Annotated in this window: 104 protein-coding genes and 4 pseudogenes (1 of these 108 running past the window's edge); 56 read left to right on the top strand and 52 right to left on the bottom strand. The window is 53.7% G+C overall.

What is annotated here, in order from left to right; translation table 11 throughout:
* The 4 genes in view from AC007G_RS19330 to AC007G_RS19315 are tightly spaced (at most 28 nt apart) and all read left to right on the top strand, a layout consistent with a single transcriptional unit that may run on beyond the window.
* Positions 1–342 carry the final stretch of an ABC transporter ATP-binding protein gene (locus AC007G_RS19330; protein ID WP_032695237.1) on the top strand. The gene continues 513 nt to the left of window position 1, outside the view, so 342 of the gene's 855 nt are visible here — the last part of the coding sequence; its start codon lies beyond the left edge, outside the window; its stop codon occupies positions 340–342.
* Entirely contained in the window at positions 314–1,180 is an 867-nt protein-coding gene (locus AC007G_RS19325) for an ABC transporter permease (RefSeq protein ID WP_032687059.1), read from the top strand. Before AC007G_RS19330 ends, AC007G_RS19325 begins: the two co-directional genes overlap by 29 nt.
* Positions 1,181–1,208: 28 nt before the next feature.
* Positions 1,209–1,643 (top strand): iron-containing alcohol dehydrogenase, encoded by a 435-nt coding sequence (locus AC007G_RS19320; RefSeq protein ID WP_260612547.1) that lies wholly within the window; start codon positions 1,209–1,211, stop codon positions 1,641–1,643.
* Complete coding sequence (locus AC007G_RS19315; RefSeq protein ID WP_260612546.1) at positions 1,601–2,224, top strand: dehydroquinate synthase/iron-containing alcohol dehydrogenase family protein; 624 nt, start codon at positions 1,601–1,603, stop codon at positions 2,222–2,224. Before AC007G_RS19320 ends, AC007G_RS19315 begins: the two co-directional genes overlap by 43 nt.
* A 43-nt stretch (positions 2,225–2,267) precedes the next feature.
* Here the strand turns inward: AC007G_RS19315 and gap are convergent, their stop codons facing one another.
* The 11 genes from gap to AC007G_RS19260 form a co-directional block, all read right to left on the bottom strand.
* Entirely contained in the window at positions 2,268–3,278 is a 1,011-nt protein-coding gene (gene gap, locus AC007G_RS19310; protein ID WP_032695236.1) for a type I glyceraldehyde-3-phosphate dehydrogenase, read from the bottom strand.
* Between the two features lie 77 nt (positions 3,279–3,355).
* Positions 3,356–4,336 (bottom strand): GlxA family transcriptional regulator, encoded by a 981-nt coding sequence (locus AC007G_RS19305; RefSeq protein ID WP_032695235.1) that lies wholly within the window; start codon positions 4,334–4,336, stop codon positions 3,356–3,358.
* 178 nt (positions 4,337–4,514) lie between these two features.
* Positions 4,515–5,792: an OprD family porin gene (locus tag AC007G_RS19300; RefSeq protein WP_032695582.1), complete on the bottom strand. Its 1,278-nt coding sequence runs from the start codon at positions 5,790–5,792 to the stop codon at positions 4,515–4,517.
* Positions 5,793–5,906: 114 nt separating this feature from the next.
* Positions 5,907–7,313, bottom strand: coding sequence for an FAD-binding oxidoreductase (locus AC007G_RS19295; protein WP_163920588.1), 1,407 nt, complete (start codon positions 7,311–7,313; stop codon positions 5,907–5,909).
* 26 nt (positions 7,314–7,339) lie between these two features.
* Positions 7,340–8,155: an ABC transporter permease gene (locus tag AC007G_RS19290; RefSeq protein WP_032687063.1), complete on the bottom strand. Its 816-nt coding sequence runs from the start codon at positions 8,153–8,155 to the stop codon at positions 7,340–7,342.
* A gap of 1 nt (position 8,156) precedes the next feature.
* Positions 8,157–8,987: an ABC transporter ATP-binding protein gene (locus AC007G_RS19285; protein WP_032687064.1), complete on the bottom strand. Its 831-nt coding sequence runs from the start codon at positions 8,985–8,987 to the stop codon at positions 8,157–8,159.
* Positions 8,984–9,967: an ABC transporter substrate-binding protein gene (locus AC007G_RS19280; RefSeq protein ID WP_032699425.1), complete on the bottom strand. Its 984-nt coding sequence runs from the start codon at positions 9,965–9,967 to the stop codon at positions 8,984–8,986. The genes AC007G_RS19285 and AC007G_RS19280 overlap by 4 nt, the downstream gene beginning before the upstream one ends.
* Positions 9,968–9,978: 11 nt before the next feature.
* Entirely contained in the window at positions 9,979–10,848 is an 870-nt protein-coding gene (locus tag AC007G_RS19275) for a creatininase family protein (RefSeq protein WP_032695233.1), read from the bottom strand.
* A 22-nt stretch (positions 10,849–10,870) separates the two neighbouring features.
* A complete protein-coding gene (locus AC007G_RS19270) occupies positions 10,871–11,326 on the bottom strand; it encodes a RidA family protein (protein WP_032687067.1) in 456 nt (151 codons plus the stop codon).
* Positions 11,316–12,599 (bottom strand): amidohydrolase family protein, encoded by a 1,284-nt coding sequence (locus tag AC007G_RS19265; RefSeq protein WP_142630691.1) that lies wholly within the window; start codon positions 12,597–12,599, stop codon positions 11,316–11,318. Before AC007G_RS19265 ends, AC007G_RS19270 begins: the two co-directional genes overlap by 11 nt.
* An 11-nt stretch (positions 12,600–12,610) precedes the next feature.
* Positions 12,611–13,579: a PDR/VanB family oxidoreductase gene (locus AC007G_RS19260; protein WP_047665167.1), complete on the bottom strand. Its 969-nt coding sequence runs from the start codon at positions 13,577–13,579 to the stop codon at positions 12,611–12,613.
* 208 nt (positions 13,580–13,787) lie between these two features.
* Between AC007G_RS19260 and AC007G_RS19255 the strand changes: the two genes are divergently transcribed.
* The 8 genes and pseudogenes from AC007G_RS19255 to AC007G_RS19220 form a co-directional block, all read left to right on the top strand.
* Positions 13,788–14,687, top strand: a complete 900-nt coding sequence (locus AC007G_RS19255) for a LysR family transcriptional regulator (RefSeq protein ID WP_032695229.1) — start codon at positions 13,788–13,790, stop codon at positions 14,685–14,687.
* 302 nt (positions 14,688–14,989) lie between these two features.
* The gene (locus tag AC007G_RS19250; protein WP_032687071.1) at positions 14,990–15,979 is read left to right on the top strand and encodes an ABC transporter substrate-binding protein; all 990 of its coding nucleotides are present in this window, start codon (positions 14,990–14,992) and stop codon (positions 15,977–15,979) included.
* Positions 15,980–15,990: 11 nt separating this feature from the next.
* The gene (locus AC007G_RS19245) at positions 15,991–17,409 is read left to right on the top strand and encodes an amidohydrolase family protein (RefSeq protein ID WP_142630690.1); all 1,419 of its coding nucleotides are present in this window, start codon (positions 15,991–15,993) and stop codon (positions 17,407–17,409) included.
* Positions 17,410–17,430: 21 nt separating this feature from the next.
* The gene (locus AC007G_RS19240) at positions 17,431–18,420 is read left to right on the top strand and encodes an isopenicillin N synthase family dioxygenase (RefSeq protein WP_046852236.1); all 990 of its coding nucleotides are present in this window, start codon (positions 17,431–17,433) and stop codon (positions 18,418–18,420) included.
* A gap of 355 nt (positions 18,421–18,775) precedes the next feature.
* Positions 18,776–20,017: a sensor histidine kinase gene (locus AC007G_RS19235; protein WP_179275581.1), complete on the top strand. Its 1,242-nt coding sequence runs from the start codon at positions 18,776–18,778 to the stop codon at positions 20,015–20,017.
* Between the two features lie 2 nt (positions 20,018–20,019).
* Positions 20,020–21,072, top strand: a complete 1,053-nt coding sequence (locus AC007G_RS19230; protein ID WP_032687074.1) for a helix-turn-helix domain-containing protein — start codon at positions 20,020–20,022, stop codon at positions 21,070–21,072.
* A 100-nt stretch (positions 21,073–21,172) separates the two neighbouring features.
* Complete coding sequence (metK, locus tag AC007G_RS19225) at positions 21,173–22,396, top strand: methionine adenosyltransferase (RefSeq protein ID WP_142630689.1); 1,224 nt, start codon at positions 21,173–21,175, stop codon at positions 22,394–22,396.
* 12 nt (positions 22,397–22,408) lie between these two features.
* Positions 22,409–22,675, top strand: a pseudogene (locus AC007G_RS19220) (BMC domain-containing protein); the annotation flags it as partial.
* 539 nt (positions 22,676–23,214) lie between these two features.
* Here the strand turns inward: AC007G_RS19220 and AC007G_RS19215 are convergent.
* The 15 genes from AC007G_RS19215 to AC007G_RS19145 all read right to left on the bottom strand — a co-directional run bounded on the left by AC007G_RS19215 (position 23,215) and on the right by AC007G_RS19145 (position 37,055).
* Entirely contained in the window at positions 23,215–24,042 is an 828-nt protein-coding gene (locus AC007G_RS19215) for an MIP/aquaporin family protein (RefSeq protein WP_032687076.1), read from the bottom strand.
* A 95-nt stretch (positions 24,043–24,137) separates the two neighbouring features.
* Positions 24,138–25,055, bottom strand: coding sequence for a glycyl-radical enzyme activating protein (locus AC007G_RS19210; protein WP_032687077.1), 918 nt, complete (start codon positions 25,053–25,055; stop codon positions 24,138–24,140).
* Between the two features lie 109 nt (positions 25,056–25,164).
* Positions 25,165–27,708 carry a glycyl radical diol dehydratase GrpM gene (gene grpM / locus AC007G_RS19205; protein WP_142630688.1) on the bottom strand — a complete coding sequence of 848 codons (2,544 nt, stop codon included), beginning with the start codon at positions 27,706–27,708 and terminating at the stop codon, positions 25,165–25,167.
* A 78-nt stretch (positions 27,709–27,786) separates the two neighbouring features.
* Positions 27,787–28,362: a DJ-1/PfpI family protein gene (locus AC007G_RS19200; protein WP_032687079.1), complete on the bottom strand. Its 576-nt coding sequence runs from the start codon at positions 28,360–28,362 to the stop codon at positions 27,787–27,789.
* A 10-nt stretch (positions 28,363–28,372) separates the two neighbouring features.
* The gene (locus AC007G_RS19195; protein WP_032687080.1) at positions 28,373–28,672 is read right to left on the bottom strand and encodes a hypothetical protein; all 300 of its coding nucleotides are present in this window, start codon (positions 28,670–28,672) and stop codon (positions 28,373–28,375) included.
* A gap of 25 nt (positions 28,673–28,697) precedes the next feature.
* Complete coding sequence (locus AC007G_RS19190) at positions 28,698–30,212, bottom strand: aldehyde dehydrogenase family protein (protein ID WP_142630687.1); 1,515 nt, start codon at positions 30,210–30,212, stop codon at positions 28,698–28,700.
* A 41-nt stretch (positions 30,213–30,253) separates the two neighbouring features.
* Entirely contained in the window at positions 30,254–31,039 is a 786-nt protein-coding gene (pduB, locus tag AC007G_RS19185) for a propanediol utilization microcompartment protein PduB (protein WP_032687082.1), read from the bottom strand.
* Between the two features lie 21 nt (positions 31,040–31,060).
* Positions 31,061–31,342 carry a propanediol utilization system shell hexameric protein GrpH gene (gene grpH, locus AC007G_RS19180; RefSeq protein ID WP_004863596.1) on the bottom strand — a complete coding sequence of 94 codons (282 nt, stop codon included), beginning with the start codon at positions 31,340–31,342 and terminating at the stop codon, positions 31,061–31,063.
* Between the two features lie 203 nt (positions 31,343–31,545).
* Complete coding sequence (gene tdcD / locus AC007G_RS19175; RefSeq protein ID WP_032687083.1) at positions 31,546–32,757, bottom strand: propionate kinase; 1,212 nt, start codon at positions 32,755–32,757, stop codon at positions 31,546–31,548.
* 26 nt (positions 32,758–32,783) lie between these two features.
* On the bottom strand, positions 32,784–33,293 hold the full coding sequence (locus AC007G_RS19170) for a GlcG/HbpS family heme-binding protein (protein ID WP_032699435.1): 510 nt from the start codon (positions 33,291–33,293) through the stop codon (positions 32,784–32,786).
* Between the two features lie 18 nt (positions 33,294–33,311).
* Positions 33,312–33,584, bottom strand: a complete 273-nt coding sequence (locus tag AC007G_RS19165; protein WP_032695221.1) for a EutN/CcmL family microcompartment protein — start codon at positions 33,582–33,584, stop codon at positions 33,312–33,314.
* Positions 33,566–34,321, bottom strand: coding sequence for a hypothetical protein (locus tag AC007G_RS19160; protein ID WP_046852242.1), 756 nt, complete (start codon positions 34,319–34,321; stop codon positions 33,566–33,568). The genes AC007G_RS19165 and AC007G_RS19160 overlap by 19 nt, the downstream gene beginning before the upstream one ends.
* Before the next feature lie 11 nt (positions 34,322–34,332).
* Complete coding sequence (gene eutJ, locus AC007G_RS19155; RefSeq protein ID WP_032687087.1) at positions 34,333–35,151, bottom strand: ethanolamine utilization protein EutJ; 819 nt, start codon at positions 35,149–35,151, stop codon at positions 34,333–34,335.
* Positions 35,144–35,815, bottom strand: a complete 672-nt coding sequence (gene pduL, locus AC007G_RS19150; RefSeq protein ID WP_142630686.1) for a phosphate propanoyltransferase — start codon at positions 35,813–35,815, stop codon at positions 35,144–35,146. The genes eutJ and pduL overlap by 8 nt, the downstream gene beginning before the upstream one ends.
* A gap of 124 nt (positions 35,816–35,939) precedes the next feature.
* A complete protein-coding gene (locus tag AC007G_RS19145; protein WP_142630685.1) occupies positions 35,940–37,055 on the bottom strand; it encodes a 1-propanol dehydrogenase PduQ in 1,116 nt (371 codons plus the stop codon).
* Between the two features lie 499 nt (positions 37,056–37,554).
* On the opposite strand from AC007G_RS19145, the gene AC007G_RS19140 reads away from it, so the two are divergent.
* Positions 37,555–37,956 (top strand): RidA family protein, encoded by a 402-nt coding sequence (locus tag AC007G_RS19140; RefSeq protein WP_032687090.1) that lies wholly within the window; start codon positions 37,555–37,557, stop codon positions 37,954–37,956.
* Here AC007G_RS19140 and AC007G_RS19135 read toward each other — a convergent pair.
* Positions 37,900–38,862: a LysR family transcriptional regulator gene (locus AC007G_RS19135; RefSeq protein WP_064384282.1), complete on the bottom strand. Its 963-nt coding sequence runs from the start codon at positions 38,860–38,862 to the stop codon at positions 37,900–37,902. The genes AC007G_RS19140 and AC007G_RS19135 overlap by 57 nt on opposite strands.
* 93 nt (positions 38,863–38,955) lie before the next feature.
* Between AC007G_RS19135 and AC007G_RS19130 the strand changes: the two genes are divergently transcribed.
* The 6 genes from AC007G_RS19130 to AC007G_RS19105 all read left to right on the top strand — a co-directional run bounded on the left by AC007G_RS19130 (position 38,956) and on the right by AC007G_RS19105 (position 49,032).
* On the top strand, positions 38,956–39,789 hold the full coding sequence (locus tag AC007G_RS19130; protein WP_142630684.1) for an SDR family oxidoreductase: 834 nt from the start codon (positions 38,956–38,958) through the stop codon (positions 39,787–39,789).
* A 364-nt stretch (positions 39,790–40,153) separates the two neighbouring features.
* Positions 40,154–41,197, top strand: coding sequence for a fructose-asparagine asparaginase (fraE, locus tag AC007G_RS19125; protein WP_032687093.1), 1,044 nt, complete (start codon positions 40,154–40,156; stop codon positions 41,195–41,197).
* A 781-nt stretch (positions 41,198–41,978) separates the two neighbouring features.
* Positions 41,979–44,384 carry an ABC-three component system protein gene (locus tag AC007G_RS19120; RefSeq protein WP_180888996.1) on the top strand — a complete coding sequence of 802 codons (2,406 nt, stop codon included), beginning with the start codon at positions 41,979–41,981 and terminating at the stop codon, positions 44,382–44,384.
* Positions 44,377–44,976, top strand: a complete 600-nt coding sequence (locus AC007G_RS19115; RefSeq protein ID WP_180888997.1) for a hypothetical protein — start codon at positions 44,377–44,379, stop codon at positions 44,974–44,976. The genes AC007G_RS19120 and AC007G_RS19115 overlap by 8 nt, the downstream gene beginning before the upstream one ends.
* Complete coding sequence (locus tag AC007G_RS19110) at positions 44,969–47,758, top strand: AAA family ATPase (protein WP_180888998.1); 2,790 nt, start codon at positions 44,969–44,971, stop codon at positions 47,756–47,758. Before AC007G_RS19115 ends, AC007G_RS19110 begins: the two co-directional genes overlap by 8 nt.
* 362 nt (positions 47,759–48,120) lie before the next feature.
* The gene (locus AC007G_RS19105; protein ID WP_180888999.1) at positions 48,121–49,032 is read left to right on the top strand and encodes a hypothetical protein; all 912 of its coding nucleotides are present in this window, start codon (positions 48,121–48,123) and stop codon (positions 49,030–49,032) included.
* Positions 49,033–49,671: 639 nt separating this feature from the next.
* On the opposite strand, the gene AC007G_RS19100 is transcribed toward AC007G_RS19105, so the two are convergent.
* From AC007G_RS19100 to AC007G_RS19085, 4 genes are read right to left on the bottom strand one after another with little or no spacing between them, the layout of a single operon-like run.
* Positions 49,672–50,007 (bottom strand): hypothetical protein, encoded by a 336-nt coding sequence (locus AC007G_RS19100; protein ID WP_180889000.1) that lies wholly within the window; start codon positions 50,005–50,007, stop codon positions 49,672–49,674.
* Between the two features lie 30 nt (positions 50,008–50,037).
* Entirely contained in the window at positions 50,038–50,397 is a 360-nt protein-coding gene (locus AC007G_RS19095) for an acyl-CoA dehydrogenase (RefSeq protein ID WP_180889001.1), read from the bottom strand.
* A gap of 14 nt (positions 50,398–50,411) precedes the next feature.
* Complete coding sequence (locus AC007G_RS19090) at positions 50,412–50,939, bottom strand: hypothetical protein (protein WP_475697964.1); 528 nt, start codon at positions 50,937–50,939, stop codon at positions 50,412–50,414.
* 11 nt (positions 50,940–50,950) lie between these two features.
* Entirely contained in the window at positions 50,951–51,220 is a 270-nt protein-coding gene (locus tag AC007G_RS19085) for a helix-turn-helix domain-containing protein (RefSeq protein WP_001669504.1), read from the bottom strand.
* A 121-nt stretch (positions 51,221–51,341) separates the two neighbouring features.
* Here AC007G_RS19085 and AC007G_RS19080 point away from each other — a divergent pair, with 121 nt between their 5' ends.
* The 6 genes from AC007G_RS19080 (at position 51,342) to AC007G_RS19055 (ending at position 54,841) form a co-directional block, all read left to right on the top strand.
* Positions 51,342–51,830: a hypothetical protein gene (locus AC007G_RS19080; protein ID WP_000095786.1), complete on the top strand. Its 489-nt coding sequence runs from the start codon at positions 51,342–51,344 to the stop codon at positions 51,828–51,830.
* 332 nt (positions 51,831–52,162) lie between these two features.
* Positions 52,163–52,411, top strand: a complete 249-nt coding sequence (locus AC007G_RS19075; RefSeq protein WP_180889003.1) for a TA system toxin CbtA family protein — start codon at positions 52,163–52,165, stop codon at positions 52,409–52,411.
* A gap of 26 nt (positions 52,412–52,437) precedes the next feature.
* Positions 52,438–52,830 (top strand): DUF2787 family protein, encoded by a 393-nt coding sequence (locus AC007G_RS19070; RefSeq protein ID WP_180889112.1) that lies wholly within the window; start codon positions 52,438–52,440, stop codon positions 52,828–52,830.
* 119 nt (positions 52,831–52,949) lie between these two features.
* Positions 52,950–53,411, top strand: coding sequence for a hypothetical protein (locus tag AC007G_RS19065; protein ID WP_180889113.1), 462 nt, complete (start codon positions 52,950–52,952; stop codon positions 53,409–53,411).
* Position 53,412: 1 nt separating this feature from the next.
* Positions 53,413–53,865, top strand: coding sequence for a RadC family protein (radC, locus tag AC007G_RS19060; RefSeq protein WP_016248784.1), 453 nt, complete (start codon positions 53,413–53,415; stop codon positions 53,863–53,865).
* A 46-nt stretch (positions 53,866–53,911) separates the two neighbouring features.
* The gene (locus AC007G_RS19055; RefSeq protein ID WP_180889004.1) at positions 53,912–54,841 is read left to right on the top strand and encodes a tyrosine-type recombinase/integrase; all 930 of its coding nucleotides are present in this window, start codon (positions 53,912–53,914) and stop codon (positions 54,839–54,841) included.
* 3 nt (positions 54,842–54,844) lie between these two features.
* Here AC007G_RS19055 and AC007G_RS19050 read toward each other — a convergent pair whose 3' ends face one another.
* Both AC007G_RS19050 and AC007G_RS19045 read right to left on the bottom strand, forming a co-directional pair.
* Positions 54,845–55,153 carry a hypothetical protein gene (locus AC007G_RS19050; protein WP_131341050.1) on the bottom strand — a complete coding sequence of 103 codons (309 nt, stop codon included), beginning with the start codon at positions 55,151–55,153 and terminating at the stop codon, positions 54,845–54,847.
* A 176-nt stretch (positions 55,154–55,329) separates the two neighbouring features.
* Positions 55,330–55,908 carry a hypothetical protein gene (locus AC007G_RS19045; protein WP_131341047.1) on the bottom strand — a complete coding sequence of 193 codons (579 nt, stop codon included), beginning with the start codon at positions 55,906–55,908 and terminating at the stop codon, positions 55,330–55,332.
* Positions 55,909–56,131: 223 nt separating this feature from the next.
* Between AC007G_RS19045 and AC007G_RS19040 the strand changes: the two genes are divergently transcribed.
* The 3 genes from AC007G_RS19040 (at position 56,132) to AC007G_RS19030 (ending at position 59,012) form a co-directional block, all read left to right on the top strand.
* The gene (locus AC007G_RS19040; protein WP_075204837.1) at positions 56,132–56,323 is read left to right on the top strand and encodes a helix-turn-helix transcriptional regulator; all 192 of its coding nucleotides are present in this window, start codon (positions 56,132–56,134) and stop codon (positions 56,321–56,323) included.
* An 8-nt stretch (positions 56,324–56,331) separates the two neighbouring features.
* Entirely contained in the window at positions 56,332–57,159 is an 828-nt protein-coding gene (locus AC007G_RS19035) for a hypothetical protein (protein WP_131341044.1), read from the top strand.
* A 164-nt stretch (positions 57,160–57,323) separates the two neighbouring features.
* Entirely contained in the window at positions 57,324–59,012 is a 1,689-nt protein-coding gene (locus AC007G_RS19030) for a DUF927 domain-containing protein (protein WP_335290063.1), read from the top strand.
* 55 nt (positions 59,013–59,067) lie between these two features.
* Here the strand turns inward: AC007G_RS19030 and AC007G_RS19025 are convergent, their stop codons facing one another.
* Together AC007G_RS19025 and AC007G_RS19020 are read right to left on the bottom strand one after the other, a co-directional pair.
* Positions 59,068–60,210, bottom strand: a complete 1,143-nt coding sequence (locus tag AC007G_RS19025; RefSeq protein WP_407300394.1) for a restriction endonuclease — start codon at positions 60,208–60,210, stop codon at positions 59,068–59,070.
* Between the two features lie 70 nt (positions 60,211–60,280).
* Positions 60,281–60,733 carry a hypothetical protein gene (locus tag AC007G_RS19020; protein ID WP_335290288.1) on the bottom strand — a complete coding sequence of 151 codons (453 nt, stop codon included), beginning with the start codon at positions 60,731–60,733 and terminating at the stop codon, positions 60,281–60,283.
* Between the two features lie 1,044 nt (positions 60,734–61,777).
* Between AC007G_RS19020 and AC007G_RS19015 the strand changes: the two genes are divergently transcribed.
* From AC007G_RS19015 to AC007G_RS19005, 3 genes are all read left to right on the top strand, one after another.
* Entirely contained in the window at positions 61,778–63,250 is a 1,473-nt protein-coding gene (locus tag AC007G_RS19015; RefSeq protein ID WP_335290287.1) for a hypothetical protein, read from the top strand.
* A 417-nt stretch (positions 63,251–63,667) separates the two neighbouring features.
* On the top strand, positions 63,668–64,375 hold the full coding sequence (locus AC007G_RS19010) for a hypothetical protein (RefSeq protein WP_335290285.1): 708 nt from the start codon (positions 63,668–63,670) through the stop codon (positions 64,373–64,375).
* Between the two features lie 246 nt (positions 64,376–64,621).
* On the top strand, positions 64,622–66,601 hold the full coding sequence (locus AC007G_RS19005; RefSeq protein ID WP_407300214.1) for an ATP-binding protein: 1,980 nt from the start codon (positions 64,622–64,624) through the stop codon (positions 66,599–66,601).
* 335 nt (positions 66,602–66,936) lie between these two features.
* On the opposite strand, the gene AC007G_RS19000 is transcribed toward AC007G_RS19005, so the two are convergent.
* Entirely contained in the window at positions 66,937–68,481 is a 1,545-nt protein-coding gene (locus tag AC007G_RS19000; RefSeq protein WP_335290247.1) for a competence protein CoiA family protein, read from the bottom strand.
* A 143-nt stretch (positions 68,482–68,624) separates the two neighbouring features.
* Between AC007G_RS19000 and AC007G_RS18995 the strand changes: the two are divergent.
* Positions 68,625–68,738 (top strand): annotated as a pseudogene (locus AC007G_RS18995) (integrase); the annotation flags it as partial.
* Between the two features lie 16 nt (positions 68,739–68,754).
* On the opposite strand, the pseudogene AC007G_RS18990 reads toward AC007G_RS18995, so the two are convergent.
* From AC007G_RS18990 to pth, 6 genes and pseudogenes are all read right to left on the bottom strand, one after another.
* Positions 68,755–68,949, bottom strand: a pseudogene (locus AC007G_RS18990) (IS3 family transposase); the annotation flags it as partial.
* 54 nt (positions 68,950–69,003) lie between these two features.
* The gene (locus tag AC007G_RS18985) at positions 69,004–69,885 is read right to left on the bottom strand and encodes an HNH endonuclease family protein (protein WP_407300215.1); all 882 of its coding nucleotides are present in this window, start codon (positions 69,883–69,885) and stop codon (positions 69,004–69,006) included.
* Entirely contained in the window at positions 69,872–72,064 is a 2,193-nt protein-coding gene (locus AC007G_RS18980) for an AAA family ATPase (protein ID WP_335290249.1), read from the bottom strand. Before AC007G_RS18980 ends, AC007G_RS18985 begins: the two co-directional genes overlap by 14 nt.
* Positions 72,065–72,272: 208 nt before the next feature.
* Entirely contained in the window at positions 72,273–73,448 is a 1,176-nt protein-coding gene (locus tag AC007G_RS18975) for a tyrosine-type recombinase/integrase (RefSeq protein ID WP_180889006.1), read from the bottom strand.
* A 214-nt stretch (positions 73,449–73,662) separates the two neighbouring features.
* Complete coding sequence (gene ychF / locus AC007G_RS18970) at positions 73,663–74,757, bottom strand: redox-regulated ATPase YchF (RefSeq protein WP_004863554.1); 1,095 nt, start codon at positions 74,755–74,757, stop codon at positions 73,663–73,665.
* 117 nt (positions 74,758–74,874) lie between these two features.
* Complete coding sequence (gene pth, locus AC007G_RS18965; protein WP_032687094.1) at positions 74,875–75,459, bottom strand: aminoacyl-tRNA hydrolase; 585 nt, start codon at positions 75,457–75,459, stop codon at positions 74,875–74,877.
* Between the two features lie 272 nt (positions 75,460–75,731).
* On the opposite strand from pth, the gene ychH reads away from it, so the two are divergent.
* From ychH to AC007G_RS18950, 3 genes and pseudogenes are all read left to right on the top strand, one after another.
* The gene (gene ychH, locus AC007G_RS18960) at positions 75,732–76,007 is read left to right on the top strand and encodes a stress-induced protein YchH (RefSeq protein WP_032687095.1); all 276 of its coding nucleotides are present in this window, start codon (positions 75,732–75,734) and stop codon (positions 76,005–76,007) included.
* Positions 76,008–76,196: 189 nt separating this feature from the next.
* Positions 76,197–76,410: pseudogene (locus tag AC007G_RS18955) on the top strand (MerR family transcriptional regulator); the annotation flags it as partial.
* Entirely contained in the window at positions 76,390–76,587 is a 198-nt protein-coding gene (locus AC007G_RS18950) for a hypothetical protein (RefSeq protein ID WP_376768090.1), read from the top strand. The pseudogene AC007G_RS18955 and the gene AC007G_RS18950, both read left to right, overlap by 21 nt.
* On the opposite strand, the gene dauA is transcribed toward AC007G_RS18950, so the two are convergent.
* The 4 genes from dauA to lolB all read right to left on the bottom strand — a co-directional run bounded on the left by dauA (position 76,588) and on the right by lolB (position 80,980).
* The gene (dauA, locus tag AC007G_RS18945) at positions 76,588–78,267 is read right to left on the bottom strand and encodes a C4-dicarboxylic acid transporter DauA (protein ID WP_071999974.1); all 1,680 of its coding nucleotides are present in this window, start codon (positions 78,265–78,267) and stop codon (positions 76,588–76,590) included.
* A 124-nt stretch (positions 78,268–78,391) separates the two neighbouring features.
* Complete coding sequence (gene prs / locus AC007G_RS18940; RefSeq protein ID WP_004863536.1) at positions 78,392–79,339, bottom strand: ribose-phosphate diphosphokinase; 948 nt, start codon at positions 79,337–79,339, stop codon at positions 78,392–78,394.
* 178 nt (positions 79,340–79,517) lie between these two features.
* A complete protein-coding gene (ispE, locus tag AC007G_RS18935; RefSeq protein WP_162180087.1) occupies positions 79,518–80,369 on the bottom strand; it encodes a 4-(cytidine 5'-diphospho)-2-C-methyl-D-erythritol kinase in 852 nt (283 codons plus the stop codon).
* Positions 80,369–80,980, bottom strand: coding sequence for a lipoprotein insertase outer membrane protein LolB (lolB, locus tag AC007G_RS18930; RefSeq protein ID WP_032687099.1), 612 nt, complete (start codon positions 80,978–80,980; stop codon positions 80,369–80,371). Before lolB ends, ispE begins: the two co-directional genes overlap by 1 nt.
* Before the next feature lie 273 nt (positions 80,981–81,253).
* Here lolB and hemA point away from each other — a divergent pair, with 273 nt between their 5' ends.
* The 6 genes from hemA to kdsA are packed head-to-tail and all read left to right on the top strand — an operon-like array spanning position 81,254 to position 86,584.
* Positions 81,254–82,510 carry a glutamyl-tRNA reductase gene (gene hemA / locus AC007G_RS18925; RefSeq protein ID WP_032699456.1) on the top strand — a complete coding sequence of 419 codons (1,257 nt, stop codon included), beginning with the start codon at positions 81,254–81,256 and terminating at the stop codon, positions 82,508–82,510.
* 41 nt (positions 82,511–82,551) lie between these two features.
* Positions 82,552–83,634, top strand: coding sequence for a peptide chain release factor 1 (gene prfA, locus AC007G_RS18920; protein WP_004863527.1), 1,083 nt, complete (start codon positions 82,552–82,554; stop codon positions 83,632–83,634).
* Entirely contained in the window at positions 83,634–84,485 is an 852-nt protein-coding gene (prmC, locus tag AC007G_RS18915; RefSeq protein ID WP_046852282.1) for a peptide chain release factor N(5)-glutamine methyltransferase, read from the top strand. Before prfA ends, prmC begins: the two co-directional genes overlap by 1 nt.
* Complete coding sequence (gene sirB2, locus AC007G_RS18910) at positions 84,482–84,874, top strand: invasion regulator SirB2 (RefSeq protein WP_004863518.1); 393 nt, start codon at positions 84,482–84,484, stop codon at positions 84,872–84,874. Before prmC ends, sirB2 begins: the two co-directional genes overlap by 4 nt.
* Before the next feature lie 3 nt (positions 84,875–84,877).
* Complete coding sequence (gene sirB1 / locus AC007G_RS18905) at positions 84,878–85,690, top strand: invasion regulator SirB1 (protein WP_032687101.1); 813 nt, start codon at positions 84,878–84,880, stop codon at positions 85,688–85,690.
* A gap of 39 nt (positions 85,691–85,729) precedes the next feature.
* On the top strand, positions 85,730–86,584 hold the full coding sequence (gene kdsA / locus AC007G_RS18900) for a 3-deoxy-8-phosphooctulonate synthase (protein ID WP_004863512.1): 855 nt from the start codon (positions 85,730–85,732) through the stop codon (positions 86,582–86,584).
* A 117-nt stretch (positions 86,585–86,701) separates the two neighbouring features.
* Here kdsA and chaA read toward each other — a convergent pair whose 3' ends face one another.
* Entirely contained in the window at positions 86,702–87,802 is a 1,101-nt protein-coding gene (gene chaA, locus AC007G_RS18895; protein WP_064793260.1) for a sodium-potassium/proton antiporter ChaA, read from the bottom strand.
* A 264-nt stretch (positions 87,803–88,066) separates the two neighbouring features.
* Between chaA and chaB the strand changes: the two genes are divergently transcribed.
* Positions 88,067–88,297, top strand: coding sequence for a putative cation transport regulator ChaB (gene chaB / locus AC007G_RS18890; protein ID WP_032697401.1), 231 nt, complete (start codon positions 88,067–88,069; stop codon positions 88,295–88,297).
* Positions 88,298–88,447: 150 nt separating this feature from the next.
* A complete protein-coding gene (locus AC007G_RS18885; RefSeq protein ID WP_032697400.1) occupies positions 88,448–89,128 on the top strand; it encodes a gamma-glutamylcyclotransferase in 681 nt (226 codons plus the stop codon).
* A 31-nt stretch (positions 89,129–89,159) separates the two neighbouring features.
* Here the strand turns inward: AC007G_RS18885 and AC007G_RS18880 are convergent, their stop codons facing one another.
* Together AC007G_RS18880 and AC007G_RS18875 are read right to left on the bottom strand one after the other, a co-directional pair.
* Positions 89,160–89,402, bottom strand: a complete 243-nt coding sequence (locus tag AC007G_RS18880; RefSeq protein WP_004863495.1) for a DUF1883 domain-containing protein — start codon at positions 89,400–89,402, stop codon at positions 89,160–89,162.
* A 240-nt stretch (positions 89,403–89,642) separates the two neighbouring features.
* Positions 89,643–89,996, bottom strand: coding sequence for a DsrE/DsrF/TusD sulfur relay family protein (locus tag AC007G_RS18875; RefSeq protein WP_032687103.1), 354 nt, complete (start codon positions 89,994–89,996; stop codon positions 89,643–89,645).
* A 70-nt stretch (positions 89,997–90,066) separates the two neighbouring features.
* On the opposite strand from AC007G_RS18875, the gene nasR reads away from it, so the two are divergent.
* The 7 genes from nasR (at position 90,067) to AC007G_RS18840 (ending at position 102,617) form a co-directional block, all read left to right on the top strand.
* Positions 90,067–91,254 carry a nitrate regulatory protein NasR gene (gene nasR / locus AC007G_RS18870; protein WP_046852283.1) on the top strand — a complete coding sequence of 396 codons (1,188 nt, stop codon included), beginning with the start codon at positions 90,067–90,069 and terminating at the stop codon, positions 91,252–91,254.
* Between the two features lie 269 nt (positions 91,255–91,523).
* Positions 91,524–92,780: an ABC transporter substrate-binding protein gene (locus tag AC007G_RS18865; RefSeq protein WP_142630656.1), complete on the top strand. Its 1,257-nt coding sequence runs from the start codon at positions 91,524–91,526 to the stop codon at positions 92,778–92,780.
* 1 nt (position 92,781) lies between these two features.
* Positions 92,782–93,666, top strand: coding sequence for a nitrate ABC transporter permease (ntrB, locus tag AC007G_RS18860; protein WP_094898101.1), 885 nt, complete (start codon positions 92,782–92,784; stop codon positions 93,664–93,666).
* Between the two features lie 10 nt (positions 93,667–93,676).
* Positions 93,677–94,465 carry an ABC transporter ATP-binding protein gene (locus AC007G_RS18855; RefSeq protein WP_032687107.1) on the top strand — a complete coding sequence of 263 codons (789 nt, stop codon included), beginning with the start codon at positions 93,677–93,679 and terminating at the stop codon, positions 94,463–94,465.
* Between the two features lie 9 nt (positions 94,466–94,474).
* Positions 94,475–98,536, top strand: a complete 4,062-nt coding sequence (gene nirB, locus AC007G_RS18850; protein WP_142630657.1) for a nitrite reductase large subunit NirB — start codon at positions 94,475–94,477, stop codon at positions 98,534–98,536.
* On the top strand, positions 98,536–101,136 hold the full coding sequence (locus AC007G_RS18845; protein WP_032687108.1) for a nitrate reductase: 2,601 nt from the start codon (positions 98,536–98,538) through the stop codon (positions 101,134–101,136). Before nirB ends, AC007G_RS18845 begins: the two co-directional genes overlap by 1 nt.
* 104 nt (positions 101,137–101,240) lie before the next feature.
* Positions 101,241–102,617 (top strand): YchO/YchP family invasin, encoded by a 1,377-nt coding sequence (locus AC007G_RS18840; RefSeq protein WP_085397053.1) that lies wholly within the window; start codon positions 101,241–101,243, stop codon positions 102,615–102,617.
* On the opposite strand, the gene narL is transcribed toward AC007G_RS18840, so the two are convergent.
* Together narL and narX are read right to left on the bottom strand one after the other, a co-directional pair.
* Complete coding sequence (gene narL / locus AC007G_RS18835; RefSeq protein ID WP_142630658.1) at positions 102,614–103,264, bottom strand: two-component system response regulator NarL; 651 nt, start codon at positions 103,262–103,264, stop codon at positions 102,614–102,616. The genes AC007G_RS18840 and narL overlap by 4 nt on opposite strands.
* Before the next feature lie 10 nt (positions 103,265–103,274).
* Positions 103,275–105,053, bottom strand: a complete 1,779-nt coding sequence (gene narX / locus AC007G_RS18830; protein ID WP_046852285.1) for a nitrate/nitrite two-component system sensor histidine kinase NarX — start codon at positions 105,051–105,053, stop codon at positions 103,275–103,277.
* A gap of 311 nt (positions 105,054–105,364) precedes the next feature.
* On the opposite strand from narX, the gene AC007G_RS18825 reads away from it, so the two are divergent.
* From AC007G_RS18825 to narI, 5 genes are all read left to right on the top strand, one after another.
* Positions 105,365–106,756, top strand: coding sequence for a NarK family nitrate/nitrite MFS transporter (locus tag AC007G_RS18825; RefSeq protein WP_032687111.1), 1,392 nt, complete (start codon positions 105,365–105,367; stop codon positions 106,754–106,756).
* 343 nt (positions 106,757–107,099) lie between these two features.
* Positions 107,100–110,843, top strand: a complete 3,744-nt coding sequence (locus AC007G_RS18820; RefSeq protein WP_142630660.1) for a nitrate reductase subunit alpha — start codon at positions 107,100–107,102, stop codon at positions 110,841–110,843.
* Complete coding sequence (gene narH, locus AC007G_RS18815; protein WP_032687113.1) at positions 110,840–112,378, top strand: nitrate reductase subunit beta; 1,539 nt, start codon at positions 110,840–110,842, stop codon at positions 112,376–112,378. Before AC007G_RS18820 ends, narH begins: the two co-directional genes overlap by 4 nt.
* Positions 112,375–113,085: a nitrate reductase molybdenum cofactor assembly chaperone gene (gene narJ / locus AC007G_RS18810; protein ID WP_032697392.1), complete on the top strand. Its 711-nt coding sequence runs from the start codon at positions 112,375–112,377 to the stop codon at positions 113,083–113,085. Before narH ends, narJ begins: the two co-directional genes overlap by 4 nt.
* A complete protein-coding gene (narI, locus tag AC007G_RS18805; protein WP_004863445.1) occupies positions 113,085–113,762 on the top strand; it encodes a respiratory nitrate reductase subunit gamma in 678 nt (225 codons plus the stop codon). The genes narJ and narI overlap by 1 nt, the downstream gene beginning before the upstream one ends.
* A 17-nt stretch (positions 113,763–113,779) precedes the next feature.
* Here the strand turns inward: narI and AC007G_RS18800 are convergent, their stop codons facing one another.
* A complete protein-coding gene (locus AC007G_RS18800; RefSeq protein WP_032687116.1) occupies positions 113,780–114,676 on the bottom strand; it encodes a DMT family transporter in 897 nt (298 codons plus the stop codon).
* 108 nt (positions 114,677–114,784) lie between these two features.
* Between AC007G_RS18800 and AC007G_RS18795 the strand changes: the two genes are divergently transcribed.
* Positions 114,785–115,228, top strand: coding sequence for an Lrp/AsnC family transcriptional regulator (locus AC007G_RS18795; protein WP_004863438.1), 444 nt, complete (start codon positions 114,785–114,787; stop codon positions 115,226–115,228).
* Positions 115,229–115,343 lie beyond the last annotated feature (115 nt).

Genomic DNA, 115,343 nt, shown 5'->3' with positions numbered 1-115,343 from the left:
CCCTTTGCCGCCCTCGATGCGCTGACCCGGCGCAAAATGCAGGAGGAGCTGCTTAGCCTGTGGGAAGAGGTGCGGTTTACGCTGCTGTTTGTCACCCATTCCATCGAAGAGGCGCTGATCGTCGGCAGCCGGGTGCTGCTGCTGTCGCCGCATCCCGGGCGGGTGAAGGCCGAGCTGAACTGTCATCAGTACACGCTGGCGGATGCCGGTGGGGAAGGGTTCCAGGCCGATGTCGCGCGGATCCACGACCTGTTATTTCCGCCGGCGGCATTACCCGAGGGCGGCGTAAAGGATAATCACTCAGGGAGTCCATATGAGCAACCTACCTCCTGTCCGGCCTGAATACCAGCGCGAGCTGCCGCCGCTGGAGAATTTCACGCTAGCCGAACCGCTGCCGCTGCTCGTGCGGCTGGGAAATCAGGCATGGCTGCGTAAATCCCTGCTGCTGCTGGTGCTGATCGCCGTATGGGAAGGGGCGGCGCGCTGGCAAAATAATGACCTGATGTTTCCCGGTTTCTGGCAAACCTTTACCGCTCTGCAGGAGGATATCGCGAGCGGCGAGCTGCCCCGCCGGGCGTGGCTATCGATCGGTTTGCTGCTGAAAGGCTATTTGTTGGGCACGTTTCTGGCGCTGCTCATCAGCGCGCTGGCTATCTCGACGCGCATTGGCCGGGATTTACTGAGCACCCTGACAGCGATGTTTAACCCGCTTCCCGCCATCGCGCTGCTGCCGCTGTCGCTGCTGTGGTTCGGCCTCGGCAACGCGAGCCTGGTGTTTGTTATCGTCCATTCGGTGGTCTGGCCCATGGCGCTGAATACCTGGTCCGGCTTTATGAGCGTGCCGGAGACGCTGAAAATGACCGGGCGTAACTATGGATTAAGCGGATGGCGATACGTGCTGTGGATCCTGATCCCCGCCGCGCTGCCGGCGCTGCTCTCGGGGCTGAAAATCGGCTGGGCCTTTGCCTGGCGGACGCTGATTGCGGCGGAGCTAGTGTTTGGCGCATCGAGCGGCAGCGGCGGGCTCGGGTGGTACATTTTCCAGAACCGCAATGAGATGTACACCGACCGGGTATTTGCCGGTCTGGTGATGGTCACCGCTATTGGCCTGTTGGTTGAGGGGCTGGTATTTGCGACCCTGGAAAGGCTGACGGTGAAACGCTGGGGTATGCAGAACTAGCGCCGGAACAAGAGGGAGAAGAATGCGCATGATAGCGATGAAAGTGCCGGAAAATTATTTGCAGCAGGCGGGGGTGCTCAACAAGGTGGGGGAATACGTTGCGCCGCTTGCCCGCCGGGTCTTGATTGTCGCCGGCGGCCATGCCCTTGGCGTGGCCGGAGACGCGCTAGGCCACAGCCTTCAGCGTGAAGGTATCGCTTTTGACGTCGCCCGTTTAACCGGGAAATGTACCCTCGAGACCGTGCAAAATCTGGCGCGCCAGGCGCAGGAGAGCGGGGCGCAGGGCGTGGTTGGCCTTGGCGGCGGTGCCGTGATGGATACGGCAAAAGGGGTGGGAGAGCTGGCCGGGCAACTGCCGGTGATTCAGGTGCCCACGGTGGCGGCAGCCTGCCGCTGCGGCGGTTTCCCGCCTGGATCCTCGTGGATAGTGAGGTCATCGCCGCCGCGCCGGTGCGTTTTTTAAAAGCCGGGATCGTTGATGCGCTGGCGAAATGGTTTGAATTCAGTCCCTATCAGTCGCCAGACGGTGACGCGCCCGGGCTGACGCTGCAGCTCAAGTTTTCAGCGATGGCGCTGGAGGTTTTTGAGTCGTCTGCCATGCAGGCGCTGGAGGATAATCGCCGTCAGCGGGTGACCCGGGCGTTAGTGCAGACCATCGATGCGGTGATTGCCTTCGCCGGGCTGGCCAACAGCGTCCGCGATGAGAGCCAGCGGATTGGCGTGGCCCACGCGATTCACAACAGCATGACCCATCAACAGGCGTTTCATCACTGGCTGCATGGCGAAAAGGTGGGCTATGGGCTGGCCGTACAGGCGATACTGCAACACCGTGACCCGGTCGACCGCGAGCCGCTGCTGGGCTGGCTGCGGCGGATGGAGGTGCCGCTGACGCCTGCCGAATGGGGAAGCGGCGATCCGCGCCCCCTGCTGGCAGGCATTGCGGCAGGGGTGAAGATTAAACCGGAGGCGCGTGAACATCTGCCCTTCCCGGTAGATAGTGCCAGCCTGCAGCAGGCGCTGCTGGCGACCCTCAACCGGCAGTAGACGGTGAACGCCCGCGCTCGTCGGGCGTTCATCCCCGGCAGGGTTAGCGCTCGCGCCGGGCCATAAACTGCGCCAAATCGACCAGACGGTTGGAGAAGCCCCACTCGTTGTCATACCACGCGAGGATCTTGACCATATTCCCGCCAATCACCAGCGTCGACAGGCCATCGATAATGGAAGAACGCGGGTCGCCCTGATAGTCGCTGGAGACCAGCGGCTCGTCGCTGTAGCCGAGAATGCCCTGCAGCGGGCCGGAAGCGGCGGCCTGGCGGAATGCCTCATTCACCTGTTCTGCCGTCACCTCGCGCTCCAGCGTGACGGTAAGGTCGACAATCGACACCACCGGCACCGGCACGCGCAGCGAGTAGCCGGTCAGGCGGCCATCCAGTTCAGGGATCACTTTGCCCAGCGCTTTGGCGGCGCCGCTGGAGTAGGGGACGATGGATAACGCTGCCGCGCGGGCGCCACGGAGATCTTTTTCCGGCTGGTCATGTAGCGCCTGGCTGTTGGTGTAGGCGTGGGTGGTATTCATCAGGCCATGCTTGATCCCGAAATGCTGATGCAGAACCTGAGCTGCCGGGGCAAGGCCGTTGGTGGTGCAGCTGCCGTTGCTGACGACCGAATGCTGCTGCGGATCGTACAGCTCGTGGTTAACCCCCATCACAATGGTTAAATCGTCATTCTTGCCGGGCGCCGAGATGATCACCCGCTTCGCGCCGCCGCTGTGAATGTGGACCGCCGCTTTTTCACGTTCGGTAAAGAACCCGGTGGCTTCGATGACGATGTCTACCCCCGCATCTCGCCACGGAATACGCGCCGGGTCGCGTTCGCTGTAGACGATGACGGGTTGACCATCGACGCTAAGCGCTCCATCGGCTGCCTCCACGGCTACCGGCAGGGTGCCCAGCAGCGAGTCATATTTCAACAGGTGGGCCAGCGTTTTGCTGTCCGTCAGATCGTTGATTGCCACAATCTGAATATCCGGATTGCCCAGCGCCGCGCGCAACACGTTACGCCCGATTCTGCCGAAACCATTAATACCGACCTTAACCATGATCCACTCCTTATTTGTTGTCTCTGGTTTACTGTAGGTTGTCGGCATTTCGGCGTAAATGACGAATAACGATCACTTTACGCCATTTTTCGGCAGTGAAAACGCTGCCGGTATTCTCCCGGCGTCAGGTGCAGCTGTTTTTCAAAGATGCGGCGCAGGTTAATGGCGCTGCCAAGACCGGATTGTTCGGCGACTCTTTCCAGCGTGTCGCTCGTTTGCTCCAGCAGCTGTCTGGCGGCGGCCAGGCGCGCTTCGGCAACGTAGCGCGCCGGAGAGACTCCGGTTTCACGGGTAAACACGCGGGTAAAATTGCGCGGACTCATCGCGACCTTTTCCGCCAGCGCTTCGACACAGAGATCGGCGGTGATATTGGCGAGGATCCACTTCAGCAGCTCGCTTATCGGGCCTGAACTGTTGATTTGGTCGAGGTTGTAGCGGCTAAACTGCAGCTGACCGCCGGGGCGACGGAGGTACATCACCATATCCTGGGCGATATCGCGGGCGAGAGTGAAGCCGTAATCGTCTTCCACCAGCGCCAGCGTCAGGTCGAAACCGGAGCTGACGCCGCCGGAGGTCCAGATCGGACCGTCCTGAATATACAGCGGCCCGCCTTCTACCCGTACCTCCGGGAAAGCCGACTGCAGGGTGTCCAGCAGCTTCCAGTGGGTGGTGGCCCGCCGGCCGTTCAGCAGCCCGCTTTGCGCCAGCAGCATCGCGCCGCCGCATACGGAGGCGATGCGTCGGGCGTGGGGCGCGGCGAGGCGCAGCCAGTCGACCACGGCGATGCCTTCCTGCTCGTTTTGCCCTCTGCCGGTGATGATGATGGTATCGAGCGGCTCGCGCGGATCCACTTCGTGAAGACGATGGTCGGCAAGCAGGTTCAGCCCGGACTGACCGTGGATCACCTGGTGGGGCTGGGTGGTGGCGAGGGCAACGCGGTAGCGCGGGCGCTCAGCCCCCTCCGCGTGCAGTCTGTTGGCCTGCATCAGAATGTCGGCAATACCGGCGGATTCAAAGAGCATGCCGCCATCGGGGACGATAATCAGTATTTTCTTCATGTCCTGAAAAGTAAACCTTTGACAAAATAAGTCAACAGGGAAGGTGGTGGTGGTTTGCGGGAGGACGATGGCAGGCTGCGGCTCTGGAGGTGGGACAGGGCATCAATGCTACCATCGCGCATTGATGCCCGGGCGCTAAGCCCGCAGGCGCGCGGGGCGGGCGTCGGCCGTGAGGCAGTTAAAAGTCATACTGTAGGGCCAGACGGTTTTGCCAGAAATTTTTATCCGAGGTGGAGTTGGTCTGTACGCCGGCAAAGTCCGTCAGGCTCAGCCCGTTCAGCACTCCCCCGAAACGGTAGGTGCCGTAGATCAGGTATTCAGACTGGTGGCTGCTGGAGGCGCCCGCCGCGGGGGTTAAATCCATAAACGAGTAGCGGCTGCCGAGGGAAACCTGCTCCGTGGCGGCCCAGTTCAGGTCGGTGGAGTAGGCGTTGCCGCTGCCGAGGTCCTGGGTACTGGTAAAGAAGGGCTGCGCGAAGTAGGGGCCGGAAGAGGTATTGTGCGCGTACGGCGTCACCAGGGCGCCGTTGCCGTAAGCGTTACCGTTGGCGGCGATGTGGTTATAATTCAGCGTCCACGCCAGAGACGGGGCCAGCTTCATGCTGAACTGCGCGCCATAGCTGGTGCTGTTCACCTCGCCGGCCAGCGCTTTGCCTTCGCTCAGGCCGCGAATGAACTGGAGGCCGATTTTGGGCGCAGCGGCATATTCGTTCCACGAGAGGAAGCTGTCGGCGTAGACAATCCGCGTATAGTCGTCATAGTTTTCGTACCACATCTGGGCGTTAACTTTGCGATCGCCGAACGATATGGATCGTCCGCCGCCGACGCCCCACATCCCGTTGGTGCTCTGCTCGATGTCGGTATACGCGGTGGTATCCAGAAACCGATCGTCGCCCCAGGGTTTATAGCGGGTGATTTTCGTGGCGTGCAGGAAATTGTCGCTATCGCCATAGCTGGCATCAATCGCCCGGAAAAGTATTGGCGTAATGCGCCAGTCATAGTCGCCGATAAAAGGAATATTAATCCGCTGGTCGCCGGCGGTGATGCGGAACTGGTCATAATGCCAGCTGAGCCAGGCTTCGCCGACGCCGGTTTGATTGGGGCCAAGTTCGTTAACCAGATGGTCATCGTTATGGGAAATTCCGCGCTGCAGAATGCCGCTGACGCCGAGGCTGACGCCATAATATTCCGCCGTAGCATATTTGACGCTGCCGCCGTAGCTGACCGTATCCTGCGACAGGCCCGAAACAAAATAGGCATTATGGGTTGAATAATATAATGTGCGCAGGCTGCCGCTGACGCTCCCGCAGGTAAAGAATTCGCTGAGTGAACCGGCGATGCCGGATTCACAGTCGTGGGTTAATGGAATCGCGGCGTGGCTGGCATCGATAAATATCCCCTGGGAAATGAGCAAGGCGCCCAGCGTCGCTCCGCGATATATGTTTTTGCGTTTCATTGACATCACCCTGTTAAATATCACTGCAATTTCGGAAAGAAAAATACCGGCCATGAATATGGCGGATGATCACCTTGTGCTTTTATTCTGTAGGGTTGGTAAATGGTCTGGATTTTATTTATCGGTTAACAACAACGGGTTGTTGTCTAAAACTAACTGGTCGCGCAGCGCCCAGCCGCGCAGTTTGCCTGGATTAAGTAAACCATCCGGGTCGATATATTTTTTAACGGCCACGACATCCGGGCGAATAATTCCCTGCTTGCCGTCTTCAACCTGCAAAACATGCGGATTATTAATCTTGATGTCGTTATCGCGGAATATCTGCATAATTTCATTGAGTCGCTCTTCTGTCGAATAGCGCACCAGCTGCAGGCCGCTGGCGGTAATATTGCCATCATTATCGCGGAGAAATTCAATATGCGACATGACCTCCCCGGCGAACCGCTGCTCCATCTGCAAAATTTGCTCCGCGAAGCGCTGATAATTAAACGCGGTTTGTAAATAGGTCAGCGTATTGTCGATTTTCAGCGCATGCAGCGTGGTGTGGTTCCAGCAATATTCCATTAATGAGGTATGGCTCTCCCGGGCCTCATCGCCGCTCTGGCGGATGGCATTTTCTCCCTGATGCTTCAGCACCAGACCGTGACAGAGACCTTCGCTCTCCTCGGCGATAACGCTGATGACCGCGTGCTGCCCGGCCCGATAGTGGCCGTTAAGGTGGCTAAAATAGTCGGGGATCGGCGCGGCAAGCAGTGCCAGCTGGCGTTTGACGAAGCCGGGCGAGCGGAGGCACTCGTTGGCGTAATTCAGGGCGTCGGCGAAGTCGTCAAACACATCCAGGCGTTCAATCCAGCGGTGCACGGGAGCCAGCGCCAGTTCGACTTCAAGGATGATGCCGTTGCTGCCGTAGGCGTGATGCAGCAGCAGCGCCTGCGGTGCCGGAATGGTCAACACGCGGGGCGAGGCCTCCACGGTCATCACTTTGACGCTGAGCACATTGCCGGGCGCCGCCAGGGGACCATAGTTAATGGAACCGATGCCGCCAAAACCGCCGCAGTAGAGGCCGCCTAAGCTGGCCAGACGGAAGGTCGACGGCATGCAACGCAGCTCCCATCCCGTCGGACGGGTGGCGTCTTCAATCTCCGCCAGGCGAATGCCGGCCTGGGCGCGCACCGTGCCGTTTTTGAGTTCGCAGATCCGCTTCAGGGCGGTCATATCGACCAGCACTCCGCCCTCGAGGGGCACCAGCTGGCCATAATTGCCGGTGGCGCTGCCGCGCAGGGTAAGCGGCAGCTGCTGCTGCACGCAGGCGGCAACCAGCTGCCGTAGCTCTTCTTCGTCCCGCGGACGGACCACCGCGTCCGCCTGTTTTCCCTCCAGCTGCTGGTTGAGCACCGGGCTGAACCAGTGAAAATCGCGGGAAAGACGTTTGATCTTCGCCGGCTGTAAGGTCCACTCCAGCTCCGGCAATGCCTGCTGGATCAGCGCGACCGCCTGTTGACGTTGCTCACGAGTCATCATTTTTCTACCTGTTAATCATCAATACGTTAGTGAGATTGCACCGCTTCGCTTTCATGCCATGCGCTGAGCGCCCGCTGCGACACCCAGGACATCACCCCAAACAGCGCGATACCGGCGAGGGAAATTAACAGCAGAGCGGCAAACATCAGCGGGATGTCCAGCTGGTAACCCGCCTGCAGGATCTGATAGGCGAGGCCGGTATTGGTGCCGCCGGTACCGGCGACAAACTCCGCCACCACGGCGCCGATCAGCGACAGACCGCTGGAAATACGCAGGGCGCCGAAGAAATAGGGCAGCGCGGAGGGAATGCGCAGTCGTACCAGGGTTTGCAAACGGCTGGCGTGGTTGAGCCTGAAATAGCTCAGCAGGCCGGGCGATACGCTACGCAATCCCTGGGTGGTATTAGAGATAATCGGGAAGACCGCCATCAGGGTTGAGCACACCACCAGTGAGAGGGTGGCGTCTTTTACCCAGATAATGATCAGCGGCGCGATGGCGACAATTGGCGTCACCTGCAGGAAGACGATGTAGGGAAACAGCGCGGTTTCCACAAAACGGTTCTGCACCAGGATAAACGCAATGGCGGTGCCGATGACGATCGACAGGAGAAATGAGATCAGGGTGATCTTCAGCGTGAACAGCAATGACAGCAGCAGCGGCGTCAGATGCGTCCACAGGCTTTCCACCATCACGAGGGGGGAAGGCACCAGAAATTGCGGGATGCGGAAATAGCTGACCGCCCCCTGCCACAGCAAAATCACCAGCACCGCGACGAGGGTTGGATAGAGAATTTTGAGAAAACGGGGATGATTAATCCACGGTGTCGATTTAGCGGTTTTCATATTAGGACTCCATACCGGATTGGCTTGCCTGTAAGAGACTGTCCTGCAGCTGCCGGGCATAGTGGGAAAATGCCGGGCTGACGCGGAACTCTTCACTGCGTGGGAACGGCTCTCTGATGGCGATATCTTCGACCACCCGGCCCGGGCGGGCCGCCATCATAATCACCCGCTGAGAGAGGAACACCGCTTCATGGATCGAATGGGTGACGAACACCACCGTCAGGTTCTGCTCCTGCCAGAGACGCAGGAGATCGCTATCGAGCTTATTACGCGTAATTTCATCCAACGCGCCGAAGGGCTCATCCATCAGCAGCAGTTTGGGCCGCGTCACCAGGCCACGGGCGATGGAGACGCGCATCTGCATGCCGCCGGATAGCTCGCGCGGCAGGACGTTGGCGAACTTGCCCAGCCCCACCAGTTCCAGGGCTTCGCTCACCCGGGTGTTGGCTTCCGCCCGCGGAACGCCGGCCAGATCCAGAGGCAGCCGGACGTTGCTGTGGACGCTGCTCCAGGGCATCAACGTAGCTTCCTGGAAAACGAAAGAGAGGGGGACCTGGGCTTTTTCCCGGCTATCGCGACGCCACAGCATCAGCTTGCCGTCGCTGGGCTCCACCAGGCCGGCGACCATTTTCAACAGGGTGCTCTTACCGCAGCCGGAGGGGCCGAGCAGAGTAACAAACTCCCCCTGATTGATGGTCAGATTGACGGGCAGCAGCGCCCGGGTGCCGTTGCTGTAAATCTTCTCTGCCGAGAGCACTTCGATGGCCGGCGTCGCGGGCGCCTGAGCGAAGCGGCTGTCGCTCATGACGGTAAGTTTAGGAGCGGTATTCATGGCATGACTCCGGCATCTTTGACCATATCCAGGGTATAGGTCTGCTCAAAAGGCACTTTGCTGGCATCGATCAGCTTGTTTTTCACCAGCATGTCCCAGGTTTTCTTCAGCCGCGGCCGGGTGATGATACCGATGCCGTCGGTGATGGCGTCGCCGCCGGTGACCAGCTGATATTTCTTCATCTGGGCAATACCGAAGGCGATCTGCTCGGCCCCCATTTGCGGATTCGCTTTGCTAATCAGCGCATTCCCGGCGCCGGGATCCTGAAGATAGCTTTTCCAGCCCTCCATCGAGGCTTTGACGAACGCCGCCACGGCCGCCGGACGTTTCTTGATGGTGTCGGTCATACAGATAATCGAGTTGCCGTAGGGAGGGTAGCCCCAGTCGCTGAGCGGATAGACGTAGAACGGCTGCCCCCCTTTGGCGACGGAGAACGGCTCGGAGGTCACGTAGCCCTGCTGTACCAGATTTTTGTCCGCCAGGAACGGCTGGACGTTGAAGGTATAGGGGCGCACTTTGGTGCTGCCCAGCCCCAGCTCGCTCTTCGCCCACGGCCAGAAAGAGGTATAGGCTTCGGTGGCGAGCAGGAAGGTTTTATCTTTTAATTGTGCCGGGTTATCGACCTTATCATGGGTGATAAATACCGTTGGCGAGTGCTGAAAAACGGTGGCGACGGTGACGGCGTGCACGCCCGCCTGCCAGGTTTCCAGCGCCTGGCCGTTGTCGCCGAGGGTACAATCCGCTTGACCCGCCGCCATCAGCTGCATGACGTTGATCTGCGGGCCGCCCATTTTAATGTCGACGTCGAGGCCGGCGTTTTTATACAGCCCTTTGGCCTGGGCCTGATAGAAGCCGCCGTGTTCCGCCTGGGCATACCAGTTGGTGAGGAAGGTAAATTTTTCCGCCGCGAGGCAGGATGCGGAGGTGGCGATGGTCGCAAGGGTCAGCATCGTGTAAGCCGGAGTACGCATATTTTTCATCAGAGTTCCTTTTACTCAGCAACGGAAGAGGAAGGGGTGGACTGCACAAAGCCGTTCCAGTGGTGTTTTCCCCAGCTTGGTTCGTGACGGACGACCCACTCCATGCGGTGGATTTCGCTAATCGCCTGCGCCCAGCTGACGGCCAGGGATTCGAGCAGCCCCTGGCCCTGCTCCAGAGTGGCGGGGGTCGGGTCGCCGATAACGCCGCTGGGGCCAAAGTCGTAAGAGGCCCAGGCCGCCGCGGGACGGCCTTTCGACAGGGTCGGGCAGGGGAACGGCGGCGGAAAGTTGGCGACGGCGCGCGCCATATGAACGCACTCCGGCGCAAGGGCCAGCATCAACGCCGTTTCGCTATGGCCCGCGTGCATCGCCATTTTCTGTTCCTGAGGGCTGAGAAACTGTTTTTCGCTGTTGGGGACGTTGAACACGTCGTGCGGGATGAGGATCATATCGCCGTGACGCAGGCGCATTTCCCGGGAGGCCATCTGCAGGACCTGCGGCTGTCCGCCGTGACCGTTGATCATCAGCAGCTTGCGAAAGCCGGCCCGATACAGGGATTCGGCTATCTCGAGGAGAGTGTGCAGCAGCGTGTCGCCGCTCAGGGTCAGGGTGCCGGGAAAATGCAGATGCTCGTCGGACTTACCGTAGGTGATCGGCGGGATGGCGTAGGCCGGGATATCCGCCGGCAGCCGGGCGAGGGCATGGCCCGCGACGCCGGAAGAGATCACGCTGTCCACGGAACAGGGCAGATGCGGACCGTGTTGCTCAATCGCGCCGGTGGGGAGCACGATAACCGTATTGCTTTTGTCCGGCAGGTCGGCAATCGCCGTCCAGCTCAGAAAAGGGAGAAAGCGCTCTGCAGGAATATAACCGTTGATCATCGCTGTGCCTCTGGGTCGAGAATTATTGGGGTAACCAGACCGTTGCTTCAACTTCAATAAGCACCGTGGCGTCGGGCAGCATTTCGCTGACCTGCACCACGGTCGAAACCGGCGGTTGGCCGGGGTAAAACAGCTTCCTTACCCGGCTGTAATAGGGAAAATGGTCAAGATTGCGAAAGTACTGCACCAGTTTGATGACGTCGCTCATCTGCCCACCCGCGGATTCCACGGTCCGGCGGATGCTTTCCAGCACGTACCAGCTCTGGGCCAGGATCGGCCCCTGTTTCGCATCCGTCGAAAACTCGCCCGTTTCCCCCAGCAGCTCCCGCACCTCCTCCGGCACATCCTGAAAGCCGTTGACGATGGTGCCGTTCAGCGGGTTGACCGGGATAATGCCGGAAAGAAAAATAAAATCGCCGGCTCTGCGCCAGGCGGCATACCGCGCCAGCGGAGCGCCCGCGCCTGCTTCAAGACTCATACGTCATCTCCTGTTGCCACACCCGCTGGTGGGTTAACCGGCCGCGGTTAACCACCAGACGAGCTGCGCTGTTTAAAGGCCAGGTAAACCTGTCGCTACCCGGGAAAATCACCAGCGTGGCCGCGTTGCCGACGGCGAAAGGCGTAGCCTCCTCCGGCGCAGCGGTTAACGCCGCCCGGTCGCAAATCAGCCGCGACTGCCGGTCGAAAACGTCGCTGAGCTGGGCGCTGAACAGGCCGCAGGCCAGGGTATCCAGCGGGTCATAGCTCCCCGCCGGGCAGAAAGCGTCCTGCACATTGTCGCAGCCGAGTAGGGTGGCAACGCCGGCAGAGCGGGCCTCCTGAAGCAGCGTGATCCCCCGCTGGCGCGGCGTGCGGCCAGTCACCGCATCCTGTAGCAGCAGGTTGGTCATCGGCAGGGCGATAAGGGTGACGGAGTGCGCCGCCAGCTGGCGCAGGATCTTCTCCGCCTGCTCCTCGCTGCCGCTGGCGAGGGCGCAGCCGTGGCTGCAGCAAATGTGTCCAGGAAAAGCATGGCGGGAGAGGGACTCCGCCAGCCAGGCCAGCCCCCGGGGATGGTCGTTGAGCTCCTCATCGATATGCAGATCCAGATCCAGCCGCCAGCGGGCCGCGCTGCGCAGCAGGTTTTCCATGGCCGCGGGATCCCAGTTGGAGGAGTGGACAAACCCGCCGAGTAAACAGCCCTCGCCGCTGTCGGCTACCGCCTGCGCAATGGCCTCCGCGGCGGCCGGGTCGGCAAACAGTCCCAGCGGCACCAGCGCCACCCGTTCCAGGCTGACGCCGGGATGCGCCAGGCGGGCGATCTCCCGCCAGGCGTCAGGCGCGTCGGCGGTGAACCAGTCAATATGGGTGCGCAAATGCGTGACGCCATTGGCCGCCGCCCGCGCCAGCGCGGCGGACGCGCGGCGCTGGAGATCCTGCGCGGTCCAGTGCCGGCGATCCTCGTGCATGGCGCGAATGGCGGCCAGCAGACCGGGTTCCGACGGACGGCAGCGTTCAAGGGTATAGGTCTTATCCAGATGGGCGTGGGGTTCGACAAGGCCGGGCAGCGCCAGCGCTCCGCCGAGATCCCATAAGCCGTGATTCGGTTGGCCGGAGGGCGCTATCGTCGCGATTCGCCCGTCGGCAAAGGTCAGGTCCGCGCTCAGCGGCGTACCGTTATGTTGCGTCGGCCAATCCGCAGGCAGCGCCCATGCCGGAAGGCGGGCGTTGCTGACGCCAGCAAGCGGCATGTGGGGGGAGGGAATGTGCATCGTCGCTCTCCTCACAGGTCGAGAACCAGAACCGGCGTTTTCGCCCGCGAACAGCACAGGGTAATCTGACTATTGCTGGCTTTTTCTTCCGCCGTCAGGACGCAATCCCGGTGTTCAGGAATGCCGTCGATAACGTCGGTAATGCAGGAGCCGCAGATCCCCTGTTCGCAGGAGAGCATAACCTCGACTCTGGCGTGCAATAATACCTCGGCGATGGTTTGTTCCGGCGCAACCTGCAGGCGCTGGCCGCTTGATGCCAGTTCAATATAAAAACTGTTATTCTCCGCTTCATTATTCCGCTCGACCGGAGTAAAGCGCTCAAAAAAGAATTGCGCGGCCTGCCAGCCATATATTGGCATCGTATCCTGTAGCCGCTGAATAAAGCCGTCCGGGCCGCAGGCAATCACCGCAGTATCGATTTCCGCCGCGGTTAAACAGGCGGGGATCTCCCGGCGCAAAGAGTCGCCCTCGTCGCTGCAATGGATAACGACATTTCCCGCCGCAGAGAGCTGCTCCAGCCGCGCGGCAAAGGCCACGTGCCGCGCGGTGGCGACATAATAATGAATTTCAAAATCAAGCTCTTGCCGTGCTATCTCTTCCGCCATTGCCAGCAGCGGGGTCATGCCGATACCGCCGGCCAGCAGCAGGTAGCGCCTGGCCGCCGGCAGCGGAAAATGGTTGCGCGGGCGGGAGATGGAGAGTCGGTCGCCGGGTTTAAGCTCATGGTGCAGATAGCGGGAGCCGCCGGAGGAAACCGCGCCCAGCTTGACGCAAATTTCATAACTTTGCCGCTGGTCAGGCATCCCGCAGAGGGAATACTGCCGTGGGCCGATGCCGGGAATCATAATATCGATATGGGCACCCGCAGAATAGCCGGGGAATATTTTTCCGTCTTCGGGAATGAATTTTAATGACAGATTACCCAGCCCGTTTGGGCTTATTTCCTTGACCGATACAGGAATCAGATCGCCGTCTTTCATTAACCTTTGCCCTCCCATATTAAGCTGTCAGCAGGGCGGCCTGAGTCAGCGAAGGGAGAAAACGCCCTGCGCCGTAGGCTGTCCGGTATGCGAGTTAATTGGTGAAACGATTGTTTCTCCGCTATGAATGCTACGGTATTGTGATAAAACTGTTGCGTCCAGAGCTTTGATTCGCACAACCCGTTGCAAAAAAGAGAGCACCCAGACCATGTTTGCATTCTCCCGTTTTCTGCTGTATTTCACCGAAGTGGCCCGCCAGGGGTCGTTTCGTAAAGCGTCAGAGGCGCTGCACGTCTCGGCGTCTTCCATCGATCGTCAGATTTTGCGCGTCGAAAATGAGCTGGCGATGCCGCTATTCGAGCGCCATCCGACGGGGCTGCGCCTGACGGCCGCCGGGGAGCTGCTGCTGCATGCGGCAAATAACTGGAAAAAGGACTTTACCCGGGTGTGCGAGCAGCTGGATGACCTGCGCGGGCTGCGGCGCGGGCATGTGCGCATCGCCACTATCGATGCCATTAACCGGCATTTCTTTTCGGCGATGCTGAAGGAGGTGCATAACCATTATCCCAACATTTCTTTTACATTAACCACCATGAACAATATCAACATCCAGCAGGCGCTGATCTCGGGCGAGGCGGATTTTGGTATCATGCTCAACCCCCAAAGTTCCCGTGAACTGCAGGTCCGGGCCTTTGCCGAAATGAATCTCGGGATCGTGGTGCCTAAGGGCCACCCGCTGGAAAGCCGTAGCGCCGTGCGGTTTAATCAGTGCATCGAGTACCCGTTTATCATTCCTTCCGCGCCGCTGATGATCGGCGAGCCGGTGGAGGCGCTGGTGAATATCAGCGGCAATGAGGTTAGGGAAGTGGCTGTTTCTAATAACATTCACATGATAAGAACCCTGATCAAAGAGCAGATGGGCATCGGTATTTTGTGTCGCCTGGATATTCTGGATGAGATTCAGTCCGGTCAGCTGGCGTTTATTCCGTTGACCGATCCGCAGCTTAAACCCTTCACCCTGGCGCTGTGCGTCTCCCCCGCCCGGCAGCTGTCGCTTGCCGCCTCCATGATGCTCAAGCAGCTGGAAATCCTCTTTAGCCAGATTTGACCCGCAGGCACTAAAACATTCCACGAGCGCACCATTATGGTGCGTTTTGTGTATTGGTGAATCAAAGGTTGCATGAGGGGGCGTCGCCGACGACGCGCGATTCTGGCGGGGCGCCGGGGATGAGGTATGCCGATCGCCCCTGGCACAGTTTTTGTATAACTGAACATGAGTATAAGCGGTCAGTGCGGTTTATCCGTACGGGACATTGCTCAGTAACCATTTCGCGGTTCAATGTTGACCGGGGTGGGAGGCTGAGCCGTTGTCCGCTCGTCCTCTTTCCCGGCGTTATGAGGAGAGGGGCAATGAAAATACGTTCACGCATTCCCTGGGGCTACCGTGTGCTGGGCCTGGTTGCCCTGAGCGGTCTGTCTCTGGCCGTTCAGGCCGAGGATAAAATTGTTCTGCTGACCTCCTGGTACGCCCAGGCGGAGCAGGGCGGCTATTATCAGGCGCAGGCAACGGGGATCTACAAAAAATATGGTCTGGACGTCGACATTCGCTCCGGCGGCCCCCAGGTTAACGGCATGCAGCTGCTGCTATCAAAACGGGCTGACGTCATTATCGGCTACGATCTGCAGCTGCTGGAAGGCATTCAGCGGGGATTCCAGGCCAAAGCCATTGCCGCCCCCTTTCAGTATGATCCCCAGGGGCTGCTGACCCACGCCGATGTTAGCTCGCTGGAGGGGCTGAAAGGGAAAACCATTCTGGTCTCCAGCTCCGGCCAGGCGACGTGGTGGCCGTGGCTGAAGGGGCACTATCAACTGAATGATGCCCAGGCCCGACCCTACACCTTCAATATTCAACCCTTTGTCGCGGATAACAACGTCGCCCAGCAGGCCTACGTCAGCTCCGAGGTTTTCCAGGTGCAAAAGGCGGGGGTGAAAGCGAACTTCTTCCTGTTTTCCGAACACGGCTATCCCCCCTATGGCGGCATCATGATTGCCCGCCCGGAAACCATCGCCGATCGCAAAGCGGCGATGGCGAAGTTTGTCCGCGCGTCGATGGAAGGCTGGGTGAGCTACCTGAACAATCCGGCCCCGGGAAATGCGTTGATTAAACAAGATAACCCCAAAATGACCGACGATCTGCTGGCCTGGGCCGTCACGCAAATCCGCCAGCATCACCTGATTGATGGCGGCGACGCCGCTACCGAGGGCTGGGGAACGATGACGGAAACGCGCTGGCGGAAGACCCGTGATTTTATGGTTAGCGCCAACCTGCTGGATGCCGCGACCGACTGGAAGCAGGCCTATACCACTGAGTTTGTGCAGGCTATGCAGGTTAAACCCTGAGGAGCGACGCCATGTCATTATTGATTAAAAACGCGCATGCCATCCTCAGCGGTCTCCCGGGGGACGCTGCGCGGCTGGTCGGGCCGGATATCCGTATCCGCGATGGCGTTATCGCCGCCATTGGTTCGTTGGCGGCGTTGCCGGAGGAGCGGCAGATCGATGCCCGGGACTGCGTGGTCTATCCGGCATGGGTGAATACGCATCACCATCTTTTTCAGTCGCTGTTAAAGGGGGAACCTCAGGGGCTGAATCAGAGCCTGACGGCATGGCTGAGCGCCACGCCATACCGTTTTCGCGCCGCGTTCGATGAGCACACTTTTCGTCTGGCGGTGCGCATCGGGCTGGTGGAGCTGCTGCGATCGGGCTGCGCCACCGTCGCGGATCACAACTATTTATACTGGCCCGATATGCCCTTCGATACCTCGGAGATTGTGTTTAGCGAGGGCGAGGCGCTGGGCATGCGCATTGTTCTGTGTCGCGGAGGCGCTACCCAGGGGCGGGCCGTTGAGCAGGATCTGCCGGTCGCGCTGCGTCCCGAAACCTTCGATGGCTATATGGCGGATATTGAACGGTTGGTCAAACGCTATCACCACCCTGGCGCCGGCTCCCTGCGGCGGGTGGTGATGGCGCCCACCACCGTGCTGCATTCGGCGCCGGGCGCCCAGCTGCGGGAGATGGCCAAACTGGCTCGTCACCTGGGCATTCGGCTGCACAGCCATCTGTCGGAAACCGTGGATTATCTGGATGCCGCGCGGGAGAAGTTTGCCATGACGCCGGTTCAGTTCTGCGCCGAGCATGACTGGCTGGGGAATGACGTGTGGTTTGCGCATCTGGTGAAGCTGCTGCCGGAAGAGATCGCGCTGCTTGGGCAAACCGGCACCGGCATCGCCCATTGTCCGCAAAGCAACGGGCGGCTGGGAAGCGGGATTGCCGATCTGCTGGCGCTGGAAAAGGCCGGGGTGCCGGTATCGCTGGGAGTGGACGGCGCCGCCTCCAATGAAGCGGCGGATATGCAAAGCGAGGCTCACGCCGCGTGGTTGCTGCAGCGGGCGCGTAAAGGCATGCAGGCGCAGCCGCGCTACGCCGGCGGCACCTTTGAGGGCGGCGCCGACGCCGCCACGGTCGAGGATGTGGTGCGCTGGGGAAGCGCAGGCGGCGCGCGCATCCTCGGCTTGTCGCAGTGCGGCGCTATCAGCGTCGGGATGCAGGCGGATTTAGCGATTTATCGCCTCGACGATCCGCGCTACTTCGGGCTGCACGATATCGCGATTGGCCCGGTGGCCTGCGGCGGTCGGGCCTCGCTGAAAGCGTTGCTGCTCAATGGGCGGCCGATCGTTGAGGAAGATGTGATTCCCGGTCTGGATCTTGAGGCCATGCGCCGCGACGCGCTGGCGGCGGTACGAACCCTACAACAGCGTGCGGCTGTTTAAACCCAATACAGGACAATCATAATGACGCAATCCATTCAGAATCAGGGCTATGCATTACAGGAACTGGAGAAAGAAGCGCTGATGGGCGCGCCGGGGGAAGAGACGTTTACCCGCGAAGTCCGCTGCATCGATCTCGCAAATTTTGAGGAAAGGAAAAGTGAGATTGCCGATCAGCTATGGGAGGCGGCAGTGGAGATTGGCTTCTTCCAGGTTAGCCACCACGGTATTCCGCTGGCGGATATCCGCCAGGCGTTCAGCATGACCGAGGCGTTTTTCGCCCTGCCCGATGAGGTGAAGGGGCAGTATCCGTTGGCCCGCAATGCCGGGTGGGAAAGCAAGGCGCAGGTCCGCCCGTCGACGAAGACGCCGGATCAAAAAGAGTCGTACCAGATCACCCGTCCGCTGATGGCGGGGCTATGGCCCAGCGACCAGCAGCTGCCGGCGTTCAAAAAGACGATGCTGGAGTTTGAATCGCGGTGCTGGCAACTGGGGATGAAGCTGCTGTCCTGCTTTGCCTTAAAGCTGGGGTTTGCGGAGTCGTTTTTTACCACCGCTCACGATCCGGATCGTGAAACCTACCAGAGCACATTGCGCATGCTGCACTACTACGCCAGCGACCAGGCGCAGCAGGGGATGTGGCGCGCCGGCGCCCATACGGATTTTGACTGTCTGACGCTGTTATTCCAGCGCCCGGGGCAGGGCGGGCTGCAGGTGTGTCCGGGTAAGGACCGCGAGAGCCAGCAGTGGACCAGCATTGAGCCGCGCGAGGAGGTGATCACCTGCAATATCGGCGATATGCTGATGCGCTGGAGCGACGACCAGCTACCCTCTAACTTCCACCGGGTGAGAAGCCCGCTTGCCCATGAGTATCAGGGACCGCGCTATAGCCTGGCGTTTTTCTGTCAGGCCAATAAGGATGTCGAGATCCTCGGGCCGCAGGCGAAATACCCGCCGATTACCGCGGAGGCCTATCTGCAGCAGCGTATTCAGGCCAATTTTGCCAAAGGATAGACTTCCCTGACGGATCTTCCCGAGCGGTCATCCTGTAAAAGTCCACGCCACGGCGTGGGCTTTTACAGCCATCGATAACGGATATTGGCCAAAGAACAATTTCGTAGCGCTGTTTAATTTAATCGTCTGAACAGGAGCCGGTTAGCGAGCACCTCTGTTTATTTGCCCTTGGTTGTGCCCGGGTTATATTATCGCTCGCCGAGGAATGTTAATTAATATAATAAAAACAGAAGCAATATAATCACCACATTAACATTTCTCATACAACTCATTTTTTGTTTGTGAGCGGTTTCATTATTTTAAAACCCTAAATAGGGTATGGTTTAGCAGCATTTGACCTGACGTGGTGGATATCATGAAAAATAAATACAAATTACACGAATTTCTTGATGTTGACCGGTTGCAAACGCTGCAGGACAATTTTAGTCAATCGATGATGATTGCGCTGGTGGTGGTCGATCAGGACGGTATTCCGGTCACCCAGGCGAGCGGTTTTTCTGATTTTTGCGCCCGATCAAGAATGAATGCCACCCTTGCCCGCCACTGCTATGACAGCGATAGCGCCGGAGGACGGGCGGCAATGCTCGCCGGCGAGCCGGTGGTTTATCGCTGTTACTGTGGTTTTGTCGAATTTGCGGTACCCATTATGATTAATGGTCATTACCTCGGCGCGTTTATTTCGGGACAGGTCAAAGTCGAAGCGGAGAAAGAGCAAACGATTCCCTATATCCTCGACAATAATCATCTGTGGCAAGAAAATCCCTGGCTGATTAACCTGCATGAAAATACGCCGCGCATGCCCTACGACCGCTTTGAATCGACGGCCTACACGCTGCTGCACGTTGCCTCATATCTGGTCGAGCAGGCCCATGCCAACAACATCCAGCGTGAGCTGCGGCAAAAAGAGCAGGAGCTCACCGGCGAACTGCGTAAACGCGTGGAGATCGAACGTTCATTACATGAGGCCGAGTTTAAGGCGCTTTCTTACCAGATTAACCCCCACTTTTTGTTTAACGTGCTGAATACGATCGGTCGGCTGGCGTTTCTTGAAGATGCCAGCCGTACGGAAACGATGGTGCATGACTTTTCCGATATGATGCGTTATTTGTTACGCAAAAATAACAATGGTCTGATTACCCTTGGCCGCGAAATGAATTATGTCAATTGCTATATGGCCATTCAAAAAGTCAGAATGAATGAGCGTTTTGACTATGTTTGCGATATTCCCGAAAAATATAATGAAACGGTTTGTCCTTTTTTAATTCTTCAGCCGCTGGTGGAGAACTTTTTTAATTATGTTGTCGAGCCGCGTGAAACCAAAAGTCACATAATTCTGCGGGCTACCGATGATGGTAAAGATGTGATTATCGAGATAGCCGATAACGGAGATGGCATTTCACCCGAGGATATTGAACATATTCTCTCTGGCAACCAGAATCGACAGAAAGGCGGGATCGGCATTAATAATATCAACAATCGCCTGCAGCTGTTATTTGGTGAAAACTATGGTTTGCAGATCGCCAGTCCCCATAAGCCGATGCTCGGCACCACGGTAAAACTGCGGTTCCCGATGGCGCCCGCTGAGTCTGGAGTGTGAGAATGTATAACATTGTTATTGTCGAAGATGAGTATATTGAGTCGGAATCGCTCAAGCGGATTGTCTCTCGCTGCGTGGAGAACTCTGTCATTCATGAGGCGTCGACCGGGAAAAAGGCGATTCAGCTTATCGATGAACTTAATCAAATCGATATGATGCTGGTGGATATCAACATTCCGCTCCCCAATGGCAATCAGGTTATTGAGTATCTCAAGTCGAAAAACACACAAACCAAAGTGATCGTCACCACGGCAAACGATGACTTTGACATTGTGCGTCATATGCTGAGCCTGAAAGTGGATGACTATCTGCTAAAACCGGTTAAGCAGAGTATTCTCAGCGATACGATCCGCAAAACCTTGCTGGTGGATGAACAGGGGGCCGTCGCGACGCGAGAGCAGCGGCAGACGATAAGCGATCTGATGGGCGGCTGTGATTATCCCGGCTGGCACACCTGGTTGTTCGGTATTCTTGATGCGGCCTGCGCGCAACCCATGTCTGATAACGATGGGGCGAAGAGGTTGACCGACGTGCTGGAATTGCTCCTGCAGCATCTTGCCGGGCTCAGCGATAAGTATATCCCGTGTCGGCAAAAAATTACCGATCTGATCCACAGCATTCATCAGCACGGTCTGGGCGTCGGCCGCTACTGGCCGGTGATGGTGGGGTTGTTCAATCTCAGCCACGCTATCTTTGAGCAGCTGTTTAAAAGCGCCAGCGGCAGCATGGATTTTGTCGCCAGAGCCCGTTTCCATATTGAAAAAAACCTGCTTAACAACATGACGCTGGATGATATCGCCGCGGAGGCTTTCGTCAGTCCGTGCTATCTGAGTCGGGCGTTTAAAAAGAGTACCGGCAGCGGATTCTCCAGTTACATTACCAGCCGAAAAATCAATATCGCCAGGTCTCTTTTGCAATACAGCGATCTAAAAGTGAATACCATTGCGCTGGAACTCTCCTGGCAGGATGCGAACTATTTTTGTCGGATCTTCAAGAAAGAGACCGGCATTGCGCCATCCGATTATCGCCGCCTCGCCTCGCCCGAGGCGGGCTGATCGTCACCCGGTCTTTCTTGCGCTTACTCCGGCGTAAGCGCAAGAAAGTCCGCTATCCCGGCAAGATTGTTTACTCGTCGCCGCATCGCGCGCCGCTAAGATGGGACACGATTCTTTATACAGTGGCCCTGCCGTGGATGAATACCTCTTTACTTCTGAATCCGTTGCCGAAGGGCACCCGGATAAGATGGCGGACCAGATTTCTGACGCCATTCTCGATGCCTGTTTACTCAAAGATCCGTGGGCCAAAGTGGCCTGCGAGTGCCTGGTAAAAACCGGGGCGGTGATTGTGGCCGGGGAAATATCGACCGATGCCAGTATCGACCTTGAGCAGATTGTGCGGGCGACGGTGAAATCTGTCGGCTACGACCATTCGTCGAAAGGTTTTGATGCCGCAACCTGTGCGGTCATCAGCATGCTGGGCAGGCAATCTGACGATATCGCTCGCGGCATCCGCGCCCGCGACCCGGCCTCGTTGGGGGCCGGCGATCAGGGAATAACCTTCGGCTATGCGTGCGATGAAACGCCGCAGCTCATGCCTGCTCCCATTCTCTACGCCCACCGGCTGATGGCGCGCCAGGCGCAGCTGCGTAAAACGCGCCAGCTGGATGGGTTATTACCCGATGCCAAGAGCCAGGTAACGCTGCGTTATGGCGACGGACGGATCGATCATGCCGACACCATCGTGGTCTCCACGCAACATCGCGCCGACTTTCCGCTGGCGACGCTGCGTGAAGCGGTGATGGAAGAGATAATTAAACCGGTTATTCCGGCACGCTGGCTGACCTCCGCCACCCGGCTGCTGATTAATCCTGCGGGGCCGTTTATCAACGGTGGGCCCGCTGCGGATTGCGGCCTGACCGGGCGCAAAATCATTGTCGATACCTATGGCGGCGCCGCGCGCCACGGCGGTGGGGCGTTTTCCGGTAAAGATCCTTCGAAGGTCGATCGTTCGGCGGCCTATGCCGCGCGCTACGTGGCGAAAAATATCGTTGCCGCGGGGCTCGCGACGCGATGCGAAGTTCAGCTGGCCTGGGCCATCGGCCTTTCCCGACCGGTTTCGGTTGCCATCAATACCTTTGGGACTTCCCGTCTGTCGGCGCACCAGCTGACGCAGCTGGTCGACCGTCATTTTGACCTCAGCGTTTATGGCATTATCCGCCAGCTTGATTTGCTGGCGCCGCGCTATCGCCAGACGGCCTGCTACGGCCATTTTGGTCGGGAAGTCTTCCCCTGGGAACGCACTGATAAGGCGCCGCGGTTGCGTGACGATGCCGCCGGTCAGCTGTGCGCGTCGGTGTGTGCCCCCTTGCATGAAAAATAACAGGAGAGAGATATGTCCGGGCAGAGCTTAGGCTTAATTGAAACCGTTGGCTTAACGGTGGCGGTAGAGGCCGCTGATGCCGCAATAAAATCGGCGAATGTCGAACTGGTTGGATATGAGCTAACCAAGGGCGGCGGGCTGGTGACCATCAAATTAACCGGTGAGGTTGGCGCCATGAACGCCGCCGTCTCCGCCGGGGTGGCCGCCGCGAGCCGGGTCGGGCAGGTCTATGCCTGGAAAGTCATTGCGCGTACCGCAACCGGTATTGATAGTCTGATTGCCTCATCACAAACGTACGGCACGCCTCCTGAACCGGTAGCGCCTGCCGCCGAATGCCTTCCTGCCGCAGCGGAGATCCCTGACGCGACGATAGCGGTGGTCAATATTACGTCTCCCGCGCAGACCGCTTCCTGTCTGGCGTTCGAAGAGAGCCCGGGCGTTGCATCGCCGGAATCGCCGGCGGCGGAGCGCGACCCGGCGCCGGTCGAGCCGGTGCGCGAAGAGGCTGAGCCTCAGAATGAGCCGACGGTTCAGGCCATTCAGGAGGAGAAAAAAACGGCGCGAACCCGGGCGAAGAACACCCGGCGCTAGCCGCTGTCGTTGCAGCTAAGCCACCTGCGGGTGGCTTTTTTGTTGCTGCGCGTCAGGAAACGGCGGTGAGAGGTGGCAGAGCAACCGGGCTCTGCCCGGATACGCAGCTAAGAATCGGATAGGGATGCCGGGGGAGGGACCGCTGGTGACACGAGCCGAAAAGGGGCGTTTGCGGAGCACTCCGCCGCAGTGTGTTGCGCTGGCGGAGTGCGCGCACGTTGGGTCAATCAGGACAGCGGATGACTCGCCGTCTCCGCGGCGGGTTTGGCGGCGGGGAGATGGCGCCCGATACCGTAGCGGTAGATAGCCGCGCCCAGGATTCCGCCGATGACCGGCGCGATCAAAGGCACGAGGAAGTAGGGAATCTCTCTGCCTCCGGTCATGGCGACGGAGCCCCAGCCGTTCAGAAACGTAAACAGTTTTGGCCCAAAATCACGAGCCGGGTTCATGGCAAATCCGGTTAGCGGGGCGGTTGCTGCACCGATGACCGCCACCAGCAGGCCGATCAGCAGCGGTGCAAGCGGCCCTTTGGGCACACCGTTGCCATCGTCGGTCAGCGCCATAATCAAGCCAATCAGCATCGAGGTAATGACAATTTCCACCAGCGCCGCGAGCCAGACGCTGATGCTTGCCGCCGGATAGGTCGAAAAAATGCTGGCCAGATACAGGCTGTCCTGACTGCCGCGCACCATCTGGTGGGCCTGTTCATAGTCGGCGAACAGATTGTGGTACAGCAGATAGGTCAGGGCGGCGCCGCAAAATGCGCCGGCCATCTGCGCCAGGATATAAGGCGCCACTTTCTTCGCCTCAAAGCGGGCGAACATCCATAAGGCGATGGTGACCGCCGGGTTAAGATGAGCGCCGGAGATCCCTGCCGTCAGGTAGACCGCCAGCGCAATACCCAGCCCCCATACAATACAGATTTCCCAAAGACCGAAGCTGGCGCCAGCCAGTTTTGCCGCACACAGCACGCTGGTGCCGAAAAACATAAACAATCCGGTACCAAGAAATTCTGCAATACATTGTCCGGTTACTGATTCACGAGAGTCACTCATAGTTTTTTTCCTGTATTAAGCGATGCGCTATGCCATCTCTTAACGATTGGGGTACAAGGGATAAGAGCGCGAAATCATTTTTTGTGTTGTCGGGATTAGCCGCCGATATGGCAATGAAATCCCATCGATTCAACGATTTTTTTCAGGCTGGCCATGTTGTCTTCTGAGTGTGAGCCGGCATCGCCCATGGGATAAATGCGGCCCAGCAGGGTATATTTATTTTCGCCAAAGGTGTGATAAGGCAGTAGATGAATGGTGTCCACCCCGGACATCAGGCGGGCAAATTCAGCAATGCTGCGAATCTCCTCCGGGCTGTCGTTAACGCCGGGAATCACCGGGATGCGCACAATAACGTGAGTGATAAAGGAGATCCGAATCAGATTTTCCAGAATCGTGCGGTTATCCACACCCGTATTAAGTTGATGAATGGTCGGGTTAACGGCCTTAATATCCGTCAATGCCAGATCGACCCACGGAAAGACGTCCTCAATCACCGCTTTGCTTGTCATTCCCGTCGTTTCCATTGCCGTGTGCCAGCCTTTGGCTTTACAGGCTTTCAGGAGCTCGCGCGCAAACACCGGCTGCGCCAGCGGCTCACCGCCTGAGAGGGTAATTCCGCCGCCGGAGCGCCGAAATAAGTTTTCCTCTTTCTGCAGCTCACGTATCACGTCGCTGACGGTCATGCGTTTGCCTTTCATTTCCAGCGCCTGAGTCGGGCAGACCGCGGTGCATTTGCCGCACTGAATACAGCGTTCGCGGTCGATAAAGAACGGATTGCCAGCAGAGAGCGCCTGCTGCTGACAGACCTCCACGCATTTTCCGCAGCGGATACAGTCGCTTTTTTTATAGATTAACTCGGGCTGCGGGCGCTGTGATTCCGGGTTGCTGCACCACTTACAGGCCAGCGGACAGCCTTTAAAAAACGGGATCGTGCGGATGCCGGGGCCATCATGCAGGGAGTAGCGTTGAATATTGAATAACACGCCTTCGGTATCGTATTCGACTCTGTTCATAACATCACTCGTCAAAAAAGCGACCACCAGGCAACAGCAAGTCAGCCGCTAAAATCGGGTCTGATAAAGGGCCATACGTTACCGTATGGCCCTGGCAGGTCAGGCAAAATCAGAATTGCTGTTCGGTGCGGCTGATGATGTCATCCTGGACTTCTTTCGCCAGTACCACGAACTGCGCGCTATAGCCCGCAACGCGAACCACCAGGTCCTGGTGCTGCTGTGGGTTTTTCTGCGCCTCCAGCAACGTGTTGCGATCGATAACGTTAAACTGTACGTGCATCCCTTTCTTATCGAAGTAGTTACGCACCAGACCGCCAAAGTTTCGCAGACCCTTTTCCCCCGCCAGCGAGGAGGGCAGGAATTTCTGGTTGTAGAGCGTCCCGTTCGAGGCGATAAAGTGATCCAGTTTGGCTACCGAGTTCGCTGCGGCGGTCGGGCCGAGGGTATCTTTCCCCTGGCGCGGCGATACGCCGTCGGCAAGCGGCTCTTTCGCCAGGCGACCGTCCGGCAGGGCGCTCACGTCTTTACCAAACAGCACGTTCGCCGACACCGGGTAGATACCGGCCTGGAAACGTCCGCCGCGTGGGTTGGTATACTTCTCCACTTCCTGACAGTAGATCAGCGCGCATTGGCGGGCGACAAGATCCACGTCGTCGATGTCGTTACCAAAACACGGCGAATTTTCCAGAATATGGCGAATCTCTTCATAACGCGGATTTCCTGCCGACGGCGCCGGAGTGACGCTGGCGAGCTGGCGATAGACTTCGTTTTTAATCTCTGCCGGGTTCAACGAGCCGTGGCGGTCGATAATGCGTTTGACCACTTCGTAGATATCCTGCTCGCCGAGAGAGGATTTTGCCGCCGCGCTATGCGGGTTGCCGCCGACCGGGTAGCCGAAGTTGGCGTCCAGCGCGCCCTTCAGCTCCTGAAGCGTCAGGCGGCGATCCTCAAACACCTGTTTTTGGATGGCGTAGACGGAGTCGCCGGTATCGGCAATGCCGAACGCCTGCGGGCCGGTAAAGTTGTAAATCGCGCCGCCCTCCTGCAGGGATTTTCCTCGGCCAATGCAGTCATCTACCAGCGCGGACAGGAACGGCAGAGGGCAGCGTTCGCCGTGGGCGATGTCGACGCTGTTGCACGCTTCGACCAACTGGTGCACAAAGTGCGCCATCTGTTTTTTGAAGGCGGCATAGAAGTCATCCATGCCGGCGTACTGGGTCATCTCGCCGGTCATCGGGCCAAGCTGTTTGTTTCCTGAGCGGCCGTTGTTAAGGGTAATTTCCAGGACCTTCGCGACGTTGAAGAACGCCGCGTCGTGCCAGCCTTCGGTGCGATGCGGCGCCTGCGGCTCCACGCAGCCGATGATGCAATAGTCGCGGGCGTCATGCAGCGAGACGCCGCGGTTTTGCAGCGCCGGGATGATCACTTCATCGTTGTACATCGCCGGTACGCCAAGCCCCAGACGGACCAGCTCGCAGGCGCGATAGAGAAACTCATCCGGCGTGCCTTGCCAGACGCGAATTGAGAAAGAGGGCTGCGGCAAACGTACGTGGGCCGTGGCTTCCATGCACATGTAGGTTAATGGGTTGGTGGCATCACGGCCGTCTTCGGTCTGACCGCCCACGCACAGGTTCTGGAAGACGGCATAGCCGGCGAAGGCCTGGGCCGAAATCTCATCGCGAGTTTTGTTGATATCGTTAAGCTTGATCCAGCAGCAGTCCACCAGCTCCTGGGCAAATTCGCTGCTGATGGCGGTATCCGCCGCCAGATACGGATACATGTACTGGTCGAAACGGCCGGGCGAAATCGAGTGGCCGCTGGATTCAATCTGCAGCATGCTCTGAATAAACCAGAAGGTCTGGCAGGCTTCCCAGAAGGTTGTCGCGCCGTATTCCGGCACGCGGGTACAGTTGCTGGCAATCTGTTCCAGCTCGCGCTGACGGGTTGGGTCGCGCTCTTCACGGGCAAGGCCCGAGGCTTCCTGCGCGTAGCGATGGGCGAAATTGATTGCCGCCTGATAGCTCAGAATAACGGCGTTGTAGAACTGCTCTTTTTTGATGTAATCGGAGGTACTGCGATCGAGGTTCTCCAGCGCGCGGGTCACTTCATCGATGATCCCGCGAAAGCCGATTTTCAGGACCTTGCCATAATCGACGCTGACGTGTCCGACACCGCCAAAGAAGTAGTTGCCGACGGTGAAAACGCCGTTGCTCATGCTCTCTTTTGTCCCTTCGGACATATAGGAGGCGGCGAGCGAACTGGTGGTTTTACCCGGCCAGTATTTAAAGGCCTGGTGGAGTTCATCGGCGGTTTTTTTCTCAATAATGAACGGGTCGGCAACACGGTGGGCCATAGTGTCGAACTCTTTTTCGACCCAGTCATAAGAGAATTCAGGACAAATTTCTGTTGAACGTGGATTAATAGTGACGGCGCCGACGATTAACTCGTCAGGGCGAATAGTGACCGGCAGCTCGTTAAATATTTTCTCAACGACTTTTGCCCGACGCATAATAGCGGGAAGCTGTTCATTCTCTTTATATGCCTCGGTTGCCAGCACCGCACGTTCAGATTCTACATACGGTTTAGCATGCAGAATCATATTTTTGAGTCTTACTACACGATCGGTCGGATGAGTAAAGCCTTTCTCTAACATACAATAACTCCCGAAATGATATAAGCGTGGGGGATTACCACACCTGAGTTTTTTTACCTGACGGTAGTGCCGGGTACGCTAGCTAATAGTGTTGCTGCCGATTAAACTAATAAATTGACGTAATATTTCCGGGTGCGCCATCCAGGTCGTCGCGGTAACAAGATTGCCGTCATGTACCGCCTCGTGGTCCGCGGCGCTCACCCAGATACCGCCAGCCATTTCAACTTCAGGCTTTAAGGTGAAATATCCGGTCAGCGTTTTACCTTTTAATATGCCGGCAGCAACCAGAATTTGTGGTCCATGACATATAGCGGCAATCGGTAGCGCAATGTTATTCGCACAATGGATGATATTTAATACCATCCGGTTTAGTCGTAAATATTCCGGAGCACGGCCGCCGGCAAGATATATTCCACAATATTCCTGTACCCTGACTTCATCAAAAGAGGCGGTTAAGCGGAACAGATGCCCCGGTTTTTCGCTGTAGGTTTGATCGCCTTCAAAATCATGAATCGCGGTCTTTATATATTCCCCGCAGCGTTTTCCGGGGCACACCACATCCACTCTGAAACCTAACATGCTTAATGCCTGCCATGGCACCATGACTTCATAGTCTTCAGAGAAATCGCCTGCCAGAAGCAAAATTCTTTTCATAAGCGAACTCTCAGAACGTACTGTCATCATCCTCAATAATACGCATGGCCTCATTCACTGCGGCGATCTCGCCGAACAGCGCCAGCGTCGTGATATGCTGCGGACAGCTGCCAAAGATCTCCGATACCGCAACATGTGCGCTTTTACTTGCCAGATCGGCGTAAAAGTACAGATCTGGTATCGGCAACATAATCAACCCGATAGCGTCAATGCGGATGCTTTCCAGTCGGTTGCGAGATTCCGCGGGCATTCGCCTTTTCAGCATGGCGAGCGTTTCCGGCGTTGGCGCGTTGATAATGCGTTTTTTCATGATCGAGTCAGCCATCCTGCTTCAGTCAACGAATATTGAGCGCTTCAACCATCACGCAGCGACGGTGCCTGGCGTAGGAGCGTGCCGAGGTCAACCCTTCACCGGTCGGCCCGGCAATGGTAAATGTGGCATGTCCTTCGCCGCCAACGCCTAATCCGGCATACGACGGGCCATTTTTCACAAAAATAGTGGTCTGGATCAGCCGCGCCATTTTGGTCAGTTTTTCAACGTTGGTAGAGTGCATCATCGCCGTGTGACGATGACCATGTTCAACCTTCACCGCCAGATCGATCGCTTCATCGACGTTTTCCACTCTGACCACCGGCAAAACCGGCATCATCAGTTCATGCACCACGAATGGATGGTCACGTTCGGTTTCAATCAGGATAACTTTGATCTCCTCCGGCACGCTGATACCGATTTGCTGCAGAATGTAGCGCGCATCTTTCCCTACCAGTGCGGTACTCGGGCCGTTTCCTTTTTCATTCAGCACCAGCGCCTGTAGCTGCTGAATATGTTGTTTGTCGCACAGCAGCCAGGCGCCGCTTTTTTTCATGCAGTGGATGAGATAGTCCGCCACTTCATTGACGACAATGACCTCTTTTTCCGCCACGCAGGGGAGGTTGTTATCGAAGCTGCAGCCGTTAATGATATCGCGGGCGGCTTTCTCGATATTGGCGGTTTCATCAACCACAACGGGAGGATTGCCGGCGCCGGCGCCAATCGCTTTTTTGCCGGACGACATCACGGTTTTCACTATCGCCGGCCCGCCGGTGGCGACCAGCATATTGATACGCGCGTCGCCGATTAAGGCATTGGTGTTGTCAATCGACGGGCTGGCGACCGTGACCACCAGACTGGCGGGTGCGCCGAGCCGGGCCAGCTGTTGATTGATTAACGTGACGCAGTACAACGACACCTGACGCGAACGCGGATGCGGGCTAAAGACCACGGCGTTGCCGGCGGCCAGCATACCGAGGGTATTGTTGATAATGGTCTCGGTCGGATTGGTGGTCGGGGTGATCGAACCAATGACGCCATAGGCGGAGTATTCGGTCAGCGTCAGGCCGCCATCACCGCTGATGGCGGCGGTGATGAGATCTTCAACCCCCGGAGTTTTTTGCGCGGCAACGCGGTTTTTCACCATCTTGTCGGCATAATTTCCCATTCCGGTCTCTTCCACCGCCATGGTCGAGAGCGCGTGCAAAATCTCTTCCTGCAGGAAAAACTGGCGAATGCCGTCAACAAAGCGGGCGCGATCCTGCATTGAGCAGTGGCGATACTGGATATACGCCTGCTGCGCCGCAGTAATCGCGGCATCCATGGTGGCAAAAACACCGTCACCGGCGTTCCCGTCGACAGGGGCGGCGGTTGCGGCTCCGGTCTGGCTTGCCAGTACGCTGGCCACAATCGCGTCGATGCTGCCGCGATCGAGCGGTGTGGCGGCTGCCGGCGCATGCTGTTCGGGCGCTGGCGCCGTCGTTTTCGTATATTTACTCAGCACGCGGGAGACGGCCTGAGTAATATCAAGATCGTTCATGCTGTATCTTCCTTACTTCGCTTCGCTCGTGGGTGCCACCATCAAATGTACGGCGTCGTGGTCGATTTGATGGGCGCCGGGTCGAGCGTAGCCAGCAGCTGTTTCCCGACGTCTCTGGCGGCGATGACCGCCTGGCGTACCGCGCCGGAATCACCGGCAAACGTGAAGATCACTTCGTTACTGAAGCTGGTGCCGTGCGCCGGGCTGGCGTAACCCACCGGCTCGATGACGGCGGCTTTTGCCGCGGCGTCGGCGACCACCACGCCAATCGCCGCCGGTGAAGCGCAGGTCAGGCCGAAAGATTTACCCAACGGGGCACCGAAGGCTTTATTGAGCGCGCTGCTGGCGCGGGCGGTGTACTGGAACTCCAGGTGACCGGCCGGCGAGCCATAAACATCGCCCATGGTGCGCTGAATTTCGCCCAACGCGACTTCAACCGCGCGGCGAACATCGGAGACATCGGTGGCGCCGAAAATGATCAGGCAACCATGCCCACCGCCGCCCTCGGTATCGCGAGCCAGCTCAATAGAGAGTATTTCACTGTTAGTGGCTTTAATGGCCTCATCCGCGGCAAATATATGCGGGCCGGCCCCGGTCCGGGCGCCAAGAATACCGATAGAGCGATATTTCTTGTCGATATTCATGACTTCATGTAATTGATGATCGACATTGGCAATCACTAATCCAATGGTATGCCCGAGGGCCGTTCCGACAAATTCAGTTAAACCGCAACCGATAAAGCTGGCCGGCGTTTTATTATTTGCGCGATCATCAGTCTGCTTGTGCATTACTTCAGATATAATCTGCTCAACAAGATTATCTCTCATGGTCGGTATCCTCTGGCTTTATTAACTGACAGCTTTCGGCAGGATTTTTTCCACTTCAATATGCGGGCGCGGAATCACATGTACAGAGACCAGCTCACCGACTTTTCCTGCTGCCGCTGAACCTGCGTCCGTTGCCGCTTTGACCGCGCCGACGTCGCCGCGAACCATTACGGTAACCAACCCGGAACCAATTTTTTCGTAACCAACCAGGGTGACGTTAGCGGATTTCACCATGGTATCTGCGGCTTCAATTGCGGAAACCAGACCTTTTGTTTCAACCATACCTAATGCTTCTTGTTGCATAACGACCTCAATATTTCCAGGTGAGAGTAAAAGCAAGTTATGAATTAACCGATAAAGGTTGAGTTCATAGACTTAATAAATTCATGCACTACGATGTTATTGCGCCTGAGACAAAATGTTTTGCCCGGCAGAGAGACTTTCTTGTTTTCCCGTTTTCAGCTGGACAATAAAATCCTCTCCACATGACTACCTTGAGGATGCGTTCAGGCGGCACCTTCCAGCAAAGGGGCAAGTGCGGCCGCATCCTCGGCAATCATCCGCTCTTCATTGGTGGCAATGACCGCTACAATCGGTGAGCCGGGGCGCGAGATAATGCCCTGTCGACCGGCAAACATTTGCGCATTGCGCGCGGCGTCGAGCTGCACGCCAAATATCGCCAGCCGCTCGGCGGTAAGCTCGCGGATCAGCGCCGAGTTCTCCCCGATGCCGCCGGTAAAGATCAGTGCATCAAAGCGATGCAGCGAAGCAAGATGGGCGCCAAGGTGGCGGGCAAGCCGGTGAACCATGACATCAATGGCGAGGGAGGCCCGGGGATCGCCGTTGCCGCGCGCCTCTTGTAACGTGCGGCAATCGCTGGAAAGACCCGACAGACCGAACAATCCCGCTTCGTTATTGACCATCTTGTAAAGTGATTCGATAGTCTGGCCGGTGCAGCGGGCAATATAGGCCGCTGCGCCAAAATCCAGGTCACCGCAGCGCGTTCCCATCACCAGCCCTTCAAGCGGCGTCATGCCCATCGAGGTGTCGACACTCTGTCCGTTTTTCACCGCGCAGACCGACGAGCCATTGCCGAGATGGGCAATAAGTAGACCGTGGTTGGTGGGGTTAAGACCCAGGCGCTCGACGGCTTCGGCGGCGATAAAGCGATGGGAGGTGCCATGAAAGCCATAGCGTCTGACCTGATGCTGGTGTAAATACTCCAGCGGGATGGCATAGGTATAGGCCTCCGGCGGGAGCGTCTGATGAAAGGCGGTATCAAACACCGCCACCTGCGGCAGCTCGGGTAACAGCGCCATGGCGGCTTCAATGCCGATCAGGTTGGCGGGATTGTGCAGCGGCGCCAGCGCCGATAATTCGCGGATACGCTCGATCACCGGTGCCGTGAGCCGCACCGAGTGTTTGAAATCATTCCCGCCGTGCGCCACCCGATGACCGATGGCGCATACCTGCGGCAGCAGCGCCTGCTCTGCGAGCCGGGCGAACAGCGCCTCCAGCGCGCAGGTATGGCTGGCGCCGTCAGGCAACCCGCGGGTCGTCTTCCCTTGCGCATCTTTAAAGGTGATGCCGGCTTCGCGTAGCCCCAGCTTTTCGGCCAGCCCGGAGAGCACCGGGGTCTCCTGATTACGCGGGATGACGGAGAACTTAAGGGAAGATGAACCACAGTTAATGACCAGAACCAGTGATGCTGACGACATGATGACCCCTGTCTGTATTCGTTTTTTTAGAGAGATTCATGGAATGGTGTGAGCAAAAAATGCTCGCGGCTGAAGTGCGCCAGGGTTTGCGTGGCAATCGCGATATCTACCTCGACGCTCCCGCCGCTGATGCCGATACCGCCGAGCAGTACGCCGGCGGACCAGCAGGGGAGCCCACCGCCAAAGCAGCACAGACCTTGCGTATGCGACAAGCCATACAGGCTGGCGCCAGGCAATACGTCGGCCGCGAGCCGGTGGGTCGGCATCCTGAGCGCCACGGCGGTCCATGCCTTTTGCGTGGCCAGCGTATGGCTGATGAGCAGGGCGTTATCCTGACTAAAGAAGTAACGCTGCAGGCCATGGGCATCCACCAGGCTAAAAACAATGGGCACATTGGCGTTGTTGGCGGCATCGATGGCACAGTGCGCCAGTAATGCCGCATCCGTCAGCGTCAGCGAGGCCGGAGGCGGCGCTAACTGACGCGAAATGGCCGCGTTGATACGGCGATCCAGTTCGGCGTTCGGCGTGGTGTGCATGCTTTTCCTCCGTGGTGCTTACTGGTTGTTAAGATCGAGCGAGTCGACAATGCCGACCACGGCAGCATCAATCACCGAGTGCTCTTTGCTGGTGGTCATCCGCGCGGAGCTCCCGGTAGTGACGATGACCGTTTCCCCGTTTCCGGCGCCGACAAAGTCGACGGCGACCTGCGCGGTGCCGGTGGGCTGATAGTGTTCATCCAGGCGGGCGACAATCAGCAGCTTTGCGCCATTGAGCGAAGCATGCTTGGTCGTCGACACCAGTGCCCCGGTTACTTTTGCCAGATACATATTTCCTCCTGGTGACCCTGCACCATGACAATACCGCGGTCGCGAATTTCATCGCGTGCGGCGGGGGTGATGAGCGTCCGGCGTCCAACGGACAGTACCGCGCCTGCGGGAAGCTGGCGCACATCGCTGAGCGTGATCAGCGGTTTAGCGACGGGCGCCGTCGGCCTCTGCGCCGGGTTCACCGTGGGGCGGCCGATAATCGTGAAGCCATACTCCCCGAGGGTGGCGACGTAGCTGGTCAGCCGTGCCCGCAATGCCGTGGGGAGCTGGCTGGCAGCGTCATCCCGGCATTCGGCATTGAGCGTGACGATGATGGGCTTGCTCAGACTCAGAGCGTGAAAAGCCCAGCGACACACCCGGTTATCACGAATACCTAAGGCGATTTTGCTCAGGCTGTTGGTAGACAGCGAGGGCAGATACAGGCCGCTGAACGTCTCTTCTGTCGGGCAGGGATCCCGATCGTCGCACAGCGCCTCAACATCGCGCTGCGCCAGAGCCTCCAGACAGGTGGAGTGCAATGACGCCTGGATGGCGCTATGGGAAAAGGTCATGACCAGCAGATAGCCGCGCTGGTTCAGCGCCGTCAGACAATCCAGCGTCGTCGGGAGCGTGGCGAGATCCTCGCCGCTTAATACCACGCGCATCACCTTGCCGTGGGCTTGCAGGCGCCGTCGGCGTTGAGCCAGCAGGTCCGCAATGAGGCTGTCGAGCCGGTGTGAGAGTCGCTGTGCATCCATCGTTATTCTCCTCAGCGACTGCGCATGGCGATGCCAAGCGGCGTCACCAGCAGCGGCTGCCGCGCCTGAATGACCCGTTTACCGGTGGCATGGCGAAAGACGTCGGCAAACTGGCGAAAGCTGCTGGCGCCCCCGACCAGGTAAATGTCGTCGACCGGATAACCCGCCAGCCAGCCCGCGACCAGATGAGCCATCTTTTCAGCCACCGGACGGACCACGGTAAAGACCTGTTCTTCCTCCTCCGGACTCTTTTTCAACGCTTCCGCTTCGGCAAAAGGCATGCCCAGAGCGCCTGCCAGTACCAGGGTCATATGGTTGCCCCCGGTCGGTTCATCGGCGCTGAAAATCACCTCGCCGTTGCGCAGAATGCTGATCCCGGTTGTCCCGCCGCCCACATCAACTACCGCGCCGTGGCGAATGTTTAAGGCCAGCGCCGCGGCTACCGGTTCATCAACCACGTCGGTCACCTCCAGTCCGGCGGCCTCCACCATATTGACGATAACTTTGGTGTTCCCGGCGGTGATTCCCGGCGGGATGGCCGTTGCCGCGCGGGTGAGGGGGCATCCAAGGCGCTCTTCGAGTGCTGTTTTCAGTCCACTCACCACCCGGCTGGCGGTCAGAAAATCCACCACCACGCCGTCTTTCACCGCCCGTGAAGGATGGCTGATGCCGGCGACGGGGTTATCGTTTTCATCCAGCACAACTACGGCAATATTGGCCGTACCCGGATCGACACCCACTTTTAGCGCGCCTGTCCAGGGGCGGTATCCGCCCTGGCTGACCAGCTCCGCCAATGTGTTCAGCCGCCTGGTTGCGGTGCTGTCAGTCATGGCGGCGTTCCGTGAACGCGCGCTGGACGCAATCGCCGTTACGCAAGCCAAAGCCGTTGGCCTCTTCAACATCAACATGCATTTCCAGCACCGCATCCGCGCTCACCCGGACCACCACGTGGCTGAGAATGCCGCCGCGATAGCCGTCGATACGCACGTCAATCTCCATCCCGTCGCGCAGGGCGTGGCGCTCGGCGTCGGCGGGAGAAATATGAATATGGCGCCAGGCGATAATCGCGCCATCCGTTTTGCTGACTCGCCCGCGCGGACCAATAATCTCGATTCCCGGCGAGTCCTGGAGATTGCCGGACATTCTCAATGGCGCCTTAACACCGAGAACAAAGCTGTCGGAGACAGAAATTTCAACCTGGGTGGCGCTGCGCAGCGGGCCAAGGACGCGTACCCTGGTCAGCTCCCCTTTTGGTCCGCGCAGCGTCACCGTCTCTTCGGCGGCATACTGGCCCGGCTGTTTTACCGCTTTCATGCGGGTGAGAGTGGCGCCATAGCCAAACAGAATGTCCATATCTTCCCGGCTCAGATGAACGTGGCGGTTAGAGATGCCAACGGGGATATGCAACGTCTGTGCGGCGAGGGGGGCACGGGCCTTGAGTTCCTGAAGAATTTCCCGGGCGATTAATTCGGCTTGCTGCTGGGTGTCATTCATAGCGTCAACAACCTGAAAGTGATGAAAAGAGCGATACAAGCATATTCAGTCCCGCGTTGGCCTTTTTGCTGTTGCGCAGGACTTTTTTGACGGTCCGCCGGGCGCAGGACAATCTTGTCCAGATTTAGCCGGCGATGGCGGTCAGCAAGCGGTCTACATCAGCGGCGCGGGGCTGGCAGGGATTGGTTTGCGTGCAGCCATCCCCTAAGGTCGCCGCGATCAGCGCCTGACGCAGGGATTCCACAGCCGTCCGGTCTTTTCCCAGCGCCTGCAGTGTTGCCGGAATACCAAAATGGTGATTCATATCGCGAATGCTGCCGATCAGCGCGCGCAGGGTTTGCTCCGGCGTGGCGGCCTTGATGCCCATAATGGCGGCGCATTTCAGGTATTTCATCCGCGCGTGCGGGGCGTGGCGTGCATTGTGTTCAATAATCAACGGCAGCAGCATGGCGTTAATTTTGCCGTGCGGGATATGCAGCATCCCGCCGATAGCGTGCGCCATACCGTGCACTAATCCCAACCCCGCCGAATTAAACGCCATGCCGGCCATGCAGGAGGCGTTGTGCATATGGCCCCGAGCCGCAATATTATTCTCATCGCTAAAAACGTCGGGCAGGTGTTGCCAGACCAGCGCAATGGCTTTCTCGGCGAGCGCGTCGCTAAAATCATTGGCCCCCGTCGAAACCAGCGCCTCGATGGCGTGGGTCAGGACGTCCATGCCGGTATCCACCGCGACCTGGCGAGGAACCGAGAGCACCAGGTTTGGGTCAAGGATGGCGCAGTCCGGGATCAGTTCATCGGCAATCAGCGGATATTTTCGGCCGTTTTGCGGATCGGAGATGATGGCGTAGGCGGTGACTTCTGAACCGGAACCGCTGGTGGTAGGAATGGCGATAAGTTCTATGGCGTGGCCGGGCAGAAACTCTTCCAGCGTAACCTTGATTCCTTTAGCGGCATCAAGAGCGGAGCCGCCGCCCAGCGCGATAATGACCTCCGGTTTAAAACCTTTAAACTGTGCGGCGCCGGCGTGCAGGATCTCCACGCTCGGGTCCGGTTTCACCTCGCTGAAAATAGAGACGCAGGCCTGCGGCATTTCATTAATCAGGTCGCGTGTTTTACCGGAGCTCACCATAAAGCTGTCGGTCACAATCGCCACCTTTTTATGGTTCAGCCGACGCAAGGTTTGAATTGCATTTTCACCAAAATAGACGTCAGGAAGAGAAAAGAAATAGCTCGCCATCTTTCGATTACCTTATCCGTTAGCGGATTGCGGGGAGGCAAATGCCGGATGTAAAAAGAGAGCTTATTGTGTCATGGGGGGATGGATAAGAAGCTGGCTATGCTTGTGCTAAGTCAGGATTTCGTTGCGGTACTCTTTTATGGCTGACAAAAAAGTGCAGGGGCGCCTCGTGCCAGCGATAGGACCCTGATGTTGACTGGGATAAAAATACTCGCGTGCATGATGCGCTGGAAGTGCTGAGACAGGGTGACATTTTCCATGCCCTCGCTGAAGGTGTTGCGTGGCCGTACTCTGTGTCGCAGCATGTGTTGGATACCCCTCGGGTTAACACCCGGCAAATTTTCCAGCCCGCTCGGAGGGGCTGTCATTGCGCAATTAGCCACCGTCACCCTTCCCAGGTGAATAATATTCACCGGCTCATGCCAGTCTGCGGGCATAGCGACAGCAGATGCGGGCGCTTATCATCCCTGAACCCCTACAGGTCAGAACAGGATAAAAGATGAGAAAGCCAGAAGATATCGTATTCCCCGCCGGACAGCAGGCGCTGTATGAGCAAAACCGTTACTCTCCGGCCGTTAAATCCGGCGATTTTCTGTTTGTTTCCGGTCAGGTAGGAAGTCGCGAAGATGGTTCAGCGGAACCCGGGCTGGAGCAGGAGATCCGCCGGGCATTTGATAACCTTAATGCGGTGCTGGCTGCCGCAGACTGTACGTTTGCCGATGTGGTTGATGTCACCCTGTATCTGGTCGATGCGCAATCGACTATCGACACGCTCTGGAAGGTGTTGCCGGAATACTGGGGGGAAGCCCCCTGGCCGACGCTGACGGGCGTCGGCGTGACCTGGCTATATGGCTTCCGTTTTGAAATCAAGGTCACCGCCCGCTTGCCCTCGCGGCATTGAGCCTCGGTTTCGCTCTTTAATGAGATCGATCAGTGCGCGCAGGCTGGCGGGCATATGCCGGTTGGCCGGAAACCAGAGGCATAAACCCGGAATCGGCGGGCACCATGGCTCAAGTACGGTGACCAGTCGGCCATCCGCCAGCGCAGCGCGGGCGTGTACGTCCGGGACATAAGCGATCCCCAGCCCCTTGATCGCGGCGTCCACCATCAGCGACGAGCTGTTTAGCGTCAGCGTTCCGGGCACATCCAGCAGGATGCTTTGACCGTGGCGGGAAAACTCCCAACGGTAGCGTTTACCGCTGGGTAAACGCTGGCGAATGCACTGATGGTGGGCCAGATCGTCCGGGCTCGCGGGAGCAGGATGCTGGTTCAGATACGACGGCGACGCCACCGCCAGAAACCGCACATCTTCGCCAAAACGTACAGCCACCATATCAGCAGGGACATCTTCCGCCAGACGGATCCCCGCATCAAAGCCTTCGGCGACGATATCTACCAGCCGGCCATCTACCACCAGATCCAGCGACACGCCGGGATACCGTGTCATATAGTCCGGCACAATTGTCTGCAGCAGCAGGTGAATAGCCTCTTCCCCGCCATTGATACGCAGCGTACCCACGGTCTGTCCTTGGGTATCGGCAATCTCTTCCAGCGCTTGTTCCAGCCCGTTAAGGTGCGGTGAAATACGCCGCAGCAGCGCCTCTCCGGCCTCGGTCAACGCCACGCTGCGCGTGGTGCGATGCAACAGGCGAACGCCCAGACGCGCTTCCAGCCCGCGGATAGCATGGCTTAACGTGGAACGAGTCACACCGGAAAAATCGGCTGCGCGACGAAAACTACGCTGTTCCGCTACGGCGATAAAGGCTTTCAGATCGGAAAGCGTCGGAGTTTTAACTGGTGATTTCATTTCACCTCTTCATGCCATTTGTTGAGTCTTATCGTGCTAATCATCATGCCATATCCTGTATCGGCGAGTTAATGACTTTTCTGGAGACTAACGATGAGCAGCAAAACCTGGTTAATTACCGGTACTTCAACCGGTCTTGGACGCCTGATGACGGAGCGCCTGCTGGCGCGGGGCGACAGCGTGATTGCTACCCTGCGCAAGCCCGGCGCGCTGGATAACTTGCGGGCGCAATACGGCGGGCAGCTTCATGTCCTGCTGCTGGACGTTACGGAGACGGATGCAGTACGTCGAACGGTACAGCAGGCATTCGACTTCGCCGGGCGTATCGATGTGCTGGTCAGTAATGCGGGATATGGGCTCTTCGGCGCGGCGGAAGAGGTGAGCGATACCCAGATTGATCGGCAGATTGCCACCAATCTCACCGGTCCGATTCAGCTTATTCGGGCCGCCTTACCCGCTCTGCGTCGGCAGGGAGGGGGACGCATTGTGCAGATATCGTCAGAAGGCGGGCAGATTGCCTGGCCGAATTTCAGCCTTTATCACGCCACCAAATGGGGGGTTGAAGGATTTATTGAATCCGTCGCCCAGGAAGTGGCGCCTTTTGGCATCGATTTTATGATTGCTGAGCCCGGCCCGACGGCGACGAACTTTGCGGGCGGACTGGATATAGCTTCGCCGATGGCCTGTTATGACAATACGCCCGCCGGCGAGGTGCGCCGCGGTCTGGCGCAGGGAACTATCGCGATTAACGGCGATGCGTTAAAAACCGTCGCTGCGATAATCGACGCAGCGGATGGGGAGGCGCCACCGTTTCGTCTGGCACTGGGCAGTAAGGCGTATCATTCTATCAACGAGGCGCTGAACATTCGGTTACAGGTGCTGGAGGATACCCGCGCGGTGGCGCTGAGCGTGGATAAAGATGCGTGATTGTCCGTGGATAATATACACACCACCGACAAAGAAGCAGGAACGAGCATTTTTATTTCGTTTGGTTTTCAAGGAAAACAACCGATCTGCCGCTGCAATTGTAGCTGACGCAGATAACAGGCGGGTAAAGGTCAGTGCTGCAAGATGGGATAAATGAGTTGGGCCTGATTGTGAGTTTTTATGCCCGCTTTTCGCTCATCGCTGCACCAGCGTTGTGCGCAAAATTATTAAAATCCCTTTTCTTGCATCAAAGTTAAACATATCTGCAGATAAAAAGAAAATTACTCCTGGCAAGCCTTTTGCAATAAGCCTTTTGCAATAGTACCTGGCGAATTTTAATTTTATCTTTTTGGGATAGGTCAATATGAAATTTAGAGCATTACTGGCAATGGCATTACTGACAATAAGTACTTTCGCGTTAAGTGAGACGCATCTGCCGCATATTGTCATCCTTGCTACAGGAGGTACCATCGCCGGCTCGGCAGCGAGTAATACTCAGACTACGGGATATAAAGCCGGAGCAATTGGCGTACAGACGTTGATTAATGCCGTGCCTGAGATGAGTAAAGTGGCCCGCATTGATGGAGAGCAGCTGGCAAACATTGGCAGTGAAAATATGACCAGCGAGATAATCCTCAAGCTATCAAAACGCGTAAACGAACTGCTGGCCCGCGATGATGTGGATGGGGTCGTGATTACCCACGGAACGGACACCCTTGATGAGACGCCTTACTTCCTTAACCTGACCGTAAAAAGCAACAAGCCGGTTGTCTTTACGGCAGCGATGCGTCCGGCAACGGCAATCAGCGCCGATGGTCCGATGAATCTGCTGGAAGCGGTGACTGTAGCGGCTGACCCGGAGGCGAAAGGACGCGGAGTGATGGTGGTTCTCAATGATCGTATCGGTGCTGCCCGTTTTGTCACTAAAACCAATGCCACGACACTGGATACCTTCAAAGCGCCGGAAGAGGGTTATCTTGGGGTGATAGTGAGCGGTAAACCGCAGTTTGAAACCCGTGTGGATAAAATTCACACTGTACGCTCGGTATTTGACGTGCGTAACCTTAACACATTGCCCAAAGTGGTCATTATATATGGCTATCAGGACGACCCTGAATATATGTACGACGCGGCGATTGCGCATCATGTCGACGGTATTATTTATGCAGGCACCGGAGCGGGGTCGGTCTCTGTACGCAGCGCTGCGGGAATTAAAAAGGCGGAAAAAGCCGGTATCGTGGTCGTTCGCGCCTCACGTACGGGGAGCGGTGTCGTTCCGGTTGATGACGGCCAGCCTGGACTGGTGTCCGATTCGCTTAACCCGGCAAAAGCGCGAATTTTGTTGATGACGGCACTGACCCAAACTAAAAATCCGCAGCTCATTCAGCAATATTTTCACACTTACTAATTTTATCCGGAGATAGTTCCGCACCTGCCATACCCGGGGTAGCCCCTGTACGGGGCTACCCGTCTGTGTCACTGATGCCTGTGTTGATAGCCACCGATAGACTCCAGTATTCGGGCAGTCGCTCCAGCGGCAGGGCGGGATCCGGTTTTTCACCTGCGGCGTGGTGATGCTTTCCAGATGCAGAGCCGGATTGTTTCAGTCAACTCTGGCTTGTGCCGGGTTGACACCCTCTACGACTGACTTACGCGTATGCTCACATTTCTCCCGCGCTTTCATGCAATGTACCAGGCGCGATGAAAATAAAAAAAATCCACGCAACGGCGTGGATTTAGTGAGTTTTAAGTCTTCATGAGAGGGTATGGCATCTCATAAAACTGTAGGAAGGGAATCAGACGTTGAACCGTGATTTGTTGTGTAACATTTTGATAAGTAGTTTATTTGTGTTTTTAGTTTATTTTTTGTAATCACCCATATACTCACTTGGTCGTGTGTCCACTGATGCTGGGTAAGATCATTTTGGACTAATGTCACCGAGAAGGGGGATCGTCGGGGGCCATTTACCTGACATGTGCCGCAATAAATTTAAACACAACCAGTCCATAGAGTACCCAGGGATCAGTACGTGACATGACAGTACGTCTGCACAAAGGGAAATGTGGACTTTTTGATACCGTATTATGTACCGGGACAATATTGAGGGCCCGACAAAAATTGTGGACTTTTATCATTCCTTATATGATGTCGTGAAAAAGTGTTGATACCACAACAGGATGACAAGCAGATGTCAAAGGTAAGACGCTCGAAGCGCCCTGAAACCGATGAAGAACGTGAAGCATTAATTACCACACTGCATCAGGATATTGCCCGGTCAAAAGTGCCGCTGTTGACACTTTACGGCGGACAATATCCGATGGCACATTTTTCTGATGATATCTTCGAGTTATTTGTCGGCGACATCTGCTCCGAGCTTAAGGGTCTTGAGGATTGGGACTGGTATGATTCCGTTCGTCGGTTCAGTGGCGGTGCGGATGCTGGCAGAGATGTCATATTGCACATGGACGGTCAATGCGTTGGCACCATTCAGTGTAAGAAGTACAACAAACCCGTGCAACTGAATCTTGTTCTCGAAGAATTAACTAAGTATCTGCTTTACGGGCTCGTTAAACCGGGGATGTTACCGCCTTATGGGCAGGAATTTCGCTGGTATCTCGCAGTATCTGAATCAACGGGAGGGACAGCGACAGATTTTCTAGTGGGGGCAGGGGAAGCCCACATGAAAAGGCATCGCTCAGAACTCGAAACCGCTGTACTGAAGGCCCGAGATGGCTCAGTGTTTTTGAAAACACATTCCACCTTTGAAAAATTAAATGCCACTGAGTTGTGCGATCTTATCTGGCAACGCTTGGTTGATACCAGACTAGGTTTGTTAAGAAGGTCAGAACTTTCAACACTGGTTCGTATGCTGCCAAGTGTTGCCGGTGCTTACTATGAGTTCCAGAAGGTCATCACGGGTGACATATCAGAATTACTCGTACCGTTAAAGCAATTTATTCAGGCTGGCAGTTGCTCGCCAGAGCAACTAAGTGAAACACAAAATGTGCTTTCAACCTATATTCCGGGAAAACTTCTTGAAGGGGAAAATCTGAATGTTGTCATGATACCTGAGTGTAATGACACGTTGAACTTGCTTCAGAATGCAATGAAAACAGTAAGAGTAGGTCAGTTCGGCTCGGCACCTACTGTTATTATATCCAGCTCAGATTCTTTTAATCCTGATGACTATAAAGAAATTAACAGGATTCTCAATACGTCAAAAGGGCAAGTTATTCTTGTCGCTGGCTGCGGCAAAGTCAGTGGTGAAAAGCTGAATTGGTGGCGAGAATCGGGTGAAATCCTTTTTCCATCCCCAGAGTGGGATCCAGCTCCAGTGCAGGAGTATCAGGCAGGTTGGTGCTGGATTAAAGAACAATCAGGAGAAACTACATGTCATTTGCTTCTGGAAAATGTCCCCACTGACTATTCCCATGGCCAAGGGACACATCACCATTGCTTCATATTCGAAGATGTATGTTTCTGGCCAGTGCTTGGCGCTGATTTTTTTTGCAGCGTGTCCGCATCTAAAGCGATGCTAAATCGGTTGGCAATGTCTTTAGAAGAGACCGGCTCTGCCATCAGGAAACATGCACTTGCTGTCTGTGCATCGCAATGTGTTGAAGATGAGAAAATTAAACATGCTCTCGCACATTTTGAGGTCCTTAGGGAAAAGACAGACCTTGCCTTCTTGTGCTGCCATCCATCATCGACAAAATACAAGAACGGGTTACGCACGTTTTGCGGAGCTTACCCCTGCGTAGACAGCAGCCATACGCTGATGTCCACGCGTGGAATTGTCGAAAGTGGGGTGGTAATACGCTCAGCCCAGACGGCAGTTGCATCATTCAGCGCTTACTGGAAAAGCTCTACACTTCAGCTCCTCCGGCCCAGTTTATTTCGTGTTGAAGGCGGCATGCTTGTCAGTGACTATATTCCCTTATTTGCAGAATTACTGTCGTATGTAACCCTTTACGAAAGTAAAGATGATTCACCTTACCCAAATCGAGCTAAAGATAAACTCCGCATTCAGTATCTTGCAGACAACGGTATGTCCTCAAGCCTCATCGTTCACCATTGCATGAACAAACTAAAACCTTACGCGCCAGTTTTGCCGGATACTGTTTCATGGGATAACACCATATTAGCGAGGCACGCTGGTCTTAACAGCTACCTTAGTTCTCATTCGGAACTCGAATGGCAGACCGAATGCAATAAAAGCGGGACGCTCAAATGGACATCTATGACTTCAGTAGAACACATCGTGCTTTTAGAAGATCCTGACTTAAGTTACAGGCAAGTAAAAGCAGAAGTTCTGCTGTGGGCTGCAGAGGCTGGTGAACATCCCAAACTTAGGGTTCTGGCAAAAGGAAGAGGGAATCGGATGGACCACTGGATCGCAAGGACTGGTGAAGTACACAGGGTTGATATCACTCTGCCAGATTACGCAGATGAAAATGAAATCACTGAAATCCATATCAACAGACAAGCGGAGCTCCATTCCCTGTCTGAACTGGATGACTTCTATCTTGAAGATACCGATGGCTCAGGTCTCGAAAAATTTGTGCGTTCGCTAAGGAAAGATGAAAATGAGTGATAAAGAGGAGCTGGAACAGCTTATCAGTCGTAAAGCAGAGAAGAGTGGCTTTCGAAAAATAGACTCGCTTGCACTTTCTACATTAATGGATCAGGCAGAGGCTAAACAGCCCGGAATCAGGAGTGACACAACGTTTGTGCCTGATAACTCCTCCGTAGACGTCTGGCAGTCTTCATACGCGCTCATTTTTCTCCAGCACATCGCCCATAATACAGTTGAGGCATTTACGTCGCAAATGCTTGAAGCAGAGAGACGACTTGACTTGCTGCTTGTGGGACTGGAGGTTCCCGGCAGAATATATGATGGGTATCTTATTCTCGCGTTGACAGCGCCATGCGAAGATCTGTGCCAAAAAGTCACTCACGTTGAGCAAAATACCCGACTCGTACGTAAAAATGTAGTCTGGTCTAAGGATGGAGAATGGTGCCGGACTGAACGCATCAGTGCACTTGGACTGGATGCAGAAGCTGAAAGCGAAATCGCAGCTTATCCTCCAGGACTAGATCCTGAAGGAATAAAATTGATTGAAGCCCTTGAAACATTAGCGGGAACGGCGCTTGCCAGACAACATGCAACGGAATGGGATGATTAAGATTATGTCGGCTTTTTCAGTGAAGAAGGTTGAAATACAAAACTTCAGAGGCATTCCTGGCCGCCTAGAACTCGATTTATCAGCTCCACTTACGGTTATTACCGCTGCAAACGGTAGTGGAAAGAGTTCCGTTTGTCAGGCGATTGAATGGCTGCTGACGGGTGAATCAGAAAATGTGTCAGGTGATTCGTTACGATGTAAATGGGGTAAAGGGGAAACCTATGTTCGTGCAACTTGTCTGCTCGGCGATGAGTTAACAGAAATTGTGCGAACTCCTGACATCTTATTCAAAACGGGACCTCGCAAAGATAAACGACTCAGTGACAGCGATTTACTAAAGCTTCTGACTCCTAATGAAACCGGTGTAGGCTCCAGAGCGGATACACGACAGCGAGTCAAAAGTGACTGGTTGAGGGGAAGCAGATGGCTCTATTCCAACGCCATGTCCTTACTGGTTGATAACGACTTTGCTGAACAGCGTCGTCAAATCTTCGCCAATATTCTGGGATATGGACATCTTCTGCCTATGCAGAATTCGCTACGAATTTATGAGTCAAATCTCCCGACAGATCGCAAACTGAAAAATGAGCATGAAGAGCTAACAAAAAAAATAGACCTTCTTGAAAAATCAGTGGCTGCAGATGATGGGATACAATCCCTGATTGTGAAAAATCTTGCTGATATCTCAGCTCTTACAGGTTTTGAGTTGCCTGAAACTGCACTTCCTGAGAAGCAATGTGAAGCGGCATCTGTATTTCTGGAACAACGGCAAGGAGCTCTTTCTAGTCGAGAGAAACATTTGCTGAGTGTAAAAGCAGGGTGGCAAACCCTTGCAGGGCACAAAGAACAGGAGGCCATCAACACTGCCGTAGCTCAAAAAGCACACCAGCAACTTGAACTCTATAGTGCCACTGAAAAGCAACTCCGCCAGTCGCTGGCAACAGTTGCTGATGAGCTGGAAAAATTACAGCAAACGGTGCGGGAAACAGAAAATAACCTATCCAAACTTAGCGATTGGGAAAAACTGGCAAAGCAAGTAAGTGAAATAACAGGCGTGCCGAAGGATGTGATAGACATACCTTTATTGCATTTTACACTTCCTGAATCTGCTTTGGATTTAGAAACCTGCTCTGCTCAGTACGCTGCATGGCAAAAGCTAAGTACGTCCTATGACATATGGGCTAAAACTTCTGAAACGATTGCCATCCTGGAAGAAATTGTCAAAAAGGCACCGGATGAAAATAGCCTCCTCCAACTGCATCAGACGGTGCAGGGAGCTCGCCGAGAATCCTTACAACTCAGCGAAGCTTTCAAAACAGTAAGTACTTCACTTGAACAGCTACAGGCGTCCGGGATGGAGCTTGTAAAAGCTAATCACGCGGATGACTGCCCTCTTTGTGGCCAGAATTACTATTTACATGATAAACTTGTTGAACAATTGCTTAAGGTATCGGGGAAAACCGACATCGCAGTTCAGCAAGCCAGAAATGTTCTTTTGCAGGCTCAAGAGAGGGAAACGCAGGCAATCAGTCTCTACAATGATGCTAAAAAACGTCAGCAAGATGCATTACAGGCTCGTAATGATATCCTGAGGCTCCAGAGAGAGACAGAGAATATTGTTGCAGATTCTGGTATACGTAAATGGCGTGAAAATGCCGGATTTAGGGAGTTGGGTGTCGAGCTGTTTCCTTCACTTGCTAGAACACAACTATCTGTTGAAATTATTCGCTTCATCACTTTGCTGCAGGCAATAGCACAAACGGAGGCTATACCTCTTAAAGGAGTCCTTTCTGAACAAATACAGCAGGCGAAAAACTTGCTGTCAGCCAGATTAACGAAAAATGGCGAAAGTGTGAATAATCGCACAAGTAAGAGGGATGCTTTTGCTGAGCAACAAAAAAATAATGATGAGAAGATAGCCCGTTTGCAAAAAGAGATCGCCGAGGACGAAAAAGCTTCCGCGCAACGTCTGGCAGTTACGACACCATTGATAAATAGTTGGTATTTCCTTGCTCAGGATAATTCTGTAGATGCTGAAATACTTAACAGAATTAACGAAGAAATCATCACTGAATCCTACGTGCTGGAAAGCGCGAAAGAATATCTGGGAAAGGCAAGAGCAGCTTTAAAAGTCAGTACCGATATAGCATTACTTAATGTTCTACGCCAGAAACTACAACAGGTTGAACAAAAGATATTAAACCGTCAAAAGTGTGTTGATACTGCTGCTCGAACACGGGAACATTGGGATAACCACATCAGGGATGTTGCAACGAAAAGTCTCAATCGATTACTTTTGCCCGCATCAGAATTATTTTCCCGTATGCATGCAAATGAAGTCTATCAGGCATTGAGCATGGGGCAAAAAGAAGGGGCATTTTGTTGGGAGGCCGTGATGTCAACTGCACCCACTGGCCAGCCCCCTTTATCCGATGCGTCTGAACAAATTGCTACACTGAACGCGCAAACTCATTTTAGTCAAGGACAAAGGCAAGATCTCGCTCTTTCGTTGTTTCTTGCAAGAGCCCGAACACTTGGTGGTTCCTTCTTTCTAGATGAGCCGGTTGCACACCTAGATGATCTAAATAGGGTCGCGATGATGGATATTTTTCGAATGCTCACGGCAAGTGAACCGGGTATGAATCTTGTCCTTACGACAGCAAGCAACGGTTTAAGACGACATTTACGACAGAAATTTTCATCAGAATCCTGCAAAGACAATTTAAGGATTATTACCCTTGAAGGAAATCCTCTACGGGGAGTTACGGCGTCATACAGTTAAATTAAACAACCCATAAATATAGTGGCCATAGCGTAGAACCAGCGCTATGGCATTACTCGCTATATGATCATAAATTAAGAGTCATATATTTTCTGTCCTAGCTAATATGAAATTAATTTGGTCGGCTGGTTTTGGTGTTTTAAATTCTATAGTAAACTCATTAAGGGCATTAAATTTATTTTGTGAGGGTGTTGGCAAAGTAACAATAAAAATACATCATATTTTTATAGTGAAGTTTTGCCTACCCATCCTTAATGGAAGGTTATATTGAAGAGCTGCTGAAAAAATATTGGTATTTTTCTGAAGTGACTGTTGAGTATGGTGGAAATAGATGGCTGTGTTAATTATAAATGGGTATAAAAATGAACGAAAAAGAAATTAATAAAAAATTCGGTGTTGAACATGCACTAGATATGTATGCCAGTAGTTATTTAACATTGCCTGCTGAAGCGATTTATGATAAAGAAAAGTTACAGCAATATAAAAGCGTTATTGATAATTGTCACATATATATAATTGGTTTATTACCTAAGATTTTGTTCGTAGACGCAGAGCAAACTGGTGAAAATTTAAAATTACACTTCACAGTTTGCAACCAACCTAAAGAACTGTTGTTAGAATCCATCCCTAAAAATCTAACCTATTACATTGAAGATGGATACCATTATCTAAAAGACGAAAACAACAATAGATTTTGGTGGGATGATGTTCAAATAATGAGGTTAATCCATCAACGCGTATGTAGTATTAATTTTGATGTGAAATACATTGGCCAGGCATATGGGAGAGATGGTTCCAGAAATGCTCTGGATAGACTGCTCAAACATGAAACTTTACAAAAAATATCCCTCAAAGGAATTCCCGAAGGGTATAAACTTTCTTTGCTGCTATTAGAGGTGGAACCGAGTACTAGTGTAGTCACAGTTTTCACACCTAATGCGCAATCAAAAGGTAATGATTCAGTCAGAATTCAAGCTGGATTGGATAAATTATACGGAACTTCTGAATCAGAACGGGTTTCTTTATATGAGGCAGCTTTAATTCAATACTTTTCCCCTGAGTATAATAAAGAATTTAAAAACAGTTTCCCTTCAACAAATTTGAAAATTCTCCACGATTGTTATGAAAAAGACTTCTCTGCTGTATTTGCTCAAATTTGCATTGATGAACTACCATTTAAACTGTGTTCGGATGTTATTGAACCTAGTTTATATCATATATCTAAACATGATTTGCATCAGGATGCTGATAGAAAAGTATTTTTCGCTATCTAACACTTTGTTAATGGGTGAATTATATTTCATTGCAATAAATAAGGCTCCTTCTCAACAGATGGGGGCCTGATAAAGAACGTTAGGGTTGGACTGAGTATATTCAGGATGTTTGTTGTCTTACTACACATTAGATTAAGTGGTGAACTTCATATGATAAAGAATGGTTCAGGAATTCTGAGAGTTGAGGTTTTGGATGATTTATTGCGTTATCAAACATGGTATTCGATTATCAATCCATTATCAAATAAGATAAATTTTTACTGTATGTTTTCTCTTGGTTATAATAAAGAAAACAAAGTGTGAATAGGGCGTTGGAATCGAAATTGAACGCGTTTCAAAGCGACAATTACTGTATGTGTTATTGTGAACGATTTCAGTGCGGGAATTCTGTATGTGATTGCATCTTGCATGCGGTAGTTTTTTTTCGTATCACATATGATTGTTGTTACACTGGTTTTATTTGTTTCTTTTATTTGGTAATAGTGGTTTAGGGTCTTACATAAGTTATAATCGCTCTGCTAATGGATTAACTATAGTAATAACTCTTATTACTTGTTTGATGATCTTTTAGTGTAATTTTTTCTTAGGTGAAACATAATTAGTTTCACCCAAAATAATTTTTGCTTATGGATAATGTTATTATAGGCCTGTCACATTTATATAGAACTGACCTTTACCTTCGTCAGTTTTCTGAATCCGGTATGTGATTGGTAGAGAACTTTGCAGGTCAGGTTTTGTGAACGTTAGATCAGCGGCACACTGGTAAACATCAAGGCCTGATTCATAGCTAATTGTTCTGACATTTTCTACAGAAATACGCACATCTTTATCCAGTGTCATTCCTTTCTCGATTGTCTTTCTGGCAATATCCACGACAAGATGTTTAGCATCATCACTACTGCATTTCGGCGTTTTCTCACCACAGCCAGCCAACAAACCAGCCGCTATTAATACCAGAAGCATTGTTCTTTTCATCTATAGTTCCTTCGTTAATTAAGGCATTTATTACTGCTTATTAAATAGACCATCCATTGTGCCTGCCGCAGAAACCCCACAGTAGCCTTCGCAACCACGAGTTATCACGCTGGCCTTACCGTTTTTCTGTTCACTAATTACTGCAACACACTGGCTGGTATTGTCATTCCAGACCCAGCGACGCTTCTGGCTTTCTCCGGCAGCTATTTGGTTTGCTGCCCCTTCCATATTGCATACGCCCGAACCATCCAGCGTTGAGGCATTAATGTTGAATTCAGCATTGCTCTTTCCCGGATTCAGGGTTAGAACCGCTCCGGGTTTTACGTACTGCGCTGCTGCGACAGGTAGCGTTATGGCTGCCATCAATAAGGCCAACAGTTTTCTGTTCATTAATTAATTCCCTGTTAAGTGATACGGATGTTTTTGGTTATTTTCCCCAGTACCAGCGGTCTGCGTTTTTCCACAAAGAAATAAACGACATTGAATGCGGACTTGCGATGATTCCCTCGACCAAGAGAGGGCCAGTTGCGGAAAGATTCGATCTGTTCTTCTGAGTAGGGCGTGTCAGAGAAGTCAAACAGCACAAGCAAGGCTTTGCCGTCGTGCTTCATCAACTTTTTAACTTCAGTGCTATTTACAGTTGCGGAGACATTCGAACGTGCCGCAGTTGGTTTACGTACTGCAAACTCAACGGCTACATCATCAATGACAAAATCAATGTAACCGTGCCCGGATACAGTTCCTGGCAGCTTGCTTTTTACTTCCGGTGAGACATTATCTGCAAACCAACCCAGCAAATAGCAACGTACCAGAGGCAGTAATTCCCGCTCGCTACATTCGTTCAGACGCAGGGTTTTGACGAACTCCCTGCGATAAAGAGAACTGAAAAAATACTCAAAGCATTCCTTTATTTCAGTGATGGTGGCTGCCATGGTTGCATCCTTTACCTGCTATTAGGTCCATTTTTAAGGGCATACCTTTCCGGCCATAATGTTTCCGGTGTCGTATCCAGAGCCCCGGCAATAATGCGCTCAGCTCTGGGATAATGACGCTCTAAGGCATTATTTAATGTACGTGGCGCAAGGCCGTGACTGCGTGACAGTGACGCCAGCGTTAACCCTCGCTTGTGAAGTGCTGCCACAATATCGGCACGATGCCAGTTCCCTGAACTTCCTTTGCTCTGCTTTTTCTGCGATGCTGTTGAGTTACGCACAGTATTAACTCCATGGAATCAGTACATGGATATTAAATGCGAATAAAAGATACCTTTCAAGTTCTTTTGGTATCTATTTATTGGTTTTCATATTAACGCATTGATATCTGGTGAAATTTATATGAGCAGTAAGAGAACAGTTTCGGCTATACCTACTCATCCTGAAGCTTCTGTTGAAGAGGCTAAAGACTGGCTGACAGCAGAGGAATTCACTCATATTGAGGGGATGCCGGGCACTGCGCGTGGCGCCAGGATGCGCCTGGAAAAGCTGGCATCCCTGCATCCGGAAATACGTCGTAAAAGGACTGCCGGGAAAGGCGTTGTTTACCATATTAGCGCAGCCACAATGTCGCTTGATGATGAGAGAAACAGGGCTAAGGGCGAAGCGTTTACTCTCAACGACAGTGATCGCCAGCTAAGCCTCTGGGTGCAGCTGTATCGCAATATGTCGCCAGCTTCGCGGGCGCAACTGATGGAGCAGGCCCTCAGGCTGGTAAAGGACGATCTAATGTCTCAGGGGCCCAATGTTTCTGAACTGGCGGTACAAATCATGAAGCTGCCCGAAGATGAGCGTAAGCGCCTCTTTGAAAAGCTGAACGGGAAGGTGTGATAGCGTCAGTTTTCCGCCATGTCAGACAGAAGGAACCACCCCGGAACCCTGGCCCGTCTGACATGGCGGAATGTAAAGTATGCCATTACTTATTAATGAATAAAAATCTGTTTTCAGTTATTTCCGTACTGAATTGCGAACTGGTTTCTTATTGTTATTATTTGCAATAAAAGTATATTTTTAGTATAATTTCATTGCTGGGTAGTGTTATTAATTGCAGCCAGCCATTTAAATCATCATATTCTTTAAACGTTCATTTTTTGTTAATCCTTCACTGGAGGGTTGACTGTATTTAAAGAACTCCATTATGACTATATCTGATAGGGGATATTGTGTATTCATTATTACAATGGCAGGAATTAGTTAATAAACTCTTCATTAAGTATTATGGCGTAGACATTAACGACACTGCCTTTTGTGAGGCAAGTTATATGAAAAGATACTGGACTGATTGTGTGCGTCCTTATCAGGCAGTCAATGAATGGGCATATAAGTATGATCTGCACAGACTTGATTCAGTTGACACCCCATTGAGTGAAGTTAACGAACTATCCGTCAACCAATACATGGAATTAAAATGAATAAAATACATCAGGAAGGGCTGACTATGCCCGTTAGTCAGGAATTGATACATATCATATTAAATGAAGTGGGAAATCCACCGCCGCATAAAACCAGAATTACCGCTGTCAGTCTGTTATTTAAAGACCTGAGTTACAGCGCTGAAAAGGGCGGTTACCATCCTGTCGAAATACGGATTATTTCACGCAATGATGAATGGTATTTTGATTACATCACCGACTTCGGTTATATGGGGACGGTATACCCAGAACTGGAAAAGGAAATTGATATTAGCTGGAGTCAGCAATATGTCTTTCTTGCCCATGTTGGTGATCTGCCTGTTAACGCCGGAAGGGAGTTATTTGAACTCTGGCAATCCAACTTTATTCAGTATCACGCCATGAACATCTACACCATTACCGTCCTGTGGGAAAGCTAACCCCACCATACTAATCATCACTATCTTATGAGGAATTATCTGTGACGGCTGACAGAGGGATACGTGCGTCTCAACAGGGCGAACTTGACTGTCTTTGCGGTGCTTATTGCGTGGTTAACATGCTGAGCTGGCTGTTTGATGGCAGGGTGAAACGACGCCCGTTAATGAACCGGCTTATTCAGACTTATCAGCAGCGCTGGTCTTTGCATGAATGGCTGACTGAAGGGATTGAAGAAGACCGTTTAGACTGGCTGATAGCTCAGGTGTTGCAGAAAGGGCATTACAGCCGCCAGTTCCCGGTTGAAATCACCAAACCCTTTGCAGGGAAGCGAGAGTTATCAGACGGGCGGCTTTTCAGGGAAATGCAGCGGTTTCTTGACGTCACTGACCATTCCCGCCTGATTATGCTCAGCGACCAGTTTCACTGGTCCCTTCTGATCAAAATGGATGAAGAAACGCTCTGTTTCTTCGACAGCAACGGGCGAACCACTATGCCCCGTAAAGCTTTCTCCCTGCGTACTGGCGTAACCCGCCGCCAGCTGTTTCCCGACGCTATTTACTTCATTGAACGGGAGTTCTGAAATGACCATGTTTACCCAACGTGAAACCCGTATCCTCGACCAGGCGCGTGACATTATCAGCCGGTACTACCAGCGTGGCGTTCAACTCTGTTCCCCTGATGATGTACGGCGGTGTGTGATGGTTGAGCTGGCACCGCTTGAACATGAAGAGTTTGGCATCATCCTGCTCGATAATCAGAATCAGCTGCTGCACCGCGAAATCCTGTTCAGGGGTACGTTAAACTCGGTCAGCGTTCACCCCCGTGAAGTTATCAAACGTGTACTGAAACATAACGCCGCCGCAGCTATCCTTGTCCACAACCACCCCAGCGGCGAGCCTGAACCCAGCCGTTGCGATATCAAGTTGACTAAAAAACTACAGGAGCTACTGGAAATGCTGGATGTGCGGTTACTTGATCACTTTATCGTGGCCGGAACTGAAACGGTGTCGATGGCTGAGCGGGGGCTGGTGTGATGCTGAAAGTTACCTGGTTTAATGTACGTTATTGCGGGTTACGCGCATGAGCCGGGCTGCGTTGCATCAGGTCGTGCCGGTGGTGCAAACCACCGTGTTTGATGCGTATATTGGCGGTCTTGCACCATCGGGACGGCGGGGCATCACCAGCCTGTTAAACCGTAGTGCCGGCATACTTAAACGCGGTGCGGATGCAAACAATTATCCTTGGGAACTACTAAACTACGCCACCGTCGCTAAAGTACGTGCGGCATTGCTGGATGACGGTTACGCCGTGTCGTCGGTCAACATGGCGCTGTCAGCGCTCCGGGGTATGGCGCAGACGGCCTTTAACCTCAATTGTATGAATGCCGAAACGCTGGCCCGTATCCGGTGTGTTAAGCGCGTGAGCGGCGATATCCAGCGTAAGGGAAGGGCATTAGACAGGCAGGAAATCCGGGCGCTGATTCAGGCCGCTAAACAGCATCCGCAGCATGTACGGCGCTACCGTGATGTCGCTATTGTGCTGACACTTTGCGGAACAGGCCTGCGGGCCGGGGAACTGGTTAAACTTGAGCGTCGGGACTATGACAATGGCATCCTGACGGTGAGGCAAGGGAAGGGGCGTAAATACCGTGAAATTCACGTAGCGGATGCGGTGGACAAGGCCATCCGCGCATGGCTGAAAGTTGGCGAAGATGAAGCTGACAGCGCACTGTTCAACCGTATCCAGCGCAACGGTAAGGTCGCAAGCCAACCGCTGACTACGACCGGGTTAACGGGTATCCTGGCTGATTTACAGCAGACGTCAGGTATTGCACGTTTCACCCCACATGACATGCGGCGCACCTTCATCACACGTTTACTGGAGCAGGGCGTGGATATCAACACCGTCCGCCAACTGGCAGGCCACAGCGACATATCCACGACGACGCGCTATGACTATCGTGATGATGACATGAAAGCCAAAGCATCACAGAGGTTGCGGTGTTGGTGATGATTAAAGAGGTAAATCCCGCTCTGCAACACCTTGTTCAATCAGCTCATGTCGACGAAGCGCAATTTCATCTAAGTCGTCACTATCGACGCCACTTTCTGTCAGGTAAACCACGAATTCCCAGCGAGGTGGTGCATTATGCAAGATGATCGACATCCCACTTTCTCTTAACAAGGATGCCACCATTGAGGCGGCCTGCCTTGTTCCTCCAAACCAGTAACGCCCAATTTTTCCGATTGACTCAACAGCAGGAACATAATGCTGTTTGAATACTGAGGCCCGAAGTGCGTTCTGGTCGATATCAAAAGGCATAGCTTATCTCCTTGGTAACCATGATAATTTATTAATAACGCTCTGACCGACAAATAGTCCAGCCACTACATCAAAACTACAATCTCATTTCATCATCCGCTTTCTGAAACGGGGGGATAGCATGAAAGTAAACGCCAGCAGGCGGGTTTAGTGCTCGTAAATCATAGCCGTCGATGTCAGCGTGACTGAAGGTCTTTAAGATCTTCGTTGAGGATCTCTAAATCCAGTAGGTCTCTTACTTGCTGCTCCGTCCATGCCGATAAACGATTTCGGGAACCGTTCAGCGTGATAGTGTTTGGTGCCGGATATTCATTAGCACTCATTTTTGTCCTGATTTTCGCAATACTATGCCCTTCACTTTGCATGAAGCTGGCAGCCTGGTAGAGATCGTATAGTTCCTGACTCTTTGCGTTAAAAGCGGGGATAACATCAGGTAACTGACCGATTTTCTTCTTTTTGATATGAACCTCTTGATACACCTTATTGATGCAGTAGCTGATAACCCGGCTAAGTGAATCAATGTCTTTACGCCCTTCTATGTTGAGTACGCTTCCCCGCTGGTCTTCAAATATCTCGGCAAGTTTCTCATAGGTGTCTCTTCCTAAGTATATCTTTGTTCTTGAAAATCCCGCATCAGTGTATTTTTTCTCTTTCCTTGCTTTGTTGGCGGCATCCCTTTGGCGTTTGATGTCTGAAATGTCTACGTGAACAGAGTTATATTCTGTAGAATCGGTTTTTTTACTGTCATTTGCCATCAATGGCCTCTCATTACATGAATTTCTTACGATATATTGACTATTAATTAAGCATTTTAGAGTCGAGGACTCCTCAATGATGAGAAGCGGCTCTTAGGATTCAACTATCAGGGTTTTAGCCCGGAAAATCCAAGAGTTTGTGCATTTTTAAGAGCCGCTTCTCCTGTAAGCCTGATATTTCGAGTTTGATAGAATGGCTCCATCAGCTAACGGGGAGGCAAACATGAAAGAGAGCAAGTTAATTAAGATTCAAGAAGTATTAAAGCGCTGTGCCATTAGCCGGGCAACGTTATATCGCCTGATTGCCAATAAAAGTTTTCCAAACCAAGTTTCGCTAACTGGAAATCGTTCCGTTGCCTGGCGAGATGAGGATATCCAGCGTTGGATTGAAGAGCGTCCAACCATAAATCAGTAAGGAGAGTAATGAAAATACCACTGGCAAGGTTAAGTGATAAGAATGAAGCGCTAGCCGAAGCATTGCCAAAATTTGAAACAGTGGTGAAGGTCAGAGCGGAAAAGTGCTTCAGGGTAAAATCATTGCAGAAATGCCAAGGGAAAGTTTACCAGGATCTCTTTAAAAAACTTAAAGATTGCCATCCGAGCGATCCTTGCGGGAGCGCTGCATGTCCTGAATGCTTCAGGAAACACCGACTGGAAATGATTGGAGAAGTGCTCCGTTTATGTAAGAAAAGCAAAAAATGGCGAAGTATCACTTTAATATTCTATCAGGATGCATTTTATGACAATCAACTATTAAAATGGCAGCCCGATACATTAATAGCACGGCTTCGTCGCTGGTTAAATGAATGTGGCTTCTCTGGAATAGTGATCGGTGGGTTTGAAATGGATTACCACATAGATATTAAAAAGTGGATGCCTCATTTTCATCTTATCATTCCCAATGACAAGCAGGCTATTAAAAGGCTACGTATCAGGATGAAGAACAAGAAGAATATGAATACGCGGGGAAATGTAATAAATCGCCCCATGCTAGTAAGTAAGTTAAAAGCCCCATTACGACAGGTGAGCTACCGTTTTAAAGCTATCTGGTGGCGAGTCGAGTCAATCCAGTATGATGATTATCATCTACAGGGGAACAAGGAAAGGAAAAGGAAGCGATGGACTAAAAAATATCGTCTATTGCGTAATCAATATGTTGATTCTCTGATTAAGTTGGATTCTATTGGGATAACCGGATTAACCTTCATGTATAAGGTAAGGAAGTATGGTGACCATTTGATAATGAAATGATTCCATGGTCTATTAGTAAATACACCAGTTGTAAACTGTTCCTGCGATTTTTAACCAAATAATAGTGTTGTGTGAAAAATCACACAGGGGAGCTCTCACGCCTTAATTCTGATGTTTATTACTGCAACTATGATGTGATCTTTAAATACGATAAGGAACTATAAATGAAAGAATATAAAGAGATATTGAATAATAAAAAAGAAAAGCTATTTGTTACATTGTTGGCTCGTACAAAAATTTCCGAATCATGTCCAGTTGCATACCGACTTATTAAAATCACTGATTTTCAAGAGATGGAGTCGACCCGTGTGCTTGTACCAGCCAAGGCACTTGTCAGTGTATTGGAGTTAAAAAAAACGTTATTAACGTGCGGGCATAATCCCAATGTGACTAAAGAATACTGGATTCAAGCTCATCAAGAAGTAATTAAGGAAACCGATAAGATAATCACACTGTGCTATAAGCCTGGTTTTTATGGTGATGTATATTTGCGTGTTAACGATATAGCTATTGGCAAAGTTAAAGGGGATAAGCCAGTACTGCATCCTGGTGCTAAAAATCATTTACCAGTCGAGGATAAACAGCAGACATTAAAATTATGGAAAATGAATGTCGCTCCATATGCACTATATAGCTCGCGTATTATGTTGGCTCTGTGCTGCGGATTTTCAGGTTTTCTCCTTAAGCTTTCAGGTATGGAAGGGGGCGGGTTTCATTTGTGGGGGATGAGTAGTATAGGAAAAACGTCCAGTGCCTACATGCTGGCATCATTAGCAGGTTCACCGAAAGATGTTGTCGTACTGTGGAACAATACGGATAAGGGGCTTGAGGAGATTGCCGTGGCCCATAACGACAGCTACCTGGTTCTCGATGAGTCGAAGCTGTTAGATAAAGACGTACTGGCAGCCGCTAAAATTATGCAGAACCGCGTGTATACGTTATCGGGTGGTAAAGGGAAAACACGTTCAGCAATGTATGAGAACAAAGTTGCTGAATGGCAGGTAAGCATTTTCAGTACGGGTGAGTGCAGCCTTCAACAACTGGCTGCTTCAGGAAACATTGAGCGCCTTGAAGGCGAAAATGTGCGTGTAATCGACGTTCATGCAGATGCCGGTGCTGAAATGGGGATCTTCGAATCACTGCCAGATGGTATTAATTCCAGCAATGAACTTGTTCATGCGATAAAGGATGCAACTCACCGCTATTATGGCAGTGCCAAACCTGCCTTTCTCAAGCGCCTGGTAGCGGATATTCAGGATGATCGTGAGAGTGTGAAACGAAAGCTCGAAAAAGGCATTGAGTTCTTCCTCAACAAGCATCAGGTCGATCGTAACTCCGGCATTCATGTACGAATCGCCAAACGCTTTGCCATCGCTTATGTAGCAGGTTCCATGGCTGTGAAATATGGTGTTTTACCCTTTACAAAGCAGGATGTTATGAAGGGGATCTCAACCTGCTACCTGGACTCCCTTAAGGTGGTTTTATCTGAACCTAAGGTAATGAAGTCACCATTAGGTCGTTCGTTTGATGCAATTATTGATTATTGCAAAAAGGATGATCTTTTAAATCTGATTGGAAATGATCGCGTAACCCAAACGGCGATTAAAAAGACACCGGTCATTATCCACAAAGTTAAAGGACGTACGGTATATGCAGTTGATAAGGATCTGGTACATAACTGCTTGCCGAAATCTCAGCGCAAAGGCATTCTGACATTATTAACAAAGCAAGGGGTTTTATTATCCGATGTGAAAAAGGAGTACAGTACCATTCAGATTATTTATAAACGTAAGCAAGTTGGTCGTCGCTACTGTTTTATCTGCAAAAAGCTTGATAAGTTTATTAAAGAATAGTTTTACAATATGGTAAGAGCTTAATGGAGTGGCTTATAACCACTCCATTTTTACCTCAGGATTCTGACTGGAAATCTTCAATTATTTTCTGATTGTAATCATCCAGGTAGTTTTGAAGCTCTTTTCTATCAATCAGACGGACCATTGCAGAATCAGCTAATTCCTTAGCTGAACGGGTGAAGTAAGAGTTTGTCACAACCATTGCTTCATCACACCCATAAAATGCTTTTGCTGAAATTGCCTGCTGCACTGCCGAATTGCCAACTGAGCCAGAATAATTCTTTGCCTGTATAACCATGTTCTTCCCGAAGCGGGTAACGAATAAATCTGCCCCCTGATCCTGTGTTTTCTTTGTTTCTTTAACGTCATATCCTATAGTCTGGAATATTTCAACCAGGAAGGCCTCAAACTGAAAACCATCCATTGCATCGACAAGATACATTGTGACAAATTTGTTTGGATTAAAATGTTCAAGGCGAGTAGCTAATCTGTCTACTAAAATATCAAAATAGATACTCTCGCAGATAGCAAGGAATTTATTGATAGTGTCAAATGATAATAACGGAGTACCCGGTGTACTTTCTGCCTGCTCGTTATATGCTATAGCAGGGTACTGAATCTTATTACTCCAAAGGTAATACAGGAATAACGAAAGATCTGCACGATAAGTTGTACCGGCCTCTTCTATCCATGATTTTAATGTCTCGGTAAGGGTTGGCTTGATATGCCGTTTAACCTCACGGGCAAACCCTGAATAAATAGAGTTGAATGAAGTCGTCAGCAATAGCTTGTCTAACAATGATGGTAACTGCTCCAGTTCGTTAAAGCCTTTTCTAATCAGTACTTCCTGGAATAATTGGATCTCTGAATAATCACTATTGTGTTCACTATTTATGTTACTGTTGCCATCAAGATTGTTATACGAAAATCTTGATGTGTGAATATAGTTGGTAAAATAAGGGTCTTTCAGTGTAGCATATTTCAAAAGAACGTTTTCAAGTAGGGCGTTAAGTTGAGACTGCTCTTTCTTCTTACCAAATAAATCTTTTATGATTCCTTTAGACTGGTACTGGAAATCAGGGTAATAGGATGGATCTAAAGGCGTCATTTGTCGAAATGTTCCAGACGCATCTTGAGAGCACCACGGACAGTTTGTTTCGAATGTTGTTTTAGAACATGAATAGCATTGATAAATCATCATTATCCCTTATTATTTTACATTAATTACTTAGTGATTTTCTCCTTGGAGAATCATCCTTGAGATTTATCTAAAAATCTTTTAGGTTAATATTGAAATAGGGCGTCAATATCAGCTCTTCAAATAAATCATATTCGTGGTGCGGAACCTTAACAAAGGTAGAGTTGTGATTAGGTGTCCACCATTTTTCGATACCATAATACGCCTCTCTGGCATTGGCTTTGTGGATCAGACGGAATGGTCTGTCCATCCAGCCATCACTGTGTTTTGTGAAGTAGTTAACCGGGCCAGTGAACTGACCAAGCAGGTATACACCCTGATTACCGTGGGTCAGGTAGAAGTAATCACCAATCGGAGCGTTTACAAACTCCTCTGCCTGGCTGACGGAAGACTGCCCTTTACCAGCGGTCGTGCGGTGAATGTAGACGAGCTTTTCATCAATACATTCGACCATATCCAGGAATGAAAACTCCTTCCAGCCATGTGACAGCTTCCAGAAATTGGGCATCAAGTTGGTATTCATAAGCCTCTTAACCTTGCGTTGTAAGTGATCGCAATCTGTTGAAATGCTGATCGATTGTGATAACCATTCTGGCGCTGAATACCCATGATCGCAACAAGGTTTGTTGATGAGCTTTTCGCTGAAATCGTTCAAAGAGGGTATCGGGAGGGTATGTAGATGCGTTAACTCGCATAGTTGCTGAAAATGGGTGATCAACACTACTCAGCACTGGCAGGCTAACCATGATGAAAACATTGGCGCTTTGAAAAAAGTGATTGAGTGATTGCAGCTTTGTAGGCGAGCCTGGTCTCTGACTGTGCAATTCTGCATTCAGCGCTGAGCCGGGTTGCGGTTCTTCAACAGCAATTCGGCCATAAGCAAGGGGCCGTATTCCGCTTCGTCATCAGTCTGTTGTATGGCGACCAGTCCGGTAGATTCACAGGCCAGTTACTTCACTGATTGGTTGGCTAACAGGCAGAACCGAAATGAGTGATCTGCAAAAAAACACCCTTCCAGACCGCCCAACGTTGCCGGATTTTGGCTTGGTGGACCGGCGAACTACCGCTGCTGTTTAGTGTCAGATTCACACCTCGTACAATGGTAGGGGAAAACCGGCGATGGCTCTCTCTGACACAGGCAATTGCAAGGATCGGCGGTTTTGAGCAAAGTCGAGGTATCAAAAGTTCGAAATCCAGAAAATAACATGTGCCTACAACCGCCATTAAATATCACCGGGAGAAAGTTGAACCGCTTAATAACCGGTAACGTTTTGTATATCCGCTAATCCCATTCTGGCTAAGCTGATATTTATTCGCTATTCGCTTTTACAGGGTATATAGACGTATCTATTATGCTCCGTATACACTCTATCTCTATATTACTGTATATATGTCATTACATACTATAGCCATTATCCAGTATCAGCTATCATGAGGCTCCAGCCTCCAATATTATGATCATTATCTAGCATCTGAACCTTGTTGGGTTCACATATGATTTGCGTAATTTAGTTGTAAATAAATGGGGTCAGGGCATGGTGCTTTGACCTCAATATACAGGTGGATTATGAAACCATACATTACGCATAACAATATTCTTGTGACAGATTCAACACTGGATTATTTCAAAACGATAGTTTTCAGTATTCCTTATAATGGTGTGCCAAGTCTTCGGCGTCCATTTTATCGTAATATAGCAGTATTTCTTCAGCATGTTATTTGTGTGTCGACCTGTAGTCGTAAAAACAAGAAAAAAGCAAAGATTAAGGCGAATAAAAAATGGTCTTATTCTGTGCCAGTACCATTTGAATTAGGCCGGGAGAAACTTCCCGGAGTATTTAAGAAAAGCGGGCCGACCAATGAGCGTGCAATCGAGGCATTGGCAAGCGCGGGAATCATTAAACTAACTGGTTATTCCAATGTTCAGCACTCATGCCGGGAATATGCTGTTTCTCAACGTGTTCTGCGTAAGTTGTTTGGCAACGACCGCGAGGCATACCTTAGCCGTCAGGATCGCTACCATTATCTGACTGACATTTTCACCAAGCGTAAAAGCTACTCATTTGATGATCTGATTGGAGTTGCGATCGACCGTGGGCAGAATGCTAAACATCAGCAGTCTAAACGCGATATCCCCAACGCTGCTTTCAGGGAACGGGTTGTGAGTGTCTGGAACAACCTTGAGTCGGTTGAAATCAATCTGGATGCACTGCTGGATTACTATAACGAGTATCCCACCAAGAAGAACAAAATATTCATTTTCAACTTTCTGTCGCGACTGGCTGAAACAGGTGTGGATTTGGTGAAGGAATCACCGCTAACGGTTTCTTACAGGCAGTCGTACAAAACAGCGTACATCGGCGGGAGATCCTTTGAGGTTGGCACAGGCTTCCAGACTCTACCATCTAAAATGAAGTGGGCTTGCCTAGCACGTGGTGTGAATTATGACATCAAGGGATGTCAGCTTGAGATACTACGACATGAGCTGTTGAGTATTGGCATTTCGGACAAATCGCTGGAAAAGCTGGAAACTCAATATATCTGCCGGGTATTGCGTATTGCTGAGGAATTGGTGAAGCAATTCCGGTTTTCCAGTGTATTCAACGCTGGGTTCGTTACGCTATCGCTTAAATCCAGTACCCGACGCTTGTTGAATCGTGAGCTAGGTAAGGTAGAAGCAAAGCGAGTACTGAAACGCTGGAAGCACCTTCTGAAACCCCTGAGGCGAGATCTGGCTTTACTGCTGGATCATTACGAAGGTACAGCATTGACCAATCGTTACGGTAAATGTGTTACCAATGCGGTAGGGCAGTCATTCAATATCACCTACAAAGATGTGGCAGCGCGTAAACGGAGGAAGTCAGATGTGATGCGCCGGAAGCTGTTGTCGCACATGTTACAGGGGCTGGAAAGTCGGGCTGTATACGATTATGTTGTCAACCATAAGGGCGTTTGTGCACTGGAGCACGATGGGTTTGTTTCATATGAGGAGGTAACGGACTGGTCACATTCATATCTGTTGATTGAGAAAAAGCATTAAGGGGAGCCACTCAGTCAATTACAGCTTATCCTGGTTGATAAACTAGACGGGACATTTAGCACTTTCATGATATGCATAGCCGGCAGGTGATCTTAGCCTGCTTTCAGCGATGAACTGACATTTAATTTATATTTTTTCAGGTGATTACATTCAGTAATCCACCACTTTTCCTCATTATCAGCGTCTCCGCAGCAAAATCGCCCACAGTTGCACCCGACAGAAATTGACACTATTGTTGGCCAAGAGGTACTGGCTGTGGGCCGGAAAGCGATAAGAGGGCGATGAACCACAAAATATTCCCTTTTTGTTACTTTGATACGATTGCTCAAAATGGGTGGTAACACTGAGATCGTTGAAATGACTGCATGTTACATTGTTACTTTTGTTACCGTTGAAAACATCAAGTTGGAGAGCTAAATGGATTGGCCAAAGGAGTACAGCAAGACGACTCAAGCGGTAAGAGATGCTGCGTATAAACACTACTATGTTGAAGCAATCACCCGGTCGGTTCTGCTACCGGGACAGGAGAAAACCGCTTATCACGATGGACTACTAACGACGGATTATTACCTTTTCCTGTTTACCAGCAGGGAGAATCCGAAGCTTACAGGATATTTTACCTGTGGCTTGTACGCAGCAAAGGGGTGGTTCGAGTTGAACGGACAGCGACCTGAGGAAATTCCATCGTACAATCCCCTTACGGGCGAGTCCTCCGGTGGTAGTAAAAAGAGTGGCTGCGGGACTACTAAACCGCTGAAAGCTGAATCAGATCCAAGAATGAAACGTCTTATCAGGGTACTCCAGACGTTCATTTCTCTGACGGACGATGAGAAAAGGAAAATCAAAGGCGAATCAACCACATTGACTGTCCTACAGAAGCTCATAAAAGCGTCAAAAGATGCCCCCAGCACGTCAAACATCAGATCAGTAAATACCACTCTGTACAAAGCGCTCAAGGATGGCCGTCATGGTGGTGCTCGTACATTCAGTCAACTAGTTGATCATTACGAGATTCTTCTTGGTGTGACTTTCAAGAAGATATCTATTGATGATTTCAATCAGGAGATCGACGATACCCGTAACAAGTCAGCGACATATCCGTATATCCCTTTGGCATCATTCTGAAATGAAGTGCTACAGTCTTGTCTGCTATCGGCCCATCGATCAAGCTTAGTGGGCGGAAACTCTGTTAGGAACGAGGGGCTGGTCACGGGGTGGCGATTGGAAAATGCTGAGTGATGGATTTCGCTTCCAGCTCAAGCGTTAAGATTGAGCTAGCTGAATATAGTTCTTTATAACGACAGCATTAGTTCTAAGGAAATCTACCATTTTATGGCAGTATTCTTAAACACACTATGTCAAGGAATACGTATGTCAAGAATCACCGTCAAAGCTGGAGCCGACTTTCTTACTGGATTGGCCCATGCAAAACCAGTTGCCGCATTGAGTGAGCTAATTTGGAATGGTTTTGATGCAAAATCTAAGCGTGTTGAGATCGAGATTAAGACGGATCTGGCCTTTGGGGGGATTGAAGCAATTCTGATTAAGGATTATGGTACCGGAATTGCTCACAATAAAGTTGTGGATTACTTTGGTAATCTCGGTGAATCTTGGAAAAAAGCTGAGAAGGCAAATGGAGATCGTTCCCTCCATGGCCAGTTTGGGCGGGGGAGATTCAAATCTCTTTCTCTTGGTGAACAAGTTCATTGGAAAACCGTGTTCGAAAAAAATGGATCAAAATATAAATATACAATTTCAACCGATGCTAATAAAATTAACGATTTTACAATCAGTGAGCCAGAGTTAGCTGATGATGAAGATGTAGGTACACAAGTAGAGATTTATAATGCTAGTAACACTGCGGAGCTTTTATTAACTGAAGATGCTTTAGCTGATCTAATCATGGAATTTGCTCTTTTCCTTACAGAGTATCCAAGTAGGAAGTTAATATTCTTAGGTAAGAGTGTCTCACCTTTTGATGCTTGGTCTGACAAACAGGACTACGATATAGGCGGGGTGAGTCTCCCAGATGGTTCATTGATTAATGCTTCCTTGACTATTATAGAATGGAAAAAGAAAGTTCATAGGGAACTTCATTATTGTGATTTGTTAGGGTTTTCTCTATACAAAGAGAAAATTGGGCAGATTATTCGCGCTCCTGGGTATGATTTTACACTCTACGCGAAGTGTGATTATTTTAAGACGCTAAGTGATAAAAATGAAGTATCTTTAGGTGAGCTTATTCCTGAGGTTAGAGCGATTAAAGATGCTATCATTCAACGGGCGAAGATTCATTTTCTCGACAAAGCATTTCTTAATAAATCCAAAATCGTCGACTCTTGGAAAGAACAAGAAATTTACCCATATAACGATGACGTACTCCAAGGTCCTACGGAAGTAATTGAACGAAAGGTGTTTGATATTCTTGCGGTTAATGTTCAAAGCTATCTCAAAAGCTTTGAAAGTGCTGATAGGAAAACAAAAAAATTCACCTTTATGCTCTTATCTCAAGCGATTAAACAGAATCCCACGTCTGTTCAAAAAATTCTAACCGAAGTGTTAGGTTTGAAGTCTAAAGAGCAAGATGAATTGGCTGCGTTATTGGAGAGGACAACCTTATCATCAATAATTAGTGCTTCTCAGATTGTGTCTAATAGAGTTGATTTTATTAATGGGCTAGATAATCTTTTACACGATAAAAATACAAAGAAAACATTATTGGAAAGAGATCAGCTTCATAAAATTATAGAAAAGGAAGCTTGGCTTTTTCGGGAGGACTTTTTCCTTGCTGGTTCTGAAGACTGGCTTGAAGATGTTTTAAAAAAACATATCAAGCATCTTGGCAAAAGATATGATGAGGATGATAGCGAACCTGTTTTACTCCCAGATGGAAGGCAAGGCCGCGTTGACCTAATGTTTGCAAAGTGCCGTCAACCGTATGAAGGCTATACAGAGTATTTAGTCGTTGAACTTAAACGGCCCTCTCAGAAAATTAATTACGATGTTATCGGTCAGGTCGAAAAATACGCGTTATCTGTTTCTGGGGATGAACGTTTTGATCATACTAAATCAAAATGGACTTTCATAGCAGTGTCTAACTCAATGGATGAGTATGCTGAACGTAGGGCTAATCAACGTGGGTGGCCTAAAGGTAAAACATTAGATGATGCTGAGTTAAATGTTGAAGTATGGGTTATGACCTGGGCTGAAGTGTTGAATGCAGCAAGAGCAAAATTAAGTTTCTTTAGTAAGCAGTTGAATCTAGAGGCATCAAGAGATGATGCAACATGTTATCTTGAAAAGACACACCGTGAATTTATTCCGGTTATAAATAGTACTGAAGAAGTCTAATTATCCTCACCGCCTTCGGGCGGTTTTTTGTTGTTATTAAAATGATCTACGCATTCTAATAATTATAAAGCTACGACGACTTCCTGTAAGTATCCCTGCAAAATGAGTCATCAATTTTTAGAGAGTTTCTGGCACTCCAACTTCCGCTTCTGGCTCGAAGTCATGTGGTCTGCCAAGTGCTAGAAGCGGATGTACATGGTCGTGAATTAGTAATCTGCTTAGCAGAAAGATTAATCTGATCCACCTAACATGGATGGTGAAGTGGACCAAACAGCAGGATATTATCATACCGGTATTTCGTTAATTCTGACCAAGAATATGAGTCTATTCAATAATTAAACTTTCAATGAGGATACCAGAGAGCCTTTTCTTTTAGCATGATCTTTTCGCAACAAAATAAGTTCAAGCATTGCATAGGGTTCAAGAGACTTTTCTATAATGCTCTCTTCATCGATAAGTTCATCAAAAGAAGAAGGACTATTTAAGGATCTAAATTCTTTTAATATGGCTTGATATTGCTCTGATAAACCATAATGTTGCGTTAGTTCTATGAATAAATCCCGATAATATATTGGCCTGTTAATCGGATATGAATCTATGATTTCGGCGAGAGTACTTAAAACAAGAATGTGAAACGTCTGAAAAGGCCATAGTTGCTCATGTTTTCGATTCATTTTCAGGTGCCGTGGGAAAGAGGGGCCTTTCTTGTCTAATGCTGGTGTAAAAAGATGTCTCTTAATCATCCATTCTTTCCAAAACGAGTAGTTAGCCTTGAAGAATGTGTCGTAACCGTTTGAGTATTCAGAAGCTAACATTTCGACCTTTTCTTTTATATGGCGTAGTTTGTCGATCTTAATTAATTCTAGTATATATTGGTTCCTTCTTTTCTGAATGCTTGCCTCCACAGAAGGATGTTTCAACCATGAGCAATGAATAACATTAGACGCATCGTCAAAGTAATTACATATCGCATATTTCCCAGCGGGAGTTCGCAATTCAGGAATGCAACTTGAGTATGAATAACCAACTCTGATCGTTCTACCTCCAGTAAATATATCGAGGACGACACATTCATCAGAATCAAATGTCAGCGAGACTTTTTGACATGTAACGGTGCGGGCAGTAAATACCTCTCTATTTATGTTATGCGTCTTACCATTGTGTTCGACTACTATGTCTTGGCATATGCTGGGGAGATACAGAGTTTTATCCTCCATAGAACGCTTAATGAGTTCGTGTACTTTAGATTCTCTTTCAGCTTTGGCCTGTTGCTTTTCTTGTTCAATCTTTTCCAGGTGCTTGAGTTTATTTTTCTCAAGGGCTGAGTGGTAGATCCATTTGTAGTCTACGCGGTTAACTTTTAGTAGAGCGATCCATTCGTCAATGCTCCTGTTTTCATTCGGTGGAAAACGGTACTCAATCGAATCAATCTGGTGGTCGATGTAATATTGTCTCTTCTCTTCCTCACATTCGTGAGTGACCCAGACTTCAATTGCTACACCACCAATGCCTGTCTCTAGGTACACATCTGCCCAGTATTTCCCGAGTTTGTACTCAAGGGTTGATTTACTGACATCTGTAGTAAATTCAGGAACAAATATATCAGTATCATCAAGAGTTAACGAATTTTGGGGAAGGGTAAACTTGGAAATCGATAAGAAGTGTTGCTGCATCTCGATGTGCAGCTGTGTCATTTGACAGTCTCGGCTTTCTTCTTTGGTTGTGTGAGAGAAATGGTGGCTTATTACCCTACCGTTGTTCTTTGCTACCAGAGCGTCCCCACAGTTCTTACAGATGCATTCACACCGTTTGCCGTTAGGAACGGCATCAACGTGAACAATTTTGTTTGTATCTTTATGGAGGGCATACTCAAAAAGCATTTATTCCTTTAGCATCCTTTCTCAGATATGTCGTTGATTTATCATCATTTGTTCTATTCTTGATTTGAAGGCATCTTTTCCAACTTATCGGTTTATTCTTGCATCATTACCCTACTTTCATCAAGGTAATGTAAAGATCTCGTATAACCGAGCGCTGGCTGATGGAATGGCCTCATGAATCCCAGAACAACCTGACGCCGGAAGAGTGCCGGTTAATGGCTGAAAAACCGGAAATCTCAAAAAATGCGTGGAAGTAAACAGGTGTGCTTACATCAGTTCGCCATCACCGCCACCGGTATCCCGTTCATACTTACGAAGCCAGGTGCGGAGTGTCTCTGGCGTGCAGACAGTCTCCGGGGCAATGGAACTGAGTGCTGCCCACTGTGAGTCGTATTCGTTTTGGCTCTCCAGAACCATACGGATGGTCCCCTGACGGACTTCAGGGGAAAAACGCGTATTTTTAGTTATCCTGTTTACCTCTCTCTCAAAGAGTTTAGTCTCCAGGATTTCCGGGGCGGTTCACTACGTTTCTACCCTGGCAAGCAATTCGTTTACCATAGACTCTACTTCTCTGAATTTTTCCCACACAAAGTAGCTTGCGAAAGATGAATATTGATTATGACTGCAGGTATTTTTGAAAAAATTTTCAATGTTCATTTCCAGTGCTGGTATTAAACTGGAAACTGCGTCAGTGGGTAATTTTACCATTGAGCTAATTAGATTATTCAAGCATATAAAATCATAGTTTAATTTTAATAGTAGTTCTTTTCGAGCTTCTGTGAGTTTTGAGCGGTTGAGGCCGAACAAGTCAATACTAGTCTTTCCATATACAGAAACTGCGACAGCAAGTGGATGATCAGCTACTATTCTCCAATTAATATGCTCAGCTGGATTTACTCTGGTGGGGTCGATCAACAATGGGTCTTCTAGACTATGGTCATCAGTGGCACAGGTGGCTCGCGGTCCTGCTACTGGGAAGTGATCGTGCTTGCCACTTAATTTTTCCCCTTGTGTTAATTGTTGGCCATCTTCACTGCTCAGGTGAATTTGGTAACGACCACGATTACAGTCAATACAGGAAGATAGCAAATTAGTCCATTCCGTGGCTAGCCACCAATAACCAAAATGATTAGTCTCGCCCTCAATTTTTCCCTTTGGTCGAAAGTGTTCAACATCGATCGGTCCAGTGTTTGTAATCTTACTCTCGCAGTAGGCACATTTGTTATAGAACAATGAGTTTAGTGCATCTATCACATCGTTCTCTTTGTAATATGCGAATGGGTAAGCCTTATTTTGAGGAGTTTGGTAATAAATGGATGCTCGTACTTTCTCACGATACCCAGCACCATTTGGCTCAGTTAGTGATGCTGGTTTGGGTATACGATTGCGGTCAACGGATATCATATTTGCTCCTATTGCGTTTAAGTACCTCGATGATCGCTTTAACTGACTCTTCTCTAGCTTGGGTACGTTCTACAATGGTCACCAAGCTTGTGTCACGTATGTGTCGGGTCAATGCTTGGGCTATTATTTGTCGATCAATAGTGTCGCCTATTATAGGTAGAGAACCATAGTTTTCTAATAATTCGTCACGATGTTTACGTTCTTGTAGTGACAGTTCACTATCTTTATATACTGCGTATTTGGCAAGCGTCTCAAGGGCGCTCTGGCGCATTGGATCTTCAGTGGTAGCCAAGCCGAAATAATCAGATGTTAAAATTTGTTCGATGCGCATATTAGCTACGTTTGGCAAGTGTTCCACGTGTTTCAGGTACCCATCTTGATCCCGATATAACACTTTTACTTCGTTTTTAAACATTCCTCTTAGGCAAAGAGGATCATGAGTCGAGGTGATGAATTGCACTTTAGGGAGTGATTCGCGTAATGCACTCATAACCCGCATTTTCCATCGAGGATGTAAGTGATTTTCAATTTCATCAACCAATACGACTCCCTGAGCAAACTCCAAGTTATCCCAATGATTAAGCATTTCCCTCATGATATCTACAGCCATCGCAAATAAAGATTTATATCCCTCACTAAGGTGCTCAATTGGTAAAGTTGATGTGTGGCGCTGAATGAAAATTGAATGGGAATCACGGGATACAAATTCACCAGTACGTAAGGTTAGTAGTGATGCTAATGCTCGCGCTATAGCATTGAATTTATCGTCACCTATGCCTAAGAGCCATAATGTAGGGTCGGGTAAACTTGCGGCTTGGTTGAATAGCGTCTTACTAGGACAGGGTTGATTCTTAATTAATCTCCTAGATAGGAAGTAGCGCCTTGAACCATAGCCAAAGACTAAATTTTGAGGCTTTCCAATAGTTCTTAATTTACCTGTTTCGTGATCCATTATTAAGGATACATGCTCATCATTGCGAAAATAAACGGTCACATTAAGTTGATTTTGAGATATTTCGTGTACATCAAGCCCATGAGTAATTATATCTTGACGATTAAGAGGAAGTCGTCGGCGGTCAGCGGCATTCATCACAGCAAGGGCTATAGCTTGAAGAATTGAACTTTTCCCGGTCGCGTTCTCTCCTAAAAGCATAGTACAAGAGGTTTGATGATTTGAGACATCACTATCGAAATCCAGAGAAAAATGTTCTATACCCTTGAATTGATTGATTTCAATTTTTCTAATATGCGAATATCTCTTTGGCAAAGAAAAACCACCCAAGTTGGTATTTTGAATTACAAATTCCAGATGGTTAATTTTGCAACATTTAATGGCATCTTCCCATTGGCTAGATGAGTATTCTGCTTTAAGCCTAATTATTTTTTTTATGATGTTTGAATGAGAAAAATATTTATTATTGCCATTTTTATTTTGAAGTATGCGGCATACATGACTAAGACAATTCCTGATAGCACCAGCGTAGGTATTGGCATCATTTGTGTGTTCACTCAGAGTCTTGCTTAACTCATTGTTATCATGGCTAAAAAGAATCAGTTCGAGTGTTTGAACAATTGTTTTTTTACGATTTATTTGAAGACTTGGCCGGTTAAGGTTAAGCAAGTCTACGGTTGCTTTCCCCTGTTCAGTATTGCCAAAAACCATACCATCTGTATCGAACATCAGATGACTTGTTGGATTGTCCTCAAATGGGTTGAGCAGTATAGGTTGCTCCATTATTTGCGCTGCTTTCCATGAAGAAAAGGTATATGCAGTGCGACCCATTATGGGGAAATAGTTGAGCTTGTAGCTATTACATTCTTCACAAATCAACATCAAGTTTTGCCATTCATAAGCAAACCAAGAGTAGCAATGCACATGCTCAATATTATTTTTTGGATCGATAGCATTGCTCAGAGGCCTATAGTGCGATATAAACCTATCACTTCCACCTTCTAGAGCGATTTCACAGTATGCACATTTGTTATTTTGGACTCGCTTAAGCTCATCGATTACGGCTGAACTTAGTACTTCTTTATTGAATGGTGCTCTGGTGCGGGATCGTTCAATATTATTAAGTTTTAAGTAGGCTTTAAGTCGAAACATCTCTTTGTTGTATAATATACTTTTTGTGGAAATATCAGACGGTTTTGGATTGACCTGTTTTTTTAGCTTTAACAATGTTCATAATCTCCTGTGAAAAAAACATCTGAAACCACGCAGCTTTGTAGAGTTTTTGGCTTTAATTATAAAGCAGGGGGATACCTTCAACTGTGAACTTCTCCCCAAAACAATTAACATGGTTCGGTACTAGCAATGTCTGCTTCTGGCACAAAGTGGACCCTGAGGAATGAGTTCTATCCTCGTGGTTCACTAAGTGCACTAAGTTCTACACGGATCCTGCTACCCATTTGTCCAACATATCAGCCCATTCCTGCATCATCACTTTACGCTCATCAAGATAAGTTGCATGGTTGTATGTGCGACGAACATTGTTGGTATCAGCGTGTGCAAGTTGGGCCTCAATAGCATCAGGTCGATAGCCCATTTCGTTTAAACGCGTACTTCCTGTAGTTCTGGTTGCATGGGGGCTATAAATGCCACTCCAGCCGAGGCTTTTTAGTAGCTGGCGCAGGGAGTGCGATGTCATTGGACCTTTCGGATTATCCCTGCCCGGAAAAAGGTGCTGTCGATGCCCGGTTAATCCCTGTAGTGTTCTGAGCATGTTGACAGCCTGGGAGGGAAGGGGAATAACGTGTTCTCTGCGGGCTTTCATTCGCGTTGACGGAATAGTCCACAGTGCGTTATCGAGATCGAATTCTGTCCACTCTGCCTCAGTTACTTCGGCTGGTCGCGCCAGCGTCCACCACATAAGCCACATGCAATAGTTAACCTGGTATGAGCCGCGACTGTTGTCAAAACAGCTTAATAGTTTCCCGATTTGCTGCGGATTCAATGCCTGTTTGTGCTGCGTTTTGTTTGCCGGAATCGCCTTACGCACCGGCCAGACAGGATCGCTATCTGCTCTGAGCGTCGCCACCGCCAGCTCAAAAACGGATGAAATGGTGCGGCGGGCTTCAGCGGCAACGGTCGGAGCGCCGCGCTTAGCCGTTTCCTGAAGAATTTTAAGAATGTGGTGCGGGGTGATGTCCCTGATAGGAAGTTTGCCGATGGCGGGGAAAACTACACGCTCAAGCATATCAAGGCGGCGAGTTTTGGTGATTTCGGCCCAGTCTTTCATCTGCAACCACTCTTTGGCGATCAGCTCAAAGGTGTTGGATGCGTCGTTGACCTTGCGAATCTTATCTAACTGGCGAGCCTGTGTCGGGCTAACTCCATTCGCGACTTGTTTACGCGCTTGCTCACATTTCTCGCGAGCTTCGGCAAGTTTGACCGTCGGGTACTCACCCAACGCGAACATGCTGGATTTGCCGTTGAGTTTAAACCGATAGCGCCATGCCTTTTTGCCGTTGGGTTTCACTTCGAGGTAAAGACCATTGAAGTCATTGAGTCGATAAAGTTTTTCTTTCGGCTTAGCAGTGCGGCATTGTGTATCAGTGAGCATAGCGAGTCCTTGTTTATTTCTTATACCGCTATTGTACTCACCTAAAATGAAGATGGAAACTGATTGTACTCATCCCTGTACTCATTTTTGACAGCGTTGCTACGAGATGAATTGAGACATTGTGAAATGAAAAATCCACGCAATTGCGTGGATTTTATAGAGTTTCACCGTTGTTCTGAGATTCAGTAAAACCTCATGAGACGACAAATTTCATTTAGACGTTGAACAGGAAGTTCATAACGTCGCCATCTTTAACGATGTAGTCTTTCCCTTCGGCGCGCATCTTGCCGGCTTCTTTTGCCCCTTGCTCACCTTTGTAAGTGATAAAGTCTTCATAGGCGATGGTCTGGGCGCGGATAAAGCCTTTTTCGAAGTCGGTGTGGATTTTACCTGCCGCCTGCGGAGCGGTCGCGCCAACAGGGATAGTCCACGCGCGAACTTCTTTGACGCCAGCGGTAAAGTAGGTCTGCAGGTTCAGCAGTTCGTAACCGGCACGGATCACGCGGTTCAGGCCCGGCTCTTCAAGACCCAGCTCGGCCATGAACTCATCGCGGTCGGCATCGTCCAGTTCAGCGATATCAGACTCGACAGCAGCGCACACGGCGACCACTACGGAGCCTTCAGCTGCGGCGATCTCGCGAACTTTATCGAGGTAGGGGTTATTCTCAAAACCGTCTTCGTTCACGTTAGCGATGTACATGGTCGGCTTCAGCGTCAGGAAGCTCAGGTATTTGATGGCGGCCTTGTCTTCTTCGGTCAGGTTTTTCAGCGCGCGCAGCATGCCGGCATTTTCCAGCTGCGGCAGGCATTTTTCCAGCGCCGCCAGCTCAGCTTTCGCGTCTTTATCGCCGCCTTTCGCTTTCTTCTGTACGCGGTGAATCGCTCGTTCGCAGGTATCGAGGTCGGAAAGCGCTAGCTCGGTGTTGATCACATCGATGTCGTCTGCCGGATCCACTTTGTTATTCACGTGGATGATGTTGTCGTTCTCGAAGCAGCGCACCACGTGACCGATAGCTTCGGTTTCACGGATGTTGGTCAGGAACTGGTTACCCAGACCTTCGCCTTTGGACGCGCCTTTCACCAGGCCCGCGATGTCGACGAATTCCATGGTGGTCGGCAGAATGCGCTGTGGTTTGACGATTTCAGCCAGCTTGTCCAGACGCGGATCGGGCATCGGCACGACACCGGTGTTCGGCTCAATGGTACAGAAGGGGAAGTTGGCCGCTTCAATACCCGCTTTGGTGAGCGCATTGAACAGGGTGGATTTGCCGACGTTGGGCAAACCGACGATACCGCATTTGAATCCCATGATTTAAATCACCTTAATCTTTGGATAATCAACCTGTTACAATGAACAGATTGCAGAAAAGTAAATAGCTTTGGCTATTATACACCGTGCGCGGCAAAAATTCCGCACGTCGACCGGTTATTGCGCTTTAAAAGCGTGTAAACGGTTGGTCGCTTTGGTGAGACCTTCTTTCAGCCACACCTCGGTGCAACGCGCCGCTTCGTCAACGGCTTCATCAATCAGTTTCTGTTCGCTCGTCGGAGGTTTACCCAGCACAAAGCCGACAACCTTGTTTTTATCGCCCGGATGGCCAATTCCGACACGTAAGCGATGAAAGTTGGGGTTATTACCGAGCTTGCTGATGATATCTTTCAGACCGTTGTGGCCGCCGTGGCCGCCACCGAGCTTAAATTTTGCCACCCCGGGCGGCAGATCCAGCTCATCGTGCGCCACCAGAATCTCATCCGGATTAATGCGGTAGAAGGTGGCGATCGCCGCCACGGCTTTGCCGCTGAGATTCATAAAGGTGGTCGGGACCAACAGGCGGACATCTTCGCCGGCAAGGTTAATCCGCGAGGTGTAACCGAAGAATTTGCTCTCTTCGCGCAGCGGGGCGCGATGGCGGTCAGCCAGTAAATCTACGTACCAGGCACCAGCATTGTGCCGGGTCGCCGCGTATTCTGCGCCGGGGTTTGCCAGGCCGACAATCAGTTTTATCGTCACTTTTCTATCCTGCTTGGGTCGTTCTCTGGCGCGTAGTGTACTGTTTGCCGAGGCGGTTGACAAAATTCTGCCGCCTCAACGGCGGGGAAAGAGATAATTACCCTTATGAACCATTAGAATTTGATGTTGTTCAGTAAGTTATTTGTAAGTTTTTGTTGATTTGATATTAACTAATGTGATCGCCGACGCAATCAACCTTATCCCCATTGTCTATACTAGACCTATAAGTTTTGGGGATATTCCCAGGTAACCCAAGGTTCCGGAGGTGACATATGAAACGCAGAAACGCTTCGTTACTCGGTAATGTACTGATGGGTTTAGGATTGGTCGTCATGGTTGTTGGCGTTGGTTACTCTATTTTAAACCAGCTTCCGCAGCTTGACCTGCCGCAGTTCTTCGCTCATGGCGCGATTTTAAGTATTTTTGTCGGCGCCGTTCTCTGGCTCGCAGGAGCGCGCGTTGGCGGGCATGAACAGGTTTGCGACAAATACTGGTGGGTCCGCCATTACGATAAACGCTGCCGCCGCGATCAGCACCGCCATAGCTAAGCCAGTTCACCGCGCCGGCCGTCTCACGGCGGGTGCGCTTGCATAACGTCTTCATTTGCAGCCAGCTGCCTTCCCGGTAGCTGGCTGTTTTACTTTCGCGTCGCCTCTTTTCTTCGGCTCAACGCGTTTGCGGCCCGGGCTGCGCCTCCACCATACAATACCTTCTCTTTAACACTTAACCCTGACGAAATGTCAGGCGGCGGAGTGGCGCTATGGTCGAACAACAGGCGCAGTGATGTTAATCAGGTGGGTGAACCGGCGAGACGTGCCGGAATGACCGTCCGCACGCTACCTCACTATGAACAAACGAGGCTGCTGATACCGCCGGCCAGAAGCGCGGCGCTATACCCTGGCGGCGGTTCAGCGTCTGCACAGGATTAAGGTGCAGGCCAGGCAGTGGCTGGCGTGGTTTCAGTTCTGTGCCGGAACCCATCCTCAAACTGAGCAAAAATGCCGCTTTGCGATGGAGCGCGAACCGCACCTGATGAAAGGGACCTGGATGATGCCGGAGACGTCTGGCTGGCTCCGGCAGGCAACTGGCGTGATGATGACGCAGGCGCATGCGCCCGCGTCACCATAGTTAAATGTCTGCCAGAGCGGCAGCACGGTCGGGATAGAAGCTCAGGCGCCCCGGAATCGGCTGAACGCCCGCCCGTGCCAGCGTGCGCAGCGGCTGAAACTCGAGATTAGATACGCGCAGTTCACAGCCTTCCGGCAGTTTGTTGACGAAGCGCTGGAAGGCATCCAGCCCGCCGGCATCCAGTACCGGCACCGCATCCCATTTCAGAACCACGATCCGCTTCCCTGCAATCCGCGTTTCCAGATCGTTAAACAGCCCTTCGGCAGCGGCAAAGAAGAGGGGGCCGATAACCCGCAGGACCAGCACATCGTCGGGCACATCAACGTTAACCGGCGCCAGATGGGTCATGCGCGCAATGCGGCGCATGAACAGCAGCGAGGCCAGTACGATACCGACGCTGATAGCGATGACCATATCAAACAGTACGGTCAGCGACATGCACATCAGCATCACCACGATGTCGTCCTTCGGCGCGTAGCGCAGCAAATTCACCACCTTGTGCGCCTCGCTCATATTCCACGCCACCATCAGCAGCAGCGCCGCCATCGCAGACAGCGGAAGCCAGGAGAGCAGCGGCGCCAGCACCAGCAGCGCCATAATGACCAGCAGCGCATGGATAACGGCGGACACCGGCGATGTTGCGCCGGCGCGGACGTTAGCCGCTGAACGGGCAATGGCGGCGGTGGCGGTAATCCCGCCAAAGAAAGGGGCGATGATATTGCCGAGACCCTGACCTATCAGTTCGCTGTTGGCTTTGTGCTTAGTGCCGGTCATCCCGTCGAGCACCACCGCACACAGCAGTGATTCAATCGCGCCGAGCATCGCCATCGAGAAGGCCGCCGGCAGCAGCGCCTGCAGTGACGCCCAGCTGAGCGTAAAGTCGGAGCCTGGCATATCCCACGGCAGCACCAGCTGCGGCAGCAGCTGCGGGATCCCGTTACCCTGGCTACCGTCAGCCAGAATATAGTGGAACTGAGAGCCGATGGTCGCGACGTGGCCGCCCATAAGATTGACTATCGCCATCACCGCACAGCCTGCCAGCAGCGCAGGCAGGTGGCCGGGCAGGCGGATCCCCAGACGCGGCCAAAGGATCAGCGTGCCAAGGGTGACTACGCCAATCGCCGCATCGCCGGGATTGGCCGTCGGCAGCGCCATGACCAGGGCGGAGACCTTCTGCAGATAGTGCTCGGGAACGTGCGCCATCTGCAGACCAAGAAAATCTTTTATCTGCATGGTACCGATAGTGATACCAATACCGGAGGTAAACCCGAGGGTAACGGACAGCGGGATATATTCAATTAAGCGGCCAAAGCGGGCGAGGCCGAAAAGAATTAAAAAGACCCCGGACATCAACGTCGCCACCAGCAGTCCGGCCAGGCCAAACTGCTGTGACACCGGATAGAGGATGACCACAAAGGCGGCGGTTGGCCCGGATACGCTAAAGCGCGAGCCGCCGGTCAGGGCGATAATAATCCCGGCGACGGCGGCAGTATAAAGTCCATACTGCGGCGCGACACCGCTGCCAATAGCCAACGCCATTGCCAGAGGAATAGCAATAATCCCGACCGTGATCCCGGCGATCAGATCGCGGGTGAAACGGGACAGCGTGTATTTTTCTTTCCAGCAAGCATCGATGAGGGCGCGGAAAGGCATCACATGTGAGGAAAATAATCTGTTCACAATAATGTTTCATCCATGGGCGCATCATCTGTCAACTAAATGGCAGGTGAAGGAGGCATTAGTCATACAAATTGGATTCAGAGACAAAAAAACCCGCCGCAGCGGGTTTTTTGGCCGGGCTCGATTAGTGTTCGAACATAGCAGAGATAGATTCTTCGTTGCTGATACGACGAATCGCTTCTGCCAGCATGCCAGACAGCGTCAGCGTACGCACTTTTTCCAGCGCTTTGATTTCCGGCGCCAGCGGAATAGTATCGCAGACGACGAATTCATCAATCACAGAGTTTTTAATGTTCTGGATAGCATTGCCGGAGAAGATCGGGTGAGTGGCGTAGGCAAATACGCGTTTCGCACCACGTTCTTTCAGCGCTTCAGCTGCTTTACACAGCGTGCCGCCGGTATCGATCATATCGTCAACCATAACGCAGTCGCGGCCGGCAACGTCACCGATGATGTGCATCACCTGAGAAACGTTAGCGCGCGGACGGCGTTTGTCGATGATAGCCATATCGGTATCGTTCAGCAGTTTGGCGATAGCGCGCGCACGCACCACGCCACCGATGTCCGGAGAAACCACGATCGGGTTATCCAGGTTCAGCTGCAGCATATCTTCCAGCAGAATAGGGCTGCCGAATACGTTATCAACCGGAACGTCGAAGAAGCCCTGGATCTGTTCTGCATGCAGGTCAACGGTCAGTACGCGGTCAACGCCAACGCTGGACAGGAAATCGGCAACCACTTTCGCGGTAATCGGCACACGCGCAGAACGCACACGACGGTCCTGACGAGCATAGCCGAAATAAGGGATAACAGCGGTGATACGACCCGCCGAAGCGCGACGCAGAGCATCAACCATAACAACCAGTTCCATCAGGTTGTCGTTGGTGGGAGCACAAGTGGACTGGATGATGAAAATATCACCACCGCGTACGTTTTCATTGATTTGTACGCTGACTTCGCCGTCGCTAAAACGACCTACAGCGGCGTCGCCAAGAGAAGTGTACAGGCGGTTGGCAATACGTTGTGCTAGTTCCGGGGTGGCGTTACCAGCAAAAAGCTTCATATCAGGCACGAGAAGAACCTCAGGCATGCGTCCAGTGGTGGATGAAAAGCGCCAGAAACCGTGCGGGCGGCACTCTTCTATCCAGGCGGTGTATTTAAAGAGAACGATGCAACGTCTGGAACAGGGTGACGTTGTCACCGTTACTCAATTTGCCCGGCGTACTAAGGTAATTCGTGCAAAAGCAGAACTACCTGGGTAGGGCTAGCTTGAGCGGGGAGATATTAACTCCTCGCGCTACAAAGCCTTGTAGCCATTCCGGGGCTTGCTCCAGCACCTGACGAGCGGCAGATTCGGTGTCAAATTCAGCAAAGACACAGGCTCCTGTGCCAGTCAGGCGCGACGGCGCATATTCTAACAGCCAGGAAAGCGCCGCATCAACCTCGCGAAAACGTTTTCTTGCGATAACCTCGCAATCATTGCGAAATTCACATTTTAGTAACGTACTTATTGACCTGACCAGGGTATTTCGTGGTAGCTCGGGGTCACGGAAAATGATCGGCGTCGGAATACTGACCCCAGGATGAGCGACCAGGTACCACTTTTCTGGCGGTTCGACCGGCGTCAGAATCTCGCCAATGCCTTCGGCAAAGGCGGCGTGGCCGCGCACGAATACCGGCACATCGGCGCCAAGACTCAGCCCCAGCGTCGCCAGCTCCTCTTCCGACAAGCCACAGCCCCACAGATGATTCAGCGCCACCAGCACCGTCGCGGCGTTGGATGAACCGCCGCCCAGACCGCCGCCCATTGGCAGGCGTTTGTCGATGCTGATATCGGCGCCGCTACCGGCGGGAAGCTGTCCGGATGCCGTCGCCGCCTGCATCAGCAGCCTTGCGGCGCGAATAATCAGATTCTCTTCATCGGGTACGCCGGCAACCGGCGTCAGCAGGCGCAGCACACCGTCATGACGCGGTTCGATAGTTAAGGTGTCGCCATAATCAAGGAACTGAAACAACGTCTGCAGGGTGTGATAACCATCGGCGCGCTGTCCAGTGATGTACAAAAACAGGTTCAGCTTTGCAGGAGAGGGCCAGCGGGTCATCATTTCACAATCCAGTTATCCATTTTCAGCTTGATACGCTGACTGCCGTTGTTCAGCTCCATGTTGGCCGGCAGCGATGGCTGAGTATCGCTGGTATAGCCGCCGTAGGTGACATGCCAGGTTTTGCCGTTCTGCGTATAGTTCAGTTCGCTCAGGCGGTATTTATCGTCCAGCGAGTAGTCGGTGGCGTCGCCCGGCAGGCCGACGATCCACTGGCGCAGGCTGTTTAGCGGAATCGGCATTCCGGTCAGGCGGCCAATCATCTCTTCGGCATCGGTCGCCGTATAGGTCTGGCCCTTGTTATCGATCAGCGTCACGCTGCCCGGCTGGGCGGTCAGCGACAGTTCGGTGCTGCCTAACGGGTTGGTCAGCAGCAGGCGATAGCGATCCTGGCCGGTTTGCTGCCAGAAGAAGCGAGCGTATACTTTTTGTTCATCAGAGAGGTAAGCGAAGGCGCCGCGGGTCTGGTATTGGCTCAGATTGCGGACATCCTGCTGGTGCTGACGCCACTGAGGAGAGTCAGGGCTTTTGCCAGGGCCTTTCGGGGCGTTGAGTGTACAGGCGGTCAGGACCAGGCTTGCCAGCGGTAACAGGCGGAGCAGTCGATTCATAATGATGACAAATCCTTGATGTCTACAGTGAAATCCGGCGACGGGTCGGTACGCACACGATTTGTGTAGCGGGTTACAATTATAACCCTTAATGCTAGCGTTGCCCGGCGATAGCGTCTACGTTCAAATTGTCTGAAATCAAAAAATTACCGTTAATGGCTTTTAAGCCCGATGCCTATTACTCCAAAAGGGGAGCGTCTCTTTTATTGATTCCGCGCATCCTGTATGATGCGCTCAGACTAACCTTAGCAACGCTGGTACTACTCCCTCACAATGACCCTTTTAGCTCTTGGCATTAATCACAAAACAGCCCCGGTCGCGCTGCGAGAACGCGTAACGTTTTCGCCGGACACGCTCGATAAGGCGCTGGAGAGCTTGCTGGCTCAGCCAATGGTGCAGGGCGGTGTGGTGCTGTCGACCTGTAACCGTACGGAGCTGTATCTCAGCGTTGAGGAACAGGATAATCTGCAGGAAGCGCTCATCCGCTGGCTGTGTGATTACCACCATCTTAATGAAGAAGACCTGCGTAAAAGTCTGTACTGGCATCAGGATAATGATGCGGTCAGCCATCTGATGCGCGTCGCCAGCGGTCTTGATTCGCTGGTGCTTGGCGAACCACAGATTCTGGGACAGGTGAAAAAAGCCTTCGCCGATTCCAGCCGCGGTCACCTCAACGTCAGCGAACTGGAGCGGATGTTCCAGAAGTCGTTCTCGGTGGCAAAACGCGTGCGCACCGAAACCGATATCGGCGCCAGCGCGGTCTCCGTGGCTTTCGCCGCCTGTACGCTGGCGCGACAAATCTTCGAATCCCTTGCAAGCGTGACGGTGCTGCTGGTCGGTGCCGGGGAAACCATCGAACTGGTGGCGCGTCATCTGCGTGAACACAACGTGCGCAATATGGTGATTGCTAACCGTACCCGCGAGCGTGCGCAGGCTCTGGCCGAGGAAGTCGGTGCGGAGGTTATCGCCCTGAGCGATATCGACGAGCGACTAAAAGAGGCCGACATCATCATCAGTTCGACCGCCAGCCCGCTGCCGATTATCGGCAAGGGGATGGTGGAGCGTGCGCTGAAGGCGCGGCGTAATCAGCCGATGCTGCTGGTTGATATCGCGGTGCCTCGCGATGTCGAACCCGAAGTGGGTAAGCTGGCGAACGCCTATCTGTACAGCGTAGACGATCTGCAAAACATCATTCAGCATAACCTGGCGCAGCGTAAAGCCGCGGCGGTACAAGCGGAAACGATCGTCGAGCAGGAAACCAGCGAATTTATGGCCTGGCTGCGAGCCCAGAGCGCCAGCGAGACTATCCGCGAATATCGTTCCCAGTCCGAGCAGGTCCGTGAGGAGCTGACGGCGAAAGCGCTGGCTGCGCTGGAGCAGGGCGGCGATGCGCAGGAAATCATGCAGGATCTGGCGCGCAAGCTGACCAATCGCCTGATCCACGCACCAACCAAATCTCTTCAGCAGGCAGCCCGTGACGGGGATGATGAACGCCTGCATATTCTGCGCAACAGCCTCGGGCTGGAATAGCGCACATTTCTCTTTTTTCAGGACAGGGTGAATTCACGCCTATGAAGCCTTCTATTGTTGCCAAACTGGAAGCTCTGTACGAACGCCATGAGGAAGTTCAGGCGCTGCTGGGTGATGCTGCGACCATCGCCGATCAGGATCGATTCCGCGCGCTGTCGCGGGAATATGCGCAGCTGAGCGACGTGGCGCGCTGCTATACCGAATGGCGCCAGGTGCAGGACGATATCGAAACTGCGCAGATGATGCTCGACGATGCGGAAATGCGCGAAATGGCGCAGGAAGAACTGCGCGACGCGAAAGCGAAAAGCGAAGAGATGGAGCAACAGCTGCAGGTGCTGCTGCTGCCGAAGGATCCGGATGATGAACGCAACGCCTTTGTCGAAGTCCGCGCCGGTACCGGCGGTGATGAAGCGGCGCTGTTTGCCGGCGATCTGTTCCGGATGTACAGCCGTTACGCCGAATCCCGCCGCTGGCGCGTGGAGATCATGAGCGCCAACGAAGGCGAACATGGCGGTTATAAAGAGGTGATTGCCAAAATCAGCGGCGATGGCGTGTATGGCCGTCTGAAATTTGAGTCCGGCGGTCATCGCGTACAGCGCGTGCCGGCCACCGAATCCCAGGGCCGTATTCACACCTCCGCCTGTACCGTGGCGGTGATGCCGGAGCTGCCGGAAGCCGAAATGCCGGATATTAACCCCGGCGATTTGCGGATTGATACTTTCCGCTCCTCCGGGGCCGGCGGTCAGCACGTTAACACCACCGATTCGGCGATCCGTATTACCCACTTACCGACCGGGATAGTGGTGGAGTGCCAGGACGAACGTTCGCAGCACAAAAACAAAGCCAAAGCGCTGTCGGTACTCGGTGCGCGTATTCGCGCCGCGGAAATCGCTAAGCGTCAGCAGGCGGAAGCCTCAACCCGGCGTAACCTGCTGGGCAGCGGCGATCGCAGCGATCGTAACCGCACCTATAACTTCCCGCAGGGCCGCGTGACCGACCACCGTATCAACCTGACCCTCTATCGTCTGGACGAAGCGATGGAAGGGAAACTGGATATGCTGATTGAGCCGATTGTGCAGGAATATCAGGCCGATCAGCTGGCCGCGCTTTCCGAGCAGGAATGATGACCTTTCAACAGTGGCTGGCGCAGGCGATTGCCCGACTGAGCGCGAGTGAAAGCCCGCGACGCGACGCCGAGATCCTGTTAGGGCACGTGACCGGCCGGGCGCGGACCTGGCTTCTCGCCTTCGGTGAAACGGTGCTGACCGGGGAACAGCAGGCGCAGCTGGAGACGCTGCTGAGCCGCCGCCAGCGCGGCGAGCCGATAGCCCACCTGGTGGGCGAGCGTGAGTTCTGGTCGTTGCCGCTGCTGGTTTCCCCCGCAACGCTTATTCCGCGCCCGGATACCGAATGCCTCGTCGAGCAGGCGCTGGCGCGGCTGCCGGCTACGCCGTGCCGGATTCTGGATTTAGGTACCGGCACCGGCGCGATCGCCCTGGCGTTAGCCAGTGAACGCCCGGACTGTCAGGTAACGGCGGTGGATTTCATGCCCGATGCGGCGGCATTAGCCGCGCGTAACGCTGAGCGCCTTGCCATCACTAACGTCAGCGTGCTGCAAAGCCACTGGTTCAGCGCGCTGGCCGGGCAGCGGTTCGCCATGATTGTCAGCAACCCGCCCTATATCGACGAAGCCGATCCGCATCTTGAGCAGGGCGATGTTCGTTTTGAGCCAAAAACGGCGCTGGTTGCCGCCGATAACGGTCTGGCCGACCTCGCGCATATCATCCGGGAAGGACGCCGTTTCCTGACGCCCGACGGACTGATGCTGCTGGAACACGGCTGGAAGCAGGGGGACGCGGTACGGGCGCTGTTCCGTGAAGCGGGTTACCACGATGTGACGACCTGCCGTGACTACGGCGATAATGACCGCCTGACGACAGGGCGGTTTTCCGGCATGGAGAAAGCTGGCATATGAATCTGTTTAGCGCGGTGCTGTATCTGCATATAGCGTGTGTGGTGGTTTCCGTCAGTTTATTTACGTTGCGCTACTGGTGGACCTACAGCGGCAATGCCCGGCTGAACCAGCGCTGGGTGCGTATTGCGCCGCACTGCAGCGACACGCTGTTATTTCTGAGCGGCGCAGGATTAATGGCCATAACGCACTATCTGCCTTTCACTGAAGACGGCTCATGGCTGACTGAAAAGCTGTTTGGCGTTATTATTTACATCGCATTGGGTTTTATCGCGCTGGGCCGTCGTCGCCCGCGCAGCCAACAGAGTCGGTTTATTGCCTTTCTGTTGGCTTTGGTGGTGTTGTTCATCATCATACAACTCGCCATTACAAGAACACCGTTACTGGGGTAAGTCATGAGGTCATTAGCTGATTTCGAATTTAATAAAGCGCCATTGTGCGATGGCATGGTCCTCATTTCTGAATTAATCCGCGACGATTTTCCGACGCACTATGTGCAGGATGAACTGGAGCGGCTGCTGGGGCTGGCGCAGGAGGAAATTGCCTCCTCCTGGGATCAGGAGCGTCAGCTGGAGCGGCTGCTGGAGCTGTTCTACCATGAGTGGGGCTTTCGCGATTCCCACGGCGTTTACCGGCTGTCTGATGCTTTGTGGATCGACAAAGTCCTGATTAATCGTCAGGGGAGCGCGGCGTCATTAGGGGCTATCGTGCTGTGGATTGCCCAGCGCCTGTCGCTGCCGCTGGTGCCGGTTATCTTCCCGACGCAGCTGCTGCTGCGCGCCGACCCGGAAACCAGCGAAGAGATGTGGCTGATTAACCCGTTCAACGGTGAAACGCTCAACGAACACACGCTGGAAGTCTGGCTGAAGGGCAATATTAGTCCGGTTGCCGAGCTGTTCAACGAGGATCTCGACGAGGCGGATAACGCCGAAGTGATCCACAAGCTGCTCGACACCTTAAAATCGGCGCTGATGGAAGAGCGGCAGATGGAGCTGGCCCTGCGTGCCAGCGAAGCGCTGCTGCAGTTTAATCCGGAAGATCCGTACGAGATTCGCGACCGCGGGCTGATCTACGCCCAGCTTGATTGCGATCATGTTGCGCTGCTGGATTTGAGCTATTTCGTCGAACAGTGTCCGGAGGACCCGATCAGCGAAATGATCCGCGCGCAAATTAACACCATTTCGCATAAACAAATTACTCTTCACTAATCTGGAATGAATCCGGTTACACCCTGATAAGGCGATCTTATGAAACAAAAAGTGGTTAGCATTGGTGATATCAACGTAGCAAACGACCTGCCTTTCGTCCTGTTTGGTGGGATGAACGTGCTGGAATCCCGCGATCTCGCGATGCGCATCTGCGAACACTATGTGACCGTCACGCAGAAGCTGGGCATTCCTTACGTGTTCAAAGCCTCTTTTGATAAAGCCAACCGTTCTTCCATTCACTCCTATCGGGGGCCGGGTCTGGAAGAAGGGATGAAAATTTTCCAGGAGCTGAAGCAGACCTTCGGCGTGAAAATCATCACCGACGTTCATGAAGCAAGCCAGGCGCAGCCGGTTGCTGACGTGGTTGACGTTATCCAGCTGCCAGCTTTCCTGGCGCGCCAGACCGATCTGGTTGAAGCGATGGCGAAAACCGGCGCGGTGATCAACGTGAAGAAACCGCAGTTTGTCAGCCCGGGCCAGATGGGTAACATCGTCGACAAGTTTATCGAAGGCGGTAACGACAAAGTTATCCTCTGCGATCGCGGGGCGAACTTCGGCTATGACAACCTGGTTGTCGACATGCTGGGCTTTGGCGTGATGAAGAAAGTGTCCAACAACTCGCCGGTTATCTTCGATGTGACCCATGCGCTGCAGTGTCGCGACCCGTTTGGCGCCGCGTCCAGCGGTCGTCGTGCTCAGGTGACCGAGCTGGCGCGTGCCGGTATGGCAACTGGCCTGGCAGGGCTGTTCCTCGAAGCGCATCCGGACCCGGAACATGCGAAATGCGACGGCCCGTCCGCGCTGCCGCTGGCTAAACTGGAGCCGTTCCTGAAGCAGATCAAAGCGATTGACGATCTGGTGAAGAACTTTGAAGAGCTGGATACCAGCAACTAATTCAGCGCGCCTGAATGCGAAAAGCCTGCCCGTTGTAAAACCGGCAGGCTTTTTTTATGCGTCAGTAACGGTGAACAACGCTCCCCCGGCCGACGCAACGGCGCCGGGGGAGAGCGGTCAGGCAAAAATGGTCATCAGATAAGCGGCGAAGAGCGCCAGGTGCGCGGCGCCGTTCAGCACATTGGTGCGCCCGGTAGAGAAGGAGATCTGGCACAACAGCAGCGAGGCGACCATCACAATCATTTCCGGTGCGCCAAGACCAAATTGCAGCTCATTGCCGGTTAAGAAGGCGATTAAGGTGACCACCGGTACGGTCAGCGAAATCGTCGCCAGCACCGAACCGAAGAACAGGTTCATCGCGCGCTGCACCTGATTGTTAAGTACCGCTTTCAATGCGCCGAGCCCTTCCGGCGAGAGGATCAGCAGCGCGACCAGGAAGCCGGTAAAGGCCACCGGCGCGTTCATGCTGGTCAGCAGCGTCTCAAGCGGGTTCGCATTCATCTTAGTGACCGCGATAACGGCGACCAGGTGAATTAACAGCCACGTGGTGTGCCAGGCGCTGCTGTGGGCGGACGGTTTGCCGTGATGCGGGTCGTCGTCGTCGCCGTCGTCTTCATGCTCATAAATAAACAGGCTCTGGTGGGTTTTGGTCTGAATCAACAGAAACACGCCGTACATGGCAGCGGAAATCAGCGCTACCAGCAGCGCCTGCCCGGTGCTGAAATTCGCGCCCGGTAGCGCCATCGGAAAGACCAGCACAATAATCGCCAGCGGGAACAGGGCGATGAGATACTGCTTGATACCAAACAAATTCATGTACTGGGTGGCGAATTTACGCCCGCCCAGCAGCAGAGAAAAGCCGACCAGACCGCCGGTGACAATCATAATGATTGAATAGAGCGTATCGCGCATCAGCGTCGGGGCCGCGTCGCCGGTTGCCATTAAGGCAGAAATCAGGCTGACTTCAAGAATCACCACGGAAAGACTTAAAATTAACGAACCGTACGGCTCGCCGAGGCGGTGGGCGAGAACGTCCGCGTGGCGTACAACGCTGAATGCGCTACACAGAATGCCCACTAAGGCCAGAATGTTAATGCCAATGACCGCTGGCAGTGACTGACTACTTCCGAAGAAGATAAGCACCGCCAGCGCCAGAATCGGGAAAACAAGCGATGTCTCCTTGTGGCGGGTTTTCACCGCCTCATGTACATGCGTCATGAACCATCTCCATTTATGCAGGTGTTATAATTATAGATACCGTAAGTAGATAAAATAACAGACATTTTGCTATCTGAATTGTTTTTTTACTTAAATTTACGGCTATTGGTAACTAATGCCATGAAATTGTCATAACTTATCATTATTTCAATTTTGTATTTATTATTCAGATAATTACTAAAAATACTTATGGCTTATACTTCGCCTTGAAAGCCCTCAATCAGCGTCCCAGACTTATATTTTCACCACCATTCGGAGGTGCATATGCCTTATCGCAGTAAACAAGCGTTACCCGATAGCGTCCAGCACGTGTTGCCGGCCCATGCCCAGGAGATCTATAAAGAAGCGTTTAATAGCGCCTGGGAGCAGTATAAGCATAAAGCGGACCGGCGGGACGACGCCAGCCGTGAAGAGACGGCGCATAAGGTCGCCTGGGCTGCGGTCAAGAATGACTATCAAAAAGGGGACGATGATAAGTGGCATAAGAAAAAATAATCGCTCCTGCTGCCTCATCTGCTGCTCCGCGCCTTGCCAGCGTGTCGTTCATTGCTTATTGTCGGTGAAAGCTGGATAATAATTCGGCAATATTTCACGGATGCCATCAGATAATCGCCGGGAAGCGGGCAGTGGCGGAGGTAGTAGACAGTGTTAACACGTGATTTCTTAATCAATGCGGATTGTAAGACGGCGTTTGGTGCTATTGAGGAATCGCTTCTCTGGTCGGCAGAGCAACGGGCCGCATCCCTGGCGGCAACGTTGGCCTGTCGTCCGGATGCCGGCTCAGTATGGATTTTTGGCTACGGTTCGCTGATGTGGAACCCGGCTCTTGAGTATCGCGAAACCTGTACCGGTACGCTTCCGGGCTGGCATCGCGCCTTCTGCCTGCGGCTGACCGCCGGGCGGGGCAGCGCCTGCCAGCCGGGGCGCATGCTGGCGCTGAAAGAGGGCGGGCGTACCACCGGCGTGGCCTATCGACTCCCTGATGAGACGCTGGAAGATGAGCTGACGCTGCTGTGGAAGCGGGAGATGATCACCGGTTGCTATATGCCGACCTGGTGTAAGCTGGATCTCGATGACGGGCGGACGGTGAACGCGCTGGTGTTTATTATGGATCCTCGCCATCCGCTGTTCGAACCGGATACCCGCGCCCAGGTCATTGCGCCGCTGATCGCCAAAGCCAGCGGGCCGCTCGGCACGAATGCCCAGTACCTGTTCTCCCTGGATCAGGAACTACGCAAACTCGGTATGCACGATGATTGTCTTGACGATCTTGTCGGGACAGTACGGACGCTGCTGGGAGAAAACAGCCAGCCGGGGCTGGCCTGAAAAATGCCCGGGCTATCCCGGGCAGGTGCTATCAGGCGGGAACGTAGCTAATGGAGTGCTCCAGTGACTGGCTGTGGCTATCGATCAGTACGTTCCAGGTGCCGTTATACGGCACGGTCAGATAGGCGCTGTCGCGATCCTGGACGCTCAGAATATCCGCATGGCTGTCGCCGGCAGCCTTCGCGCTCATCAGGTGAATATGGCAGCGTTCAGAACAACGAACCACCAGCGTATCACCGCCAAACAACATCAAACTTGCTTTAACCATTGCCATTTATCTACCCCGTTGTTGTCTGTCTACAGCATCCTGCCTGCTCAATCCCGCGCGTGATATTGTTCACACTTTACTCATGGCATAACACCAAATGGGGGGCAGACGAATGCTGATTTTGATCAAAAAAAGGGATAAAGATTAAACAAAAATGATGTTCTTCCTGAAAGCATTCAGCTGACATATCTTTTCGATTAACAAACGCGGCCTCGGTGATATTAAATCCCGCCAGAGGCCCTTTCTTCAGAAGGTCAGGATTTTATCGGCCGCCAGCGTCCACTGCGCCAGCTCCACCAGAGTACCAATCTCCACGCCGTCAATCAGCGGCAGCGCGGTGATACCGCGGCCATCGGTGCAGGTTTTGCACAATTTCACCGGGACATTCTGGGCGGTGAGGATCTCCAGCATTTGCTGAATGTTATAGCCTTCCGCCGGCTTCTGTCCTCGCAGGCCAGCCGTCACCGCGTCAGACATTAAAAACAGCTTCAGATCGAGTTCAGACTGCTGTTCACGCAGGGCAATCGCCAGGCGCAGGCTATTGAACAGCGATTCGCTACCGTAGGCGGCGCCGTTGGCGATAATCACAATACTTTGCATAAGGACTCCTTGGTATAAGGCACGGTTATTGCTTGTGGTTAAAGTATAAAGCGTTGACCCGGGAGGGGGTATGAATAATACGGCTGGCATCACGCCTGAGGCCAACAGGTGGTTTCATCGCGCGCGGCAGCTGCAAAAAGAGCAGCTACGCCAGCTGGCGCAGCAGGGGACGTTGGCAAGCCGGATAAGCGCGCTGGTACACATGCTACAGTGCGAACGCGGTGCGTCCAACCTTTGGCTCTGCTCCGCTGGACGGCTCTATGCCGCGGAGTGCCGGGCGGGCTCGGCGCTGGTGGATGAGCAGCTTATCGCCTTTCGCGAGGCGCTGGAAGCGGTGCGGGAGTGCGCCAGCGGCGCGCTGTGCTGGCGGATTGCCAGCGCACTCTGGTATCTGGAACAGTTGTTGACGCTGCGCGACGCCGTGCGCGGCCGCGCTATCATCGCCGAAGAGGCGACAAACCAGTTTAGTCGTATTATCCGCCACTTATTAAATATTGTCCCGCAGCTCAACGACAGCATTGACGACCCGCAAATTGCCGGGCGCATGGTGGCGCTCTACAGCTTTATGCAGGGGAAAGAGCTGGTGGGGCAGGAGCGCGCGCTGGGGGCATCCGGCTTTGCCCGCGGTCAGTTTAGCGATGAGCTTCGTCAGCTGCTGGTGGACAGAATCGATGGTCAGCAGCCCTGTTTTGACAGTTTCCAGGCGCTGGCGGAGGTGCCGCAGACCACGCTGTTTATGACTCAATGCCAGGCCAGTCTGGAAATTGAGCAGCTGCGGCGGATCGCCTGTACCCGACAGCCCCCGGCGGATGAGGGGGAGACGGCGTTGCGTTGGTTTTGCGCCCAAACGCAGCGTCTGGAGCAGATGCGCGGTCTGGAAGAGCGGCTGATTGACGACCTGTTGAGCGTCGCCGATAAACTGCTCAGCGGCGAAGCGCCGCCCGCCATCTGGCCGGAGGAAGAGGGGGACGACGGCATCGCGCGCCGTCTCGACAAACAGCTGCTGCCGCTGGTTCGCCAGCAGGCCTTCGAGCTCCAGCAGCTCTCCGGGCAACTGGCCTCACTAAAAGATACGCTCGAAGAGCGCAAGCTGATTGAAAAAGCGAAAAGCGTGCTGATGGATCATCAGGGAATGCAGGAAGAACAGGCCTGGCAGACGTTGCGGAAAATGGCGATGGATAAGAACCAGAGGATGGTGGAAATCGCCCGTGCGCTGCTGACGGTAAAGGCGTTGTGGTCCATAACTCCAAAGGAGTAGATGCACGATGGTTGGGCAAAGGCTGCCTGTCAGCGGTGCAATTAGCGGGGGGAAGCCGCCCCGCGCAAAGTGGAAAACGGCTTAATACCGCGTCTGTGAACATTGGCATCTGTTTTGCAATATCCTGCAGACAACGGTTAACGCGTTAAATCGTTCAGTAAACAATTTTGGGCAACAGGCCAACGGCGGTTTGTGTGTCCAGGGATAAAGGCGTCCTGCAGTGCATCAGCACTGTCGGGCGCTTTTTTTTTGCGTGTTCTGGAGCGGGTATGGGCGATAAATTTTCGATTTCACGACGGCATTTTTTACAGGCAGGCGCCGCGCTGGGCGGGGCGATGTTGTTGCCCGGCGTGATGCAGGCCGCATGGGCGGCAGGATCCGATAAGCCGGAGCAATCTACCGTGCGGGTCGGATTTATTCCGCTGACGGACTGCGCGCCGATCACGATCGCGTCGCTGAAAGGGTTCGATAAAAAATATGGCATTACCCTGGTACCGACCAAAGAGGCGAGCTGGGCGGCGGTGCGCGACAAGCTGATCGCCGGTGAACTCGATGCGGCACACATTCTCTACGGCCTGCTGTATGGCCTCGAACTGGGGATCGCCGGCAAGCCGCACTCAATGGCAAACCTGATGACCCTCAACCGCAATGGTCAGGCGATAACGCTCTCCAGCGACCTGCGGGAGAAAGGGGTGACCGACCTCGGCGGGTTGAAACGGCTGATTGGCCAGAGCGCGCCGGGCAGCTACACCTTTGCCCACACCTTTCCCACCGGGACGCACGCCATGTGGCTCTATTACTGGCTGGCCAGCGGCGGCATCGACCCGTTTGCGGACGTCCGCACCGTGGTGGTGCCGCCGCCGCAAATGGTGATGAACATGCGCATCGGCAACATGGTTGGCTTTTGCGTCGGTGAACCGTGGAACGCGCGGGCGATCAACGACCGTATCGGTTTTACCGCGACCACCTCGCAGGCTATCTGGCCGGAACACCCGGAAAAAATTCTCGGTACCCGCAGTGAATGGGTCGAACGCAATCCGAATACCGCCCGCGCGCTGGTCGCTGCGGTGCTGGATGCGGCGCGCTGGATTGACGCCTCGGAAGAGAACAAACGGGAGACGGCGCGCATTCTGGCGAAGCGCGCCTGGCTGAATACCAAAGAGCAGTATCTCACCGGGCGGATGCTCGGGGAGTACGACAACGGGCTGGGACGCCGCTGGCAGGACGCGCACCCGATTCGCTTTTACGACCAGGGGGAGGTGAGTTTTCCGTGGCTGTCGGACGGGATGTGGTTTTTAACCCAGTTCCGCCGCTGGGGATTACTGAAAACGGCCCCGGATTATCAGGCGGTGGCCCGGCGCATTAACCGCATAGACGTCTGGAAAGAGGCGGCGCAGGCGGTGGGCGGCATCTCGACACCGGCTGCGCACATGCGCAGCAGCACATTGATAGACGGTACGGTCTGGACGGGGGCCGATCCGGAAGGTTACGCCCGCGGCTTCGCGATTCAACGTAAGGGGGCATGAAATGAAACACGCGCACAGTACGCAACCTGTTATTGCCACAGAAAAAACGCCGGGCGAAGTGATTGTCCTGCCACCGGTACAGGTCCGGCGTCCGACGCCGCCCGTCAGGCGCTGGCTACGTGAAACCGTACAGCGACTCCTGCCACCCCTGCTCGGGCTGGGGCTGCTTTTGCTCTGCTGGCAGCTGGCGGCGATCAACGGCAAGGGCTTTCCGACCCCGCTGAGTACGTTCGATTCCGCGCTGACCCTGTTTGCCGATCCTTTCTATCAGGACGGGCCAAACGACATGGGCATCGGCTGGAACGTGCTGGCCTCGCTGCAACGGGTGGCGGTGGGCTTCGGGTTGGCGGCGCTGGTGGGTATTCCGCTGGGCTTTTTGATCGGCCGCTCGCTGTTCTTTGCCCGCATGTTTAATCCGCTGATTGCGCTGCTGCGTCCGGTCAGTCCGCTGGCGTGGCTGCCTATTGGCCTGCTGCTGTTCCAGAAGGCGGAGCCGGCTTCGAGCTGGACCATTTTTATCTGCTCTATCTGGCCGATGGTGATTAACACCGCCGAAGGCGTACGCCGCATTCCGCAGGATTATCTCAACGTGGCTCGCGTCTTACAGCTTTCGGAGTGGACGGTGATGCGGCGCATTCTCTTCCCGGCGGTGCTGCCCGCGGTGCTGACCGGCGTGCGTCTCTCGATTGGCATTGCCTGGCTGGTGATCGTCGCTGCTGAAATGCTGACCGGCGGTCTGGGGATCGGTTTCTGGATCTGGAACGAATGGAACAACCTCAACGTGGAAAACATCATCATCGCCATCGTCATTATCGGCGTCGTCGGCCTGCTGCTGGAGCAGGGGCTGATGCTGATCGCTCGTCGCTTCAGCTGGCAAGAAAAATAGGGGAATCGCTATGAAACCATTAATTCAGGTGCAGGCCGTCAGCCAGCGCTTCAATACCGCCAGCGGCGAATTTCTGGCCCTGCAAAACGTCTCTTTCGACATTTATGAAGGGGAGACCGTCAGCCTGATTGGCCACTCAGGATGCGGTAAATCAACGCTGCTGAACCTGATTGCCGGCATTACCTTACCCACGGAAGGCGGGCTGCTGTGCGATAACCGCGAAATCGCCGGACCGGGCCCCGAGCGTGCGGTGGTCTTTCAGAACCACTCCCTGCTGCCGTGGCTGACCTGCTTTGACAATGTGGCGCTGGCGGTCGACCAGGTTTTTCGCCGCACCATGAGCAAAGCCGAGCGCAAGGAGTGGATCGAACACAACCTGGATCGGGTGCAAATGGGCCACGCGCTGCACAAGCGTCCGGGGGAGATCTCCGGCGGCATGAAGCAGCGGGTAGGGATTGCCAGAGCGCTGGCGATGAAGCCGAAGGTGCTGCTGCTGGATGAACCGTTTGGCGCGCTCGACGCCTTGACCCGTGCCCATTTGCAGGATGCGGTGATGCAGATTCAGCAGGCGCTGAACACCACCATCGTGATGATTACCCACGATGTCGATGAAGCGGTGCTGCTCTCTGACCGCGTCATGATGATGACCAACGGCCCGGCGGCGACGGTGGGAGAGATTCTCGCCATCGACCTGCCCCGGCCGCGCAATCGTGTCCAGTTGGCGGATGACAGCCGTTATCACCACCTGCGCCAGCAGATTCTCCATTTCCTCTACGAAAAACAGCCGAAGGCGGCGTAAGGGGCGGCGATGAAGCGGCGACTGGTGATTATCGGCAATGGTATGGCGGCCACCCGGCTGGCGGAGACGCTGGTGGCGCGGGGGGGCGACAAATTTCAGATAGTGATTATCGGGGATGAACCCTGGCAGGCCTATAACCGTATCCAGCTGTCACCGGTACTGGGCGGGGAAAAAACGCTGGCGCAAACGCGGCTGCTGCCAGAGGAGTGGTATCACCAGCACGGCGTAACGGTTCGCCGTGACGAATCGGTGCTGGCGGTGGAGATGTCGACGCGAACGCTGCGCACCGCGCGAGGCGAGCTCTGCTGGGATGAGCTGATTTTCGCCACCGGTTCACAGGCTTTCATCCCGCCGCTGCCCGGTGTGGCGCAGCCGCACGTCTACGCGTTTCGCACCTTTGCCGATGTGGCCGCCATTCTGGCAACCGACGGTCCGGCGGTCGTCATCGGCGGCGGGGTGCTCGGCGTCGAGGCTGCGGCTGCGTTACGACGTCATGGTGACAATGTCACTTTACTGCATCGCGGCGAGCGGCTGATGGAACAGCAAACCGATACCTTTGCTGGCCAGCAGCTACAGCAACAGCTGGAGGAGCGAGGGATTCAGTGCGTCACGGGCTGCGGGATTGCCGCGATTCGCGAGCATGACGTTGTGCTGGAGGATGGTCGGGCATTTGCCGCCAGTCGCGTGGTGCTGGCGACCGGCGTGCGCCCCAACATTCAGCTGGCGCAGCGTAGCGGCCTGGCGTGTCGGCGCGGCATTGTTGTTGACCGTCAGCTGGCTACAGCGCTGCCGGGGGTTAGCGCCCTTGGCGAATGCTGCGAAATTGACGGTCAGACCTGGGGACTGGTGGCGCCTTGTCTGCGCCAGGCTGAGGTGCTGGCCGGGCGGCTATGCGGCGTGCCGGAGGCGGATTTTCACTGGCAGGATAGCGGTACCCGCCTGAAAGTCACCGGGATCGCGCTGTTCAGCGCCGGCGAGTCGCAGGCCGGTGACCACGATGAGATCTGGACCAGCTGGGACCCGCTGGCCCGCCACTACCGCCGCCTGCTGGTCCGCGACGGCAAGCTACAGGGTGTTTTACTGCTGGGCGACTGCGCAAATGCCGCGCCGCTCACCGCGCTGCTGGCTACCCACGCGCAGCCAGACTGGCTTTTTGATCCTTCTTCAACGCAGCCGCGCGCTGCAGGTGAATTTTCTATGACAAAACCTGTTTTGGTGCTGGTCGGACACGGCATGGTCGGCCACCATTTTCTTGAGCAATGCGTCAGCCGTAACCTGCATCAACAGTTTCGGATCGTGGTGTTTGGCGAAGAGCGTTACGCCGCCTACGACCGGGTGCATTTATCAGAATATTTCGCCGGCCGTAGCGCGGAGTCGCTGTCGCTGGTGGACGGCGATTTCTTCGCCCGGCACGGCATCGAACTGCGGCTGTCTGAGACGATTGCGGCCATTGACCGCGAAGCGCGGGTGGTACGTGATACCTGCGGGCATGAAACCCATTGGGATAAACTGGTGTTGGCGACCGGCTCGTATCCCTTCGTTCCGCCGGTACCGGGTCACGATCTGGAGGGCTGTTTCGTCTACCGCACCCTCGATGACCTGGACCGTATTGCCGCCTGCGCCAGCAGCGCAAAACGCGGGGTGGTGATTGGCGGCGGCCTGCTGGGGCTGGAGGCCGCCAACGCGCTCAGGCAGCTGGGGCTGGAAACCCACGTGGTGGAGTTTGCGCCGAATCTGATGGCGGTCCAGCTGGATAGCCAGGGTGCCGCAATGCTGCGGGAGAAAATCCATGATATTGGCGTCGGTGTCCACACCAGCAAGACGACTCAGAGTATTGCGCGCTGTGATGATGGCCTGGTGCTGAACTTCGCCGATGGCGAATCGCTGGCTACCGATATGGTGGTCTTTTCCGCCGGTATTCGTCCGCAGGATACGCTGGCGCGCGGCAGCGGGCTGACGGTGGGAGAACGCGGCGGGATCGTCATCGACAATCAGTGCCGCACCTCCGATCCGCAGGTGCTGGCGATTGGCGAATGCGCCCTGTGGCAGAACAAAATCTATGGCCTGGTGGCGCCGGGCTATCAGATGGCGAGAGCGGCGGCGGCAATGCTGGCTGGAGAAGAGGCGAGTTTCAGCGGCGCCGATATGAGCACCAAACTGAAACTGCTAGGGATCGATGTGGCCTCTTTCGGCGACGCCCAGGGGCGTACGCCCGGAAGCCAGAGCTACCAGTGGACCGACGGTCCCGGGCAAATCTACAAGAAAATCGTCGTCAGCCAGGATGGTAAAACGCTGCTGGGTGGGGTGCTGGTGGGCGACGCCAGCGATTACGCCACGCTGCTGCAAATGATGTTGAACGCGATGGCGCTGCCCGCGCGCCCGGAAAGCCTGATTCTGCCGACGCTGGAGGGGAGCACGGCAAAAGCGCTGGGAGTGGCGGCGCTGCCGGACAGCGCGCAGATCTGCTCGTGCCACAACGTCACTAAAGGTGATATCTGCCAGGCGGTCAGCGCTGGCGCCAGCGATATCCCGGCGATAAAAAGCGGTACCCGGGCGGCGACCGGCTGCGGCGGATGCAGCGCGCTGGTCAAGCAGGTGATGGAATATCAGCTCTCGGCGCAGGGCGTTGAAGTGAAAAAAGATATCTGCGAACACTTCCCGTGGTCGCGTCAGGAGATCTACCACCTCGTGCGCGTGAACCATATCCGCACCTTTGATCAACTGATGAGTCGTTACGGTCAGGGGCATGGCTGCGAAATCTGTAAACCGCTGGTGGCTTCGGTTCTGGCCTCCTGCTGGAATGAGTACCTGCTGAAACCGGCGCATTTGCCGCTCCAGGACACCAATGATCGCTACTTCGCCAATATTCAGAAAGATGGCACCTATTCCGTGGTCCCGCGTATGGCGGCAGGCGAAGTGACGCCGGACGGGCTGATTGCCATCGGACAGATTGCCAAACGCTACCAGCTGTATAGCAAAATTACCGGTGGCCAGCGGATCGATCTGTTTGGCGCCCGGCTCGAAGAACTGCCGGCTATCTGGCGCGAGCTGGCGGAGGCTGGCTTTGAAACCGGTCACGCCTACGGTAAGTCGCTGCGGACGGTGAAATCCTGCGTCGGCTCGACCTGGTGTCGCTACGGTGTCCAGGACTCGACGGCGCTGGCGGTCACCCTTGAGCATCGTTACAAGGGACTGCGTGCGCCGCACAAGATCAAAATGGCGGTCTCCGGCTGTACCCGCGAATGCGCCGAGGCGCAGGGGAAAGATATCGGGGTGATTGCCACGGAAAAAGGCTGGAATCTTTACGTCTGCGGCAACGGCGGTATGAAGCCGCGACATGGCGATCTGTTTGCCAGCGATATCGACGACGCGACGCTGATCCGCACGGTGGACCGCTTGCTGATGTTCTATATCCGCACTGCCGACCGGCTGCAGCGAACCAGTACCTGGATGGATAACCTCGAAGGCGGAATCGACTACCTGCGCGAGGTGATCCTCGAAGACAGCCTTGGGATCGGCGAAGAGCTGGAGCAGGAGATGGCGCGGGTGGTGGCGAGCTACCAGTGCGAATGGCAGACCACGCTGAACGATCCGCAGCGGCTGGCGCTGTTCCGGTCATATGTTAACAGCGATCGACCGGATGACGCCGTGCAGCGGCACATGTTGCGCGGTCAGCCGCAGCCGGTCGCCGCAGCGGTACGCTGCGAAGGTGAGGTGTCGACCCGTCCATGGCAGGCCATTTGCGATCTGGAGGCCATTCCCGCGCAGGCCGGGATTGGCGCGCGGCTGGGCGAGCGCCAGATTGCGCTGTTTCGTTTTGGTGAACAGGTTTATGCCCTCGACAACCTGGAACCCGGTAGCGACGCCAACGTGCTGTCGCGCGGCATACTGGGCGATGCCGGCGGGGAGCCGATTGTCATTTCGCCGCTGTATAAACACCGTATCCGGCTGCGCGACGGGCGTCCCTGCGATGGCGGTGAACCGATGGTCCGCGCCTGGCCGGTGAGGATCGAAAACGGCACGGTATGGGTAGGGAATCAGCTTCTGCTGGCGCGTGCGGAGGCCTCCTGATGGATGAAATCCGAACGACCTGCCCCTATTGCGGAGTGGGCTGCGGCGTGCTGGCGCGAAAGGAGGAAAATGGCCTGGTCAGCGTGCGCGGCGATGAGCGCCATCCGGCAAACCTGGGACGCCTGTGCGTAAAGGGCGCGGCGCTCGGAGAAACCACCGGCCTTGAGGGGCGATTGCTGAGGCCTGAGCTGGAGGGGGAACCGGTCAGCTGGTCACGGGCGCTGGCGGCCGCCGGCAGCCGACTGCGGCAAATCATTGAGCAGCATGGGCCGCAGGCGGTGGCGTTTTACGCCTCCGGACAGCTGCTCACCGAGGATTACTACGCGGCGAATAAACTGATGAAGGGATTTATCGGCGCCGCCAATATCGATACCAATTCCCGGCTCTGTATGTCCTCGGCGGTGACCGGATACAAGCGCGCCTTTGGCGCCGACGTGGTGCCGTGTAGCTACGAGGATGTGGAAAACAGCGATCTGGTGGTGCTGGTGGGCTCAAATGCCGCCTGGGCGCATCCGGTGCTGTATCAGCGGCTGGTTCAGGCGAAACGTGATAATCCGCAGATGAAAGTGGTGGTGATTGATCCGCGTCGAACCGCCACCTGCGATATTGCCGATAGCCACCTGGCGGTTGCGCCCGGCAGCGATGGCGGGCTGTTTGTCGGCTTACTGCGGGCGATTGCCGAGGCCGACGCGCTGACGGGCGATTTTCGCGACCAGTCGCAGGCGCTGGCCGCCGCCGCAGCCTGGGATACGGCGCAGGTGGCCGAATTCTGCGGGCTGGAGGTGGAGCAGGTCGCCGGGTTCTATCGCGATTTCATCGCCGCGCCGCGAGCGATAACGCTCTACACCATGGGAATCAATCAGTCGGCCAGCGGTAGCGACAAGTGTAATGCCATTATTAACGTCCACCTGGCCTGTGGGAAATACGGCCGTTCGGGCTGCGGGCCGTTTTCGCTGACCGGACAGCCAAATGCGATGGGCGGCCGTGAGGTGGGGGGGCTGGCAACGATGCTGGCCGCCCATATGAATTTTGAGCCGCAGGATCTGCAGCGCCTCGCGCGTTTCTGGGGGACCGAGCGGCTGGCGCAGACGCCGGGGCTGACGGCGGTGGAACTGTTTGCCGCCATCGGTCGCGGTGAGGTGAAAGCGGTGTGGATTATGGGGACCAACCCGGTGGTGTCGCTGCCGGACAGTCTTGCCGTCAGCCAGGCGCTGGCCGGGTGTCCGTTGGTGATCGTTTCCGATGTGAGCGCCCGGACGGATACGGCAGCATTGGCTCATATTCGTTTCCCGGCGCTGGCGTGGGGAGAAAAAAATGGCACCGTCACCAACTCGGAACGACGTATTTCCCGCCAGCGCAGCTTTCTGCCGCCGCCAGGCGAAGCCAAAGCCGACTGGTGGATAATCGCTCGCATGGCCGAACAGCTCGGCTTTGGCGCGGCCTTTGCCTGGCGCCATCCGCACGAGATTTTTAGCGAGCATGCTGCGCTTTCGGGGTTTGAAAATAACGGCCAGCGGGCGTTCGATATCGGTGGGCTGGCGGATCTCAGCCGTGAGGCGTGGGATAAGCTGGCGCCGGTTCGCTGGCCGGTCAGCCGCAGCGGCGCCGGTCTCGATTTACAGCAGGGCTGGCACGGCGATGGCAAATTGCGCATGGTGCCGGTGACGCCCCAGACCACGCGCGCCGCGACCGACGCCTTTTATCCGCTGATCCTCAATAGCGGCCGCATTCGCGATCAGTGGCATACCATGACCCGTACCGGTAGCGTGCCGCGCCTGATGCAGCATATTGCCGAACCGATCGTGGAGATCGCGCCAGCGGATGCCCGACGCCTGCAGCTGCGCGAGGGAGAACTGGCGCGAATCTGGTCGCGCAATGGGCTGATGGTGGCCAAAACGGTGGTCAGCCGCGGGCAGCGCCCCGGCTCGCTGTTTGTGCCGATGCACTGGAATAATCAGTTTGCCCGACGGGGAAGGGTCAACGACCTGCTGTCGGCGATAACGGATCCCTGGTCCGGACAACCGGAGAGCAAACAGGTGGCGGTGGCGATTGCACCCTGGCGCCCCGCCTGGCAGGGGGAGCTGTTTTGTCGCCAGCCGGTTCCGCTGCCCGCATCGGTCCACTGGCGTCGGCGGGCGACGTCGGGCGTGAGCCATCTCTCTTTAGCCGGAGAACACCATCCGCAGGAATGGTTAACCGACTGGTGTCGTCAGCAGGGGTGGCAGATGCAAACGGCACAGGCCGGGGCGCGATGGAGCCTGCTGGCCTGGCATGAGGGAACGCTGATGTTGGGCTGGTGGAGCCATCTTTGCGAGCCGGAAATCGATGTCGGGTGGATCGCCGACGCGTTTCGCTCTCCGCCGCAGACGCCCTCGCAGCGCCACGCGCTGCTCGGCGGGAAAAAAAGCGGCGAGACGGCCCCTGCGGGGCGGATCGTCTGCAGCTGCTTTAGCATCGGTGAACGGGCCATCAGCGAGGCTATCGCCCGCGGCTGTCGTACGCCCGGCGAGCTGGGGGCGGCGCTCAAATGCGGTACCAACTGCGGCTCTTGTATTCCCGAGCTCAAAGCGTTGCTGGCAGAGGAGCAGACGCGGGCATGAGGTTCGGGTTATTCCTGGAATGGTCATTGGGGCTATGGGAACGGGAAAAAAACGGTAAACTTAAAGACTGTCATCGTCCTTCGTGAGCCAATGTAACCCATTTAATGCCTGTGTCGTACCGCGTGACCCCACTCCTTCCACTACTCTTGCTGCTGGCAGGCCTTCCTGCGCGTGCCCTGCAGGGAAATACGGCGTTCAGTGAAAAGCAGGCGGCGCTGCCGGATCTGGGGATTGCGCCACAGGTGGATGACGACGCCCGGCATTTTGCGGAAGTCGCGAAAAAGTTTGGTGAGGCCAGCATGAGCGATAATGGTCTGACGACCGGTGAACAGGCGCGAATGCTGGCCATCGGCAAGCTTGGCAACGAGCTGAGTCATCAGCTGGAAAACTGGCTCTCGCCGTGGGGCAATGCCAATGTCAATCTGCGGGTGGATAAAGAAGGCAACTTCACCGGCAGTCAGGGCAACTGGTTTATCCCGCTGCAGGATAACGGCGATTACCTGACCTGGAATCAGTATTCCGTCACCCAGCGGGAAAACGATCTGGTGGGGAACATTGGTCTGGGACAGCGCTGGCGAAGAGGCGACTGGCTGCTGGGCTATAACTCGTTCTACGACAAAGTGCTGGGTGAGCATATAGCGCGAGGCAGTATTGGTGCCGAAGCCTGGGGCGAATATTTGCGCCTGTCGGCCAACTATTACCATCCCGTCGGCAGCTGGCAGCATGGCGATAGCCTGACGCAGGAACAGCGGATGGCGAGCGGCTACGATGTTACCGCCCAGGCGCGGCTACCGTTCTATCAGCATATTAATACCAGCGTCAGCGTCGAGCAGTACTTTGGCGATAGCGTCGACCTGTTCCATTCCGGGACCGGCTACCGTAACCCGGTGGCGGTGTCGGTGGGGCTGAACTATACCCCCGTGCCGTTAGTGACCATGACGGCAAAACATAAGCAGGGTGAAAGCGGGCTCAGTCAAAACAACGTCGGTCTGAATCTGAACTACCGTTTTGGCGTGCCGCTTAAACAGCAGTTGGCGGCCGATGAGGTGGCGGTCAGCCGCTCCTTGCGCGGCAGTCGTTACGACAGCCCGGAACGCGATAATTTGCCGGTGGTCGAGTATCGTCAGCGTAAATCGCTGTCGGTCTACCTGGCGACGCCGCCGTGGGATTTACAGCCGGGGGAGACGGTGCAACTGAAGCTGCAAATTCGTAGCCTGCACGGGATAAAGTCGCTGAAATGGCAAGGCGATACGCAGTCGCTGAGCTTAACGTCTCCCGTAGATACCAACAGCCCGGACGGCTGGAGCGTGATTCTTCCGGCCTGGAGCAGCGATCCGGGAGCGACCAATCTGTGGCACCTGTCGGTGGTGGTGGAAGACAAAACGGGTCAGCGCGTTTCATCCAATGAGATCGCGCTGGCGCTGACCGAGCCGCTGGTCAAATTCTCGGCCGACGGCGTCACCTGGCGGGATACGCCTTAAAAAATCCGCTCCTGATGTACCCATACCGCCGCTTCAACACGTGATTTTAGCTTCATTTTCTTCAGCATATGCTTAACGTGCACCTTCACGGTACTTTCGGTTATCTCCAGACGACGGGCGATCATTTTGTTCGGCAGCCCCTGGGCGATCAGCTTGAGAATATCCCGCTCGCGCGGCGTCAGCTGGCTGATATCGCGGTCTGACGTGGCGCGGTTGGCGCGCAGGCTGGCTGCCAGCACCGGCGTGAGCGCTTCGCTGAGGACCATCTCGCCCGCCGCGGCCTGCTGCAACGCTTTTAAGAGATCTTCTGGTTCCATGTCTTTCAGCAGGTAGCCGTCAGCGCCGCGTTTGAGAGCGGTGACCACATCTTCTTCGTGGTTAGAGACGCTGAATACCACGATGCGACCGGAGAGCGACTTCTCACGCAGCTTATCGAGGGTTTCCAGACCGTTCATTCCGGGCATGTTGAGATCCAGCAGGATCAGATCGGGGTCCAGCGTCTCCGCGAGGGCGATACCTTGTTCACCGTTGCCGGCCTCGCCAATAACCTGAATATCGCTGGCCATACTGACGAGCTGTTTGACGCCGGTGCGCAGCATTGGATGATCGTCAATGAGAAGGATGGTTGCCCGTTCCTGTTGACTCATAGGGGTCTCCTTATTGGATTGAAAACGATTTTTCCGGGATAAAAGTGACGACCACTTCGGTACCGCCGTTTTCCCGGCGACGAACCTGACAGTCTCCGCGCAAACTCTGGGCGCGATCCCGCATGATAATTAAGCCGTAGTGGTTGCTTCGTTCCGCTTGATCGGGCACGCCGCGGCCGTTGTCTGCAACCACCAGCCGTACCTGGTTGTCCCGCAGTGAGACGGTGACGGTCACTTCGGTCGCCTGCGCGTGCTTCAGCGCATTACTCAGCGCCTCACGAGCGATTTGCAGGACGTGAATAGCCTGATGCGACGGGACAAAGCGCGGCGGTAGCTGGTAATCAAGCTGGACGGTAAAGCCAAAATGGGCGCTGTACTCCTGGCAGCTGGACTCCAGCGCCGGGCGCAGTCCCGCTTCGGTTAATTGCAGGCGGAAGGTCGTCAGCAGTTCACGCAGCTGTGCCCATGACGTATTCAGCTCATTGCGAATCTGGCCCAGCAGCTGACGGCTCTCTTCCGGCAGGTTTTCGCCCTGCATTTGTAAACAGCTGACCTGCATTTTCATACAGGAGAGCGATTGGGCGATGGAGTCGTGCAGCTCGCGGGCGATGGTGGCGCGTTCCTCCATCACGATCAGCTGCTGCTGATGCTCCTGGTGCCTGTCGAGGGCCAGCGTGGAGGTCAGCTGTTCGACTAACGTATCCACCAGCTGCTGCTGATCGTGGCTCAGGTGACGTCCTGCGGGCAGCGTCGCCAGCAGGATCCCGTACTGGTTATGGGCATCGGACAGCCGCCATTTCAATGTGGCGCCGGCATCCGGCAGCGGCGGCAGATCGCGCGGACATAAATAGCAGCCTTTGTCATCGCACTCTAAATCTGAGTGGCAGACGAATTCCTGATGATTGTCCTCATCTTCGAAGTCATACACCCGCACCTCAATATCGCGCAGCAGCGTCAGCCCCTGCAGGCCGTTGAGCACCGGTGAAATACGCTCACAAAGCGGGGCGCTGGAGTGCAGACGACGATTGGCCTGCCACAAAAAGGCGAGGATTTCATTTTTCTGCTCCAGCCCGGCGGTTTTTTCCTGCACCCGTCGTTCGAGCACTGAATAGCTTTCCGCCAGCTCTTTTGACATGTTGTTAAGCGCCATACCGAGGCTGGCCATCTCATTACGACCGCTGATATGGACGCGTTGGGTAAAATCACGATGGCTGACCGCCCGGGCCATGGCCAGCAGCTGTTTCCACGGGCGCAGCAGACGGGCCCGCAGCCAGACGATAGTGAACAAAAACAGCAGCGCCATGCCGATGGCCATCACCCGCTGCATCCAGACGACGTAGCGGATGCGCTGCTCGGTGGTGTGATCAAAAGAGGTGACCAGGTGGTCTATCCGGTCGACAAAGCTGGCGACGTCCGTGGCGACGGTAGCCTGATTCTGCGCGTGTTTCATCCCCGGCGCCAGTTCCAGCTGCCAGTACTGCTGAAGCGCTTTAAGCTGGCCATCCTGGCCGTCTCGGAGGGCGGCATTCTGCAGCTCTTCGCTGAAGACGGTGGCGTTCATTTCGTCGAGCAGCTTGCTATCGCTCGCGTTGAGCGGGATTGCCGCCAGCAGACGGTAGCTTTGCATTCTCAGCGAACCGGCCTTATTGATCGCGTGCGCGCTGCCCTGTACGCCGTGTACCAGACGGGCAGAGATACCGATTCCTGCGACGCCAATCGCTGTCGATAGCAGCACGATTAACGCCAGTTGATTCACTAACGTAAGCGGGGTAAAAAGACGTTTTAACATAGCGTGCGTGGCTCCTGACCGGCAAACCATCCGGGAGTGGCGTCTATTCTCGGATATCCCATGGAGTATACCCATACCCATAAGGGATTACCCCTTAATTGTCGGTGGTGGGTAGGTTTGCGAGAGGCGATGGCTTAAACCCGGCAGCCATGTGAAAAACCACACTTTTTTTAGCGAAAATGGCTACTCACTTCGGGTGATGGGCTTTTTTTAAGCAATTTAATGACCACTTTTCCTTTGATTTATATCAACTTACCGCCCTCTGTAACCCCTAATGTAGCGGCAGGATATATGAATAATCAGAGGTATTTATGAGTCAATCTTCCCTACCGGAGAAGGCCAGTACTTCAGTCATCACCGACTGGCGTCCTGAAGATCCCGAGTTCTGGCAGCAGCGTGGCCACCGCGTTGCAAGCCGGAATTTATGGATCTCCGTTCCCTGTTTGTTGCTGGCGTTTTGCGTCTGGATGTTGTTCAGCGCGGTGGCGGTCAATCTGAATAAGGTCGGCTTCCAGTTCACGACCGACCAGCTGTTTATGTTGACCGCGCTGCCGGCACTCTCCGGGGCGTTATTGCGTGTTCCCTATGCCTTTATGGTTCCGCTGTTTGGTGGCCGTCGCTGGACCGCCTTCAGTACCGGGATCATGATTGTCCCCTGCGTATGGCTGGGTTTCGCGGTGCAGGATACCTCTACGCCGTTCAGCGTCTTTGTGATTATCTCTCTGCTTTGCGGTTTTGCCGGGGCCAACTTTGCTTCCAGCATGGCCAACATCAGCTTCTTCTTCCCGAAGCAGAAGCAGGGCGGCGCTCTCGGTCTTAACGGCGGCCTTGGCAATATGGGCGTCAGCGTGATGCAGCTGGTTGCACCGCTGGTGGTTTCGCTGTCTATTTTCGCCGTCTTTGGCGGTACGGGCAGCGAGCAGCCGGATGGTTCGATGCTGTATCTGGAAAACGCGGCGTGGATCTGGGTGCCGTTCCTGATTATCTTCACCCTGGCGGCGTGGTTCTTTATGAACGACCTGTCGGCCTCGAAGGCATCGTTGAGCGAGCAGCTGCCGGTGCTGAAGCGCGCCCATCTGTGGGTCATGGCGCTGCTCTATCTGGCCACTTTTGGCTCATTTATCGGCTTCTCGGCGGGCTTTGCGATGCTGTCGAAAACCCAGTTCCCGGATGTGCAGATTCTGCACTTTGCCTTCTTCGGGCCATTTATCGGCGCGCTGGCGCGTTCGATGGGCGGGGCTATCTCTGACCGTCTGGGCGGTACCCGCGTCACGCTGGTGAACTTTGTGGTGATGGCTATCTTCAGCGGCCTGCTGTTCCTGACGCTGCCAACGAATGGTGTCGGCGGCAACTTCATTGCCTTCTTCGGCGTGTTTATGGTGCTGTTCCTGACGGCTGGTCTGGGCAGCGCGTCTACCTTCCAGATGATTTCGGTAATCTTCCGTAAAATGACCATGGAACGCGTAAAAGCGCAGGGCGGTAATGAAGAGCAGGCGATGCGTGAAGCCGCAACGGATACGGCGGCAGCGCTGGGCTTTATCTCTGCCATCGGCGCTATCGGCGGGTTCTTTATTCCGAAAGCGTTTGGTATTTCTCTGGAACTGACCGGTTCTCCGGCAGGCGCCATGAAGATCTTTTTCGTCTTCTATGTTGCCTGCGTGCTGATTACCTGGGCGGTTTACGGTCGTAAACAGAAGTCTTAAGCCCTCTTTGTTTGCTCACAGGGCGCAATGCATATTGCGCCCTTTTTTATGTCGTCAGGAGTGAGGTCAACCCGCCGACAGGAGTATCTACCCCTTAATACCCCGGTGAACGCCGCAGGCGTACAATAACCGCTCGTTTTTTATTAAAATCCTTAAAAAACATAAAGATAAAAAATAGAAAATGCTACCACTTCGGTGGTATTCACCGCTTGAGGGGCTATTTATAAGCCCTATCGCATTGATCGTTATCAATTCTCTCCCTCTTTCATAGCGTTACCTTCGCTGCAAATCCAGCAATGTCGATTTATCAGAGAGCCGTCAGGCTCCAAACAGGAGAAACCCGATGAGTAAATTCCTGGACCGGTTTCGCTACTTCAAACAGAAGGGTGAAACCTTTGCCGATGGGCATGGCCAGCTTCTAAACACCAACCGGGACTGGGAGGATGGATACCGCCAGCGCTGGCAGCATGACAAAATTGTGCGCTCCACTCACGGGGTAAACTGCACCGGCTCATGCAGCTGGAAGATTTACGTTAAAAACGGTCTCGTCACCTGGGAAACCCAGCAGACCGACTATCCGCGTACTCGCCCGGATATGCCGAACCACGAGCCTCGCGGCTGCCCGCGCGGCGCCAGCTACTCCTGGTATCTCTACAGCGCCAACCGTCTGAAGTATCCGCTGATGCGCAAACGGCTGATGAAAATGTGGCGCGAAGCGAAAGCGCAGCATGCCGATCCGGTGCATGCCTGGGCTTCCATTATTGAAGATGCCGATAAAGCCAAAAGCTTCAAACAGGCGCGTGGGCGCGGCGGTTTCGTCCGTTCCTCCTGGCAGGAAGTGAATGAGCTGATCGCGGCTTCTAACGTCTACACCGTCAAAACCTACGGTCCGGACCGCGTGGCTGGCTTCTCGCCAATCCCGGCGATGTCGATGGTCTCCTATGCCTCCGGCGCGCGCTATCTGTCGCTGATTGGCGGCACCTGTCTGAGCTTCTATGACTGGTACTGCGACCTGCCGCCGGCCTCCCCGCAGACCTGGGGTGAGCAGACCGACGTCCCGGAATCAGCCGACTGGTATAACTCCAGCTACATTATCGCCTGGGGCTCTAACGTACCGCAGACCCGTACGCCGGATGCGCACTTCTTCACCGAAGTTCGCTATAAAGGCACCAAGACCGTGGCGATTACCCCGGACTACGCCGAAATCGCCAAGCTCTGCGACCTGTGGCTGGCGCCGAAGCAGGGCACCGATGCGGCGATGGCGCTGGCGATGGGCCACGTCATGCTCCGTGAATTCCATCTCGATAAACCGAGCCAGTATTTCACCGACTACGTTCGCCGTTACAGCGATATGCCGATGTTGGTGATGCTGGAAGAGCGAGACGGTTATTACGCCGCGGGCCGCATGCTGCGCGCTGCCGACCTGGTGGATGGTCTGGGCCAGGAGGAGCATCCGGAATGGAAAACCGTCGCCTTTGATGAAAAAGGTGAAATGATGGCGCCGAACGGCTCTATCGGCTATCGCTGGGGTGAAAAAGGGAAATGGAACCTTGAGCAGCGTAACGGTACCACCGGCGAAGAGGTTGAACTGCGCCTGAGCCTGCTCGGCAGCCACGACGATGTTGCGCAGGTTGGCTTCCCGTACTTTGGCGGTGACGGCACCGAACACTTCGCCAGCGTCGAACTGGAAAATATTCTGCTGCATAAGCTGCCGGTGAAACGTCTGCAGCTGGCGGATGGCACCACCGCGCTGGTGACCACCGTGTACGACCTGACCATGGCCAACTACGGTCTGGATCGCGGCCTCAACGATGAAAACTGCGCAACCAGCTACGACGATATTAAAGCCTATACGCCGGCGTGGGCGGAAAAAATCACCGGCGTCTCCCGCGCGCACATCATTCGTACCGCGCGTGAATTTGCCGATAACGCCGATAAGACCCATGGTCGTTCGATGATTATTGTCGGTGCCGGTCTGAACCACTGGTACCACCTTGATATGAACTACCGTGGTCTGATCAACATGCTGGTCTTCTGCGGCTGCGTGGGGCAGAGCGGTGGCGGTTGGGCGCACTACGTGGGCCAGGAAAAACTGCGTCCGCAGACCGGCTGGCAGCCGCTGGCGTTTGCGCTCGACTGGCAGCGTCCGGCGCGTCACATGAACAGTACCTCTTACTTCTATAACCACTCCAGCCAGTGGCGTTATGAAACCGTCACCGCGCAGGAACTGCTGTCGCCGCTGGCGGACAAGTCGCGCTACAGCGGCCACATGCTGGACTTCAACGTGCGCGCTGAACGCATGGGCTGGTTACCGTCGGCGCCTCAGCTGGGGACCAACCCGCTGCGCATTGCCGATGCGGCGAAAAAAGCCGGTATGAGCGCGGTGGATTACACCGTTAAGTCACTGAAAGAAGGCTCGATTCGCTTTGCGGCGGAGCAGCCGGAAAACGGCAAAAACCATCCGCGTAACCTGTTTATCTGGCGTTCCAACCTGCTGGGCTCCTCCGGTAAAGGCCACGAGTACATGCTGAAGTATCTGCTGGGTACCGAGCACGGTATTCAGGGGCTGGATCTGGGCAAGCAGGGCGGCGTGAAGCCGGAAGAGGTGGAGTGGCGGGATAACGGCCTCGACGGCAAACTGGATCTGGTGGTGACGCTGGACTTCCGCCTGTCGAGCACCTGTCTCTATTCTGACATCGTCCTGCCGACCGCCACCTGGTATGAAAAAGACGACATGAATACGTCGGATATGCATCCGTTTATTCACCCGCTGTCTGCCGCCGTTGACCCGGCCTGGGAATCGAAAAGCGACTGGGAAATCTACAAAGGCATCGCGAGGAAATTCTCCGAAGTCTGCGTGGGACATCTGGGGAAAGAAACCGACGTGGTCACGCTGCCTATTCAGCACGACTCCGCCGCCGAACTGGCGCAGCCGCTGGATGTGAAGGACTGGAAAAAAGGCGAGTGCGACCTGATCCCGGGTAAAACCGCGCCGCATATCATTGCGGTTGAGCGCGACTACCCGGCAACCTATGAACGCTTCACCTCTATCGGCCCGCTGATGGAGAAAATCGGTAACGGGGGCAAAGGCATCGCCTGGAACACCCAGAGCGAAATGGACCTGCTGCGTAAGCTCAACTACACCAAGGCGGACGGCCCGGCGAAAGGTCAGCCGATGCTGGATACGGCGATTGACGCGGCAGAAATGATCCTCACGCTGGCGCCGGAAACCAATGGCCAGGTGGCGGTGAAAGCCTGGGCGGCGCTCAGCGAATTTACCGGTCGCGATCATACCCACCTGGCGCTCAACAAAGAAGACGAGAAGATCCGCTTCCGTGATATTCAGGCGCAGCCGCGCAAGATTATCTCCAGCCCGACCTGGTCAGGCCTGGAAGACGAGCATGTCTCCTACAACGCCGGTTATACCAACGTTCATGAGCTGATTCCGTGGCGTACGCTTTCTGGTCGACAGTCCCTCTATCAGGATCATCAGTGGATGCGCGACTTCGGTGAAAGCCTGCTGGTGTACCGGCCGCCGATCGACACCCGCTCGGTGAAATCGGTGATGGGAGAGAAGTCCAACGGCAACCCGGAGAAGGCGCTGAACTTCCTCACGCCGCACCAGAAATGGGGTATTCATTCCACTTACAGCGACAACCTGCTGATGCTGACATTAGGTCGCGGTGGGCCGGTCGTCTGGATGAGCGAAGAAGATGCCAAAGAGATTGGGATTGAAGACAACGACTGGATTGAAGTTTTCAACAACAACGGCGCGCTGACCGCCCGAGCGGTAGTGAGCCAGCGTGTACCGGCCGGGATGACCATGATGTATCACGCGCAGGAACGTATCGTAAACCTGCCGGGTTCAGAAATTACCGGGCAGCGCGGCGGTATTCATAACTCGGTGACGCGTATTACGCCGAAACCGACCCATATGATCGGTGGCTATGCGCACCTGGCGTATGGCTTTAACTACTATGGCACCGTCGGTTCTAACCGCGATGAGTTCGTGGTAGTCCGTAAAATGAAGAACATTAACTGGCTGGATGGCGAAGGCAATGACCAGGTACAGGAGAGCGTAAAATGAAAATTCGTTCACAAGTCGGCATGGTGCTGAATCTCGATAAATGCATCGGCTGTCATACCTGCTCAGTGACCTGCAAAAACGTCTGGACCAGCCGTGAAGGGACCGAGTACGCGTGGTTCAACAACGTTGAAACCAAGCCAGGCACCGGTTTCCCGACCAACTGGGAAGATCAGGAGAAATGGAAGGGCGGCTGGATCCGTAAGATCAACGGTAAGCTGGTGCCGCGTATGGGTAACAAAGCGCTGCTGCTGGGTAAAATCTTTGCTAACCCGCATCTACCGGGTCTGGACGATTATTACGAGCCGTTTGATTTTGACTACCAGACGCTGCACAACGCGCCGGCAGACAGCAAGGCGCAGCCCATCGCCCGCCCGCGCTCGCTGATTACCGGTCAGCGGATGGACAAGATCGAGAAAGGCCCGAACTGGGAAGACGATCTGGGCGGTGAGTTCGAGAAGCTGTCGAAAGACAAAAACTTCGAGAACATGCAGAAAGCGATGTACGGCCAGTTTGAAAACACTTTCATGATGTATCTGCCGCGCCTGTGCGAACACTGCCTCAACCCGGCGTGCGTGGCGACGTGCCCGAGCGGCGCTATCTACAAACGTGAAGAAGACGGCATTGTGCTGATCGATCAGGACAAATGCCGCGGCTGGCGAATGTGTATTACCGGCTGCCCGTACAAGAAGATCTACTTTAACTGGAAGAGCGGCAAATCCGAGAAATGTATCTTCTGCTACCCGCGTATTGAAGCGGGTCAGCCGACGGTCTGCTCTGAGACATGCGTCGGTCGTATTCGTTACCTTGGCGTGCTGCTGTATGACGCGGATGCCATCGAAACGGCGGCCAGCACCGAGAACGAAAAAGATCTGTACCAGCGTCAACTGGATGTCTTCCTCGATCCGCACGATCCGAAAGTGATTGAGCAGGCGCAGAAAGACGGTATTCCGCTGAGCGTAATTGATGCGGCGCAAAAATCGCCGGTCTATAAAATGGCGATGGACTGGAAGCTGGCGCTGCCGCTGCACCCGGAATATCGCACGCTGCCGATGGTCTGGTATGTGCCGCCGCTGTCGCCGATCCAGTCCGCCGCCGATGCGGGGGAACTGGGCAGCAACGGCATCCTGCCGGATGTCGAAAGTCTGCGCATCCCGGTCCAGTATCTGGCCAACCTGCTGACCGCAGGCGATACCGAGCCGGTTCTGTTGGCGTTGAAACGCATGCTGGCGATGCGTCATTTCAAACGTACGGAAACCGTCGATGGCGTCATCGATACGCGGGCGCTGGAAGAGGTCGGGCTGACCGAAGCGCAGGCGCAGGAGATGTACCGCTATCTGGCGATTGCGAACTACGAAGACCGTTTCGTGGTGCCGAGCAGCCATCGTGAACTGGCGCGCGAAGCCTTTCCGGAGAAAAACGGCTGCGGCTTTAGCTTCGGTGACGGCTGCCACGGGTCTGATTCGTCCTTCAACCTGTTCAACAGCCGCCGCATCGATGCCGTAGATGTGACCAGCAAAACGGAGCCGCACGCATGATCGAACTTGTGGTTGTTTCACGTCTGCTTGAGTACCCGGATGCGGACTTATGGCAGCATCAGAACGAACTCTTCGACGTTCTGGCTACGTCAGAGAAACTGGAAAAAGCCGATGCCCAGGCCCTGGGCGTCTTCCTGCGAGATTTAACCGCGCAGGATCTGCTGGATGCGCAGGCCGCCTATAGCGAACTGTTTGACCGGGGGCGCGCTACCTCGCTGCTGCTGTTTGAGCACGTGCACGGCGAATCTCGCGATCGCGGGCAGGCGATGGTCGATCTGTTGAATCAGTATGAGCAGCACGGTCTGGTGCTCGACAGCCGCGAGCTGCCCGATCATCTGCCGCTGTATCTGGAATATCTCGCGCAGCTGCCGGAGAGTGAAGCCATTGGCGGTCTGCAGGATATCGCGCCGATTCTGGCGCTGCTTTGCGCGCGTCTGCAGCAGCGTGAAAGCCGCTATGCCGTTCTGTTTGAACAGCTGCTGAAGCTGGCAAACAGTGCGGTAGATGAAGCGAAAGTGGCGGAAAAAATCGCCGATGAAGCGCGCGACGATACGCCGCAGGCGCTGGATGCCGTCTGGGAAGAAGAACAGGTGAAATTCTTTGCCGATCAAGGCTGCGGTGAGTCCGATATCGCCGCTCACCAGCGTCGTTTTGCCGGAGCCGTGGCCCCGCAATATTTGAATATCTCTAACGGAGGACAGCAATAATGCACTTCCTGAATATGTTCTTCTTTGACATCTATCCGTACATTGCCGGAGCGGTGTTCCTGATAGGGAGCTGGCTGCGCTACGATTACGGACAGTACACCTGGCGCGCCGCCTCCAGTCAGATGCTGGATCGCAAAGGGATGAATCTGGCGTCCAACCTGTTCCACATCGGGATTCTGGGCATTTTCGCCGGACACTTCCTTGGGATGCTGACGCCGCACTGGATGTATGAAGCGTGGCTGCCGCTGGAAGTGAAGCAGAAAATGGCGATGTTTGCCGGCGGCGCGTCCGGCGTGATGTGTCTGGTGGGGGGCGTGCTGTTGCTGAAACGTCGTCTGTTCAGCCCGCGCGTACGGGCAACCACGACCGGTGCGGATATTCTGGTGCTCTCCGTGCTGATTCTCCAGTGTGCGCTGGGCCTGCTGACCATTCCGTTTTCGGCCCAGCATATGGACGGCAGCGAAATGATGAAGCTGGTGAACTGGGCACAGTCGGTGGTGACGTTCCACGGCGGCGCATCCGCGCATCTGGACGGCGTCGCCTTTATTTTCCGTATGCACCTGGTGCTGGGGATGACGCTGTTCCTGCTGTTCCCGTTCTCCCGTCTGGTACATATCTGGAGCGTGCCGGTAGAATACCTGACGCGCAGATATCAGATAGTCCGCGCCCGTCGCTAATAGCCCTGTCCGGCAGATCACACCCCGCTTTGGCGGGGTTTTTTGTGGCCCGACGCCAGCCCGTCGCCCCAGCCCAGATTATTTCCCGCCGCCGCAAACAGAATCAGCAGGCCTCCGACCAACTGCACCGGCGTCAGCGCATGGTGAAAGACCAGATAATCGACGACTATCGCCACAAGCGGATAGATAAAGGAGAGCGAACCGGTTATGGGTGTCGGCAGTTTCTGAATCGCACTGTAGAGCAGCTGGTACATAATACCGGTATGCACAATGCCCAGAATCAGCAGGTAGCGCCAGGGGAACCCGGCGGTGACATCGGGGGCGTGAACCAGCGGTAGCAGCATGATTGTCCCGACGATAACCTGAATAAAGGCAATATGCTGAGGCGGAAGCGGCCGCAGCTTGCGGGCGATCATCGCAGTTAAGGCGTAGAAAAAGGCGGCGCCAAGGGCCAGCGCAATACCCGTAGCCAGCTGGCTGCCATGAGCCTGCATCAGCTCGCTGGAGAGCAGGACGACCACGCCGAAAAAAGCCAATGTTAACCAGCCCCATTTCATCAGCGTCACCCGCTCGCCAGTCAGCATCCCCATCAGTACCAGCATAAACGGCTGAGTGTTATACACCACGGTAGCCATGCCAATCGAAATTCGGGCGTAAGCGGCAAACAGCAGCAGCCAGTTAATGACCAGCGCGATGCCGCCGAGGATCGCCAGCAGCAACGTTAGCCGCGTGAGCTGGCTGAACGGCTGGCGGCTGAAAGAGATAAACCCCAGTAAGGTCAGGGCGCCAATCAGGCAACGCCAGAAGACCACATCGATAACCGGCAAGCCGGAGAGTAAAACGAAGGCGCCGATCGAACCCGAAATGATCATCGCCAGACTCATTTGCCAGACGCCCGTTACTGTATGTGCCATTTTTTTACCTCCGTGATGATGCCAATATTGTCGTTAATCTGCTGACAGGTTGATATGCATGATCTAAGGTGAAAGGCGAGTATTGCTTTTATTTATCAGGTAAAACGAATGGAACACTTAATTGATAATATCGACCGCGCCATTCTGGCCTGTCTGGCGGAAGATGCGCGCATATCGCTCAAGGTGTTGAGCGCGCGGGTGGGGTTGACGTCACCCAGTACCGCAGAGCGGGTGAAGCGACTGGAGGAGCGCGGGGTGATTCAGGGATACGGCGCCCGGGTTAACCTTGCGGCGCTCGGTTATACCCTGCAGGCGCTGGTCCGCGTCAGACCGCTGCCGGGCTTGCTGCAGAAGGTCGATAAATATATCCAGGCAATGCCAGAATGTATCGAATGTGACAAGGTTACGGGCGAGGATTGTTTCGTGATGCGCCTGGTGGTGCGGGATATTGCGCAGCTTGATACCCTGCTGGATGGCCTGGCAGAACATGCCCAGTGTAATACTTCGATAGTAAAAAGCTCGCCGGTAACCCGCCGTCTGCCGCCGATGTAACGTCACCTGAATAGCAGTATCAATGTGTTAACCGTTTTGCTTGATTCGGAGCTAACTGCCACATGGGCAGAATAGCGTGCAAACGCGATGAGGTTAGCTAAGAAGTTACGGGGAG

Source organism: Klebsiella sp. CSG-1 (genome assembly GCF_056521145.1).
Note: the sequence above shows the minus strand (reverse complement) of the source record. Positions and strands in the feature narration are given on the sequence as shown.

Coding starts and splice junctions, on each gene's coding strand:
- AC007G_RS19325 (WP_032687059.1), top strand. CDS start 314: ATGAGCAACCTACCTCCTGTCCGGCCTGAATACCAGCGCGAGCTGCCG.
- AC007G_RS19320 (WP_260612547.1), top strand. CDS start 1,209: ATGATAGCGATGAAAGTGCCGGAAAATTATTTGCAGCAGGCGGGGGTG.
- gap (WP_032695236.1), bottom strand. CDS start 3,278: ATGGTTAAGGTCGGTATTAATGGTTTCGGCAGAATCGGGCGTAACGTG.
- AC007G_RS19305 (WP_032695235.1), bottom strand. CDS start 4,336: ATGAAGAAAATACTGATTATCGTCCCCGATGGCGGCATGCTCTTTGAA.
- AC007G_RS19300 (WP_032695582.1), bottom strand. CDS start 5,792: ATGAAACGCAAAAACATATATCGCGGAGCGACGCTGGGCGCCTTGCTC.
- AC007G_RS19295 (WP_163920588.1), bottom strand. CDS start 7,313: ATGATGACTCGTGAGCAACGTCAACAGGCGGTCGCGCTGATCCAGCAG.
- AC007G_RS19290 (WP_032687063.1), bottom strand. CDS start 8,155: ATGAAAACCGCTAAATCGACACCGTGGATTAATCATCCCCGTTTTCTC.
- AC007G_RS19285 (WP_032687064.1), bottom strand. CDS start 8,987: ATGAATACCGCTCCTAAACTTACCGTCATGAGCGACAGCCGCTTCGCT.
- AC007G_RS19280 (WP_032699425.1), bottom strand. CDS start 9,967: ATGAAAAATATGCGTACTCCGGCTTACACGATGCTGACCCTTGCGACC.
- AC007G_RS19275 (WP_032695233.1), bottom strand. CDS start 10,848: ATGATCAACGGTTATATTCCTGCAGAGCGCTTTCTCCCTTTTCTGAGC.
- AC007G_RS19270 (WP_032687067.1), bottom strand. CDS start 11,326: ATGAGTCTTGAAGCAGGCGCGGGCGCTCCGCTGGCGCGGTATGCCGCC.
- AC007G_RS19265 (WP_142630691.1), bottom strand. CDS start 12,599: ATGCACATTCCCTCCCCCCACATGCCGCTTGCTGGCGTCAGCAACGCC.
- AC007G_RS19260 (WP_047665167.1), bottom strand. CDS start 13,579: ATGAAAGACGGCGATCTGATTCCTGTATCGGTCAAGGAAATAAGCCCA.
- AC007G_RS19255 (WP_032695229.1), top strand. CDS start 13,788: ATGTTTGCATTCTCCCGTTTTCTGCTGTATTTCACCGAAGTGGCCCGC.
- AC007G_RS19250 (WP_032687071.1), top strand. CDS start 14,990: ATGAAAATACGTTCACGCATTCCCTGGGGCTACCGTGTGCTGGGCCTG.
- AC007G_RS19245 (WP_142630690.1), top strand. CDS start 15,991: ATGTCATTATTGATTAAAAACGCGCATGCCATCCTCAGCGGTCTCCCG.
- AC007G_RS19240 (WP_046852236.1), top strand. CDS start 17,431: ATGACGCAATCCATTCAGAATCAGGGCTATGCATTACAGGAACTGGAG.
- AC007G_RS19235 (WP_179275581.1), top strand. CDS start 18,776: ATGAAAAATAAATACAAATTACACGAATTTCTTGATGTTGACCGGTTG.
- AC007G_RS19230 (WP_032687074.1), top strand. CDS start 20,020: ATGTATAACATTGTTATTGTCGAAGATGAGTATATTGAGTCGGAATCG.
- metK (WP_142630689.1), top strand. CDS start 21,173: ATGGGACACGATTCTTTATACAGTGGCCCTGCCGTGGATGAATACCTC.
- AC007G_RS19215 (WP_032687076.1), bottom strand. CDS start 24,042: ATGAGTGACTCTCGTGAATCAGTAACCGGACAATGTATTGCAGAATTT.
- AC007G_RS19210 (WP_032687077.1), bottom strand. CDS start 25,055: ATGAACAGAGTCGAATACGATACCGAAGGCGTGTTATTCAATATTCAA.
- grpM (WP_142630688.1), bottom strand. CDS start 27,708: ATGTTAGAGAAAGGCTTTACTCATCCGACCGATCGTGTAGTAAGACTC.
- AC007G_RS19200 (WP_032687079.1), bottom strand. CDS start 28,362: ATGAAAAGAATTTTGCTTCTGGCAGGCGATTTCTCTGAAGACTATGAA.
- AC007G_RS19195 (WP_032687080.1), bottom strand. CDS start 28,672: ATGAAAAAACGCATTATCAACGCGCCAACGCCGGAAACGCTCGCCATG.
- AC007G_RS19190 (WP_142630687.1), bottom strand. CDS start 30,212: ATGAACGATCTTGATATTACTCAGGCCGTCTCCCGCGTGCTGAGTAAA.
- pduB (WP_032687082.1), bottom strand. CDS start 31,039: ATGAGAGATAATCTTGTTGAGCAGATTATATCTGAAGTAATGCACAAG.
- grpH (WP_004863596.1), bottom strand. CDS start 31,342: ATGCAACAAGAAGCATTAGGTATGGTTGAAACAAAAGGTCTGGTTTCC.
- tdcD (WP_032687083.1), bottom strand. CDS start 32,757: ATGTCGTCAGCATCACTGGTTCTGGTCATTAACTGTGGTTCATCTTCC.
- AC007G_RS19170 (WP_032699435.1), bottom strand. CDS start 33,293: ATGCACACCACGCCGAACGCCGAACTGGATCGCCGTATCAACGCGGCC.
- AC007G_RS19165 (WP_032695221.1), bottom strand. CDS start 33,584: ATGTATCTGGCAAAAGTAACCGGGGCACTGGTGTCGACGACCAAGCAT.
- AC007G_RS19160 (WP_046852242.1), bottom strand. CDS start 34,321: ATGGATGCACAGCGACTCTCACACCGGCTCGACAGCCTCATTGCGGAC.
- eutJ (WP_032687087.1), bottom strand. CDS start 35,151: ATGACTGACAGCACCGCAACCAGGCGGCTGAACACATTGGCGGAGCTG.
- pduL (WP_142630686.1), bottom strand. CDS start 35,815: ATGAATGACACCCAGCAGCAAGCCGAATTAATCGCCCGGGAAATTCTT.
- AC007G_RS19145 (WP_142630685.1), bottom strand. CDS start 37,055: ATGGCGAGCTATTTCTTTTCTCTTCCTGACGTCTATTTTGGTGAAAAT.
- AC007G_RS19140 (WP_032687090.1), top strand. CDS start 37,555: ATGAGAAAGCCAGAAGATATCGTATTCCCCGCCGGACAGCAGGCGCTG.
- AC007G_RS19135 (WP_064384282.1), bottom strand. CDS start 38,862: ATGAAATCACCAGTTAAAACTCCGACGCTTTCCGATCTGAAAGCCTTT.
- AC007G_RS19130 (WP_142630684.1), top strand. CDS start 38,956: ATGAGCAGCAAAACCTGGTTAATTACCGGTACTTCAACCGGTCTTGGA.
- fraE (WP_032687093.1), top strand. CDS start 40,154: ATGAAATTTAGAGCATTACTGGCAATGGCATTACTGACAATAAGTACT.
- AC007G_RS19120 (WP_180888996.1), top strand. CDS start 41,979: ATGTCAAAGGTAAGACGCTCGAAGCGCCCTGAAACCGATGAAGAACGT.
- AC007G_RS19115 (WP_180888997.1), top strand. CDS start 44,377: ATGAGTGATAAAGAGGAGCTGGAACAGCTTATCAGTCGTAAAGCAGAG.
- AC007G_RS19110 (WP_180888998.1), top strand. CDS start 44,969: ATGATTAAGATTATGTCGGCTTTTTCAGTGAAGAAGGTTGAAATACAA.
- AC007G_RS19105 (WP_180888999.1), top strand. CDS start 48,121: ATGAACGAAAAAGAAATTAATAAAAAATTCGGTGTTGAACATGCACTA.
- AC007G_RS19100 (WP_180889000.1), bottom strand. CDS start 50,007: ATGAAAAGAACAATGCTTCTGGTATTAATAGCGGCTGGTTTGTTGGCT.
- AC007G_RS19095 (WP_180889001.1), bottom strand. CDS start 50,397: ATGAACAGAAAACTGTTGGCCTTATTGATGGCAGCCATAACGCTACCT.
- AC007G_RS19090 (WP_475697964.1), bottom strand. CDS start 50,939: ATGGCAGCCACCATCACTGAAATAAAGGAATGCTTTGAGTATTTTTTC.
- AC007G_RS19080 (WP_000095786.1), top strand. CDS start 51,342: ATGAGCAGTAAGAGAACAGTTTCGGCTATACCTACTCATCCTGAAGCT.
- AC007G_RS19070 (WP_180889112.1), top strand. CDS start 52,438: ATGCCCGTTAGTCAGGAATTGATACATATCATATTAAATGAAGTGGGA.
- AC007G_RS19065 (WP_180889113.1), top strand. CDS start 52,950: ATGCTGAGCTGGCTGTTTGATGGCAGGGTGAAACGACGCCCGTTAATG.
- radC (WP_016248784.1), top strand. CDS start 53,413: ATGACCATGTTTACCCAACGTGAAACCCGTATCCTCGACCAGGCGCGT.
- AC007G_RS19055 (WP_180889004.1), top strand. CDS start 53,912: ATGAGCCGGGCTGCGTTGCATCAGGTCGTGCCGGTGGTGCAAACCACC.
- AC007G_RS19050 (WP_131341050.1), bottom strand. CDS start 55,153: ATGCCTTTTGATATCGACCAGAACGCACTTCGGGCCTCAGTATTCAAA.
- AC007G_RS19045 (WP_131341047.1), bottom strand. CDS start 55,908: ATGGCAAATGACAGTAAAAAAACCGATTCTACAGAATATAACTCTGTT.
- AC007G_RS19040 (WP_075204837.1), top strand. CDS start 56,132: ATGAAAGAGAGCAAGTTAATTAAGATTCAAGAAGTATTAAAGCGCTGT.
- AC007G_RS19035 (WP_131341044.1), top strand. CDS start 56,332: ATGAAAATACCACTGGCAAGGTTAAGTGATAAGAATGAAGCGCTAGCC.
- AC007G_RS19030 (WP_335290063.1), top strand. CDS start 57,324: ATGAAAGAATATAAAGAGATATTGAATAATAAAAAAGAAAAGCTATTT.
- AC007G_RS19025 (WP_407300394.1), bottom strand. CDS start 60,210: ATGATTTATCAATGCTATTCATGTTCTAAAACAACATTCGAAACAAAC.
- AC007G_RS19020 (WP_335290288.1), bottom strand. CDS start 60,733: ATGAATACCAACTTGATGCCCAATTTCTGGAAGCTGTCACATGGCTGG.
- AC007G_RS19015 (WP_335290287.1), top strand. CDS start 61,778: ATGAAACCATACATTACGCATAACAATATTCTTGTGACAGATTCAACA.
- AC007G_RS19010 (WP_335290285.1), top strand. CDS start 63,668: ATGGATTGGCCAAAGGAGTACAGCAAGACGACTCAAGCGGTAAGAGAT.
- AC007G_RS19005 (WP_407300214.1), top strand. CDS start 64,622: ATGTCAAGAATCACCGTCAAAGCTGGAGCCGACTTTCTTACTGGATTG.
- AC007G_RS19000 (WP_335290247.1), bottom strand. CDS start 68,481: ATGCTTTTTGAGTATGCCCTCCATAAAGATACAAACAAAATTGTTCAC.
- AC007G_RS18985 (WP_407300215.1), bottom strand. CDS start 69,885: ATGATATCCGTTGACCGCAATCGTATACCCAAACCAGCATCACTAACT.
- AC007G_RS18975 (WP_180889006.1), bottom strand. CDS start 73,448: ATGCTCACTGATACACAATGCCGCACTGCTAAGCCGAAAGAAAAACTT.
- ychF (WP_004863554.1), bottom strand. CDS start 74,757: ATGGGATTCAAATGCGGTATCGTCGGTTTGCCCAACGTCGGCAAATCC.
- ychH (WP_032687095.1), top strand. CDS start 75,732: ATGAAACGCAGAAACGCTTCGTTACTCGGTAATGTACTGATGGGTTTA.
- ispE (WP_162180087.1), bottom strand. CDS start 80,369: ATGACCCGCTGGCCCTCTCCTGCAAAGCTGAACCTGTTTTTGTACATC.
- lolB (WP_032687099.1), bottom strand. CDS start 80,980: ATGAATCGACTGCTCCGCCTGTTACCGCTGGCAAGCCTGGTCCTGACC.
- hemA (WP_032699456.1), top strand. CDS start 81,254: ATGACCCTTTTAGCTCTTGGCATTAATCACAAAACAGCCCCGGTCGCG.
- prfA (WP_004863527.1), top strand. CDS start 82,552: ATGAAGCCTTCTATTGTTGCCAAACTGGAAGCTCTGTACGAACGCCAT.
- prmC (WP_046852282.1), top strand. CDS start 83,634: ATGACCTTTCAACAGTGGCTGGCGCAGGCGATTGCCCGACTGAGCGCG.
- sirB2 (WP_004863518.1), top strand. CDS start 84,482: ATGAATCTGTTTAGCGCGGTGCTGTATCTGCATATAGCGTGTGTGGTG.
- sirB1 (WP_032687101.1), top strand. CDS start 84,878: ATGAGGTCATTAGCTGATTTCGAATTTAATAAAGCGCCATTGTGCGAT.
- kdsA (WP_004863512.1), top strand. CDS start 85,730: ATGAAACAAAAAGTGGTTAGCATTGGTGATATCAACGTAGCAAACGAC.
- chaA (WP_064793260.1), bottom strand. CDS start 87,802: ATGACGCATGTACATGAGGCGGTGAAAACCCGCCACAAGGAGACATCG.
- chaB (WP_032697401.1), top strand. CDS start 88,067: ATGCCTTATCGCAGTAAACAAGCGTTACCCGATAGCGTCCAGCACGTG.
- AC007G_RS18880 (WP_004863495.1), bottom strand. CDS start 89,402: ATGGCAATGGTTAAAGCAAGTTTGATGTTGTTTGGCGGTGATACGCTG.
- AC007G_RS18875 (WP_032687103.1), bottom strand. CDS start 89,996: ATGCAAAGTATTGTGATTATCGCCAACGGCGCCGCCTACGGTAGCGAA.
- nasR (WP_046852283.1), top strand. CDS start 90,067: ATGAATAATACGGCTGGCATCACGCCTGAGGCCAACAGGTGGTTTCAT.
- AC007G_RS18865 (WP_142630656.1), top strand. CDS start 91,524: ATGGGCGATAAATTTTCGATTTCACGACGGCATTTTTTACAGGCAGGC.
- ntrB (WP_094898101.1), top strand. CDS start 92,782: ATGAAACACGCGCACAGTACGCAACCTGTTATTGCCACAGAAAAAACG.
- AC007G_RS18855 (WP_032687107.1), top strand. CDS start 93,677: ATGAAACCATTAATTCAGGTGCAGGCCGTCAGCCAGCGCTTCAATACC.
- nirB (WP_142630657.1), top strand. CDS start 94,475: ATGAAGCGGCGACTGGTGATTATCGGCAATGGTATGGCGGCCACCCGG.
- AC007G_RS18845 (WP_032687108.1), top strand. CDS start 98,536: ATGGATGAAATCCGAACGACCTGCCCCTATTGCGGAGTGGGCTGCGGC.
- AC007G_RS18840 (WP_085397053.1), top strand. CDS start 101,241: ATGCCTGTGTCGTACCGCGTGACCCCACTCCTTCCACTACTCTTGCTG.
- narL (WP_142630658.1), bottom strand. CDS start 103,264: ATGAGTCAACAGGAACGGGCAACCATCCTTCTCATTGACGATCATCCA.
- narX (WP_046852285.1), bottom strand. CDS start 105,053: ATGTTAAAACGTCTTTTTACCCCGCTTACGTTAGTGAATCAACTGGCG.
- AC007G_RS18825 (WP_032687111.1), top strand. CDS start 105,365: ATGAGTCAATCTTCCCTACCGGAGAAGGCCAGTACTTCAGTCATCACC.
- AC007G_RS18820 (WP_142630660.1), top strand. CDS start 107,100: ATGAGTAAATTCCTGGACCGGTTTCGCTACTTCAAACAGAAGGGTGAA.
- narH (WP_032687113.1), top strand. CDS start 110,840: ATGAAAATTCGTTCACAAGTCGGCATGGTGCTGAATCTCGATAAATGC.
- narJ (WP_032697392.1), top strand. CDS start 112,375: ATGATCGAACTTGTGGTTGTTTCACGTCTGCTTGAGTACCCGGATGCG.
- narI (WP_004863445.1), top strand. CDS start 113,085: ATGCACTTCCTGAATATGTTCTTCTTTGACATCTATCCGTACATTGCC.
- AC007G_RS18800 (WP_032687116.1), bottom strand. CDS start 114,676: ATGGCACATACAGTAACGGGCGTCTGGCAAATGAGTCTGGCGATGATC.
- AC007G_RS18795 (WP_004863438.1), top strand. CDS start 114,785: ATGGAACACTTAATTGATAATATCGACCGCGCCATTCTGGCCTGTCTG.